Origin of the sequence: Salmonella sp. SJTUF15581 (assembly GCF_043356775.1) — a bacterium.
Lineage (GTDB): Bacteria > Pseudomonadota > Gammaproteobacteria > Enterobacterales > Enterobacteriaceae > Salmonella > Salmonella enterica.
This window is the reverse complement of record NZ_JBEUJY010000014.1, coordinates 1-111,183: the sequence shown is the minus strand read 5'-3', so window position 1 is coordinate 111,183 and position 111,183 is coordinate 1. Positions and strand designations below refer to the sequence as shown.

The 111,183-nt window shown below is 53.0% G+C and carries 102 protein-coding genes, 1 tRNA gene and 3 pseudogenes; 23 read left to right on the top strand and 83 right to left on the bottom strand.

All coding sequences use genetic code 11. From position 1 onward, the window contains the following. The 16 genes from ABVN36_RS20225 to lrhA form a co-directional block, all read right to left on the bottom strand. A partial coding sequence (locus ABVN36_RS20225; protein ID WP_393921186.1) for an autotransporter-associated beta strand repeat-containing protein occupies positions 1–6,218 on the bottom strand: 6,218 nt, incomplete at its 3' end. 608 nt (positions 6,219–6,826) lie between these two features. Next, positions 6,827–8,284, bottom strand: coding sequence for an NADH-quinone oxidoreductase subunit NuoN (gene nuoN, locus ABVN36_RS20220; RefSeq protein ID WP_000156667.1), 1,458 nt, complete (start codon positions 8,282–8,284; stop codon positions 6,827–6,829). 6 nt (positions 8,285–8,290) lie between these two features. Continuing rightward, on the bottom strand, positions 8,291–9,820 hold the full coding sequence (nuoM, locus tag ABVN36_RS20215; protein ID WP_023138690.1) for an NADH-quinone oxidoreductase subunit M: 1,530 nt from the start codon (positions 9,818–9,820) through the stop codon (positions 8,291–8,293). A 76-nt stretch (positions 9,821–9,896) separates the two neighbouring features. Beyond that, positions 9,897–11,738 (bottom strand): NADH-quinone oxidoreductase subunit L, encoded by a 1,842-nt coding sequence (gene nuoL / locus ABVN36_RS20210; RefSeq protein ID WP_001056581.1) that lies wholly within the window; start codon positions 11,736–11,738, stop codon positions 9,897–9,899. Continuing rightward, entirely contained in the window at positions 11,735–12,037 is a 303-nt protein-coding gene (gene nuoK / locus ABVN36_RS20205) for an NADH-quinone oxidoreductase subunit NuoK (RefSeq protein ID WP_000612687.1), read from the bottom strand. The genes nuoL and nuoK overlap by 4 nt, the downstream gene beginning before the upstream one ends. Then, entirely contained in the window at positions 12,034–12,588 is a 555-nt protein-coding gene (nuoJ, locus tag ABVN36_RS20200) for an NADH-quinone oxidoreductase subunit J (RefSeq protein WP_000393522.1), read from the bottom strand. The genes nuoK and nuoJ overlap by 4 nt, the downstream gene beginning before the upstream one ends. A 10-nt stretch (positions 12,589–12,598) precedes the next feature. Further along, the gene (gene nuoI / locus ABVN36_RS20195; protein WP_000172747.1) at positions 12,599–13,141 is read right to left on the bottom strand and encodes an NADH-quinone oxidoreductase subunit NuoI; all 543 of its coding nucleotides are present in this window, start codon (positions 13,139–13,141) and stop codon (positions 12,599–12,601) included. Between the two features lie 14 nt (positions 13,142–13,155). Then, positions 13,156–14,133 (bottom strand): NADH-quinone oxidoreductase subunit NuoH, encoded by a 978-nt coding sequence (nuoH, locus tag ABVN36_RS20190; RefSeq protein WP_000118515.1) that lies wholly within the window; start codon positions 14,131–14,133, stop codon positions 13,156–13,158. Then, positions 14,130–16,856, bottom strand: a complete 2,727-nt coding sequence (gene nuoG / locus ABVN36_RS20185) for an NADH-quinone oxidoreductase subunit NuoG (RefSeq protein WP_001518099.1) — start codon at positions 16,854–16,856, stop codon at positions 14,130–14,132. Before nuoG ends, nuoH begins: the two co-directional genes overlap by 4 nt. Positions 16,857–16,886: 30 nt before the next feature. Next, on the bottom strand, positions 16,887–18,224 hold the full coding sequence (nuoF, locus tag ABVN36_RS20180) for an NADH-quinone oxidoreductase subunit NuoF (protein ID WP_000800048.1): 1,338 nt from the start codon (positions 18,222–18,224) through the stop codon (positions 16,887–16,889). Beyond that, positions 18,221–18,721 carry an NADH-quinone oxidoreductase subunit NuoE gene (gene nuoE, locus ABVN36_RS20175; RefSeq protein WP_000545038.1) on the bottom strand — a complete coding sequence of 167 codons (501 nt, stop codon included), beginning with the start codon at positions 18,719–18,721 and terminating at the stop codon, positions 18,221–18,223. Before nuoE ends, nuoF begins: the two co-directional genes overlap by 4 nt. 2 nt (positions 18,722–18,723) lie before the next feature. Next, complete coding sequence (gene nuoC / locus ABVN36_RS20170) at positions 18,724–20,526, bottom strand: NADH-quinone oxidoreductase subunit C/D (protein WP_000247855.1); 1,803 nt, start codon at positions 20,524–20,526, stop codon at positions 18,724–18,726. A gap of 86 nt (positions 20,527–20,612) precedes the next feature. Next, positions 20,613–21,275 (bottom strand): NADH-quinone oxidoreductase subunit NuoB, encoded by a 663-nt coding sequence (gene nuoB, locus ABVN36_RS20165; protein ID WP_000386728.1) that lies wholly within the window; start codon positions 21,273–21,275, stop codon positions 20,613–20,615. Between the two features lie 15 nt (positions 21,276–21,290). Then, positions 21,291–21,734: an NADH-quinone oxidoreductase subunit NuoA gene (gene nuoA / locus ABVN36_RS20160; protein ID WP_000062993.1), complete on the bottom strand. Its 444-nt coding sequence runs from the start codon at positions 21,732–21,734 to the stop codon at positions 21,291–21,293. A 394-nt stretch (positions 21,735–22,128) separates the two neighbouring features. Then, positions 22,129–22,281, bottom strand: coding sequence for a hypothetical protein (locus ABVN36_RS20155; protein WP_001121022.1), 153 nt, complete (start codon positions 22,279–22,281; stop codon positions 22,129–22,131). A gap of 79 nt (positions 22,282–22,360) precedes the next feature. Further along, positions 22,361–23,299, bottom strand: coding sequence for a transcriptional regulator LrhA (gene lrhA / locus ABVN36_RS20150; protein WP_000606288.1), 939 nt, complete (start codon positions 23,297–23,299; stop codon positions 22,361–22,363). Between the two features lie 931 nt (positions 23,300–24,230). Here lrhA and alaA point away from each other — a divergent pair. Both alaA and yfbR read left to right on the top strand, forming a co-directional pair. Then, positions 24,231–25,445, top strand: coding sequence for an alanine transaminase AlaA (alaA, locus tag ABVN36_RS20145; protein WP_000074540.1), 1,215 nt, complete (start codon positions 24,231–24,233; stop codon positions 25,443–25,445). 93 nt (positions 25,446–25,538) lie between these two features. Beyond that, on the top strand, positions 25,539–26,138 hold the full coding sequence (gene yfbR / locus ABVN36_RS20140; RefSeq protein WP_000813882.1) for a 5'-deoxynucleotidase: 600 nt from the start codon (positions 25,539–25,541) through the stop codon (positions 26,136–26,138). A gap of 90 nt (positions 26,139–26,228) precedes the next feature. On the opposite strand, the gene ABVN36_RS20135 is transcribed toward yfbR, so the two are convergent. From ABVN36_RS20135 to yfbV, 4 genes are all read right to left on the bottom strand, one after another. Then, positions 26,229–28,055, bottom strand: a complete 1,827-nt coding sequence (locus ABVN36_RS20135) for an SLC13 family permease (protein ID WP_001012857.1) — start codon at positions 28,053–28,055, stop codon at positions 26,229–26,231. 76 nt (positions 28,056–28,131) lie between these two features. Then, positions 28,132–28,809: a sugar phosphatase gene (locus ABVN36_RS20130; RefSeq protein WP_001555201.1), complete on the bottom strand. Its 678-nt coding sequence runs from the start codon at positions 28,807–28,809 to the stop codon at positions 28,132–28,134. Beyond that, entirely contained in the window at positions 28,802–29,296 is a 495-nt protein-coding gene (locus ABVN36_RS20125; protein ID WP_000426135.1) for a YfbU family protein, read from the bottom strand. Before ABVN36_RS20125 ends, ABVN36_RS20130 begins: the two co-directional genes overlap by 8 nt. Positions 29,297–29,378: 82 nt before the next feature. Further along, a complete protein-coding gene (yfbV, locus tag ABVN36_RS20120) occupies positions 29,379–29,834 on the bottom strand; it encodes a terminus macrodomain insulation protein YfbV (RefSeq protein WP_000106617.1) in 456 nt (151 codons plus the stop codon). 339 nt (positions 29,835–30,173) lie between these two features. Here yfbV and ackA point away from each other — a divergent pair, with 339 nt between their 5' ends. From ackA to yfcC, 3 genes are all read left to right on the top strand, one after another. Next, positions 30,174–31,376, top strand: a complete 1,203-nt coding sequence (gene ackA, locus ABVN36_RS20115) for an acetate kinase (protein ID WP_000095689.1) — start codon at positions 30,174–30,176, stop codon at positions 31,374–31,376. Between the two features lie 76 nt (positions 31,377–31,452). Further along, a complete protein-coding gene (pta, locus tag ABVN36_RS20110) occupies positions 31,453–33,597 on the top strand; it encodes a phosphate acetyltransferase (RefSeq protein WP_000086692.1) in 2,145 nt (714 codons plus the stop codon). A gap of 206 nt (positions 33,598–33,803) precedes the next feature. Next, a complete protein-coding gene (yfcC, locus tag ABVN36_RS20105; RefSeq protein ID WP_000117929.1) occupies positions 33,804–35,324 on the top strand; it encodes a putative basic amino acid antiporter YfcC in 1,521 nt (506 codons plus the stop codon). Between the two features lie 48 nt (positions 35,325–35,372). Here yfcC and ABVN36_RS20100 read toward each other — a convergent pair whose 3' ends face one another. From ABVN36_RS20100 to ABVN36_RS20080, 5 genes are all read right to left on the bottom strand, one after another. Further along, positions 35,373–36,326, bottom strand: a complete 954-nt coding sequence (locus tag ABVN36_RS20100) for a transketolase family protein (protein WP_023138693.1) — start codon at positions 36,324–36,326, stop codon at positions 35,373–35,375. Then, entirely contained in the window at positions 36,319–37,149 is an 831-nt protein-coding gene (locus ABVN36_RS20095; protein ID WP_001103265.1) for a transketolase, read from the bottom strand. The genes ABVN36_RS20100 and ABVN36_RS20095 overlap by 8 nt, the downstream gene beginning before the upstream one ends. Beyond that, positions 37,146–38,537: a PTS ascorbate transporter subunit IIC gene (locus ABVN36_RS20090; RefSeq protein ID WP_001518515.1), complete on the bottom strand. Its 1,392-nt coding sequence runs from the start codon at positions 38,535–38,537 to the stop codon at positions 37,146–37,148. The genes ABVN36_RS20095 and ABVN36_RS20090 overlap by 4 nt, the downstream gene beginning before the upstream one ends. Positions 38,538–38,557: 20 nt before the next feature. Next, on the bottom strand, positions 38,558–38,830 hold the full coding sequence (locus ABVN36_RS20085; protein ID WP_000699818.1) for a PTS sugar transporter subunit IIB: 273 nt from the start codon (positions 38,828–38,830) through the stop codon (positions 38,558–38,560). 80 nt (positions 38,831–38,910) lie between these two features. Beyond that, entirely contained in the window at positions 38,911–39,354 is a 444-nt protein-coding gene (locus ABVN36_RS20080; protein WP_000901810.1) for a PTS sugar transporter subunit IIA, read from the bottom strand. A 252-nt stretch (positions 39,355–39,606) separates the two neighbouring features. Between ABVN36_RS20080 and ABVN36_RS20075 the strand changes: the two genes are divergently transcribed. Then, complete coding sequence (locus ABVN36_RS20075; protein WP_000026949.1) at positions 39,607–40,626, top strand: LacI family DNA-binding transcriptional regulator; 1,020 nt, start codon at positions 39,607–39,609, stop codon at positions 40,624–40,626. 5 nt (positions 40,627–40,631) lie between these two features. On the opposite strand, the gene yfcD is transcribed toward ABVN36_RS20075, so the two are convergent. From yfcD to yfcF, 3 genes are read right to left on the bottom strand one after another with little or no spacing between them, the layout of a single operon-like run. Continuing rightward, positions 40,632–41,186 carry an NUDIX hydrolase YfcD gene (yfcD, locus tag ABVN36_RS20070; RefSeq protein WP_000230215.1) on the bottom strand — a complete coding sequence of 185 codons (555 nt, stop codon included), beginning with the start codon at positions 41,184–41,186 and terminating at the stop codon, positions 40,632–40,634. Positions 41,187–41,242: 56 nt separating this feature from the next. Further along, a complete protein-coding gene (gene yfcE, locus ABVN36_RS20065) occupies positions 41,243–41,794 on the bottom strand; it encodes a phosphodiesterase (RefSeq protein ID WP_023138694.1) in 552 nt (183 codons plus the stop codon). A 55-nt stretch (positions 41,795–41,849) separates the two neighbouring features. Next, on the bottom strand, positions 41,850–42,494 hold the full coding sequence (gene yfcF / locus ABVN36_RS20060) for a glutathione transferase (RefSeq protein ID WP_000043010.1): 645 nt from the start codon (positions 42,492–42,494) through the stop codon (positions 41,850–41,852). A 142-nt stretch (positions 42,495–42,636) separates the two neighbouring features. Between yfcF and yfcG the strand changes: the two genes are divergently transcribed. Together yfcG and ABVN36_RS20050 are read left to right on the top strand one after the other, a co-directional pair. Next, on the top strand, positions 42,637–43,284 hold the full coding sequence (gene yfcG / locus ABVN36_RS20055) for a GSH-dependent disulfide bond oxidoreductase (protein ID WP_000566563.1): 648 nt from the start codon (positions 42,637–42,639) through the stop codon (positions 43,282–43,284). Positions 43,285–43,409: 125 nt separating this feature from the next. Beyond that, entirely contained in the window at positions 43,410–44,303 is an 894-nt protein-coding gene (locus ABVN36_RS20050) for a TIGR01777 family oxidoreductase (RefSeq protein ID WP_001166274.1), read from the top strand. A 51-nt stretch (positions 44,304–44,354) separates the two neighbouring features. Here ABVN36_RS20050 and hisP read toward each other — a convergent pair whose 3' ends face one another. The 10 genes from hisP to ABVN36_RS20000 form a co-directional block, all read right to left on the bottom strand. Continuing rightward, positions 44,355–45,128 (bottom strand): histidine ABC transporter ATP-binding protein HisP, encoded by a 774-nt coding sequence (gene hisP, locus ABVN36_RS20045; protein ID WP_001293591.1) that lies wholly within the window; start codon positions 45,126–45,128, stop codon positions 44,355–44,357. Between the two features lie 13 nt (positions 45,129–45,141). Then, a complete protein-coding gene (gene hisM / locus ABVN36_RS20040; protein ID WP_000569771.1) occupies positions 45,142–45,849 on the bottom strand; it encodes a histidine ABC transporter permease HisM in 708 nt (235 codons plus the stop codon). Further along, positions 45,846–46,532, bottom strand: coding sequence for a histidine ABC transporter permease HisQ (locus tag ABVN36_RS20035; RefSeq protein WP_000965495.1), 687 nt, complete (start codon positions 46,530–46,532; stop codon positions 45,846–45,848). Before ABVN36_RS20035 ends, hisM begins: the two co-directional genes overlap by 4 nt. 182 nt (positions 46,533–46,714) lie before the next feature. After that, a complete protein-coding gene (gene hisJ, locus ABVN36_RS20030) occupies positions 46,715–47,497 on the bottom strand; it encodes a histidine ABC transporter substrate-binding protein HisJ (protein ID WP_000731868.1) in 783 nt (260 codons plus the stop codon). Positions 47,498–47,734: 237 nt separating this feature from the next. Beyond that, positions 47,735–48,517, bottom strand: a complete 783-nt coding sequence (gene argT, locus ABVN36_RS20025) for a lysine/arginine/ornithine ABC transporter substrate-binding protein ArgT (protein ID WP_000754422.1) — start codon at positions 48,515–48,517, stop codon at positions 47,735–47,737. Between the two features lie 288 nt (positions 48,518–48,805). Then, positions 48,806–49,375, bottom strand: coding sequence for a UbiX family flavin prenyltransferase (locus ABVN36_RS20020; protein WP_000825682.1), 570 nt, complete (start codon positions 49,373–49,375; stop codon positions 48,806–48,808). A 26-nt stretch (positions 49,376–49,401) separates the two neighbouring features. Continuing rightward, a complete protein-coding gene (locus ABVN36_RS20015; protein ID WP_000380353.1) occupies positions 49,402–50,808 on the bottom strand; it encodes an amino acid permease in 1,407 nt (468 codons plus the stop codon). Between the two features lie 63 nt (positions 50,809–50,871). Beyond that, positions 50,872–51,975 carry an alanine/ornithine racemase family PLP-dependent enzyme gene (locus ABVN36_RS20010; protein ID WP_000281907.1) on the bottom strand — a complete coding sequence of 368 codons (1,104 nt, stop codon included), beginning with the start codon at positions 51,973–51,975 and terminating at the stop codon, positions 50,872–50,874. A gap of 1 nt (position 51,976) precedes the next feature. Further along, complete coding sequence (locus ABVN36_RS20005) at positions 51,977–53,398, bottom strand: APC family permease (RefSeq protein WP_000072512.1); 1,422 nt, start codon at positions 53,396–53,398, stop codon at positions 51,977–51,979. A 90-nt stretch (positions 53,399–53,488) separates the two neighbouring features. Next, a complete protein-coding gene (locus ABVN36_RS20000; RefSeq protein ID WP_000132306.1) occupies positions 53,489–54,886 on the bottom strand; it encodes an alanine racemase in 1,398 nt (465 codons plus the stop codon). Positions 54,887–55,096: 210 nt separating this feature from the next. Between ABVN36_RS20000 and ABVN36_RS19995 the strand changes: the two genes are divergently transcribed. Next, the gene (locus ABVN36_RS19995) at positions 55,097–56,524 is read left to right on the top strand and encodes a sigma-54-dependent Fis family transcriptional regulator (protein WP_000168925.1); all 1,428 of its coding nucleotides are present in this window, start codon (positions 55,097–55,099) and stop codon (positions 56,522–56,524) included. Positions 56,525–56,559: 35 nt separating this feature from the next. Here the strand turns inward: ABVN36_RS19995 and purF are convergent, their stop codons facing one another. The 9 genes from purF to pdxB all read right to left on the bottom strand — a co-directional run bounded on the left by purF (position 56,560) and on the right by pdxB (position 65,715). Continuing rightward, positions 56,560–58,077, bottom strand: a complete 1,518-nt coding sequence (purF, locus tag ABVN36_RS19990; RefSeq protein ID WP_000334205.1) for an amidophosphoribosyltransferase — start codon at positions 58,075–58,077, stop codon at positions 56,560–56,562. A 37-nt stretch (positions 58,078–58,114) separates the two neighbouring features. Then, complete coding sequence (gene cvpA, locus ABVN36_RS19985) at positions 58,115–58,603, bottom strand: colicin V production protein (protein WP_000262102.1); 489 nt, start codon at positions 58,601–58,603, stop codon at positions 58,115–58,117. A 310-nt stretch (positions 58,604–58,913) separates the two neighbouring features. Next, on the bottom strand, positions 58,914–59,588 hold the full coding sequence (gene dedD / locus ABVN36_RS19980; RefSeq protein WP_000157037.1) for a cell division protein DedD: 675 nt from the start codon (positions 59,586–59,588) through the stop codon (positions 58,914–58,916). Further along, positions 59,578–60,846 carry a bifunctional tetrahydrofolate synthase/dihydrofolate synthase gene (gene folC, locus ABVN36_RS19975; protein WP_000792275.1) on the bottom strand — a complete coding sequence of 423 codons (1,269 nt, stop codon included), beginning with the start codon at positions 60,844–60,846 and terminating at the stop codon, positions 59,578–59,580. Before folC ends, dedD begins: the two co-directional genes overlap by 11 nt. A gap of 67 nt (positions 60,847–60,913) precedes the next feature. Further along, positions 60,914–61,828 carry an acetyl-CoA carboxylase, carboxyltransferase subunit beta gene (gene accD / locus ABVN36_RS19970; RefSeq protein ID WP_000118383.1) on the bottom strand — a complete coding sequence of 305 codons (915 nt, stop codon included), beginning with the start codon at positions 61,826–61,828 and terminating at the stop codon, positions 60,914–60,916. Between the two features lie 149 nt (positions 61,829–61,977). Continuing rightward, entirely contained in the window at positions 61,978–62,637 is a 660-nt protein-coding gene (locus ABVN36_RS19965) for a DedA family protein (RefSeq protein ID WP_000364318.1), read from the bottom strand. 48 nt (positions 62,638–62,685) lie between these two features. Next, positions 62,686–63,498, bottom strand: a complete 813-nt coding sequence (gene truA / locus ABVN36_RS19960; protein ID WP_000016631.1) for a tRNA pseudouridine(38-40) synthase TruA — start codon at positions 63,496–63,498, stop codon at positions 62,686–62,688. Then, complete coding sequence (locus ABVN36_RS19955) at positions 63,498–64,511, bottom strand: aspartate-semialdehyde dehydrogenase (RefSeq protein WP_001289141.1); 1,014 nt, start codon at positions 64,509–64,511, stop codon at positions 63,498–63,500. The genes truA and ABVN36_RS19955 overlap by 1 nt, the downstream gene beginning before the upstream one ends. 67 nt (positions 64,512–64,578) lie before the next feature. After that, complete coding sequence (gene pdxB / locus ABVN36_RS19950; RefSeq protein WP_000699176.1) at positions 64,579–65,715, bottom strand: 4-phosphoerythronate dehydrogenase PdxB; 1,137 nt, start codon at positions 65,713–65,715, stop codon at positions 64,579–64,581. 103 nt (positions 65,716–65,818) lie between these two features. Here pdxB and flk point away from each other — a divergent pair, with 103 nt between their 5' ends. Then, positions 65,819–66,820, top strand: a complete 1,002-nt coding sequence (flk, locus tag ABVN36_RS19945; RefSeq protein ID WP_000553395.1) for a flagella biosynthesis regulator Flk — start codon at positions 65,819–65,821, stop codon at positions 66,818–66,820. Here flk and ABVN36_RS19940 read toward each other — a convergent pair. Both ABVN36_RS19940 and ABVN36_RS19935 read right to left on the bottom strand, forming a co-directional pair. Then, the gene (locus ABVN36_RS19940) at positions 66,817–67,995 is read right to left on the bottom strand and encodes an MFS transporter (protein WP_023138695.1); all 1,179 of its coding nucleotides are present in this window, start codon (positions 67,993–67,995) and stop codon (positions 66,817–66,819) included. The two genes, flk and ABVN36_RS19940, sit on opposite strands and share 4 nt — an antisense overlap. Before the next feature lie 179 nt (positions 67,996–68,174). Further along, positions 68,175–68,549: a hypothetical protein gene (locus ABVN36_RS19935; RefSeq protein WP_023138696.1), complete on the bottom strand. Its 375-nt coding sequence runs from the start codon at positions 68,547–68,549 to the stop codon at positions 68,175–68,177. Positions 68,550–68,721: 172 nt separating this feature from the next. On the opposite strand from ABVN36_RS19935, the pseudogene ABVN36_RS19930 reads away from it, so the two are divergent. From ABVN36_RS19930 to ABVN36_RS19920, 3 genes and pseudogenes are all read left to right on the top strand, one after another. Further along, positions 68,722–68,853: pseudogene (locus ABVN36_RS19930) on the top strand (helix-turn-helix domain-containing protein); the annotation flags it as partial. Next, a pseudogene (locus ABVN36_RS19925) lies at positions 68,799–69,116 on the top strand (hypothetical protein); the annotation flags it as partial. The pseudogenes ABVN36_RS19930 and ABVN36_RS19925, both read left to right, overlap by 55 nt. Next, positions 69,116–69,634 carry a YbjP/YqhG family protein gene (locus ABVN36_RS19920; RefSeq protein WP_023138697.1) on the top strand — a complete coding sequence of 173 codons (519 nt, stop codon included), beginning with the start codon at positions 69,116–69,118 and terminating at the stop codon, positions 69,632–69,634. The pseudogene ABVN36_RS19925 and the gene ABVN36_RS19920, both read left to right, overlap by 1 nt. Positions 69,635–69,700: 66 nt before the next feature. Here ABVN36_RS19920 and ABVN36_RS19915 read toward each other — a convergent pair whose 3' ends face one another. After that, complete coding sequence (locus tag ABVN36_RS19915; protein WP_033903641.1) at positions 69,701–70,357, bottom strand: CPBP family intramembrane glutamic endopeptidase; 657 nt, start codon at positions 70,355–70,357, stop codon at positions 69,701–69,703. Positions 70,358–70,454: 97 nt separating this feature from the next. Next, positions 70,455–71,669: a beta-ketoacyl-ACP synthase I gene (gene fabB / locus ABVN36_RS19910; protein WP_000817161.1), complete on the bottom strand. Its 1,215-nt coding sequence runs from the start codon at positions 71,667–71,669 to the stop codon at positions 70,455–70,457. Between the two features lie 159 nt (positions 71,670–71,828). Here fabB and mnmC point away from each other — a divergent pair, with 159 nt between their 5' ends. Continuing rightward, positions 71,829–73,829, top strand: a complete 2,001-nt coding sequence (mnmC, locus tag ABVN36_RS19905; protein WP_023138699.1) for a bifunctional tRNA (5-methylaminomethyl-2-thiouridine)(34)-methyltransferase MnmD/FAD-dependent 5-carboxymethylaminomethyl-2-thiouridine(34) oxidoreductase MnmC — start codon at positions 71,829–71,831, stop codon at positions 73,827–73,829. A 51-nt stretch (positions 73,830–73,880) separates the two neighbouring features. Here the strand turns inward: mnmC and ABVN36_RS19900 are convergent, their stop codons facing one another. The 6 genes from ABVN36_RS19900 to prmB are packed head-to-tail and all read right to left on the bottom strand — an operon-like array spanning position 73,881 to position 78,427. Continuing rightward, a complete protein-coding gene (locus ABVN36_RS19900; RefSeq protein WP_000559749.1) occupies positions 73,881–74,156 on the bottom strand; it encodes a YfcL family protein in 276 nt (91 codons plus the stop codon). A 32-nt stretch (positions 74,157–74,188) separates the two neighbouring features. After that, entirely contained in the window at positions 74,189–74,737 is a 549-nt protein-coding gene (locus ABVN36_RS19895) for an elongation factor P hydroxylase (protein WP_001066345.1), read from the bottom strand. Further along, positions 74,737–75,546: a sulfite exporter TauE/SafE family protein gene (locus ABVN36_RS19890; RefSeq protein ID WP_000368599.1), complete on the bottom strand. Its 810-nt coding sequence runs from the start codon at positions 75,544–75,546 to the stop codon at positions 74,737–74,739. The genes ABVN36_RS19895 and ABVN36_RS19890 overlap by 1 nt, the downstream gene beginning before the upstream one ends. Next, positions 75,546–76,370, bottom strand: a complete 825-nt coding sequence (gene mepA / locus ABVN36_RS19885; protein WP_023138700.1) for a penicillin-insensitive murein endopeptidase — start codon at positions 76,368–76,370, stop codon at positions 75,546–75,548. The genes ABVN36_RS19890 and mepA overlap by 1 nt, the downstream gene beginning before the upstream one ends. A 3-nt stretch (positions 76,371–76,373) precedes the next feature. Then, entirely contained in the window at positions 76,374–77,459 is a 1,086-nt protein-coding gene (gene aroC, locus ABVN36_RS19880; protein WP_000918457.1) for a chorismate synthase, read from the bottom strand. A 35-nt stretch (positions 77,460–77,494) separates the two neighbouring features. Further along, the gene (gene prmB / locus ABVN36_RS19875) at positions 77,495–78,427 is read right to left on the bottom strand and encodes a 50S ribosomal protein L3 N(5)-glutamine methyltransferase (protein WP_001537978.1); all 933 of its coding nucleotides are present in this window, start codon (positions 78,425–78,427) and stop codon (positions 77,495–77,497) included. Positions 78,428–78,592: 165 nt separating this feature from the next. Between prmB and smrB the strand changes: the two genes are divergently transcribed. Continuing rightward, complete coding sequence (gene smrB / locus ABVN36_RS19870) at positions 78,593–79,144, top strand: endonuclease SmrB (protein ID WP_000730794.1); 552 nt, start codon at positions 78,593–78,595, stop codon at positions 79,142–79,144. 99 nt (positions 79,145–79,243) lie between these two features. On the opposite strand, the gene sixA is transcribed toward smrB, so the two are convergent. The 4 genes from sixA to ABVN36_RS19850 form a co-directional block, all read right to left on the bottom strand. Then, positions 79,244–79,729, bottom strand: a complete 486-nt coding sequence (gene sixA / locus ABVN36_RS19865; RefSeq protein ID WP_001195801.1) for a phosphohistidine phosphatase SixA — start codon at positions 79,727–79,729, stop codon at positions 79,244–79,246. Positions 79,730–79,937: 208 nt separating this feature from the next. Continuing rightward, positions 79,938–82,085: a fatty acid oxidation complex subunit alpha FadJ gene (gene fadJ / locus ABVN36_RS19860; RefSeq protein WP_000214145.1), complete on the bottom strand. Its 2,148-nt coding sequence runs from the start codon at positions 82,083–82,085 to the stop codon at positions 79,938–79,940. Then, on the bottom strand, positions 82,085–83,395 hold the full coding sequence (fadI, locus tag ABVN36_RS19855) for an acetyl-CoA C-acyltransferase FadI (RefSeq protein ID WP_023138701.1): 1,311 nt from the start codon (positions 83,393–83,395) through the stop codon (positions 82,085–82,087). Before fadI ends, fadJ begins: the two co-directional genes overlap by 1 nt. A gap of 177 nt (positions 83,396–83,572) precedes the next feature. Continuing rightward, positions 83,573–83,857, bottom strand: a complete 285-nt coding sequence (locus ABVN36_RS19850) for a YfcZ/YiiS family protein (RefSeq protein ID WP_000030904.1) — start codon at positions 83,855–83,857, stop codon at positions 83,573–83,575. Between the two features lie 370 nt (positions 83,858–84,227). Between ABVN36_RS19850 and fadL the strand changes: the two genes are divergently transcribed. Then, positions 84,228–85,535, top strand: coding sequence for a long-chain fatty acid transporter FadL (fadL, locus tag ABVN36_RS19845; RefSeq protein ID WP_001518618.1), 1,308 nt, complete (start codon positions 84,228–84,230; stop codon positions 85,533–85,535). Positions 85,536–85,595: 60 nt separating this feature from the next. Here the strand turns inward: fadL and mlaA are convergent, their stop codons facing one another. Next, positions 85,596–86,351 carry a phospholipid-binding lipoprotein MlaA gene (mlaA, locus tag ABVN36_RS19840; protein ID WP_000776787.1) on the bottom strand — a complete coding sequence of 252 codons (756 nt, stop codon included), beginning with the start codon at positions 86,349–86,351 and terminating at the stop codon, positions 85,596–85,598. A gap of 288 nt (positions 86,352–86,639) precedes the next feature. Between mlaA and ABVN36_RS19835 the strand changes: the two genes are divergently transcribed. From ABVN36_RS19835 to ABVN36_RS19810, 6 genes are all read left to right on the top strand, one after another. Next, complete coding sequence (locus ABVN36_RS19835; protein ID WP_000377779.1) at positions 86,640–87,581, top strand: formate/nitrite transporter family protein; 942 nt, start codon at positions 86,640–86,642, stop codon at positions 87,579–87,581. 75 nt (positions 87,582–87,656) lie between these two features. Continuing rightward, positions 87,657–87,731: transfer RNA gene (locus ABVN36_RS19830), tRNA-Arg, on the top strand. Positions 87,732–87,894: 163 nt separating this feature from the next. Beyond that, a complete protein-coding gene (locus ABVN36_RS19825) occupies positions 87,895–89,064 on the top strand; it encodes a tyrosine-type recombinase/integrase (RefSeq protein WP_017441447.1) in 1,170 nt (389 codons plus the stop codon). A 134-nt stretch (positions 89,065–89,198) separates the two neighbouring features. Further along, the gene (locus ABVN36_RS19820; RefSeq protein WP_023138702.1) at positions 89,199–89,561 is read left to right on the top strand and encodes a GtrA family protein; all 363 of its coding nucleotides are present in this window, start codon (positions 89,199–89,201) and stop codon (positions 89,559–89,561) included. Beyond that, the gene (locus tag ABVN36_RS19815) at positions 89,558–90,484 is read left to right on the top strand and encodes a glycosyltransferase family 2 protein (protein WP_023138703.1); all 927 of its coding nucleotides are present in this window, start codon (positions 89,558–89,560) and stop codon (positions 90,482–90,484) included. Before ABVN36_RS19820 ends, ABVN36_RS19815 begins: the two co-directional genes overlap by 4 nt. After that, positions 90,474–91,928, top strand: coding sequence for a hypothetical protein (locus tag ABVN36_RS19810; protein ID WP_024137322.1), 1,455 nt, complete (start codon positions 90,474–90,476; stop codon positions 91,926–91,928). Before ABVN36_RS19815 ends, ABVN36_RS19810 begins: the two co-directional genes overlap by 11 nt. A 31-nt stretch (positions 91,929–91,959) precedes the next feature. On the opposite strand, the gene ABVN36_RS19805 is transcribed toward ABVN36_RS19810, so the two are convergent. Further along, the gene (locus ABVN36_RS19805; RefSeq protein ID WP_112324616.1) at positions 91,960–93,747 is read right to left on the bottom strand and encodes a phage tailspike protein; all 1,788 of its coding nucleotides are present in this window, start codon (positions 93,745–93,747) and stop codon (positions 91,960–91,962) included. Between the two features lie 19 nt (positions 93,748–93,766). On the opposite strand from ABVN36_RS19805, the gene ABVN36_RS19800 reads away from it, so the two are divergent. Next, positions 93,767–94,114 (top strand): hypothetical protein, encoded by a 348-nt coding sequence (locus ABVN36_RS19800; RefSeq protein WP_226907133.1) that lies wholly within the window; start codon positions 93,767–93,769, stop codon positions 94,112–94,114. Between the two features lie 217 nt (positions 94,115–94,331). Here the strand turns inward: ABVN36_RS19800 and ABVN36_RS19795 are convergent, their stop codons facing one another. The 20 genes and pseudogenes from ABVN36_RS19795 to ABVN36_RS19700 form a co-directional block, all read right to left on the bottom strand. Next, complete coding sequence (locus ABVN36_RS19795; protein WP_023138706.1) at positions 94,332–96,149, bottom strand: hypothetical protein; 1,818 nt, start codon at positions 96,147–96,149, stop codon at positions 94,332–94,334. Then, positions 96,149–97,498: a phage DNA ejection protein gene (locus ABVN36_RS19790; protein ID WP_023138707.1), complete on the bottom strand. Its 1,350-nt coding sequence runs from the start codon at positions 97,496–97,498 to the stop codon at positions 96,149–96,151. The genes ABVN36_RS19795 and ABVN36_RS19790 overlap by 1 nt, the downstream gene beginning before the upstream one ends. Positions 97,499–97,507: 9 nt before the next feature. Then, a complete protein-coding gene (locus ABVN36_RS19785) occupies positions 97,508–98,197 on the bottom strand; it encodes a hypothetical protein (protein ID WP_023259240.1) in 690 nt (229 codons plus the stop codon). A 2-nt stretch (positions 98,198–98,199) separates the two neighbouring features. Then, positions 98,200–98,655, bottom strand: coding sequence for a DUF2824 family protein (locus tag ABVN36_RS19780; protein ID WP_023138251.1), 456 nt, complete (start codon positions 98,653–98,655; stop codon positions 98,200–98,202). Further along, positions 98,655–99,293: a hypothetical protein gene (locus ABVN36_RS19775; RefSeq protein ID WP_023138250.1), complete on the bottom strand. Its 639-nt coding sequence runs from the start codon at positions 99,291–99,293 to the stop codon at positions 98,655–98,657. Before ABVN36_RS19775 ends, ABVN36_RS19780 begins: the two co-directional genes overlap by 1 nt. A 3-nt stretch (positions 99,294–99,296) precedes the next feature. Further along, the gene (locus ABVN36_RS19770; RefSeq protein ID WP_023138249.1) at positions 99,297–100,715 is read right to left on the bottom strand and encodes a packaged DNA stabilization protein gp10; all 1,419 of its coding nucleotides are present in this window, start codon (positions 100,713–100,715) and stop codon (positions 99,297–99,299) included. Beyond that, positions 100,675–101,175, bottom strand: a complete 501-nt coding sequence (locus ABVN36_RS19765) for a packaged DNA stabilization gp4 family protein (protein WP_001166101.1) — start codon at positions 101,173–101,175, stop codon at positions 100,675–100,677. The genes ABVN36_RS19770 and ABVN36_RS19765 overlap by 41 nt, the downstream gene beginning before the upstream one ends. Then, positions 101,159–101,719, bottom strand: a complete 561-nt coding sequence (locus ABVN36_RS19760) for a hypothetical protein (RefSeq protein ID WP_000538675.1) — start codon at positions 101,717–101,719, stop codon at positions 101,159–101,161. The genes ABVN36_RS19765 and ABVN36_RS19760 overlap by 17 nt, the downstream gene beginning before the upstream one ends. 40 nt (positions 101,720–101,759) lie before the next feature. After that, positions 101,760–103,052 carry a P22 phage major capsid protein family protein gene (locus tag ABVN36_RS19755; protein ID WP_112324615.1) on the bottom strand — a complete coding sequence of 431 codons (1,293 nt, stop codon included), beginning with the start codon at positions 103,050–103,052 and terminating at the stop codon, positions 101,760–101,762. Further along, a complete protein-coding gene (locus ABVN36_RS19750) occupies positions 103,052–103,963 on the bottom strand; it encodes a scaffolding protein (protein WP_112324614.1) in 912 nt (303 codons plus the stop codon). The genes ABVN36_RS19755 and ABVN36_RS19750 overlap by 1 nt, the downstream gene beginning before the upstream one ends. 13 nt (positions 103,964–103,976) lie before the next feature. After that, positions 103,977–106,154, bottom strand: coding sequence for a portal protein (locus tag ABVN36_RS19745; RefSeq protein ID WP_023138248.1), 2,178 nt, complete (start codon positions 106,152–106,154; stop codon positions 103,977–103,979). Further along, positions 106,154–107,653 carry a terminase large subunit gene (locus ABVN36_RS19740; protein WP_017441431.1) on the bottom strand — a complete coding sequence of 500 codons (1,500 nt, stop codon included), beginning with the start codon at positions 107,651–107,653 and terminating at the stop codon, positions 106,154–106,156. The genes ABVN36_RS19745 and ABVN36_RS19740 overlap by 1 nt, the downstream gene beginning before the upstream one ends. Next, complete coding sequence (locus tag ABVN36_RS19735; protein WP_000729924.1) at positions 107,631–108,119, bottom strand: DNA-packaging protein; 489 nt, start codon at positions 108,117–108,119, stop codon at positions 107,631–107,633. Before ABVN36_RS19735 ends, ABVN36_RS19740 begins: the two co-directional genes overlap by 23 nt. Positions 108,120–108,122: 3 nt before the next feature. Continuing rightward, complete coding sequence (locus ABVN36_RS19730) at positions 108,123–108,527, bottom strand: hypothetical protein (RefSeq protein WP_000013070.1); 405 nt, start codon at positions 108,525–108,527, stop codon at positions 108,123–108,125. After that, complete coding sequence (locus ABVN36_RS19725) at positions 108,527–108,916, bottom strand: hypothetical protein (RefSeq protein WP_001140559.1); 390 nt, start codon at positions 108,914–108,916, stop codon at positions 108,527–108,529. Before ABVN36_RS19725 ends, ABVN36_RS19730 begins: the two co-directional genes overlap by 1 nt. A 3-nt stretch (positions 108,917–108,919) precedes the next feature. After that, positions 108,920–109,162 (bottom strand): DUF2560 family protein, encoded by a 243-nt coding sequence (locus tag ABVN36_RS19720; protein ID WP_000807788.1) that lies wholly within the window; start codon positions 109,160–109,162, stop codon positions 108,920–108,922. A gap of 295 nt (positions 109,163–109,457) precedes the next feature. Next, positions 109,458–109,715, bottom strand: coding sequence for a hypothetical protein (locus tag ABVN36_RS19715; protein ID WP_001283924.1), 258 nt, complete (start codon positions 109,713–109,715; stop codon positions 109,458–109,460). Beyond that, positions 109,712–110,209 carry a KilA-N domain-containing protein gene (locus tag ABVN36_RS19710; RefSeq protein WP_001530409.1) on the bottom strand — a complete coding sequence of 166 codons (498 nt, stop codon included), beginning with the start codon at positions 110,207–110,209 and terminating at the stop codon, positions 109,712–109,714. Before ABVN36_RS19710 ends, ABVN36_RS19715 begins: the two co-directional genes overlap by 4 nt. Before the next feature lie 209 nt (positions 110,210–110,418). Continuing rightward, positions 110,419–110,886, bottom strand: a complete 468-nt coding sequence (locus ABVN36_RS19705) for a lysis protein (RefSeq protein ID WP_023253534.1) — start codon at positions 110,884–110,886, stop codon at positions 110,419–110,421. An 88-nt stretch (positions 110,887–110,974) separates the two neighbouring features. Continuing rightward, positions 110,975–111,055: pseudogene (locus ABVN36_RS19700) on the bottom strand (lysozyme); the annotation flags it as partial. Between the last annotated feature and the right edge of the window lie 128 nt (positions 111,056–111,183).

The following is a 111,183-nucleotide window of genomic DNA, read 5'->3' as shown; positions in this document are numbered from 1 at the left end:
AGCGCGTCAACGTTAGTGGCGACCAGCGTGCCGCCGCTGATAAGGGTGCCACCGGTATAAGAATTGGATCCGGAGAGGGTGAGCGTGTCGTCGCCGGATTTTTCCACACGGCCCGTACCGCCGATGTTATTGATGAAGTCACCGCCGGTGTTCAGTTCCAGCACGGCGTTGTCGGTGACGTCGCCGGTACCCAGCGCCTCAACGTTAGTGGCGACCAGCGTGCCGCCGCTGATGAGCGTGCCGCCGGTGTAAGTATTGCTGCCGGAAAGCGTGAGCGTCTCGTCGCCGGATTTTTCCACACGGCCCGTACCGCCGATGTTATTGATGAAGTCACCGCCGGTGTTCAGTTCCAGCGTGGCGTTGTTGGTAACATCGCCGGTGCCCAGCGCCTCAAGGTTAGTGGCAACCAGCGTGCCGCCGCTGATAAGGGTGCCATCGGTGTAAGAATTGGTGCCGGAAAGCGTGAGCGTCTCGTCGCCGGATTTCACCACCTGCCCGCTGCCGCTGATGGCGTTGTCAAAATCGCCGCCGGTGTTCAGTTCCAGCACGGCGTTGTCGGTGACGTCGCCACTTCCCAGCGCATCAACGCTAGTGGCAATCAGCGTGCCGTCGTTGATGGTGGTGCCGCCGGTATAAGTATTGCTGCCGGAAAGCGTGAGCGTCTCGTCGCCGGATTTCACCACCTGCCCGCTGCCGCTGATGGCGTTGTCGAACGTGCCGCCGGTGTTCAGTTCCAGCACGGCGTTGTTGGTAACGTCGCCGCTGCCTAGCGCGTCAACGTTAGTGGCGACCAGCGTGCCGCCGCTGATAAGGGTGCCACCGGTATAAGAATTGGATCCGGAGAGGGTGAGCGTGTCGTCGCCGGATTTTTCCACACGGCCCGTACCGCCGATGTTATTGATGAAGTCACCGCCGGTGTTCAGTTCCAGCACGGCGTTGTCGGTGACGTCGCCGGTACCCAGCGCCTCAACGTTAGTGGCGACCAGCGTGCCGCCGCTGATGAGCGTGCCGCCGGTGTAAGTATTGCTGCCGGAAAGCGTGAGCGTCTCGTCGCCGGATTTTTCCACACGGCCCGTACCGCCGATGTTATTGATGAAGTCACCGCCGGTGTTCAGTTCCAGCACGGCGTTGTTGGTAACGTCGCCACTTCCCAGCGCATCAACGCTAGTGGCAATCAGCGTGCCGTCGTTGATGGTGGTGCCGCCGGTATAAGTATTGCTGCCGGAAAGCGTGAGCGCGTCGTCGCCGGATTTTTCCACACGGCCCGTACCGCCGATGTTATTGATGAAGTCACCGCCGGTATTCATTTCCAGCGTGGCGTTATCGGTGACGTCGCCGGTACCCAGCGCCTCAACGTTGCTGGCAACCAGCGTGCCGCCGCTGATAAGGGTGCCGCCGGAATAAGTATTGGTGCCGGAAAGCGTGAGCGTCTCGTCGCCGGATTTCACCACCTGCCCGCTGCCGCTGATGGCGTTGTCGAACGTGCCGCCGGTGTTCAGCTCCAGCGTGGCGTCGTCGGTGACGTCGCCGCTGCCCAGCGCGTCAACGTTAGTGGCGACCAGCGTGCCGCCGCTGATGGTGGTGCCGCCGGTATAGGTGTTTTCCGCATTCAGGATCAGCGTGCCTGCGCCCTGTTTGATCAGCGATGTGCCGTCCCAGCCGGTGGCGCTGGCGGGATCGAGCGTGGCGTCAACGTTTTCCAGCACCGTGTTGACCGCAAAACTGCCGTCGGCATTGGTCAGGTTAAACGTGCCGTGGGCGTCGGTGACGGCGTCGTCGCGGTCGGCATACCATGTCAGGGCAGTGGTCAGTTCGTACTGCTTGCCCGTGTCATCAATGCGGCCATCGACGGTGATAAAGTCGGCCAGATCGGCGTCCATTCCGGCGACGGTAAGCTTTTCGAAATCGCCCGCAATGGTTTTGTCTGACGCGATCAGGGTGAAGGTATCCAGATCGTCCGTGCTGGCAGGATCGCTGTCCAGCACATCGCCGACGCCGGTGATGTCCAGCGTACCGGCCAGCGAGACCTGAGAGGCGGCGTGGATAACAGGATCGGCGGTGTTGCTGTCCAGGTTGATGGTCAGCGTGCTATCGCTTTTTTGCGTCAGCGTGGTCGCCTGTAGCGTACTGCCTGCGCCGATTTCGGTGTTGCCGCCGCTTTCGGTGGTGAGATCCGTTACCGTAAACTGGCCGCTGGCGTCCAGCAACAGGCTGGCGCGGTTGTCGATAGCGCCCGTACCCAGCGCGTTGACGTTAGCGGCAATCAGCGTGCCGCCGCTAATGGTGGTAGCGCCGCTGTAGCTGTTGGCGCCTGAGAGCGCGAGCGTGTCGTCGCCGGATTTCACCACCTGCCCGCTGCCGCTGATGGCGTTGTCAAAATCGCCGCCGGTGTTCAGCTCCAGCGTGGCGTTATCGATGACGTCGCCGGTACCCAGCGCGTCAACGTTAGTGGCGACCAGCGTGCCGCCACTGATGATGGTGCCGCCAGTGTAAGAATTGGCTCCGGAGAGCGTGAGCGTCTTATCGCCGGATTTCACCACGCTGCCCGTACCGCCAATGTTGTTGGCGAAGTCACCGCTGGTGTTCAGCTCCAGCGTGGCGTTGTCGGTGACGTCGCCGCTGCCCAGCGCCTCAACGTTGCTGGCGACCAGCGTGCCGCCGCTGATGGTGGTGCCGCCGGTGTAAGAATTGGCGCCAGAAAGCGTGAGCGTCTTATCGCCGGATTTCACCACCTGCCCGCTGCCGCTGATGACGTTGTCAAAATCGCCGCCGGTATTCAGCTCCAGCGTGGCGTTGTCGGTAATGTCGCCAGTGCCCAGCGCCTCAACGTTGCTGGCGACCAGCGTGCCGCCGCTGATGGTGGTGCCGCCGGTGTAAGAATTGGCGCCGGAGAGCGTGAGCGTCTCGTCGCCGGATTTCACCACCTGGCCGCTGCCGCTGATGGCGTTGTCAAAATCGCCGCCGGTGTTCATCTCCAGCGTGGCGTTGTCGGTGACGTTGCCGGTACCCAGCGCCTCAACGTTGGTGGCAATCAGCGTACCCTCGCTGATGGTGGTGCTGCCGGTATAGGTGTTTTCCGCATTCAGGATCAGCGTGCCTGCGCCGGTTTTGGTAAGCGACTGGCCGTTCCAGCCGCTGTTGGCGTCAACATTTTCCAGCACCGTGTTGACCGTAAAGCTGTCGTCGGCATCCGCCAGGTTGAAGGTGCCGTGGGCGTCGATGGCGGCGTTGTCGCGATCGGCATACCACGTCAACGTCTCGACCAGATCATAGTGTGTGTCATTGACGTTTTTCTGCCCCACGACGGTAATGAACGCGTCCGGGTTCATGGCGTTGCCGTTGATAGTGATGTCGCCAAAATCGCCGCTAATGGCGTTGTCCGATTCGATAAGCGCCAGGGAGATCAGATCGTCGGTGCTGCGTATCGGCTCCTGACTGGCGGGCGAGGCGACATTGAGCGTACCGTCCAGATTCACGTTTTTTGCGCGGATGACGGGGCCGCTGGTCTCCGTCAAATCGGCCGTTAGCGTGCTGCCGTCCTGCTGGGTCAGGGTATTGGCCTGTAGCGTGCTGCCCGCGCCGATTTCAACGGTGGCGCCGCTGTGGGTGGTGAGATCCGCGACGATAAAGGGATCGCTGGCGCTTGCCGCGTCCAGTTTGAGGTAAGCGCGGTTGTCGATATTGCCGCTGCCCAGCGCGCCGCCAGCGGTGGCGGTCAGCGTTCCCTCTGCAATGGTGGTGCCGCCGCTGTAGCTGTTGTTGTTACTGAGCGTCAGCTCGCCGCCGCCCTGTTTTACCACGTTGCCGCTGCCGCTTATGACGCTGCCGTAGGCGGCGGCATCGCTGCGGTTAAACGTCAGCGTGCCGTTGTCAACGATGTCGCCGTTAAACGCGCCCAGCGTGCCGCCGTTGCCAATCTGCAGCGTCGTGCCGCTATCGACGGTCGCGCCTTTGGCGGTCATCGCGCCGTTCACTATCAGCGTGCCGGATTTTACCCAAAGCGCGCTGTTGGTCGTTCCCGAGAGGTTCATCGTCGCGCCCGACAGCGTCCAGTCGCCGCTGCTGGTCACGCTGTTCAGGCCGCTGATGCTGCTGCCCAGCGTACCCTCTCCGTCCAGAATCAGATTATTGTTGGCGCTGGCGCTGTTGTTGTCGTCGGTAATGCTGCCGGATATCTCCGTACCGGTATTGAGGGTGATAGTGTTGTTCTTGCTGCCGCTATTGATGAGAACGGCGTTGGTTCCGCCGGTTATTTTGCCCTGACTGGTCAGGGTGTTGCCGGAGCCGCTAATGGTTACGCCATTGGTGTCGCCGGAGATTGCGCCCGCATTAGCGAGCGTATTGTTATTGCCGTTGAGCTGAACGGCGGTATTTGCCGTGATGGAGCCGCCGGCCAGGTTATTGAGCGTGTGGCCCGTGGTGACGTAGACGCCGAATACCGAGGAGTCCATCGTGCCGCTGTTGTTAATCGTGACAGCGCCGCCGTGGGCATAGACGCTCGCGTCCCCGGCGCCTTTACCCGTTGTGGTAATGGTGCCGGTGTTGGTGATAGTGCCGCTGGCGCCGCTATTGTACTGGATGCCGTAAGAGATACTGGAGCCGGTCGCCGTGATGCTGCCGCCATTGGTGACGTTGTTGGCGCCGCTGTTAATCAGGATGCCGTTGTCTTTGGCGACGATAGCGCTTCCGCTTTCGGTCGTGACCTGGTTATTGCCGCCAGCGATACTGATGCCGGTGCTGGTGGTGGTGATCTTACTTCCACTTTTGGCCGTTATCTGGTTGCCGCTGCCTTTACTGACGCGGATACCATTTTTGCCTGAAATTTCACCGCCTGAGGTGGTAACGATATTGTTATTGCCGCTGATAAGGAGGCCGTCGCTTACGCCGGTCATCTTCCCCTGGTTGGTGATGGTATTGCCGTTGCCATTAATCGCCACCGCCGTGTTGGCCGAAATTGCGCCCCCAGCCTGGTTATTGAGCGTATGGCCTTTGGAACGTGCCGAGTCGAGATAGACGCCATAGACGGTGGAACTCATGGTTCCGCTGTTGTTGACGACGGTGCCGTCGCCGTTGCCGTGGACATAAACGCTGGCGTCTCCCGAGCCGCCGCCCGTGGTGGTAATGGAGCCGGTATTGGTGATAACGCCGCCGGAGGTATTTTCGCCATAATGGATACCGTAAGTATTGGCGGTGCCATACGCGGAAATCGTGCCGTCATTGGTGACGAGGTTGTCGGCGCCCGCTTTAAGTTCCATGGCGGCGGACTGGATGCCGACGAGGCTGCTGTTTCCCGCCGTGATCACCCCGCCAGCGCGGTTGAACACTTCAAAATGCGCGCCGTGGTACAGCGCAACGGCAATAAAATCAGACTGCAAAAGGCCGCTATTATCAACAGAAACAGAATCGCCCGCCGCGATATCATCAAAGGTATGGGCATAAATCGCCGCATCCTCGATCTTGTTTGAACCATCGCTGGCCGTGGTGATAATGGTGCCGGTATTGACAATCGTACCGTAAGCGCCGCCCCGAAGCTCGACGCCATAAGAGCGCCAGGAGCCGTCGGAGTTAATCGTCCCGCCGTTGGTGATGTGGACCTCGCCGCTCTGGACGATCACCCCGGAAACGCCTTTCAACACACCGTTTTCGCTGCTGACATAACTGCCGCCGTTGAGCATATAAATGGCGGCATCTATTTCGGGGGCGCCGTAGTCGAGATTATGAACGTAGATTGCGCTGTTCTCGATCCGGCCATCGTTGATCACGCTGCCGCCGTTTTGAAGCAATATCGTTCCATCCGCGCTGGAGCCGGTGATTGTCCCCTGGTTATGTACGCTGGTGGCGCCCGTTAACGAATCCAGGTTCATCGCCTGGCTGTCGGTCAGGCTGCTCCCCACGACAGCGCCGCTTTCAATCAGCAGATCCCAGTCGTTGCTGTTATCGCCGACGATGGCGGCGCTGGTCGCTGTGTCGGTGGCGACGGTATTGCCCGTTTCCACGACGAACGGCGTAGCGCCTGACAGGGTGTAGGTGGTGGTCTGGGAGGGAATGGAAACTCGCGTTTCCTCTGCGACGGCGGGGGCAGCATCCATCGCCAGCAGAGTTACCGCGCACGAGGCGCTGACGCTGACGATAGCGCGGCTACCACTGCGCGCCAGTTCGGAGGTGACAATATACATGCCGCGGGCGGCGTTCCATATAATATTGTAGGTTTTGTTCACTTACTATGTCCTTATTTTCTTTTTGTCCTTTTTGTTTACCTCCGTGGAGCAGCACAAAACCCGGCTATATCGGAGTAACGTTTACGACATAATAAATCGGAATTTGTCATTTTATTAAATTTTATAAATGAACATTAGCATGACATGGTGTGTAAATAAATTTATTTAACGATTATATGCACTTAGAGGTTGCGGTAATAATTAGTAATTCTACCGTTTGGATTCATGTAAATTAAATAAATCAAAATAACATTACTGCGAATTATATTAACAAAGCTGACTGGTTTTGAATTTTATCGCTTCGATCTATTATTCAGGGGGAATATAGAGGAGGTGTGAATATAATAGCGCCTGGCGGCGCTGTCGGATGGCTGACAAAGGAGAATACAACGTTGATGCCGGATGGCGGCTACGCCTTATCCGGCATCTGGTTCTGTGTTCGTTGGAAAAGTGTTGGGTTTCGGCTACGCCTCACCCAACGAGTCTATGGTCTCTATGCGTCACAGGTTTTCATAAGTTGGATGCAATCCAACATTTAGAGGCTCCGGTGTTGGTCATCAGCCTCAACCGCCGATAAATCGGCGGTTATTGACATCATCAACGCGGCATTACATCAGCGGCATCGCCAGTTGCACAAGGCTAATCAGCGGCTGCGGCCAGACGCCCAGTACCAACACCAGCAACGCGGAGATCAGCACCACGATACCGCCTGCGCTGTACTGCCAGTTTGTCGGCGCGTCGCGTCCCGGTTGCTGCGGCGCGTGCAGGTAGAGACTCACCGCAACGCGCAGGTAGTAGTACAAACCAATCGCGGAACCCACTACCACGGCGGCGACCAGCCACCACAAGCTGGCCTGAACGCCGACCGCCAGCACGTAGAATTTGCCGATAAAGCCCAGCGTCATCGGGATACCTGCCAGCGACAGCATCATCACCGTCATCACCGCGGCAAGAACCGGACGGTGCCAGAACAGACCACGGTAAGAGTACAGGGAATCGGCATCCGGGCCGCGGAACGGGCTGGACATCAGGCTGACCACGCCAAACGCGCCGAGGCTGCTGAACAGATAACCGGCCAGGTAAACGCCAACCGCTTCCATCGACATCTCGCCGCTCTGCAGGGCAATCAGCGCCACCAGCAGATAGCCGAGGTGAGAGATAGAAGAGTAACCGAGCAGACGTTTGATGTTGGTCTGGCTCAGCGCCATCAGGTTACCAAAGATGATAGAGGCAAAGGCGATAATGCCCAGCACCACGCGTACCGCTTCGCTGTCGCCTACCGGCGCATAGAGGAACAGACGCATCACCACGCCGAAGATAGCGATTTTGCTCGCCGTCGCCAGGAAGGTGGAAACCGGCGCAGGCGCGCCCTGGTAAACGTCTGGCGTCCACAGGTGGAACGGCACCAGAGAAAGTTTAAAGCCCAGACCGACAATCATCAGGCCAAAGCCCGCCAGCAGCAACGGCTCGTGCAGCATACCATCGCCGAGGCTCTTACCGAGCGCTTCGAAAGACAGGTTGCCGGACTGCGCATAGACCAGCGCCATCCCGAACAGCAGGAAAGACGAGGCGGCAGCGGAGAGGATGGTGTATTTGATACTGGCTTCCAGCGAGCGTTTCTGGCGGAAAGCATAACCAATCAGGCCGAACAGCGGCAGTGAGATCAGTTCAATACCGAGGAACAGCGCCGCCAGATGGTTGGCGTTCGCCAGCAGAATTCCGCCCAGGCTGGCGATTAACACCAGCAGGTAGAACTCTTCCTGGTTATCGTTATAGCCTTCCAGCCACGGGTAGGCAAAGGTACAGGTGGCGAGGCTCGCCAGCAGCACCAGCCCGGTGTAGAGCATCGCAAAGCCGTCAACGCGCATCAGCGGCGTGACGTCCATTGCCCCGGCCTGGCCGACAAACCAAAGCGAAACCAGAGCAGCGTTAAGCCCAATGACCGACAGCGTGGCATTGAGGAAGTGATTGCGTCGCCACGCAATGGAGAGCATCACAACCACCACCGTCAAGCCGACGATCAGCAGCGGTAGCAGCGCAATCAGGTGTTGTGGAGTTATTGTCATGGCGATTTACGGCCTTGTAGTAGTAACGGAATTAACAAACCACTGCTGGATGTTGCTCATCGCAGAATGCGAGGTATCCAGAATCGGCTGCGGATAGAAGCCAAGCAGTACCAGAAGCACCACCAGCAACAGAATGATAAACAGCTCGCGCAGCGACATCCCTGGCAGTTCCTGGCTGGCAATCTGGCTCTTCGCTTTACCGAAGTAAGCGCGATGCAGCATCGCCAGCGAGTATACAGAGGCGAATACCAGCCCAAAGGTGGAGATCACGGTAATCATCGGCACCACCTGGTAGCTGCCGAACAGAATCATAAATTCGCCGACAAAGTTACCGGTGCCCGGCATCCCGAGCGTCGCCACCGCAAAGAACATGGACAGCGCAGGCAACCATTTCATTTTGCCCCACAGGCCGCCCATCATACGCATGTCACGCGTATGCAGACGTTCGTATAACTGGCCACACAGAATGAACAGACCGGCTGCGGAGAGACCGTGCGCGATCATCTGGATCACCGCCCCCTGGTAAGCCAGTTGGCTGCCGGTGTAGATAGCGATCAGCACGAAGCCCATGTGGGAAACGGAGGTATAAGCAATCAGACGCTTGATGTCGTATTGGGTAAAGGCCATCCACGCGCCGTAGAAAATGCCGATAACGCCAAGCCACATAGCGATAGGCGCAAACTCCGCCGACGCGTTCGGGAACAATGGCAGGGAGAAACGCAGCAGACCGTAAGCGGCGGTTTTCAGCAAGATACCGGCCAGGTCGACGGAACCGGCGGTCGGCGCCTGGGAGTGCGCATCCGGCAGCCAGCCATGCAGCGGCACCACCGGCATTTTCACCGCGAAGGCGATGAAGAAGCCCAGCATCAGCAGATATTCCACACCGTGGGACATCGGCGTGTTCAGCAGCTCTTCATAGTTGAAGGTCCAGACGCCGGTCGCTTTATAGTGCACAAAGACCAGCGCCAGGATGGCAATCAGCATCACCAGACCACTCGCCTGGGTGTAGATGAAGAACTTGGTCGCCGCCGTGATACGCGTTTTCCCGTCAGAAGCTTTGTGGCCCCACAGCGCGATCAGGAAGTACATCGGCACCAGCATCATTTCCCAGAAGAAGAAGAACAGGAACATGTCGATGGCCAGGAACACGCCGATAACGCCGCCCAAGATCCACATCAGGTTCAGGTGGAAGAAGCCCTGATATTTTTCGATTTCTCGCCAGGAGCAAAGCACCGCCAGAACGCCGAGCAGGCCGGTCAGCACCACCATTAGCAGCGACAGTCCGTCGAGCGCCAGATGGATAGAGATGCCAAAACGCGGGATCCACGGCAGGACAAATTCAGATTGCCACTGTGGAATACCGGCGGATTGCGTCAGTGAGTAGCCGCCCTGCAACCACAATTGCAGACCGAGCGCCAGCGTCAGCCCCATGGTAATCAGCGCTATCCAGCGCGGCACCTTCACGCCAAAGCGTTCGGTCTGCCAGCACAGAAAGCCGCCGATAAAGGGAATCAATATTAGCCAGGGTAGTAACATGGCGATTTTTATTCCTTTTTAAGGCCTCTGACAGAGGCCTGATTTTCAACGAATTTGGATAAAATTCACTTTACGATCAACGCAGTGCCATCAGCAGCGCCAGCACCACAACCGCGCCGATGCTCATGGATGCCACATACCAGCGCAAATAACCGTTCTCGCTCAGTACCAGGCCTTTGCCTGCAAAACGGGAAAGGATAGCCGGAATGTTCATCAACGCATTAAGCGGGTCGCGCTTCAGCAGCCAGGCGATACCGAGGAATGGCTTGACGAATACTTTGTCGTACAGCCAGTCAAAGCCCCAGGCGTTATACCACCAGGTCCCCAGCAGACGGCCCGGCGCGCTGTTGGCGATCGACGTCACCAGCGTGCGTTTACCCAGCCACAGCCATGCGGCAATCAGGATGCCGGCAATCGCTACTACGCCAGAGGTAATTTCCAGCGTCATGACGCGACCATGCGCCAGTTCAGTTGTCTGCGGCAGCACTCCCTGCAGCGGCGGCACAATCAGCGCGCCAACAAAGGTAGACAGAATCATCAGGACAATCAGCGGCAGATGGTGGGTAATCCCCTTCCCTGCATGAGCGTGAATTTGTTCTTTACCGTGGAAGACGATGAAAATCATCCGGAAGGTGTACAGGGAGGTCATGAACGCGCCGACCAGACCCGCCACCATCAGATTGATATGACCGTTCGCCATCGCGCCAGCCAGGATCTCATCCTTACTGAAGAAGCCCGCAGTGACCAGCGGCAGCGCCGACAGCGCCGCGCCCCCCACCAGGAAGCAGGCATACACCAGTGGAATCGACTTACGCAGACCGCCCATCTTAAAGATGTTCTGTTCGTGATGGCAGGCCAGAATGACCGAGCCGGACGCCAGGAACAACAGCGCTTTAAAGAAGGCGTGCGTCATCAGGTGGAAAATTGCCGCATCCCACGCCTGTACGCCGAGCGCCAGGAACATGTAGCCAATCTGGCTCATGGTGGAATAGGCCAGCACGCGTTTGATGTCGGTCTGCACCAGCGCGGCGAAACCCGCCATGACCAGCGTAATCGCCCCGATAATGCCCACCAGATGCAGAATTTCCGGGGTCATCAGGAACAGACCATGGGTACGAGCGATCAGGTAGACACCGGCGGTAACCATCGTCGCGGCGTGGATCAGCGCGGAGACCGGCGTCGGGCCGGCCATCGCGTCGGCAAGCCAGGTCTGCAACGGTAGCTGCGCAGATTTACCGACCGCGCCGCCCAGCAGCATCAGCGTCGCCCACATCAGCATGTTGTTGCCGTCAGCAAAGTGCGCTGGCGCCAGCTCGACCATTTCGCGGAAGTTCAGCGTGCCCAGTTCGTTGTAGAGGATGAACAGCGCGAAGGCGAGGAACACGTCACCGACACGGGTCACCACGAAGGCTTTCATTGCCGCCGCGCCATTCTTCGGATCGCTGTAATAGAAGCCGATCAACAGATAAGAGCACAGGCCCACGCCTTCCCAGCCGAGGTACATCAACAGCAGGTTATCGGACAGCACCAGAACAACCATGCTGGCGATAAACAGGTTGGTATAAGCGAAGAAGCGGGAGTAACCCTCTTCTCCACGCATGTACCAAGACGCGAACATGTGGATCAAGAAGCCGACGCCGGTGACCACAGAGAGCATGGTCAGCGACAGGCCGTCCAGCACCAGGTTAAAACCGATGTTGAAGTTACCGACCGACATCCACGTCCACAGCGGCTGGCTGAACGCCTGTTTGCCGTTGGCGAAGAAATCCATCCCGACAAACGCTGTCACCAACGCCGCCAGACCAACGGAGCCCACGCCAATGGTCGCGGAGAGATTTTCCGACCAGCGTCCGCGAGAGAACGCCAGCAGTACAAAGCCAATCAATGGCAGAATAATGGTTAAGGCAAGCATGTTCATCCACGCATCTCACTTACTGAATCGATGTTCAGGTTCTGGCGACGGCGATGGAGTTGCAGCAACAGCGCAAGTCCAATACTCGCTTCCGCAGCCGCAAGGCTGATGGCGAGAATGTACATCACCTGACCATCGGTCTGGCCCCAGTAGCTCCCGGCGACCACAAAGGCCAGCGCGGAGGCATTAATCATGATTTCCAGCCCGATCAGCATAAACAGCAGATTGCGGCGGATAACCAGACCGGTTAAACCCAGGACGAATAAAATCGCAGCGAGGATCAGTCCGTGTGTTAAGGGGATCATGCGCGCTCCTCCGTTTTTCTTTTCGCGCGGTCATCGGCGCGGTTGCTTAGCACTTCGCCCGCACGCTCTTCACGACCGACATGGAACGCCACCACCAGGCCTGCCAGCAGCAGCATCGACGCCAGTTCGACCGCCAGAACATAAGGCCCGAACAGCGTAATGCCCACCGCTTTCGCGCTAATCGGCGTGCCGTCGATGCCCTGGTCGTTAACGCCCAGAATGGCGTACACAATGACCGCCAGCATAATGGCCGACAAAACCGCCGGACCAATCCACACCTGCGGCTTCAGCCACTGGCGTTCCTGTTCGATTTCGCTGCCGCCGAGGTTGAGCATCATCACCACGAACACAAACAGCACCATGATGGCGCCTGCGTAGACGATAATTTCCAACGCACCGGCAAAATAAGCGCCCAGCGAAAAGAACACCCCGGAAATCGCCAGTAGCGATATCACCAGATACAACAGCGCGTGTACCGGATTGGTATGGGTGATCACTCGCAGGGTCGCGAGGATGGCTATCAGGCCACAGATATAAAAAGCGAATTCCATTGCCCTCTCCTTACGGTAACAGGCTCTTGACGTCGATAGGCTTGGCTTCGTTCTCTGCTTCGCCTTTATCTTTGCCGTCGATTGCCATACCCGCCATCCGGTAGAAGTTATATTCCGGGTATTTGCCCGGACCGGAAATCAGCAGATCCTCTTTTTCGTACACCAGATCCTGACGTTTGTATTCGCCCAGTTCGAAGTCCGGGGTCAACTGAATCGCCGTGGTCGGGCACGCTTCTTCGCACAGGCCGCAGAAGATGCAGCGTGAGAAGTTAATGCGGAAAAATTCCGGATACCAGCGGCCATCTTTGGTCTCCGCTTTTTGCAGAGAGATACAGCCTACCGGACAGGCTACCGCGCACAGGTTACAGGCAACGCAGCGCTCTTCGCCGTCCGGGTCGCGCGTGAGCACGATACGGCCACGGTAACGGGGCGGTAAATAGACCGGCTCTTCCGGATACATCCGCGTTTCGCGTTTCGCGAACGCATGCAGGCCGATCATCCAGATACTGCGTACCTGAGTGCCGAAACCTACTAATAATTCTTTTAAGGTCATGGTCTTTGTGTCCCTTATTGCGCCTGCCACAGAATGACAGCCGCCGTTACCAGCAAGTTGATGAGCGTCAGCGGCAGGCAAACTTTCCAGCCGAAGGACATTACCTGGTCATAACGCGGACGCGGTAACGACGCACGAATCAAAATGAACATCATCATGAAGAACGCGGTTTTCAGCGCGAACCAGACGAATGGCGGTAAGAACGGGCCATGCCAGCCACCGAAGAACAGCGTTACCATCAGCGCGGAAACGGTGACGATACCGATGTACTCCCCCACGAAGAACAGACCGAATTTCATACCGGAATATTCGATGTGGTAACCGTCCGCCAGTTCCTGCTCGGCTTCCGGCTGGTCAAACGGGTGACGGTGACAGACCGCTACGCCCGCGATGGCGAAAGTAACAAACCCAAAGAATTGCGGAATCACGTTCCACAGATGCGCCTGGTTATTGACGATATCGGTCATATTAAATGAACCGGCCTGCGCCACCACGCCCATCAGGGAAAGACCAAGAAACACTTCGTAGCTCACCGTTTGGGCAGACGCGCGCATCGCGCCGAGCAGCGAGTATTTGTTGTTACTCGACCACCCGGCAAACAGCACCGCGTAAACCGCCAGACCGGCCATCATCAGGAAGAACAGAATCCCGATGTTTAAATCGGCCACCACCCAATTAGGGCTAACCGGCACAATGGCGAAGGAGAGTAACAGCGAAGTAAACGCGATCATCGGCGCCAGGGTAAAGATGACGCGATCCGAGAATTTCGGGATCCAGTCTTCTTTAAAGAACATCTTGATCATATCCGCGACCAGCTGGAGCGAGCCGCCCCAGCCAACGCGGTTTGGTCCATAACGGTTCTGGAACAGACCCAGCAGACGACGTTCGCCAAAGCTCATGAAGGCCCCGCAGGTGACGACCACCAGCAGAATCACCACCGCTTTGAGAATGCTCAGCAGGATCTCAATCAGATCCGGTGTAATCCAACTCATTGTTGCGCCTCCCGCAGATCTTCAAGACGCGCGCCAGCCAGAACCGGCGCGATGCCAGGCATACCCATCGGCAGCCCTACCTGCCCTGCCGCTAACCCTTCAGAGATTTCAACCGGCAGCGTCACCGTATTGCCATCGTAGCTAAAGGAGACGCGCGTCCCGGCATTGACGCCCAACTTCGCGGCATCCGCCGGGTTAAGTTTGATATACGGCTGCGGCATACGGCTCTGGAAGACCGGAGAACGCTGAGACAATTCGTCGCTGCCAAACAGGTGGTAATACGGCGCAATACGCCACTGACCGTCCTGCGCCTGGAAGCTTGCCGGCACGGTAGTGAAATAATCCAGACCGCCCTCAGTCGCTTCAATCAAACGCACGCCCGGATCGCCGTGACGCAGTTTGCCGCCCACTTCATCCTGGAATTTGTTCCACGCCTGCGGGGAGTTCCAGCCCGGTGCCCAGGCGAACGGAATTTCAGATCGCGGGGCAGTCGGTTGGTTATTCCCTTCCATTGAGAAGGCGAACATGGTGTCTTTATCCTGCGGCTGACGTGGTTCATGCACGCTGATATTGGCGCGCATCGCCGTACGACCGCTGTAACGATGCGGTTCGCGCGCCAGCTTCTGCCCACGAATGCGGAAGGTCGCATCCGGCGCGGCGTCTTTAATGCCGGCAAATTGCGGCATGGCGGCAATGACCGCGTCGATCACGTGGTCAAGCTGAGTCCAGTCCACTTCGCGGTTTTCGACGGTGCTGTGCAGCGAATGCAGCCAGCGCCAGCTTTCCAGCATAATCGTCTTGTTATCGTAGTAGGCCGGATCATAAACCTGGAAGAAGCGCTGCGCGCGGCCTTCGTTGTTGATGACCGTACCATCGCTTTCGGCGAAGCTTGCCGCGGAAAGCACCAGATGCGCGTTTTCCATAATCGCCGTGCGCTGATGGTCAACCACCATCACCAGCGGCGCTTTGGCGAGCGCAGCGTTCACGCGCGTAGCGCTTGCATGACGGTGGAGATCGTTTTCCAGCACCACCACCGCGTCCGCACTGCCGGTTTCCAGCTCGCCCAGCGCATCATCAAGCGAACCGCCGCCCATCATACCCAGCCCCATGCTGTTCACGGAGCGGGCAATCATAGTAATACCGACGTCGGCGCCACGGCCTTTCAGCGCTTTCGCCACGTTAGCGGCCGCCTGAATCACCTCACTGCTACCGGCGTTAGTGCCGGAGATAATCAGCGGTTTTTTCGCGCCGGCCAACGCCTGCACAATGACATCAATTTTGTTTTGCAAGTCGCTGTCGATACCGTCAACCGCAGGCGCTGTATTGTCCAGCGCATGGGCAATCGCAAAGCCCAGGCGCGCCTGATCTTCCACCGGCGCGCGATAAGTCCAGGCGGCGATATCATCCAGACGGGTGTCGTCCACGTTAGTCACGAACAGCGGATGTTTGGCACGCTGGCCGATGTTAAGGATGGCCGCAATCTGCCAGTCGGCCACTTTCTGCGCCGCCGCCATTTCACGCGCTTTACCTTTCACCGCCTGGCGTACCGCCAGCGCAACGCGCGCGCCGGTCTGAGTGACATCCTCACCCAAGACCAGTACCGCGTCATAAGATTCGATCTCCCGCAGCGCCGGGGTGTAAATTCCGCCTTCACGCAGCACTTTCAGCGCCAGTTGCAGACGTTCCTGCTCGCCGCGCGCGATACCGGTGTAGAAGTTTTCCGCACCAACCAGCTCACGCAGCGCAAAGTTGCTCTCAATGCTGGCGCGTGGCGAACCGATACCGATCACTTTCTTCGACTGGCGCAGAATATCCGCCGCGCCCTGCATCGCCTGCTCGGCGTTGAGAGTAATAAAGTCATCGCCACGACGCTGAACCGGCTGACGCGGGCGGTCTTTCAGGTTCACATAGCCATAGCCGAAACGACCGCGGTCACAGAGGAAGTAATGGTTAACGGTACCGTTGTAACGGTTTTCGATACGGCGCAGTTCGCCATAGCGCTCGCCCGGGCTGATGTTACAGCCGATGGAACACTGCTGGCAGATGCTCGGCGCAAACTGCATGTCCCATTTACGGTTGTAACGCTCGGAGTGCGTTTTATCGGTGAAGACGCCGGTCGGGCAAATCTCGACCAGGTTACCGGAGAATTCGCTTTCCAGCGTACCGTCTTCCGGACGCCCGAAGTAGACGTTGTCGTGCGCGCCATAGACGCCCAGATCGGTGCCGTCAGCATAATCTTTGTAGTAACGCACACAACGGTAGCAGGCGATGCAGCGGTTCATTTCGTGAGAGATGAACGGCCCCAGATCCTGATTGCGGTGGGTACGTTTGGTGAAACGGTAGCGACGGAAACTGTGCCCCGTCATCACGGTCATATCCTGAAGATGGCAGTTACCGCCCTCTTCACAAACCGGACAGTCGTGCGGGTGGTTAGTCATCAGCCACTCCACCACGCTTTCACGGAACTGTTTCGCTTCTTCGTCGTCAATAGAGATAAAGGTACCGTCGGTGGCTGGCGTCATACAGGACATCACCAGGCGACCACGCGTATCTTCCGCGTTTTGGTATTGCTTCACCGCACACTGGCGGCAAGCACCGACGCTTCCCAGCGCCGGGTGCCAGCAAAAATACGGAATATCAAGGCCGAGGGACAGACATGCCTGTAGCAGGTTGTCCGCGCCGTTGACCTCGTATTCTTTGCCGTCTACATGAATCGTAGCCATTAGCATGCTTCCAAATTAAAAATCGTTAACTCACCAGCGCTCTTTGAGCAGGTTCGGCTGAATACCATTGATTAAATGGGTATTGCTGAACGGCTGCTTGATGCCAGCTTCGAATTCTTCGCGGAAATACTTAATTGCGCTTTGCAGTGGCTCAACCGCGCCCGGCGCATGCGCGCAGAAGGTTTTACCCGGTCCGAGGAAACGACACAGTTGCTCAAGTGTCTCGATATCCCCCGGCTGGCCTTCGCCACGCTCCAGCGCGCGCAGAATTTTCACGCTCCACGGCAACCCGTCGCGGCATGGCGTACACCAGCCGCAGGATTCGCGGGCAAAGAACTCTTCCAGGTTACGCACCAGCGACACCATGCCGATTTCGTGGTCTACCGCCATCGCCAGCGCGGTGCCCAGACGGCTGCCTGCTTTACCGATGCTTTCAAACTCCATCGGCAGGTCAAGATGCGCCTCGGTCAGGAAGTCGGTTCCCGCCCCGCCCGGCTGCCAGGCTTTGAATTTCAGGCCATCGCGCATACCGCCCGCGTAGTCTTCGAGGATCTCGCGCGCGGTGGTGCCGAACGGTAATTCCCACAGACCCGGATTCTTCACGCGGCCCGAGAAGCCCATCAGCTTAGTACCCGCATCTTTGCTCTTCGAGATGTTCTGGTACCACTCCACGCCGTTGGCGAGGATTGCCGGGACGTTGCACAACGTTTCGACGTTATTCACACAGGTCGGCTTGCCCCATACGCCGGAGGTCGCCGGGAAGGGCGGCTTGGAACGCGGGTTCGCACGGCGGCCTTCGAGGGAGTTAATCAGCGCCGTTTCTTCACCACAGATGTAACGCCCTGCTCCGGTGTGGACAAACAGTTCAAAGTCGAACCCGGTGCCCATGATATTTTTGCCAAGCAGCCCGGCCTCGGTGGCTTCAGCAATCGCACGGCGCAGATGTACAGCCGCTTCGATATATTCGCCGCGCAGGAAGATGTAACCACGATACGCTTTCAGCGCGAACGCGGAGATCAGCATGCCTTCCACCAGCAGGTGCGGCAGCTGTTCCATCAGCAGACGGTCTTTATAGGTGCCCGGTTCCATTTCATCGGCGTTACACAGCAGGTAACGGATGTTCATGGATTCATCTTTCGGCATCAGGCTCCACTTCAGACCGGTGGAAAAGCCCGCGCCGCCGCGCCCTTTCAGACCGGCGTCTTTTACCTGGCTGACGATTTCATCCGGAGACAGGCCGGTCAGCGCCTTACGCGCGCCTTCGTAGCCGTTTTTGCTACGATATTCATCCAGCCAGACCGGCTGTTTGTCATCGCGCAGACGCCAGGTCAGCGGATGGGTTTCGGGAGTACGGATAACGTTTTTCATTTATACCGCTCCAGTAGTTCAGGAATGGCTTCCGGGGTCAGATGGCTGTGAGTATCCTCATCAATCATCATGTTCGGCCCTTTATCGCAATTCCCCAGGCAGCAGGTCGGCAGCAGCGTAAAGCGACCATCAAAGGTCGTCTGCCCCGGTTTGATGTTGAGATTTTTTTCCAGCGCGGCCTGAATCCCCTGATAGCCGGTGATATGGCACACCACGCTGTCGCAGTAGCGAATCACGTGGCGACCGACCGGCTGACGGAAAATCTGGCTGTAGAATGTGGCGACGCCTTCGACGTCGCTCGCCGGAATACCCAGCACATCGGCAATAGCGTAGATCGCGCCGTCCGGCACCCAGCCACGCTGCTTTTGAACGATTTTCAGCGCTTCAATGGACGCCGCACGCGGGTCTTCGTAGTGGTGCTTCTCGTGCTCTATCGCTTCACGCTCTGCCGCACTCAGCTCAAAAGCCTCGGTTTGTGGTTGTTGATTCTCGTGCATAATTAGCGGTCCACATCTGACATAACAAAATCGATACTACCCAGATAGACAATCAGGTCGGAGACCAGGCTACCGCGGATCGCCGAGGGAATCTGCTGCAGGTGCGCAAAGCTCGGCGTGCGCACGCGGGTACGGTAGCTCATAGTGCTGCCGTCGCTGGTCAGGTAGTAACTGTTAATCCCCTTCGTCGCTTCCACCATCTGGAAGGACTCCTGCGCCGGCATCACCGGGCCCCAGGAGACCTGCAGGAAGTGGGTGATCAGGGTTTCGATATGTTGCAGCGTGCGCTCTTTCGGCGGCGGCGTGGTCAGCGGGTGATCCGCTTTGAACGGGCCTTCCGGCATGTTATCGAGGCACTGCTGAAGAATGCGCAGACTCTGGCGCAGCTCTTCCACTTTCAGCATCACGCGGGTATAGCAGTCGGAAACGCCGCCGCCCACCGGCACTTCAAAGTCAAAGTTTTCGTAGCCAGAGTATGGACGCCATTTACGTACGTCGAAGTCGATCCCGGTCGCGCGCAGCCCTGCGCCGGTGGTGCCCCACTCCAGCGCCTCTTTCGCGCCGTAAGCGGCAACGCCCTGCGAACGCCCTTTCAGAATGGTGTTACGCAGCGCGGCTTTCTCGTAAGAATCCAGACGCTTCGGCATCCACTCAAGGAACTCTCGCAGCAGGCGATCCCAACCGCGCGGCAAGTCGTGCGCGACGCCGCCGATACGGAACCAGGCCGGGTGCATACGGAAACCGGTAATGGCTTCCACCAGGTCATAAATTTTCTGCCGGTCGGTAAAGGCAAAGAAGACCGGCGTCATCGCGCCGACGTCCTGAATAAAGGTCGAGATGTACAGCAGATGACTGTTAATGCGGAACAGTTCGGAGAGCATCACGCGGATGACGTTCACCCGATCCGGGACGGTGATCCCTGCCAACTTTTCTACCGCCAGCACGTACGGCATTTCATTGACGCAACCACCGAGGTATTCGATACGGTCGGTATAGGGAATGTAGCTATGCCAGGACTGTCGCTCGCCCATTTTTTCGGCGCCGCGGTGGTGATAGCCAATATCCGGCACGCAGTCGACGATTTCTTCACCGTCAAGTTGCAGGATAATACGAAACGCACCGTGCGCAGACGGGTGGTTCGGGCCGAGGTTGAGGAACATAAAGTCCTCGTTGTCAGTCCCGCGCTTCATCCCCCAGTCTTCCGGCTTAAAGGTCAGCGCTTCCATCTCCAGATCCTGCTTGGCTTTGGTCAGCTCAAACGGGTCGAATTCGGTCGCGCGCGCCGGATAATCTTTACGCAGCGGATGGCCTTCCCAGGTTTGCGGCATCATGATGCGCGTCAGGTGCGGGTGGCCTTCGATATCAATACCAAACATCTCCCAGGTCTCACGCTCGTACCAGTTGGCGTTAGGGAAAAGTTTAGTGAAGGTCGGCACGCGCAGGTCGTTTTCAGACAACGCCACCTTGAGCATGATATCGCGATTACGCTCAATGGAAATCAGGTGGTAGAAAACGGAAAAATCCGCGGCGGGTAACCCGTCACGGTGCGTACGCAGGCGTTCATCCATGCCGTGTAAGTCAAACAGCATGACGTAAGGTTTCGGCAGTTTCTTTAAGAAATCGCCAACCTCCAGTAGTTGTTCACGCTTGACCCAAACAACGGGGATACCGGTGCGGGTCGCCTGAACGGTAAAGGCATCCGGCCCAAAACGGTTGCGCAGTTCGCCGATAACCGGATCATCAAGATGATCGCGGGTACTCCATGCAGCGTCTTGCGCGGTTAAGTCGGTCATATTGTTCACCATTGCAAATGGTCCGTGGTGGTCGGCAGTGCTTCGCGCTATTAAAATAGTGGTTAGCGAAGTGAAGTGCTGCTGCCGACAGGCGCAAATTAAATCTCGTCCGGGGTACGCAGGTTCGTGACGGCAATACGCTCGCCGCGTTTACGTTCGCGTTCTGGCTGCATATTGGCGCGATACACGCCCTGATCGCCCACCACCCATGAGAGCGGACGGCGCTCTTTGCCAATCGATTCTTGCAGCAGCATCAACGCCTGCATATACGCTTCCGGACGCGGCGGACAGCCAGGGATATACACATCCACCGGGATGAACTTATCAACGCCCTGCACTACCGAATAAATATCGTACATGCCGCCGGAGTTGGCGCAGGCGCCCATAGAAATGACCCATTTTGGCTCCAGCATTTGGTCATACAGACGCTGAATAACCGGGGCCATTTTGGTAAAGCAGGTACCGGCCACCACCATCAGGTCAGCCTGACGTGGCGACGCACGCAGCACTTCCGCGCCGAAACGGGCAACGTCATGCACTGCGGTAAAAGAGGTCACCATCTCTACATAGCAGCAAGAAAGGCCGAAGTTGTAGGGCCAAATTGAGTTTTTACGGCCCCAGTTAACCATGTCATGCAGTTTGCCCATGAACACGTTTTTGTTAACTTCCTGCTCCAGGGGGTCGGTTACGATCTCCTGTTTTTGCAGGGGGTAACGGTCATTCTCACCGTTAGGATCTATGCGGGTGAGCGTATAATCCATCTTAATGCCTCGCGGTTAGCGTTGACGATTAGCGATACTGTTCGTTTCCGGGTTCATACGCTCGCGGCGTGAACGCGCGGGCGTCCAGTCCAACGCGCCAATACGCGCCAGATAAACCAGACCAGCCAGTAACACAAAAATAAAAATTGCAGCTTCCACAAAGCCAACCCAGCCGCTTTCGCGGATAGAAGTCGACCATGCGAACAGATACAGCGCTTCAACGTCGAAGATAACGAAGAACATGGCTACCAGGTAAAACTTGGCAGATAGGCGTAAGCGGGCGGTGCCGACCGAGTCGATACCTGATTCAAACGGAACGTTCTTGTGCCTCGCGCGTGCGCGACCGCCCAAAAACCAACCGCCTACCAGCATCAGGCAGCACAGGCCAATGGCAACGATAAGAAAGATAGCGAATGCCCAGTGATGAGCGATGACTTCAGTGGATGTTGACATACTCATTGCTTACTCATCAAAAGTAGCGCCAGTTCCTCTGCTCTTTACGGCAGATGGACGCCACATCGATTCATGGGGAGGAATAAAAAAAACCCTACAATTACTGTAGAAAATGATAAAAACAGCTAATTGATGTGGTTTTTTACTCCTTTCTATAACCTTTTGTCAACTTTAACAAAAGTTCCTTCACATTAATTTACATCAATTCATCATCATTAACATTAAGTGCCATCCTGGAGAAAATGACTCTTCGACCAGGGGGGATTTTATGTTGTTGAATCGTGTCCGTTGTGAAGCAAAAGAAATAACACACACCTATTTTGACAGGAATTTGTGAAGATGCCTCCCCCTAAATGGGAGTATTTTCTTGATCTGTGACACGCTTTTGTTAATTCACCCCCTAAAACAGCAACAATTTCTCTAGTTTTTTAACATGCAAATTCATAAAATGGATGTTCTGGTTATTTTTTACCCACATTGAACTGCGAATCGCTACTGGCTGATTTACCGCAACTTTTACAATTTGTGCGGTTAAGCGCGTACAGATGGGCACAAAAAAAGAGCCACTGAGCGTTTTTTCATCGCCAGCGGCTCTTTTTTACATTTACGACTTAGCGCCTTTTGCCTGCGAGCTACTCAAAACCCCCTTCCACCATCAGCGGATCATCTCCGCCCTCTGCAGAAAACTGGTTGTAATGCCATGGGTTTTGATAGCTTTCCATCGCATGGAAAATCACCATCGCCAGCTCGTTCTGGCTATTGGGATCGCGGCACAACAGATATTCCGTATCCGGCAAAGGCGGTAATCCGTCTGCGGCGCCCAGCACGCGAAGGTCGGGACTCATCATTTCGACAGGTCGAGCCGTTACGCCAAGACCGGCTTTAACGGCCGCGCGTACCGCCGGTAATGTAGACGCCACATAGGCCAGCCGCCAGGGAATACCCGCTGCATTTAGCGTCTCCAGCACCATATCGCGGAATGGGCTGGGATCGTCCAGCAGGACTAATGGTACGGGCTCTCCCCTTTGCAAAACATACTCAGCCGCACAATACCAATGGGTGGGCGAAGTCCGCAAATTCAGACAGTCCAGCGAATGAGGTTGGTTAGTCGTCACCACCAAATCTACTTCCTGCGATTTAACCATGTCCACCATATAGGCGTTGCGTTTTACCCGTACATCAAGCGCGAGTTTCGGATAAACCGAGCTGATTCGGCTAAGCAAAAAAGGCAGGATAGTATCAGCTGATTCATCAGAAGCGCCGATTGTTAACACTCCCTGAAGATTACTGAACATTAATGATGAACACGCCTCATCATTAAAACGCAGGATTTTTCTGGCGTACCCCAGAAGCTGGATACCGTGTTCGGTCAAAAGTTTGTTACGACCATGGCGGGCGAACAATTCCTTTCCCACGAGTTGCTCAAGACGCTGCATTTGCTGACTGACCGCAGACTGAGTACGACATACCGCCGCCGCCGCCGCGGCGAAGGTGTTCAGATCGGCAACGGCCACGAACGTTCTCAGCAGATCGAGATCGAGGTTAATTATCGGACGATTTGCATTTATCATAATTTTTCACTTACTGGCGGGTCATATCGGGCTGACCTGGTTAATGCTGTGCATTCAGAAACAAGCAATTCCATTTGTAATGTGCATCCTTCGCAGTACCGCCTGGTTACCCAGGTAAATGTTAGAATGTAATTGAAAATACGACCAAAACACTTCTCTTACTTACTGATATAATACCAAATGCAACTGATCGGGATATATCAAAGAGAATGTGTCATACCTTTAGGCGTCTACAGATTTCTGCTAATGATGGACGTGTAAATCTTGTAACAGCGTCAAATAGTTTACCGAGACGCACAGATACAAAAACGATATATTGAACAATAGGTTATGTATAAAATCGCGTCATGAAAATTAGCAGACAACGCAGACTACGCCCCCGTTTCGGATCATTATCTTAACCTAAAACCGCTATATTTATAAGTATTATTACGAATAATCTTAACCTGAGATATGTTATACTAATCGGACCAGAAAGATATTATTACGACTTTAGTAAATGCTTTTTAAATATTAAATAATAATTAATTAAGATTTCTACCATTCATTAATTATACTTAACAATAGTTTCACACCCCCCGCCGCCGGAAAGGTCTAACCTTCTCATTTTACCTTTAATACTCAGTATTTCCGAAATAGCCAGCGCGACACTAATGATGAATGCTTATCTCTCATAAAACAGATAATTTCTGACAACATAAAAAACCACATTACGCGCAATCACATAGAACAAAACACTATACATAGAGACAAAAATAGAAAATGCATCTAACTAAGTGATTTTATGAAGTTTTAAACAGTACGAAAGCGCGTTAAAAATAAACAAAATCTTCTTCTGTTCACTCTTCAAAACTCACCGTCGTGGGAGTACATTGTTTCGTGCTGACTTCCACGGCAGGGAGTGGCAATAACAGCTAAAAGGTCAAGATTCATGTCCCCCATTGAAAAATCCAGCAAACTCGAAAATGTCTGTTATGACATTCGTGGCCCCGTTCTGAAAGAAGCGAAACGCCTTGAGGAAGAAGGTAATAAAGTTCTTAAACTGAATATCGGCAACCCCGCCCCCTTCGGATTCGAAGCGCCGGACGAAATTCTGGTCGATGTCATTCGTAATTTGCCGACGGCGCAAGGATATTGCGACTCGAAAGGGCTTTATTCCGCCCGTAAAGCGATTATGCAGCATTATCAGGCCCGTGGAATGCGCGATGTAACCGTGGAAGATATCTATATCGGTAACGGCGTTTCCGAGCTGATCGTTCAGGCGATGCAGGCGTTGCTTAACAGTGGCGATGAAATGCTGGTTCCCGCGCCCGATTATCCGTTATGGACAGCGGCGGTATCGCTCTCCAGCGGCAAGGCGGTACATTATCTTTGCGATGAATCTTCCGACTGGTTCCCGGACCTTGACGATATCCGCGCCAAAATCACCCCACGTACGCGTGGTATTGTCATTATTAATCCAAACAACCCTACTGGCGCCGTCTATTCTAAAGAATTGTTGATGGAAATTGTCAACATTGCGCGCGAGCATAATCTCATCATCTTCGCCGATGAAATTTATGACAAGATTCTCTATGACGATGCCGAGCATCACTCTATCGCCGCACTGGCGCCTGATCTGCTGACCATCACCTTTAATGGTTTGTCTAAAACCTATCGCGTCGCCGGCTTCCGCCAGGGCTGGATGGTGCTGAACGGGCCGAAAAAACATGCGAAAGGCTATATTGAAGGGCTGGAGATGTTAGCCTCAATGCGCCTGTGCGCCAACGTCCCGGCGCAACATGCTATTCAGACCGCGCTCGGCGGCTATCAAAGCATTAGCGAATTTATTCTGCCGGGCGGTCGACTGTATGAACAGCGTAACCGCGCCTGGGAGTTGATTAACGATATTCCCGGCGTTTCCTGCGTAAAACCGCGCGGCGCGTTGTACATGTTCCCCAGGATCGACGCTAAACGTTTTAATATTCACGACGATCAGAAGATGGTGCTGGACTTCCTGCTACAGGAAAAGGTGCTGCTGGTGCAAGGTACCGCCTTTAACTGGCCGTGGCCGGATCACTTCCGCATTGTGACGCTACCGCGTGAAGATGACCTGGAGATGGCCATCAACCGTTTTGGGCGTTTCCTCTCAGGTTACCATCAATAATCTTAAATTCAGGCTACTTCGGTAGCCTGAATTGCATCTTCATCCCCCTCCCCGCACAATGAAGTCTGCCGCAGTGAAAACAAAAGGTAATCTATGAAGCAGAGCCATTTTTTCGCCCATCTCTCCCGCATGAAGTTGATTAACCGCTGGCCGCTGATGCGTAACGTGCGTACGGAAAACGTCTCCGAACATAGTCTGCAGGTGGCGATGGTCGCCCATGCGTTGGCGGCGATAAAAAACCGTAAATTTGGCGGTCAGCTCAATGCTGAACGCATCGCGCTTCTGGCGATGTATCATGATGCCTCGGAAGTACTGACCGGCGATCTGCCGACGCCGGTAAAATATTTTAATTCCCAGATAGCTCAGGAATATAAAGCGATCGAAAAAATCGCCCAGCAAAAGCTGGTTGATATGGCGCCGGATGAATTACGCGATATTTTCGCACCGCTTATTGATGAGAATGCCTGGAGCGAAGAAGAACAGGCAATCGTAAAACAGGCCGATGCGCTTTGCGCCTACCTGAAATGCCTGGAGGAGCTCTCAGCGGGAAACAATGAGTTTGGACTGGCAAAAACGCGGCTGGAAAAAACGCTGGAATTACGTCGCAGCCAGGAGATGGACTATTTTATGGCGGTGTTCGTACCAAGTTTCCATCTCTCTCTTGACGAGATAAGCCAGGATTCACCGCTTTAGTTGCCGGATGGCGGCTAACGCCTTATCCGGCCTACCGTTCTTCCCGTAGGCCTGATAAGCGCAGCGCCATCAGGCCTTTTCCAGCCTGGGTTAAAACGGAAACAACATCGGAATCATCACAATACAAACCGCCATCACAATAAGCGTGAACGGCACGCCAAGCTTCACAAAATCGCTAAAGCTATAGTTTCCCGGCCCCAGAACCAGAGTATTGACCGGCGATGAAACCGGCGTCATAAAGGCGGCGGATGCCGCCATCGCCACCGCCATCGCAAACGGATAGGGCGACACCCCCATCGATTTCGCCGCCGCCAGCGCAATCGGCGCCATCAGCACCGCCGTTGCCGTGTTAGAAATGAACAGTCCTATGACGGCACACAGCACGAACAGGCATCCCAGCATCATATATGGCCCATAGCCGCCGCCGATATTCATTAACCCTTGCACGACCAGAGAGACGCCGCCGGTTTTTTGCAACGCCTGCGCAAACGGCATCATACCCACAATCAAGATAATACTCGGCCAGTGGATCGCTTTATATGCGCTTTCAGCATCAATACAGCGAAATTTTCCCATCAGCAGGCAGGCGATAATCGCCGCGATCGGGTTGGGAATTTCATCGGTCAACATCAGCGCCACCATCAGTACCAGGCAGAAAATGGCGTGCGGCGCCTGGCTGTGCGCAGGAGAGGCTTCGCTGACCTCGACCGGCATATTCAGCACCACAAAGTCGCGGCCTTTTTGCCCCAGCAGGCTGATTAACTTCCAGTTCCCCACAACCAGAATGATATCGCCCATCAATAACGGTTCATCGGCCAGCGATCCTTCCAGCGCGACGCCGTCGCGTTTCAGGCCGACCACATTCAGCCCGTAACGTGTACGGAAGGCGATTTCACGCACCGACTTGCCTATCAGTTCAGACTCCGGAATAAGCGAAATTTCCGCCATGCCAACATCCAAAGCCTGATCGGAAAAATATTCTCCACGCAATACCATCGGTTCCAGCAGTTGCTCGGCGCAGAACTCTCTGAGGTCAACCTCCGCCGCCGACATATCAATCAGCAGAACGTCGCGAGCGCGAAACTCCGATACGCCGTTCACATTGACGATAACCCGCCGAAAGCGCCGCCAGCGTTCAACGCCGATGACATTGGCGCCGTAACGTTCGCGCAGTTTAAGGTCGTCCAGCCGCTGTCCCACCATTGGCGAACCGGGGCGAATCGCCAGACGGCGAGCGCGCCCTGTCAGACGGTACTCGCGGATAAGATCGCGGAAAGTGCGCCGCTTACCGGCCTGTTGTCCGGGCGCATCGCCTTTTAGCATGAAGCGCATCACCAGCATATAAACAATGCCGAGCGCCAACACCACTATCCCCAGCGGCGTCACGCTAAAAAAGTTGAACCCGTGCAGGCCTTCACGCAGCAGTTCACTGTTAACCACCAGGTTCGGCGGCGTCGCCACCAGCGTCATCATTCCGCTGATAAGCCCGGCAAAACTCAGCGGCATCATCAGGCGCGAAGGCGAGGTCTGCATATGCATAGAAACGCTAAGAACAACGGGGATAAAGATCGCCACCACGCCGGTTGAACTCATGAAAGCGCCAAGTCCGGCGACGGTGATCATCAGTAAAACCAGCATTTTGATTTCACTGCTGCCCGCCATTTTAACCAGCCAGGTACCGACCACCGTCGCAACGCCGGTGCGCACGAGGCCGTCGCCAATAATAAATAAGGCGGCGATAAGAATGACATTCGGATCGCTAAAGCCGGAGAAGGCTTCCGGAAGGGTCAAGGTACCGCTAAGGACAAAAGCAACAATGACGAATAAAGCCACCGCATCCATACGTACTTTGCCCGTCGCAAACAACACGACGGCAATCGCCAGTAAAGAGAGAACCCAAATCAATTCACCGTTCACAACATATCCTTGTCAGATGAGAAGATAACGCGATTCTGCCATAAATATGCCCCGCCAAAGCGGGGCGATATCATGATCAGGTCTTTCTTAACACCACCACATCGCCGTTTGGTTGTTTAGCGACCGATAATTGCGTCAGACTATCCAACGCAAAATCAACATCCGCCAGACGCGGCGTGTCGGCCGGCGCATTGACCGCAATGACGTGGCAGCCCGCAGCCAGTCCGGACAGCACGCCAGCCGGGGCATCTTCTACTACGACGCACTCCTGAGGGGCCAGGCCAAGCAGTTGTGCGCCCAGCAAATACGCATCCGGCTCCGGTTTGCCGCGTTTGACTCGTTCGGCGGTGACAAACACCTCTGGCGCTGGAAGGCCCGCGACCTGATGGCGCGCACGCGCGACCGGCATTGAACCGGAGGTGACGATAGCCCACGGAATGCCCGCTTTATTCAGGTGATTGAGTAAATCGACTGCCCCCGGCAACGCGGTGATCCCTGCGGTTTCAGTGGCTTCTATTTGCTCCAGGCGCGTAAACTCAGCGGCAATTTCCGCCTCCGATTTACCCGCCATAAAATGCCGCAACGAGGTGATCGCCTGTTTGCCATGAATAAAGCCCAGCACCTCATCATGAGCAAGGTTAAAACGATCGGCCCAGCTACACCACGCGCGTTCGACGGCAGGTAATGAGTCAACCAACGTTCCATCCAGATCAAACAGAAAACCTTTACACTGCACGCGAGCCTCCTCAGGCATTAATGATTTGATTGATTTCATTCGCGCTCAGGTGGTACTGACGCGGGCAGGCATGCCAGACATTCAACATCCGCTGGTATTTTTCCCACATCGGCGTCTGGGCATTAAAGCCGTGTGTCCCGGCGTCAAAGTGAGTGTAGCGTCCTTCTATATTCACCATAAAACGGACATAGCCGAGGTAGCGCGCTTCTGTCGCGGCGTCAAACCCCAGGAAGGTGACGCGACGTTCGTCGATGGCTTGCGTATCTTTGAGGTTGGTCCAGGAGACGTGCAGCGCATGGTACATCTCCATAATATCGATGATGGTACGACAGGTCTCTTCCGTCAGCTCGCCAAACTCGCGATCCAGCTCGCGCATCTGCAGGCCGTAGCCGCGTTCAATAATTGTTTGTAAGCGACGGTAACGCTCGGCGTTGGTGGGATCGAGCATCGTCATCATTTTGTACTGGTTAGACAAAATCAGACGTTGCGCGTTGGTCATTTCCATTTTGAACTCCTGTATCACGCTATAGCGATGAAAAAAAGAAGGCATTGGTATGCCTTCTTTTATATGCGTAATCCGGGGTCAATTACAAATCATCCAGGAAAGTTTTATCCAGTTGTTTGAAGGCGCGCTTAAGCGTGTCAGCTAATGCCTGGTAATCCGGCTTTCCTTCTACCGGCGCCAGCGCTTGTCCAGCCTCCTGCAATTTACCGCGAACTTCGTAAAACCAGTTAAGGATTGAAGGCGGCAATGGCGTCACAGAACGTTTCCCTAACCACCATAATCCCTGCATAGGCAAGCTCAGGGCGAACAGGGCGGTCGCCACGGCCGGACCTAACTGACCGCCCAGCGCTATCTGCCAGCATAATGTAAAGACGGCGACAGGCGGCATAAATCGTATGGCATAGCGCGTCATACGAATGACGCGGTTTTCGACGAAAACGGGCGCCAGCCGCTTTTCCATCGGCCACGTCTTCGCGTAGTGCTGCCCCCGGCGAAATAAGCTAAAAAAATTTACGGAGCGATTATCCGGTGTCGACATGGCCTACCTCAACTTCACATATAAAATTTAAAAAATTTGTGCAAAACAACAACTGCGAGGGACAACGTTCAAAACATTTTGTCTTCGATACCCACTATCAGGTATCCTGTGTCGGCCTGTCAAAGGCCGGTAGTTTAAAATCATTGAGTCGTCAATATTACACATAGTATGCCATTGGCTGAAAAATACGCAAAATGGCATAGACTCAAAGGTATTTCTTCCATCATGCCCAAAAAAACTCCTGCGCATGATGTTAATCATAAATGTCAGGGCTATCATGCGCTACGCTCTATGGCTCACTGACGTTTTTTTAGCCACGTATCATAAATAGGTACTTCCATGTCGAGTAAGTTAGTACTGGTTCTGAACTGCGGTAGTTCTTCACTGAAATTTGCAATTATTGATGCAGTTAATGGTGATGAATACCTTTCTGGTTTAGCCGAATGTTTCCATCTGCCAGAAGCACGCATCAAATGGAAAATGGACGGCAGTAAACAAGAAGCGGCTTTAGGTGCAGGCGCCGCTCACAGTGAAGCGCTGAACTTTATCGTTAACACTATTCTGGCACAAAAACCAGAACTGTCTGCGCAGTTAACTGCAATTGGTCACCGTATCGTACACGGCGGCGAGAAGTATACCAGCTCCGTAGTCATTGATGAGTCCGTCATTCAGGGCATCAAAGATTCCGCCTCTTTCGCACCGCTGCATAACCCGGCTCACCTGATTGGTATCGCCGAAGCGCTGAAATCTTTCCCGCAGCTGAAAGATAAAAACGTTGCAGTATTCGACACCGCCTTCCATCAGACCATGCCGGAAGAATCTTACCTGTATGCCCTGCCGTACAGCCTGTATAAAGAACACGGCGTTCGTCGCTATGGCGCACACGGCACCAGCCACTTCTATGTAACTCAGGAAGCGGCAAAAATGCTGAACAAGCCGGTAGAAGAACTGAACATTATCACCTGCCACCTGGGCAACGGCGGTTCTGTTTCCGCTATCCGTAACGGTAAATGCGTGGATACCTCTATGGGTCTGACCCCGCTGGAAGGCCTGGTCATGGGTACCCGTTCCGGCGATATCGACCCTGCGATTATCTTCCACCTGCACGACACTCTGGGCATGAGCGTGGATCAGATCAACAAAATGCTGACCAAAGAGTCCGGTCTGCTGGGTCTGACTGAAGTGACCAGCGACTGCCGTTATGTTGAAGACAACTACGCCACCAAAGAAGACGCAAAACGTGCGATGGACGTTTACTGCCACCGCCTGGCGAAGTACATCGGTTCTTACACCGCTCTGATGGACGGTCGTCTGGATGCAGTCGTGTTCACCGGCGGTATCGGTGAAAACGCCGCGATGGTTCGCGAACTGTCTCTGGGTAAACTGGGCGTGCTGGGCTTTGAAGTCGACCACGAACGTAACCTGGCGGCCCGCTTCGGCAAATCTGGTTTCATCAACAAAGAAGGTACCCGTCCGGCGGTGGTGATCCCAACCAACGAAGAACTGGTTATCGCGCAGGACGCGAGCCGTCTGACTGCCTGATTTCACACCGCCAGCCTCGCTGGCGGTGCTGTTTTGTAACCCGTCCCCAAAAGACGGTAACGAAAGAGGATAAACCGTGTCCCGTATTATTATGCTGATCCCTACCGGAACCAGCGTCGGCCTGACCAGCGTCAGCCTCGGCGTCATCCGTGCTATGGAACGCAAAGGCGTTCGTCTGAGCGTCTTTAAGCCTATCGCCCAGCCTCGCGCTGGCGGCGATGCGCCTGACCAGACCACCACTATCGTTCGCGCGAACTCTACCCTGCCGGCGGCTGAACCGCTGAAGATGAGCCACGTTGAATCTCTGCTCTCCAGCAACCAGAAAGACGTGCTGATGGAAGAGATCATCGCGAACTACCATGCGAATACCAAAGACGCGGAAGTGGTGCTGGTTGAAGGTCTGGTTCCGACCCGTAAACATCAGTTCGCTCAGTCTCTGAACTATGAAATCGCGAAAACGCTGAATGCGGAAATCGTTTTTGTCATGTCTCAGGGTACCGACACGCCAGAACAGTTAAACGAGCGTATCGAACTGACGCGCAGCAGCTTCGGCGGCGCGAAAAACACCAACATCACCGGCGTTATCATCAACAAACTGAATGCGCCGGTTGATGAACAAGGCCGTACTCGCCCGGATCTGTCGGAGATTTTTGACGACTCTTCCAAAGCGCAGGTGATCAAAATCGATCCTGCTAAACTGCAGGAATCCAGCCCGCTGCCGGTTCTGGGCGCAGTGCCGTGGAGCTTCGATCTGATTGCGACCCGCGCTATCGATATGGCGCGTCACCTGAACGCCACCATCATTAACGAAGGCGATATCAAAACCCGCCGCGTTAAATCCGTTACGTTCTGCGCGCGCAGTATTCCGCATATGCTGGAACATTTCCGCGCAGGATCGTTGTTAGTGACCTCCGCTGACCGTCCGGACGTACTGGTCGCAGCTTGCCTGGCCGCGATGAACGGCGTAGAAATCGGCGCCCTGTTGCTGACCGGCGGCTATGAAATGGACGCACGCATTTCTAAACTGTGCGAACGCGCATTCGCCACCGGTCTGCCGGTCTTTATGGTGAACACCAACACCTGGCAGACTTCGCTGAGCCTGCAAAGCTTCAATCTGGAAGTCCCGGTTGATGACCATGAGCGCATCGAGAAAGTTCAGGAATACGTCGCGAACTACGTTAACGCTGAGTGGATCGAGTCGCTGACCGCCACTTCCGAGCGTAGCCGTCGTCTCTCTCCGCCGGCGTTCCGCTACCAACTGACCGAGCTGGCGCGTAAAGCCGGTAAACGCGTAGTGCTGCCGGAAGGCGACGAACCGCGTACCGTCAAAGCGGCGGCAATCTGCGCTGAACGCGGCATCGCCACTTGCGTACTGCTGGGCAACCCGGATGAAATCAACCGCGTCGCGGCATCTCAGGGCGTTGAGCTGGGCGCAGGTATTGAAATCGTCGATCCGGAAGTGGTGCGTGAAAGCTATGTCGCTCGCCTGGTTGAGCTGCGTAAGAGCAAAGGCATGACCGAACCGGTTGCCCGCGAACAGCTGGAAGACAACGTGGTGCTCGGCACGCTGATGCTGGAGCAAGACGAAGTCGACGGCCTGGTTTCCGGCGCGGTTCATACCACCGCCAACACCATCCGTCCGCCACTGCAGCTTATTAAAACGGCGCCGGGTAGCTCCCTGGTCTCTTCTGTGTTCTTTATGCTACTGCCGGAACAGGTTTACGTTTACGGCGACTGCGCAATCAACCCAGACCCGACCGCAGAGCAGCTGGCAGAAATCGCGATTCAGTCTGCGGATTCCGCCATTGCCTTCGGCATCGAACCGCGTGTGGCAATGCTCTCCTACTCCACCGGCACCTCTGGCGCGGGCAGCGACGTAGAGAAAGTACGTGAAGCGACGCGTCTGGCGCAGGAAAAACGTCCTGACCTGATGATCGACGGTCCGTTGCAGTACGACGCCGCGGTCATGGCTGACGTAGCGAAATCCAAAGCGCCGAACTCGCCGGTTGCGGGTCGCGCTACCGTGTTCATTTTCCCGGATCTGAACACCGGTAACACCACCTACAAAGCGGTACAGCGTTCTGCCGACCTGATCTCCATCGGGCCGATGCTGCAGGGTATGCGCAAGCCGGTGAACGACCTGTCCCGTGGCGCGCTGGTTGACGATATCGTCTATACCATCGCCCTGACGGCAATCCAGGCTTCCCAACAGCAGCAGTAACAGTAAAAGTTAATGCCGGATGGCGGCGTCCGGCCTACAGGTGAAATACCGTTGTAGGCCGGATAAGACGCGTTAGCATCGCCATCCGACATTCTGCTATTTACCCTGCAAAGCGGAATTTTTTGCTTAACTGCGCTGCATCAATGAATAACTATTCCCTTCTTCTCATACTTAGCCTCTTTGCTTTGCAACAGGGATAGTCTGTCATGTCTGTCGTTACAGAATCAAAAACAGCCAGAAAATGGGCAATGCCCGATACGCTGGTCATCATCTTTTTTGTCGCCATTTTAACCAGTATCGCCACCTGGGTCGTACCCGTTGGGATGTTTGATAGCCAGGAAGTGCAGTATCAGGTCGATGGTCAGACAAAAACCCGCAAAGTCGTCGACCCGCACTCTTTTCGCATTGTGACCAATGAGGCCGGGGAAGCGCAGTATCATCGCGTACAATTTTTCACTACCGGCGATGAAAGACCAGGGCTGATGAATTTTCCGTTTGAAGGGTTAACATCCGGATCGAAATTCGGCACTGCCGTCGGCATCATTATGTTTATGTTGGTGATTGGCGGCGCATTCGACATCGTGATGCGTACCGGCACCGTGGATAACGGCATTCTGGCGCTTATTCGCCACACGCGGGGCAACGAAGTCCTGTTTATTCCGGTGCTATTTGTCCTCTTTTCGTTAGGGGGCGCCGTATTTGGCATGGGCGAAGAGGCGGTCGCCTTTGCAATTATCATAGCCCCGCTGATGGTCAGGCTGGGCTATGACAGCATTACCACCGTCCTGGTGACCTATATCGCCACCCAAATTGGCTTTGCCAGTTCGTGGATGAACCCTTTCTGCGTAGTCGTCGCCCAGGGGATTGCCGGCGTGCCGGTACTTTCCGGCTCCGGGCTGCGTATTGTGGTCTGGATTGTCGCCACGCTGATTGGGCTGGTTTTTACGCTGGTCTACGCCTCACGCGTGAAAAAGAATCCGCTGCTGTCCCGCGTCCACGAATCCGATCGCTATTTCCGCGAACAGCAGGATGAAGTCGTCCAGCGCCCTTTCACCTTCGGCGACTGGCTGGTACTGCTGGTCCTGACCGGCGTAATGATTTGGGTCGTCTGGGGCGTGATTGTCCACGCCTGGTTTATTCCGGAGATCGCCAGCCAGTTTTTCACCATGGGCGTGGTGATCGGCCTCATCGGCGTTATCTTCCGCCTCAACGGTATGACGGTCAACGTGATGGCGTCCTCATTCACCGAAGGGGCGAGAATGATGATCGCGCCCGCCTTGCTGGTGGGTTTTGCCAAAGGCATTCTGCTGCTGGTCGGCAACGGCGAAGCCGGGGAACCCAGCGTGCTCAATACGTTGCTTAACAGTATCGCGCATGGCATCAGCGGGCTTAATAATGCTATCGCCGCCTGGTTTATGCTGCTCTTCCAGGCGGTATTTAATTTCTTTGTCACGTCCGGTTCGGGCCAGGCGGCGTTAACCATGCCATTACTGGCGCCGCTCGGCGATCTGGTCGGCGTTAACCGTCAGGTGACTGTTCTGGCCTTCCAGTTTGGCGATGGCTTCAGCCATATTATCTATCCGACATCGGCCTCGCTGATGGCCACGCTGGGCGTGTGCCGGGTCGATTTTCGCAACTGGCTGAAAGTGGGGGCGTCGCTGCTGGGACTACTGTTTATTATGTCCAGCGTGGTCGTCATTGGCGCGCAGATGATGGGATATCATTGATCCAAAATGCCGGATGAGCACCAGCGCCATCCGGCAATATCTCCATGATTAAAGCAGTGATTTCGCGGCTTCTACAATCGCTGCGGCGGTGAGTCCGTACTCTTGTTGTAAGAAATCCTGCGTTCCTACCTGCCCATAACGCTCTTTGACGCCAACACGGCGCATCGGCACCGGGCAGTTTTCCACCAGCACTTCCGCCACCGCTGACCCCAGTCCATTATGGATGCTGTGGTTTTCACACGTGACGATACGCCGCGTTTTTTCCGCGTAGTTTTTCACCAACATGCGATCGATAGGCTTTAAGGTGAACATATCAATGACCGCGGCGCTCACACCTTCCTGCTCCAGTTGGCGCGCCGCCTCCAGCGCCTCCGCCACCATAATGCCGTTGGCGATAAGCGTAATATCATCGCCCTCGCGCAGTACGTTGCCCTTGCCAATGGTAAAGGTAGAGCCTGGCGCATAGATACTCCGCGCCTGCTTACGGATGGTACGCAGCCAGTAAAAACCGTCCAGGTCCATTAGCTGGCGTAAAATATCCGCGAACATCACCGCATCCGTCACCTCCAGTACTACGGAGTGCGCCAGCCCGCGAACAATCCCCATATCTTCAAAAGACATATGGGTGCCGCCGTTATGGCACGCTGTCACTCCGGCATCGGAGGCGATCACTTTGACGTTGTTACGCTGATAATCCAGCGCCATGAAGAGCTGATCAAAACAGCGACGGCTGGCAAAAGCGGTAAAGGTATGCACAAACGGTTTACGACCGGTCAGCGCCAGCCCCGCCGCCGTGCCAATCACATTCGCCTCCATAATACCGCAGTTAATGACATGCTGCGGGTAGTCACGCGCCACGCTGTCCATCGCCATTGAGCTCATTAAATCAGCCTCAAGCGCAATAATTGGGCTTCCGGCCTCAATCTGCCCGGCGATAAAACCGGCGTAAACTTTGCGCATTTCGATATCGTCTTTAAGCCCTGCGGGCGCAAGCTTAATCATGCATGACCTCCAGTTGATGAATGGCCTCATTGAGCGTCTGCTTCATGCCATCCGTCAGGCGTAAGTGGTGAGAATTCGTTAACTGCTCCAGGCATGGCACCCCCTGCCCTTTAATGCTGTCAAGGATCACAACCCGTGGCTGGGCATCGGCGGGCGGCACAGGCTGAACCACCGCCAGTAGTCCGGCGATATCATCGCCTTTGACGGTGACGACATCGAAACCAAACGCACGGAATTTCCCTTCCAGATCGAATGGATTGATAATCTCCTCCAGCTCGCCGTCAAGCTGCTGTTTATTCCAGTCAATGAAAACGGTCAGATTATTCAGGCGGTGGTGGGCAATAAACTGAAACGCCTCCCAGCACTGCCCTTCATTCAGCTCCCCATCGCCGACAATGCAAAATACCCGGTTGGGTCGCCGCGCCAGTTTATGCGACAGCGCCATTCCGCCCGCAATAGAGATGCCCTGTCCCAGTGAGCCGGTCGTGGCGTCCACACCGCGCGTTTTTAGCCGATCCGGATGGCTGGGAAGACGGGTGCCGTTCTGGTTAAGCGTATTCAGCTCTTCGCGCGGGAAATAGCCTTTAATCGCCAGGGTACTGTACAACGCGGGGCCCGCATGGCCTTTCGACAGCACGAAGTAATCGCGCTCCGGCCAGTCCGGGTCGGCAGGGTCGATTTTCATCACCGCGCCGTACAGAACCGCCAGAGTTTCCACTACCGACATGCTGCCGCCATAGTGACCAAAGCCAAGATGGTTTAAGGATTTGAGCGTGGCGACGCGAATGTCGCGCGCCAGTTGGGTGATTTCGGTTACATTCATTCTTTCGCTCCGCTATTTTCCTGCACTTCGGCATTCGCTTTTTTGTTTTTGGCCAACACGTTGTACGCCACCAGTAGCGCGAATAGCGCCACCACCAGCCCCGTGATAGCCATCGGCGACAGATAACGCGCCAGGTTGCCCAGCAAAATACCGATTACGCCAAAGTCAGCATCCGAGAACGTGGTATTGGCGAAGCCGATCGCGCCGAGAACCGGCAGTAACAGCACTGGCAGGAAAGTGATTAATAGACCATTAGCAAATGCGCCGATCATCGCCCCGCGGCGACCGCCGGTGGCATTGCCAAAGACGCCTGCGGTCGCGCCGGTAAAGAAGTGCGGCACAACGCCTGGCAGGATTAACACAAGCTTCATCTGTCCCAGCAGGAACAGCCCCACCAGCCCGCCGAGAAAACTGAACAGGAAGCCAATCAGTACCGCGTTAGGGGCATAGGGATACACCACCGGGCAGTCCAGCGCCGGACGCGCGTTTGGCACCAGTTTTTCTGAAAAGCCGGTAAAGGCCGGAACAATTTCCGCCAGAATCAGACGGACGCCTTGCAGAATAATGAACACGCCGGCGGCGAAGGTGATTGCCATGATGATGGCGTACACCAGATAGTTTTGCCCGCCGCTAAACGTCGCTTCGACATACTCACGCCCTGCGCTGACTGCCATGATCAGATAGATAATCATCATGGTCAGCGAAATCGAGATAGAACTGTCGCGTAAAAAACTGAGGTTTTTCGGCAGGTTCATCTCTTCCGTGGAGCGGGAGCCTTTACCACACAGACTGCCAATCCAGCCGGAAAGCACATATCCCAAGGTACCGAAGTGACCAAACGCAATGTCATCGGTACCGGTAATCCGCCTCATATAACGTTGGGCCAACGCCGGGAAGAAAGCCATCACCAGCCCCAGGATCAGCGATCCGGTGAAGACCAGCCCTACGCCCTCAAACCCCGCCACGGTCAGGATTACGCCAATCATACAGGCCATGTAAAAGGTGTGATGCCCGGTCAAAAAGATATATTTAAGACGCGTAAAGCGCGCCACGACAATATTGGCCACCATACCAAATGCCATAATTAACGCCGTGGACGCGCCATATTTTTCCAGCGCGATTGAGACTATCGCTTCATTATTAGGAATAATACCCTGAATATTAAAAGCGTGTTCAAACATACCCCCTAGCGGATTTAATGAACCCACCAGTACGGTTGCGCCGCCGCCAAGCACAATAAAACCTAAAATGGTTTTAATCGTGCCTTTCACCACATCGGAAAACGCTTTTTTCTGCGCCACCAGACCAATCAGCGCAATTAACCCTACAAGCACCGAGGGCACTTTTAAAATATCAACAACAAAATTCAGCGTTTCAAGGATAAACATATCCACCTCGCCAGCAATAATTATTGTTTAGCGAACCATGCGCGCAGCTGCGTTTCCAGTTCGTTGATGTCGATGATGTTATTGATCACCACCAGTTGGCTTTCCGGTACGCTGGCGCTGGCCGCGATATCTTTGGCCATTACAAAAAGATCGGCAGCCCCGGGCGTGGCCGATGAGAGATCGGAGTGTTCCACTTCAGCGTCAATATTGAGTTTCTTTAATACTTTTTTAATGTTCATTTCTACCATAAAACTACTACCCAGGCCGGAACCGCAAATTGCCATGATTTTCATTATTGTCACCTTTTAAAAGTAGAGTTGGTCTGCATCACGCACGGGCGTAATGTTATTTACCGCAAGAAAATGGAATAAAATCAGAAACGGTCAATAATCGTTTTAATGTCCTCCAGGTTTTTTGCCTGATGTAATTTTTCCATATCTACATCACTGGAAAATAATTCCGCCAGCGCCGATATCATTTCGATATGACTGTGCTTATCAGGCGCCGCCAGCATAATAATGATGTCAACCGGATCAAATTCGTCTGCGCCAAATGAAACGCCGCGCTGTAGTTTCAGTAACGATAAACCTAACCCTTTCGCCCCCTCTTCCGGCCTCGCATGCGGCATCGCTAACCCTGGCGCTAATACATAATATGGCCCAAGCTTTTGGTGCTGCTGAACAATCGCCGTAATGTATTCCGGTGCGATAACACCTGCGTCCAGCAGGGGTTTGCCGCAAATTTCCAGCGCCTGCGGCCACGTTTCCACGCTCTCCTGTAGCGTGATGGTTGCGTCAGATAACCAGGTTCCCAGCATGTTATTCGCCCCCACGGTGTATGAAATTATGAACAAACTTTATTCAAGCCATTCGATATTAGCTGCGATCGTTATCACAAAGATAGCGCTACCAGCGACTATTACTCAGAATTGTGATAGCGCTATCAAATTAAAATCATGGTGTGAAATCACAGCAAAAAAGCGGATTTAAGGCGTATACTGCCAGTCATGCGAAGCAAAGAACGACAATAAAAAAGCATCTCAACATGTTGTAATGACGCAGGAATTTGTATGTCGATACCCCGTAAACGGCGCAGTACCGGTAAAGTGACTATCGCCGATGTAGCCCAACTTGCCGGTGTAGGCACGATGACCGTATCACGAGCCTTACGCACGCCGGAACAGGTCTCTGATAAACTCCGGGAAAAAATCGAAGCGGCAGTGCATGAGCTGGGCTATATGCCTAATCTCGCCGCCAGCGCGCTGGCGTCTGCCTCCTCGCACACCATCGCGATGGTCGTACCGAACCTTGCGGAAGCGGGGTGTTCTGAAATGTTCGCCGGGCTGCAACAAATTTTACAGCCCGCTGGCTACCAGATTATGCTGGCGGAATCGCAGCATCGCGTGGAACAAGAGGAGAAGCTGCTCGAAACGCTGCTGGCCTCCAACATTGCCGCGGCGATTCTGCTTAGCGTCGAACATAGCACTACCGTGCGCCAGTGGCTGAAAAATGCCTCTATCCCGGTGATGGAGATGGGCGCGATTCGCAGCGATCCTATTGATATGAATATCGGTATTGATAACGTTGCGGCAATGTATGAGCTGACGGAAATGCTGATTCAGCGCGGTTATCAGAATATCGGGCTACTATGCGCCAATCAGGAGCAGTGGATTTTTCAGCAACATCTGCACGGCTGGTACAAAGCGATGCTTCGCCACCATATGTCGCCAAACCGGGTGATTAATGCCGCCTTGCCACCCAATTTTTCTACCGGCGCGTCGCAACTGCCGGAGTTTTTACTGGCGTGGCCGGAGCTGGACGCGCTGGTATGCGTATCGGATGAGCTGGCCTGCGGCGCGTTATACGAGTGCCAACGACGGCGGATCAAAGTTCCGGACGATTTAGCGGTGGTCGGGTTTGGCGATAGCGATGTCAGCCGGGTCTGCCAGCCGCCGTTAACCACCATGGCCGTACCGCACCGTAAGATTGGCAGTGAAGCCGGACGGGCGCTGTTGGAAAGGTTAAATCAGGGAAACTGGAGCGATCGAAAATCCATCGCCTCCAGTTTATGTATGCGGGAAAGCTGCTAAAACGCTTATTCCGTCTCTTCCGGTTTCTCCTGGAGCGCGGCTTCGTTTTTGGCGTTGCGGGTCATCCACAGCGCCAGCGCTTTGAGCGAATCTGGCGTAAACTCATCACAGCGCGCGGTGATCTCCTCCGGAGTCAGCCAACACACTTCGCTGACTTCATCTTCCTGAAGCGCGAAAGGCCCGTGGGAAACGCAGCTAAACAGCGCGCCCCAAACCCGGCAATGTTGGTCTTCAAAGTAAAACAGACCGTGTTCGGCAAACGGCACGCCTGCAATACCCAACTCTTCTTCCGCTTCGCGGCGGGCAGATTCCAGTAGCTGCTCATCAGCCTGGACCACGCCACCTGCGGTAGCATCTAACATACCGGGCAAAAAATCTTTTGTTTCGGTACGACGCTGCACCAGAATTTTACCCATACCATCATGAACGACGATATACGTCGCACGATGCCGTAAGCGTTGCGCACGCATCTGTTCCCGGCTGGACTGTGCAATGACTTCATTGTCTTCATTCACAATATCCACCCATTCCGTACTTGCCAAACGACGCTGTTCCACCATCAGGAAACCTTCTTATTTCTGGCGCTCTTACGGCGCATTTACGTTTGTGAGGTAAATTACGAGTTAATTGCAACCTGCGCAATGATACTTTGATCATTGAGTGCGATTACGCTCAACACATTATCATCCAGAATACCGTAGCTTGCCGCATACCCGCCTTTCGGGATGCTCACTGACCCAGGATTAAAGTGATACAGTCCTTCCTGCTGTTGCGCCACCGGCAGATGCGTATGACCATAGACCAACACATCGCCAGTATGCAGAGCGGGCAGATTCGTCGGCCCGAAGAGGTGCCCATGCGTTAAAAATAGCCGCCTCTCTTGCGTCAATATTTGCTGCCACGGCGCAGTTATCGGGAAATGCAGCAGCATCTGATCCACTTCGCTATCGCAGTTGCCGCGCACGGCAATGATTTGCGTCGCCACCGCGTTCAGGCGTTCGGCAACCTGGGCGGGCGCATAGCCTTCAGGCAGCGCATTTCGCGGCCCGTGGTTAAGGACATCGCCTAATATCACCAGCCAACGCGCGCCGCTTTGCGCGAACAGCTCAAGCACGCGTTCCGTGGCGGGTAAAGAACCATGAATGTCCGATGCGAACATCAGTTTCATCGCTCACTCCTCGTTGTGAAAAACGGCGTTATGATACTGGAATATGAATAGATTTTCAGCCTGAACGCTTCGAGGAAAGCGCAATAAAACGCTGTACGGAAGCACGCTGCCACTGGAATGTCGCATATGCCGCCAGCGATGCCGGCACGTCATCGCCATGCAGCGCCAGACGATTGATCATCAATGCCAGATCGGTATCGGCAATGCACCATTCACCAAATAAATTTTGCGTCCCTTGCCCCAATAGCGCTTCAGCCGTCGCAAACAGTTTTGCCGCGCTGGCTTTTCCAGCCTCGCTTAGCGGCGCTTTTTTCGCCCCGGCAAACACCACGTCGGTAGGCCGTTCTTCGCGAAGCGGCAGTAAATCGCTGCGTAGCCACGCCTGAATCTGTCGCGCGCGGGCGCGTTTTTGTAAATCGTGCGGGTAGATACGCTCCCACTGCGGCGGCGCGAAACGCTCCTCCAGGTATTCCGCAATAGCGGACGACTCGCTCAACTCAAAATTGTCGGCCTCAAGCACCGGTACGCGCTGCGTCAGTGCATATCCCCGCCAGCCAGGTTGCAGATGTTCTCCCTGGTCCAGATCGCGAGTTTTCAGAGTAAAGGAAAGCCCTTTTTCTTGTAATGCCACCCAGGCGGACAAGACGTAAGGAGAGAAAAAGTTCGCATCCGACCACAGCACAATAACAGGCTTACTCATAATGTCCTCTTGAGGGCGTATTAAGTTTCTTCCCAAAATATAGCGTCTTTCGCCTGCTGTCACCTGATGAAAACTCACACACATCAGGAGGCTTTCTATACTTAATTCAGCCCAGACTCTTTACGCACATGCAGGAGCCAAAATGATTGACCTTTACTACGCCCCCACGCCCAACGGGCATAAAATAACGCTGTTTCTGGAAGAGGCGGAGCTGGCGTATCGTTTGCTAAAAGTAGATATCAGCAAGGGCAATCAGTTTCGCCCTGATTTTTTGGCTATCTCTCCCAATAATAAAATTCCTGCCATCGTCGATCACGCCCCGGCAGACGGCGGTCAACCGCTTAGTCTTTTTGAATCCGGTGAAATTCTTCTCTACCTGGCGGAAAAAAGCGGCAAACTGCTTAGCGGGGAGCTGCGTGAACGCCATACCACACTGCAATGGCTGTTCTGGCAGGTCGGCGGGTTAGGGCCGATGCTGGGCCAGAATCATCACTTTAACCATTTTGCGCCGCAGGCCATCCCCTATGCGATTGAACGCTATCAGGTTGAAACGCAACGCTTATACAACGTCCTGAATAAACGCCTGGAAACCTCCCCGTGGCTGGGCGGCGACCACTACAGTATTGCGGATATCGCCAGTTGGCCGTGGGTTAACGCACATCAGCGTCAGCGAATCGATCTTGATACCTACCCGGCGGTGTATAACTGGTTTGAACGCATTCGCACGCGTCCTGCGACAGCGCGCGCACTGTTACAAGCGCAACTGCACTGTAACAGTACGAAAGCGTAACGCGGTGGCATACATCATGTATGATGTAGAGGTGTATACACGGAAAAAACCTGCGTCCGGCACCCTTATTCGTATTAAAAACCTGACATTAGGGAAGAGGAAATCCTCCCTACTCTGGAGGTCATATGCAGATTCTGATTACCGGCGGTACGGGCCTGATAGGGCGTCATCTCATTCCCCGGCTGTTAACACTGGGGCATCAGGTGACGGTTGTTACGCGCAATCCCGATAACGCGCGTCAGATTCTCGATTCCAGAGTGACATTATGGAAAGGGCTGGCGGAACGTGAGCACCTCAATGAGATTGATGCCATCATCAATCTGGCGGGCGAACCGATTGCCGACAAGCGCTGGACGTCGCAACAAAAAGAACGGTTGTGCCAAAGCCGCTGGGCTATCACGCAAAAGTTGGTGGATTTAATTCATGCCAGCGCTACGCCGCCCTCGGTGTTGATATCCGGCTCCGCCACGGGCTATTACGGCGATCTGGGCGACGTTGTCGTCACTGAAGACGAACCGCCGCACAACGAATTTACGCATAAACTTTGCGCCCGCTGGGAACAGATTGCCTGTCGTGCGCAGAGCGACCAGACCCGCGTCTGCCTGCTGCGTACCGGCGTTGTCCTGGCGCCGCAAGGCGGGATTTTGGGGAAAATGGTTCCGCCGTTTCGCCTCGGACTCGGCGGTCCGGTGGGCAATGGTCGGCAATATCTGGCCTGGATTCACATCGACGATATGGTCAACGGCATCCTGTGGCTGCTGGATAACGATCTTCGCGGTCCCTTCAATATGGTCTCGCCGTATCCCGTCCATAATGAGCATTTTGCTCATGCGCTGGGTCGCGCGCTGCGCCGCCCGGCGATTATTCGCATTCCGGCGACGGCAATTCGCTTATTGATGGGAGAGTCGTCAGTGCTGGTGCTGGGCGGACAGCGGGCGCTGCCAAAACGGCTTGAAGCCGCCGGATTCGCATTTCGCTGGTATGATTTAGAAGAGGCGCTGGCGGATGTGATTCGCTAGTTCCTAAAGCGCCGTATCCTGCCCGGTAAGCGATGCGCCGCCGGGCTTCTTTTATTTCAGCGAGCCTTTCAGGAATTGCTGTAAACGCGGGCTTTGCGGATTGCCGAACACCTGCTCCGGATCGCCCTCTTCTTCAATTTTCCCCTGATGCAGAAAAATAACGTGCGAAGAGACATGGCGAGCGAAGCCCATTTCATGCGTGACCACCACCATCGTTTTGCCTTCTTCCGCCAGTTGTTGCATGATGCGCAACACTTCGCCGACCAGTTCAGGATCGAGCGCCGAAGTGGGTTCATCGAACAGTAAAACGTCAGGTTCCATCGCCAGCGCGCGCGCAATAGAAACGCGCTGCTGTTGGCCGCCGGAGAGATGAACGGGATATTTGCCCTGAGCGCGCTCATCAATCCCCACCTTCGCCAGATATTTCAACGCCCGCTCGCGCGCGTCGTGCTTGCTTAATCCCAGTACCTGAATCGGCGCTTCCATCACATTTTCCAGCACCGTCATGTGGCTCCAGAGGTTAAAGTGCTGAAACACCATCGTCAGGCGGGTACGCAACAAGCGTAGCTGATTTTTATCCGCCACTTTGAGCTGCCCGTCTTTGTCGCGCACCAGATTAATGTTCTGACCGTTCACGATAATCGCGCCTTCGCTCGGTTTTTCGAGGAAGTTAATACAGCGCAAAAAAGTGCTTTTACCGGAGCCGGACGAGCCGATGATGCTAATCACATCTCCGGCGCGGGCCTGCAGCGATACCCCTTTCAGCACTTCATGACCGCCGTAGCGTTTGTGCAAATCGATAACGTGTAATTTATTTTCTGACATCATGTTACTCGAATTATTTAGAGGACACGTGCTGCAACCAGCGTCTTTCCGCCCGACGGAACAGGCTTATCAGGACATACGAAATGAGTAAATACAACACGGCGGCAATGCCAAACGCGGTAAACGGCTGGTAAGTCGCTGAGTTAATATCGCGGGCGATTTTCAACAAATCCGGCACCGTCGCGGTAAACGCCAGCGCCGTAGAGTGCAGCATTAAAATCACTTCGTTGCTGTAGGCAGGCAAGGCGATGCGTAATGCCGACGGCAAAATAATGCAGCGATACATTTTAAATGACGAGAAGCCATAGGCCCGTGCCGCTTCAATTTCACCGTGCGGCACCGAGCGAATCGCCCCGGCGAAAATTTCCGTGGTGTACGCGCAGGTATTCAGCGTCAGCGCCAGTACGGTACAGTTCAGTCCGCTGCGGAAAAACGCGTTAAGAAGATCGGTGCCTTTGACTATCTCCAGCGTATACATCCCCGAATAGAACACCAGTAGCTGTACGTACAGCGGCGTGCCGCGAAAAATATACGTAAACAGCCAGATGGGAAAACGGATGAATTTATTACTGGAAACGCGACCTACCGCCAGAATCACCGCCAGAAGACCGCCCATCACCACCGATGAAATTAACAGCCACAGCGTAATCGCCACGCCGGTAAAACGATAGCCATCCGTCCACAGCAGGGATTTCCAGTACTCCTGAATGATCTCAATCACAAATCGGCCCTCTTCACGCCCACGGAATAGCGACGCTCAAGTAAGAGCAGCACACCATTGGAAACGGTGGTAAATACCAGGTAGATAAGTCCACAGACCACGGCAAAATAGAAAGGCTCCCAGGTGCTTTTACCGGCAAGCTGCGTGGCTTTGACGACATCTTCCAGGCCCAGCAGCGACACCAGCGCCGTCGCTTTGAGTATCACCTGCCAGTTATTGCCGATCCCCGGCAGGGCGTAACGCATCATCGCCGGGAACATAATCCGCCGGAAGGTTTGCCCGTGGGTAAAACCAAAAGCCGTCGCCGCCTCGATATGGCCTTTCGGCACCGCCATAAACGCGCCGCGAAAGGTTTCGGTAAAATAGGCGCCGTAGATGAAACCAAGGGTGATAATACCGGCCACCATCGGATCAATATCTATCTGGTCGATACCCAGCGAATCGGTCACCACGTTAAGCGCGATTTGCAATCCGTAAAATATCAGCAGCATTAAGACCAGATCCGGCACCCCGCGAATCAGGGTGGTGTATCCTTCAAAAATAAGCCCCGTTATCCGGTTTTGCGAAAGCTTCGCCCCCGCGCCGACAAGACCAATAAGCACGGCCAGCACCACGGAACTGAGCGCCAGTTCCAGCGTGACGATCGCGCCCTGTAAAATTACGCCTGAAAACCCGTACAACATGCAGCCTGTCCTGTTGTGTGTGGTGAAGTAAGAAGCCTCTTTTGCATTTTTGCCTCACATCACGCCGGATGGCGGCTGTGCCTTGCCCGACCTACGATGCTCCCCTTAGGCCTGACAAGCGCAGCGCCATCAGGCAATGCAGACAGTCAACATTCTTTGGGCTTTATCTGCACCGACGGTGATTAACCGCCATAAACATCAAAATCAAAGTACTTTTTCGCCAGCTTTTCGTAAGTACCGTCAGCACGCATTTCAGCAAAGGCTTTGTTCAGCGCTTCGCGCAGCTCGTTATCCTCTTTGCGCAGCCCCATACCGGTTCCTACGCCGAATAACTTCTCATCTTTCACCGCCGGGCCGCCGAATTTATAGTCTTTTCCGACGGGCTGTTTAAGGAAACCTTCGCTGGCCGCGACCTCGTCCTGGAACGCTGCATCAATACGGCCAGCCGTCAGATCGGAATAAATGTTGTCCTGCCCCTGGTAAGAGACGATCTCAATCCCTTTCGGCGCCCAGTGCTCATTGCCGAAGGTCTCCTGCGTCGTCCCCTGTAGCACGCCGACGCGCTTGCCTTTCAGCGACGCGACGGTTGGCTGAATATCAGAGTTCTTCGCCACCACCAGACGGGAATCAGCGGCGTAAAGCTTGTCGGTAAACGCGATTTCCTGCTGGCGCTTTTCAGTGATGGACAGCGAGGACATGATGGCATCAATTTTCTTCGCTTTTAAAGATGGAATCAGCGCATCCAGCGGGTTTTCCACGAACGTACACTGTGTGTTGATACGTTTGCACAGCTCTTTGGCCAGATCGATATCAAAGCCGACCAATTCACCTTGTGCATTTTTGGATTCAAACGGTGCGTATGTAGGATCGGTACCGATACGAATCTTTTGTGGAATAGCGGCAAATGCTGCGGTAGCGCTGGAAAATGCCAGCACCAGAGAAAGGGATAACGCCAGTTTTTTCATAACTATCCTCAACAGACTGTCTTTCCAGGAGATCTTTACAGATCCGATGCGACTATCGTGCCATTAATCAGGCCGACAAGGCAAAGCATTCTACCTTGTCAGCCGGTTTATTTTGCATAAAAATCGATTAAGTATGCATTTATGCGCCTGTTCCGCAACGGCTTATGCACCAAAAAGGTGCAAAACATCTATTTTGCACCGTGATAGTTCCCCAGCGCGGCGCGTTATCCCCTTCCCTCAATCGCCGTAGACATTAAAATCGAAGTACTTTTTGGCCATTTTGTCGTAAGTTCCGTCCTGGCGCAGTTCGATCAGCGCTTTATCAAACGCGGCTTTTAGCTCGGTATCGTCTTTGCGCAGCCCAACCCCCGTCCCGTCGCCAAAATATTTTTTATCCTTCACGGAAGGACCGGCAAACGCATACTCCTTGCCCGCTGGCTGCTTCAGGAAACCTTCGCTGGCGGCGACTTCATCCTGTAATGCGGCATCCAGACGACCGGCGGTTAAATCGGAATAGATAAGATCCTGGTTGGCATAAGCCACCACATCCACACCTTTAGTGCGCCAGTTATCATTGGCGTAAGCCTCTTGCGTGGACCCTTGCAGCACGCCGACATGCTTGCCTTTCAGCGATTCCAGCGTCGGCTGAATGGGAGACCCTTTTGCCGCAATCAGACGTGAATCCGCCGCGTAAAGTTTGTCGGAAAACGCAATTTCTTGCTGGCGTTTATCGGTGATAGAGAGCGATGAAATAATGGCATCAATTTTTTTCGCTTTTAGTGAGGGAATAAGCGCATCAAAGTCGCTGGCGACCCAGGTACATTTCACCTGCATACGCTTACACATTTCATTACCGAGATCGATATCAAAGCCAATAAACTCGCCTTTGGCATCTTTTGATGAGAAAGGCGCGTAGGTGGTATCTGTTCCAATACGAACCGTTTGCGGGAGCGCGGCGTAACTGGCCGCCGTCGCGCCCAGACCTATCAGCAAAGACAAAGCGAGAACGGTCTTCTTCATACATACCCCTCAAGTGGCGTCATTTTCTTATGTTTTACGTGGTGTTGTGTGTTTGCAGACTTTTTCATGCAGGTCTTATGCCATTTTCACGTCAGCAAAACGATTCGACGTTAAATTTGTTAATAAAACGTTGCAATATTGTCCTGATGTTGAAGATAGCAGGTATGACGGTTGAACCGCAGCGTTTCGGCGGCTTTTAACGAATTAAATGTTGAGGATATGATCGCGGTTACAAAATTGCCCTGAAACAGGGCAACAGGGACAATAATGCACGCTAAACAGACAACGCTATGCGCCCTGCCAGCGAACAAAAAGATCGTGCGGAAGGGGGATATCAAACTGATCCAAAACTCGGTTAACCGTTTGATTTATAACATCATCTAACGTCTGAGGAAGATGATAAAAAGCCGGAACCGGCGGCATAATCACCGCGCCTATCTCAGCGGCCTGGGTCATTAAACGCAAATGCCCGATATGCAGCGGCGTTTCGCGCACACACAGCACCAGAGGTCGCCGCTCTTTTAATATCACATCCGCCGCGCGGGTAAGCAGTCCGTCAGTATAACTGTGGACAATCCCCGACAGCGTTTTAATCGAACAGGGCAAGATAACCATTCCCGCCGTCGGGTAAGAGCCCGAGGAAATGCTGGCGGCAATGTCGCGCGCATCGTGCGTCACATCGGCCAGCGCCTGCACCTCGCGCAGCGAAAAATGGGTCTCCAGCGCCAGCGTTTGCCGGGCCGCCTGGCTCATCACCAGATGTGTTTCCACGCTATCGACATCGCGCAAAATTTGTAATAAGCGCACGCCATAAATCGCTCCGCTGGCGCCGCTAATTCCTACAATGAGTCGTTTCATGTTCTCTTACCGTTTACGAGCGCCGTTCATCCCACTGTGTTACGTAATCGGCTCAAAGTGGGTCTGAAGAGATACCATGACAAAAGAATCCCTATCATAAAAGCCAGCTCAACCAACATTATCACTACCCCTTGCTCACTAAACCAGGTGCCGACCATAATGGCAAAATTGGTGATAATGACAAATCGGGCCGTCCAGGGGAAAAGCGGCGATCGATAGCGTAGCAAATCGCTGGCGTACGTTCCATTACGCACCGATTGTCGGAAACGATACTGGCACCATCCGATGGTTATCCATGCCAGGCAACCCACCTGCCCGGTACTGGCGATCAGATATAAATAAAATTGCTGTGCGGGAATATAGCGGGTCAGCAACGACACCAACGCCAGCAAGGCCGTGATTAAAATAGCATACACCGGCACGCCGCCGCCGTTCGTTTTACCAAAGCAGGCTGGCGCAAAGCGATCGCCCGCCATAGACCACAGCATACGCGAACTGGCGTAAATGGCCGAGTTAGCGGCAGAAACCGCGGCGGAAAAGATCACCAGCGTCATCAGCGTATCCGCCCCCGGAATGCCCGCGTGGGAGAATACCCATACAAAGGGACTTTGTCCATTTGGCGTCAGTTCATGCGGATAGACCAGCGCCAGCACCGCAATCGCCAGGCCGTAAAACAAAATGATTCTGAGACCGATCCCCAGGATCACTTTCGGTAAAATAATGTGCGGCGATTCGGTCTCCCCTGCCGCATTTCCTACCAATTCCACCCCCTGGAAGGAGTAAATCACGATCGTCATACAGACCACAATTTGCTCCCAACCGTGGGGAAACCACATTCCGTCTATTTTTAACGTCGGGTGCCAGTCACTATGGCCCATTAGCGAGTAGATCATGACCCCGCCCGCGCAGATAAACAGCACGATCGCGAAGACCTTAATGGCCGAAAGCCAGTATTCGCATTCGCCAAAACTTTTTGCGGAGGTAAGATTGATGGCCGTCAGGATGAGCAGAATCGCCAGGCAGAACATATATACCGGAACCGCGGGGAAAAACTGGTGAGCAATAAACCCTGCGGCAGTGAGGTCGGCCGCCAGGGAAAAGACCCAGCTAAACCAGTAAAGCCAGCCAATGGTATAGCTCCAGCAAGGTGACGGCATAAACATCAGCGCGTAATGTTGAAATGAACCGGAGTGAGGAAAGGCGCATGATAATTCGCCAAGACACATCATCGTCGCCAGCATAATGGTTCCGGCAAACAGATAGGCCAGTAAGGTTCCCGCCGGCCCGACGCTGCTTAACGGTTCGGCAATGCCGATAAATAAGCCGGTGCCAATCGTGCCGCCCAGCGACATCATCAGCAGATGCCGTTTCTTCAGGTTACGCCGCAGACCGCCTTCAGGCTCTGCTGGCGGTGATTGTTGCAGGGTATCCATCGTTACTCCCTGTCTTTCGTGAGGTCAAAGATGCCGCCGCGACATAGCCGCGGCGGTTATGCGTTAACGCGTAAACCTCCAGGCGACGCCTTTGGTCTGGCAGGCCATTAACAGGCCCGTATAATCCAGCTCAAAGCGAACCACATCGCCTACTTTTAGCGACTGACGACAATCTTCAATATCCACCAGCGTATGATCGCTGGTTTGCCCTAAGATAGTGATAGCGTCGTCGCATGGCACACAGTTATCCGACGGCACATCCTGGCGACCAAACGCCAGCAATGCGCGTCGGCGTATGCCACGATCGACAAAGGTTTTACTTTGCAAAAAGGCATCGACGCCCAGCTCCCCAACCGGGACGGTCGGTTTACTGTTCAGTTCGATGATTTCCGCTTCCAGGATATACATATCGGAACAGGCTTTATCGACCGGTTTTGCGGAGTGGTGAAATTCATTCAGGTATTTCATGTCCACATATTCAATGCCGAATTCATGCAGTCCGCCGATGCGCAGATGATTCAGCCCCTGCGGCCAGATACCTTTATCCAGCAGGTGATAGCTGGTGCAGTTTCCCGCAGAAAGCCGCCGGACAGGAATACCGCTGTCGGCTTCCAGCCGGGCGGCCAGCGCCAGAAAATCCTCGCCATTTTTTACCGTTGGCAACACGGTGCCGTAACAATTAAAGTTGGTGCCCAGTCCATATAATTCCAGACCGGGCAGACCAGTAATCAGAGTCACGGTCTCAAGAATGCGTTGATATTCACCAAACCAGATACCCTCGCGTAAATCGCCCATATCCACCATCAGTAATACCTGATGCGTTTTCCCCTGGCGTTGGGCTTCTTGCGATAATGCCCGTAATACCACCGGCTCGCTATTTAAACTAATATCCGCGTAGCGCACCACATCTTCGATTTCACTCAGACACGGGCTGCGTAACAGGCAGGTCGTACATCCTGTCTCGCGTATTTTTTTCAAATTATAGGTTCGTGATTCAGCAATAACGGTAATTCCGCCGTTGAACACCGCCTGCGCGGTTTCCACGCAGCCGTCAAAAACTTTATTGACAGCCATCACGTCAATACCGCTACTTGCCAGCAGAGCTTTTTCCGTGCGGGCGTTTTCTTCCAGCTTGCGTAGATTTATTTCCAGAACTGGCATATACATTTTATTTTCCTCCCGCCATGCTTAAACGGGCATTACGTTTCTGCGCCCGATGGTAAATGTACTCCGCGACGACAACCGCCAGCACGGCTCCGCCAATAATTTTCCCGGCGTACTGGAAATATCCGCCCATATCAATTTGAGAAGGCGGAATAAATAACAGCGCAACGGCAAAGGCGATAGAAAGAAAGCCCAGCGCGGGTAAAATAGCCGGTAAAACCTTGCCCGGAATTTTAAAACTTCTTGGCGTATCCGGCTGAGTCTTACGTAAACGCCAGAACGCCGGGAACATCACCAGATAAGGAATAAAATAGGTGATGGTCGTTAGCGCCGTTAACATCCAGTAAGCCGCCGCAACGCTTGGCGAAATAAAAGTCGAAAAACACAGGACCGTGACAATAATCGCCTGTACAGTCAAGGCAAAGGCGGGCGTTTTCCACACCGGATGTAATTTGCCGATTCGGTCCCCCAGCAGATTATCTTCACGCGAGGCTTCCTGGAGCATATAAATCGGCCCCACCAGCCAGGAGTTAATTTGCCCGAGAGCGCCAAAAAACATACAGATGGCCATAACAGGAATTAACCACGGCATATGCAGCGTGTCCGCAGCAGCATGCATAGCCTGCATGACGCCTGCCACAATGTCGGTTTTCCCGGCGGGTAAAAGCGTGTTTAGCGCCCAGGTACCGACCATATAGATCCCAACGATAACGGCAGCGGAGACGGCCATCGCTCGCGGAAAATCACGCTGTGGATTACGGGTACGCCCGGCAATCATCGGGGCGACCTCCAGTCCGGCAAACGCAAACATCATGCTGGATAAGAAAACGATCGTATCCCAGTGTCCGAGATCCGGAATCCAGTTTTTCGCTGTAGTGTAGTCCGTCTGCATCTGGTGTCCGGTACATAGCCATACCACCGCCAGTAAAATGAGGATGGCGGAGGGAATAAATACGCCGCACCAGGCGCTGATGCTATTAATAATTTTTGTCCATTCCATCCCGCGGATATTCATCAGCGTTAATAGCCAGAAAATTACCGCGGAACCAATACCGATAAATGCTTTATTTTCCGCCAGGCCGCCGCCGATCATATAGCCCAACGCGGTAAAGCCGAATTGCAGCATTAATGGGAAAAACAGTACGCAGGAAAAGAGAAAACAAACCACGACAATCCATGCAATACGTTTACCAAATGCCTCTTTAATCCAGACAAATATCCCGCCATCTTTCGGCCAGCCGGTTGACAGCTCGCCGCATACCATCGCTAAAGGAAAAAACAAGCAGAATGCGGCGATCACCCATAACAACATGGCCGATGCCCCGTAAGGCGCCACGTTAGGGATTTGCCGCAAACTCAGAATAGCGATGACATTCATAAAGACAATGTCTTTGATGCCAAGTAAGCCAGAATTCGTGTTACTCATGGCCATCTCCTGTTATGCATTCAGGCATCACTGCCCTCTTCTTATCATCTGACGACGGGCTTCAGCATGAAACTGAAGCCCAAAACAGTATTAATAAATGTCGTACTTGACCATATCTTCGTAACTGTCTTCCCGACGAATCAGACGCGTCTCACCATTTTTATCGATCATCACCACGCCCGTGCGCGGACGGTTGTTATAAACGGTTTGACTTTCAATGGTGTATGCCCCGGCGTCAAGAAACGCGACAATATCGCCAACATGAGTCTCCTTCGGCAGTAAAAACTCTTCGCCTTTCACTCCCATGTGGAAATAATCCCCGCCATCACACAGCGGCCCGGCTAATTTTATCCAGGCGTCGTGCGCTGCCGTCATGCGAGAGGCGTTATAGACATAAAAGAACCAGTCAAAATGCTGGCTGTCAGAGAGTACGCTGTAACCGGCGTCGACAAATTTCCATTCAACGTGGCATTCCACATTGCCGTTAAGATCGTAATTTGTTTTACGTTTTTCGCAGGAGACTTCCGTCAGTAACACCGCCGCCGACCCGGTCACTTTACGTCCCGGTTCAATACATATTTCCACATCGGTACGCCATTTATGCACTTCGCGAATGACCGCATCGGCAAAATCCTGGGCGGTAATACCGGCATACATATTATCTTTTAACGGGTCGCCATTCTCATCGTCATATTTATAGGGAACCGGAATTCCGCCGCCCACGTTGATCAAATCAAATTTAATACCGAGCACCTCTTCCAGGCGACGGGATTCATCCACCAGCACTTTAGTCGCTTTTGCGAAAGGCTCTGACTCCGGCACCTGATCGCCCACATGCATATGCAAGCCGCGCAAATGCACATAAGGCATCGCCAGAATGCGGCGGCAGGTTTCTTCCGCCTGTTCCAGGTCGAGACCCGACTTCGCATGGAAAGCGGTAACCAGTTCAGCATGCGTCGCCGAGGGAACATTCGGCTCTACGCGGACGCAAACATTGGCGACTTTCTTCAGCTTGCGAGAGATAGCATCAATATGTTCCAGCTCATACAGGCTATCAACATTAATAAGATACAGATCGTTGGCGATGGCATACTCCAGATCGGCAGGCTTTTTCACCACGCCGTTGAAGACGATCTGATCGCCGCGAAAGCCTATCTCCAGACACTTGCGAACCTCATATTGTGAGTTTGCCTCCGCGCAAATTCCGGCGTCACGAATGGCTTTCAACACCCCCATGACCGAGCAGGTTTTTGACGCAAAGAAGGTTTTGGTATTTTTATGCGCCGCAAATGCCTGCTGGATTTCATGAATGTTACGAATAATCTCCGGCTCAGAAAACACATAGAACGGCGTGGGGTACTGGCGCGCCAGAGCGTCCAGATCGACCCCTTCAAAACACAAATGACCGTCTTTGTGCTGGAAACGGCGATCGCCGTTGATTACCTGCTCACGTAGCTGGTTGTAATTCTGCATAATCGAGTCAGTCATAACGCCCTCTGCTTAATGTTTATGGTAAAAATCCGCATTCTTTACAGGGATAAAGCAAAAGGCATGCCACTATTTTTTATAAAAATAATCAATTAGTTATAAAAATAAGCTATTTCTCATTTTCGTCATTGAGTTTGCTATTCATCACAACGACGAAAATTCGTCACTTTTATAATGGCAACATGAACAATAGATATGAGGAATGCGTGTATGGCATCCACCAATCAGGAACTGGCCTCGGCGCTCAGGATGTTTTCCCGCTTTTTCGATTTGATTCATCAGCCGTTGGCCGTCATTAATGAGCGTGGTGAATACGTTTACTACAATCAGGAAAGCGCGGATCTGGACGGCTATAGTATTGAACGGGCAATGGGAAAACATATGCTGGATGTCTATCCGGGCATGAAAGAGACCCAAAGTACGATGCTTTCATCGTTAAAAAAAGGCGTGGAATACATTGGCCATTATCAAATTTATTACAATGCGCGAGGCCAGGCCGTTGACTATCAGCACACCACCGCGCCGCTCTATGCAAGCGATGGCGGCATGGTCGGCGTTATCGAAATCGGCAGGAATATGTCCGGCGTCAGGCGGCTCCAGGAGCAGGTGGTAGAACTGAACCAACTGCTGTATGCCGATCACCATGAGAAGCACCATGCCATTATTACCGAAAACCCGGAAATGCTCAGTAATATCGCCAAAGCCAAACGGCTGGCCGCCAGTAATATTCCGGTGACGATTGTCGGGGAGACGGGAACGGGTAAGGAGTTATTTTCCCGCCTGATACATCAATGCAGCAAGCGGGCGAATAAACCCTTCATCGCCCTGAACTGCGGCGCCCTACCGCCTACGCTTATCGAAAGTACGCTTTTCGGCACCGTGCGCGGCGCCTATACCGGCGCGGAAAATAGCCAGGGCTATCTGGAACTGGCAAACGGGGGAACGCTCTTTCTTGATGAGCTGAACGCCATGCCGATAGAGATGCAAAGTAAGCTGCTGCGATTCTTGCAGGATAAAACCTTCTGGCGCCTCGGCGGACAGCAGCAACTCCACTCTGATGTCAGGATCGTTGCCGCCATGAACGAAGCGCCCGTCAAATTAATTCAACAAGAACGTCTGCGGGCAGATCTTTTTTATCGGTTGAGCGTCGGAATGTTAACGTTACCGCCGCTGCGCGCCCGCCCGGAAGATATTCCCTTACTGGCGAATTATTTTATTGATAAATACCGTAATGACGTGCCGCAGGACATTCACGGATTAAGCGAGACGGCGCGTGCTGATCTGCTCAATCACGCCTGGCCGGGTAATGTCAGGATGCTGGAAAACGCGATTGTACGCAGCATGATCATGCAGGAAAAAGATGGGCTGCTCAAACACATCATTTTTGAACAGGACGAGTTAAATTTAGGCGTACCGGAAACCGCGCCGGAAAATCCCCTTCCCTCGTCACCCGATCCGCAGTATGAAGGGTCGCTGGAGGTACGGGTTGCCAACTACGAAAGGCATTTAATAGAAACCGCGCTGGATACGCATCAGGGGAATATTGCCGCCGCGGCCCGCAGCCTTAACGTATCCCGCACCACGTTACAGTACAAAGTACAAAAATACGCTATTCGCTTCGGCGTGGTGCGTAATTGACATCGGCCAGCGGCATTGCGCCGCTGGCAAAGCCATTAGCCTTCGTTATGCATTTCCAGGTTTTCCATTTCGTTCTGGAACAGCACCGCTTTGGCGTCGTCATTACGTAATGAATCCAGGAAGTCGAGGTATTGCTGGTCTACGTCTTTGGTGACATATACCCCGTTAAATACCGAACACTCAAACTGCTGGATATCCGGATTTTCCGCGCGTACGGCTTCGATCAGATCGTTCAGATCCTGGAAGATAAGCCCGTCTGCGCCGATGATCTGACGAATCTCATCCACCTCGCGACCATGCGCGATCAGCTCATTGGCGGTCGGCATATCAATGCCATAGACGTTGGGGAAACGAATTTCCGGCGCGGCGGACGCCAGATAAACCTTCTTCGCGCCGGCTTCCCGGGCCATCTCGATGATCTGCTCTGATGTGGTGCCACGCACGATGGAATCATCCACCAGCAGGACGTTCTTATCGCGAAATTCCGCGCGATTAGCATTGAGCTTACGGCGCACGGATTTACGGCGTAGCTGTTGGCCCGGCATGATAAAGGTACGTCCCACGTAACGATTTTTGACAAATCCCTGGCGGTACGGCTTGCCGAGAATACGGGCAATTTCTAGTGCGATATCGCAGGAGGTTTCCGGGATAGGGATCACGACGTCGATGTCCAGATCTTCCCATTCACGAGCGATTTTTTCGCCAAGTTTGGTGCCCATATTCACACGAGCGCTGTAGACGGAGATCTTGTCGATAAAGGAGTCCGGGCGAGCAAAATAAACGTACTCAAACAGACAGGGGTTACTGACCGGGTTATCCGCGCACTGGCGCGTGAACAGTTGCCCCTTTTCGGTAATATAGATAGCTTCGCCCGGCGCGACATCGCGCAGGAATTCAAAGCCCAGCGTATCCAGCGCCACGCTTTCAGAAGCGACCATATACTCCGTACGACCATCGCCAACGTCACGCTTGCCCAGCACTAACGGGCGAATGCCGTGCGGATCGCGAAAAGCCACCATGCCGTGGCCGATAATCATCGCCACGCAGGCATAGGCGCCGCGGATTTGACGGTTAGTCGCGGCAATCGCGGCAAAAATATTGTCGGCTTCCAGCGGATAGTGACGGAAGTTGTCGAGCTCGCTGGCGAAAATATTGAGCAGGATTTCGGAATCGGAGGTGGTGTTGATATGACGGCGCTTTTCTTCAAACAGCTTTTTACGTAGCTCGTGCGCGTTAGTCAGGTTGCCATTATGGGCCAACGTGATGCCATACGGCGAGTTAACGTAAAAAGGTTGCGCTTCGGAAGCGCTGGAGCTGCCTGCGGTAGGGTAGCGCACATGGCCGATCCCCATGTTGCCCTGCAAACGCTGCATGTGGCGAGCTTCAAAAATATCGTTCACCAGCCCGTTTGCCTTACGCAAGCGGAAGCAGTTATTCGCATCAATGGTGATGATACCGGCAGCATCCTGACCACGATGCTGGAGCACTGTTAACGCGTCATAAATCGACTGGTTGACCGGCATAACACCGGCGATACCGACAATACCGCACATACGTCATTTTCCTCGTTAAGCCACATCTCAGAACCTGTTACGTCCTGGGCAAGAAACTCGACGAGCTTTGCAGATAGTCAAAGAACCATCTGATGATGAAGCTGAACTGCGGGATGAGCTGCGATTTGCTCCAGTCTTCGCTTTTCGACAAGCCGGTAAAGGTATCAAGGAAGAACAGAATGGCGGCGACAATCAGCGCGCCTCGCAGTGCGCCGAAACAGATCCCCAACACCCGGTCAGTTCCCGACAGGCCGGTCTTTTCTACTAGCTGACCTATCACAAAATTCACGATAGCGCCGACGATAAGCGTCGCGATAAACAGTACCGCGATAGCAATCCCATTACGAACCAGTTCGTCTTCAAAGCCCGTAAACCAGACAGACAGGTAAGTGTAGTAGTGACTGGCGACAAAGAAAGCACAACCCCACGTCACCAGCGATAACGCTTCACGAACAAAGCCGCGGATCAGGCTAACCAGACAGGAAAAAGCAATCACCGCGATAATGGCGTAATCAATCCAGACCATAGATGTCCCACGATTTTACGCCCTGTCGTCCTGTTCGGGGCGCATTCTAACAGAAAAAGAAAACGTTTGCGTAGGGATTTCCTTCCCACGCGTAAATAAAAATGGCGCTGAAAAAATATTCAACGCCATCACACTTTTTATCTCTTCGGGCACGACCAGAAGAGCTGCCATCGGCCTGATAAGCGCAGGATACCAGGTTTATTCCTTCTGCCGGATGACGGCGTAAACGCCTTATCCAGCCTACAGAACTTCGGCTATTACCAGATGAACACCGTAGGCCTTAACGCTGCGCGCTCAGGCAAAACGCGCCTTAGTTCGGGCTATATCCCATCACCACGCCGCTTAACCCGGAAATCTGTTTGAGCTCGCCAAGCGATCCTTTCATCTTATCTTTCGACGCATCCGGCCCGACGAGAATACGGGTTATTTTACCCTGTACCGGCGTTGAGGGGGAAGTATAAACCCGGAACCCGGCGGAACGAAGCTTGCCGACTATCTCGTTGACTTTATCCGCGTTTTTCAGCGCGCCCAACTGTACGACATAGGCTTTGCCGGTCGGCGCAGGTTTATCGTCGGCGACTGGTTGCGGAGCGGGCGTCGGCGTGGAAGCGGCGACAACCGGCTGTTGCGGTTTAGGCTGCGGCTTCGGCTTTTCAACCGGCTTCGGTTTAGGCGTCTCCACCGGTATCGGATCAAGCTCGACATTGTTAGACGCCATGCGCGACGGGTCCAGAGACGGCGCTGCCGCATCTCCCGCCCGCACCTCTTCAGCCGCCCCTTCCGGCGGCTGTGTCGGCAGCGCCTGCGTTGCGGCAGGCATCATATCCGGCTCATCGCGGTCGCCAGGCTTCGGTACCAGTGGAATCGCAGCAAATTCATCCTGATAATGCTTTTTCTGTCCGTCCAGCAGACCGGGAAGCACAATAACCCCCAGCGCGACTAACACAATCGTGCCGACTAAACGATTCTGAAACTTACTCGCCACCGATTCTCCCCGCGTCTATCACTTCCATAACATGTGCGACGGTGTGGAACGATCCGCACACCAGCACGGTATCTTCTGGCTGCGCCGCGTCGATAGCGGCCTGCCATGCCTGCGCGACGCTATCATAGACATTCCCTTTCCCCAGATGTTCCAGAAGTTGTTCCGCCGTCGCGCCGCGCGGCCCCTCTAACGGAGCACAATACCAGTCGTCAACCACGCTTTTCAACCAGGCTAACGTGCCGGCGATATCTTTATCATGCAGCATACCAATCACCGCAAGCACGCGCCCGCGTTTCGGCAACATTTTCAGACGACCCGTCAGGTATTCCGCCGCGTGGGGATTATGGGCGACATCAAAGATAACGCGCGGCGACTCACTCACGATTTGAAAACGTCCCGGCAAGGTAGCCTGCGCAATACCGTCGCGAATCGCCTGCTCGTCAATGTTCAACCTGCTGGCGCGCAGCGCGGCCAGGGCGGTGGCGGCATTCGGCTGGGGAACCTGCGGCAACGGCAGTCCGGCAAGCGTGCCGTCACCATCGGTAAACGCCCAGTGGGTCGCTGTCACCTCATAACGCCAGTCAACGCCGCGACGCCGCAACAGCGCGCCGGTCTCCTGCGCGACATCCGCGATGGTTGCCGGCATTTCCGGTTCGCCGACGATAGCGGGTTTTTCCGCACGAAAAATCCCGGCCTTCTCGCGGCCGATACTTTCGCGATCCGGCCCCAGCCAGTCAGTATGGTCAAGCGCGATGCTGGTAATTACCGCTACATCGGCATCCACAATGTTCGTGGCGTCCAGGCGCCCGCCCAACCCGACCTCCAGAATCACCACGTCAAGGTTAGCCTGTTTAAACAGCCACAATGCCGACAACGTACCATATTCAAAATAGGTCAATGAAATATCGCCGCGCGCCGCTTCTATTTCCGCAAAGGACGCGGTATGCGCGGATTCCGCTAATTCTTTCCCCTGCACGCGCACGCGCTCGGTGTAACGTACCAGATGAGGCGAACTATAGACGCCCACACGGTATCCCGCCGCGATTAACACCGACTCCAGCGTGCGACAGGTCGTACCTTTGCCGTTGGTTCCCGCAACGGTAAAAACGAACGGCGCAGGCTTGAGGATGTCCAGACGCGCTGCCACCTGGCTTACGCGCTCAAGGCCTAAATCGATACTCTTGCTGTGCAGGTTTTCCAGATAAGAAAGCCACGAGGCCAGGGGCGACGCAGCTTGAGGTATAGATTTGTTTTTCATTGATTCCGCTGCTTCTTTACGGTGAAAAGCAAAAGGGCAGAGCCTGCGGCCCTGCCCTTTTCAGTTATCAGGCCTCAGACTCCTGATCCGGCGCCGGAGGCACCACCACGCCTTCACGCGGGGCGTCCGGGTTCGGCGCGGGCAGATTCATCAGCTTCGCCAGAATGCTCGCCAGCTTCAGGCGCATTTCCGGGCGGCGGACTATCATATCAATAGCGCCTTTTTCGATCAGGAACTCACTGCGCTGGAATCCTGGCGGCAGTTTTTCGCGAACGGTCTGTTCGATAACGCGCGGGCCGGCGAAGCCAATCAGAGCTTTTGGCTCGGCGATGTTGAGATCGCCCAGCATCGCAAAACTGGCGGAAACGCCGCCCATTGTCGGATCGGTCAATACCGAAATGTAGGGCAGACCACGTTCCTGCATTTTAGCCAGCGCCGCCGAGGTTTTCGCCATCTGCATCAGCGACATCAGCGCTTCTTGCATACGCGCGCCGCCGGAAGCAGAGAAACACACTAACGGACAGTTGTCTTCCAGCGCCTGTTCAACGGCGCGAACGAAGCGTGCGCCAACGACAGACCCCATTGAGCCGCCCATGAACGCGAATTCAAACGCGGCGGCGACAACCGGCATACCGTGAAGCGTCCCTTTCATGACCACCAGCGCGTCTTTCTCGCCGGTTTCTTTCTGCGCGGACGCCAGTCTGTCTTTATATTTTTTGGAGTCGCGGAACTTGAGCACGTCTTTTGGCTCCAGCTCGCTACCCAACTCCACAAGGGAACCTTCATCTAACAGGCTATGCAGGCGATTGCGCGCCGACATGCGCATATGATGGTCACACTTAGGACAGACCTCAAGATTACGTTCCAGCTCAGCGCGGTATAAAACCTGACCGCAGCTATCACACTTGGTCCACACCCCTTCAGGAATGCTAGCCTTGCGGGTGGGAGTAATGTTGCTTTTAATTCGTTCAATCCAGCTCATTGGTGACCTTTCTGCCTGAACCTTAGTCAGCTTTATTATAAGGGGCGCATAATGCCATTTTTGCCCCCAACAGACCATGAATGTTGCACATTAAAACATAACAGCCCGAAACTTTGGATAAAAAAGTGGTCGAACCGCTGAGTTACTTTCTATTTTGCGGCACGCGACGCAGCGCGCTTATGCCGGACAATCTCAATGACGCCGGGTAATATCGAAACCACGATAATCCCCACAATCAGCAGCTTAAGGTTATCCTGAATCAACGGTATCGTACCGAAGAAATAACCGGCGTAGGTAAAGAGCAGCACCCACAGCAGCGCGCCGATGACGTTATAAGCGGCAAAATGCCGATAGGACATGTGCCCCATCCCTGCCACAAACGGCGCAAAGGTTCTGACGATCGGCACGAAGCGAGCGAGAATGATAGTTTTACCGCCGTGTTTTTCATAAAACTGGTGGGTTTTATCCAGATAACTGCGGCGGAAAATTTTCGAATTCGGATTACTGAACAGTTTTTCGCCGAACAGTCGACCAATCGTGTAATTTACCGCATCGCCGACAATTGCGGCGATCAGCATTAACGCCACCATGACATGCACATTGAGATCGTTGGTTTCCAGCGAAGCCAGCGCCCCGGCGACAAACAGCAGCGAGTCGCCCGGCAGGAACGGCGTGACGACCAGGCCGGTTTCACAAAACAGAATCAAAAACAAAATAGCGTACACCCAGACGCCGTACTCCGCGACCAGCTCCGCCAGATGCACATCGATGTGCAGAATAAAATCAATAATAAAGTAGATCAGGTCCATATTTGTCTTTGCCTTTCTACCCGACACGTTTCGGGTGTGCGATTCGGATTAGTCCGCCAGAAATAGCGGGCCCATTGGCGGTTTTGGAAGGTCAAACCGGTCAGGGTAATCCACCGCAACCAAATATAGCCCTTCCGCCTTCGCCGTTGCCGCCGCCAGCGTTCTGTCCCTGGCCGCTAACAGCTCTGCGATCCAGCTCTCCGGCTGGTTGTGAGCGCCTACTTCCAGCAGGCTGCCGACAATATTCCTGACCATATGATGAACAAAGGCATTCGCTTTGATATCGACCACCACATAAGGGCCGTGGCGGGTAACGTTGATGTGCATCACATTACGCCACGGCGTGCGCGACTGGCACTGCACCGCGCGAAACGAGGTAAAATCATTTTCGCCAAGCAGACACTGCGCCGCGCGATGCATCCGCTCTGCATCCAGCGGCTCATAGTAATGCGTCACGCCTTTTGCTAACACCGCAGGACGCAGTCGATGATTGTAGATGATATAGCGATAACGGCGAGCCGTAGCGCTAAATCGCGCGTGAAAATCATCCGGTACAGTTTTCACCCAGCGCACGGCAATGTCACCAGGCAAATTCGCATTTACCCCCAGCGTCCATGCCGCATCTTTGCGCAATGCGGTCGTTTCGAAATGGACAACCTGCCCGGTGCCGTGAACGCCGGCATCGGTACGCCCGGCGCAGAACACGTTAATAGGTTCATTTGCCACCTGCGAGAGCGCTTTTTCCAGCTTTTCCTGCACGCTGCGCACTTCATTCTGACGCTGCCAGCCATAATACTTGCTGCCGTCGTACTCAATACCCAGCGCAATTTTATAGACCGGCGATGATTGCTGTCCGGACATCAGTACAGATACTCCTGCACCAGCTTCTCCGCAATTTTAACGGCCATCAGCGCGCCGCCGAAACGCACGTTGTCCGCCACTGACCAGAACTGAATTTGTTCCGGCATACCGTAATCATTATGCACACAGCCAATAGAAAGCTGTGGATTGCCGGAAGCGTCGCCCACCTGCGTCGGGTAATCCGTCTCTTCTGATAGTACGATATCTTCACCGCGGGAAAACGCCTCGCGCGCCTCTTCCGCCGCCAGCGGACGGAGCGCTTCAAAGCTCACCATCTGCGCATGGCCATAGAACACCGGCGACTGCACGACACTGGCGGAGATCATCACGCCATCGTCCTGCAAAATTTTACGCACTTCATCGACGATACGACGTTCCTGGCGCACGCTGCCTTCACGATCCGGCAGCAGCGGCAGCATATTGAACGCTAACTGGCGGCCAAAGAAATCATCTTCATCAATCGGTATGCCGTTAAGCAGCTTCGCACTCTGTCCAGCCAGCGCATCGACCGCTTTTTTCCCCTGTGCGGACGCTGATAACATACTGGTGACGGCGATGCGCGACAGTCCCCCCTGATCGATTAACGGCTTGAGCGCCGCCAGCAGTTGACTGGTCAGACTATCGGCGACCGCAATCACGTTACGGTTGCGGTAATCCGCCAGTACATACGGGTTAACTTCCGGCACGACCAGCGGCACATCAGGCTCCAGCGCGAACAGACCGCTGGAATCTATCACCAGGCAGCCTGCATTGGTCGCGTCGTCTATCCAGGCAGCCGATGCCTCTGCGCCGGCAACGAAAAACGCCAACTGCGCCTGCGTCCAGTCAAAGTCCGCCGCATCCTGGACAATGACCGACTTGCCACCAAAACGAAGGTGCTCGCCCGCGCTTTCATGACGCGCCAACGCATAAATTTCACCGACCGGGAACTGGCGTTCAGCCAGTGTTTCAAGCAGGGCTTCGCCTACGGCGCCCGTTGCGCCCAGAATGGCAATGTTCCAGCCTTCAGACATGGTGATTTACTCCAGAAATACATAAGCGTCCCTGTCGCATTATTCGACAGGGAGCATTAAGAAGACATTAATGTGCCGGGTGATGAACAGCGTTAAAACCTAGCTTACACAGCAAGGCGGCTGCCGTTTCGTCGTCACACATCACGTATAAAGACGACCATTCACGGCGCTCAAGATAATTTTTACGCAATTTATCAAATTCACCCGGAATTCCAGCGACTTTACGCAGCGGCGCATCGTCGCGGCGCACATCATACACCAAATGCGCCAGTCTTTTCAGCGTCGGTTGATCCAGCGGGCCATGAAGCGTAATACGACCAAACTCAGGTGCAGGCAGTAATGTCTCCAGCGCGACATGCTGCTCGCGGCCAATAAACGCGCTATACGCCTCAAAGACCTGGGTGGTGCCGCGCGCTTTGCCTTCCAGCGTATAGCCGGCAATATGCGACGTGCCGATATCCACGGCTTCCAGTAGCGCGACGTTAAGATCCGGTTCGCCCTCCCACACATCAAGCACCACGCTCAGCGGCTGCCCGGCATTAAGTCGCGCCAGCAACGCGGCGTTATCCACCACCGGGCCGCGGCAGGCGTTAATGAGAATGGCGCCGGGTTTCAGTCGACGGATCAGCGTCTCATCGGCCAGATGCAGCGTTTTGTACGGTCCGTCTTTATAGAGCGGCGTATGGAAAGTCAGGACATCCGCTTCCTGCACCAGCTCATCCAGCGTACGAAAATCACCCTCGTCCCCGCGTGCGGCGCGTGGCGGATCGCACAGCAACGTGCGGATACCCAACGCTTCAAGCCTGGTCTGTAGCCGGCTTCCGACGTTACCCACGCCGACAATCCCTATAGTGCGATCGCGTAACGAAAAGCCGTCACGTTCGGCCAGCATCAACAGCGCGGAAAACACATACTCCACCACGGCGATAGCATTACAGCCGGGCGCGGCTGAAAAACCGATGCCCGCCTGCTTCAGCCATGCCTCATCCACATGATCGGTGCCTGCCGTAGCAGTACCAACGAAGTTAATCGGCGTGCCGCTCAGCAGCGATTCATTCACTTTCGTGACCGAACGCACCATTAACGCATCGGCATGGTTCAATTCTTCAACGGGGATCGGGCGACCCGGCACTGCCTTTACCTCACCCAGGCGGCTAAATAATTCGCGGGCGTAAGGCATATTTTCATCAACGAGAATTTTCACGACTGTCGTACCTGTTTGAGAACGAGAGTTAACCGGACAAGTGTGCCATAATCTGGCCGCCAGGCATATATTGCTCAGATTTATGGTTAAAGGATAATTAATTATGCATCCCATCTCCGGCGCCCCTGCACAGCCTCCAGGCGAAGGGCGTAATCCTCTTTCCGCTGCGAGCGAGCAGCCGCTTTCCATGCAACAGCGTACGGTACTGGAAAGGCTGATCACGCGCCTGATTTCACTGACCCAGCAGCAAAGCGCGGAAGTATGGGCCGGAATGAAACACGATCTGGGGATAAAAAATGACGCGCCGCTACTGTCGCGCCACTTCCCCGCCGCTGAACAGAATCTTACCCAGCGTCTGGGCGTAGCGCAGCAAAATCACGCCAATCGTCAGGTACTTTCACAGCTAACAGAGCTGCTTGGCGTCGGGAATAATCGTCAGGCCGTCAGCGATTTTATCCGTCAGCAATACGGTCAAACCGCGCTTAGCCAGCTTACGCCCGATCAACTCAAAAACGTGCTGACGCTCCTGCAACAGGGGCAGCTTTCCATTCCGCAGCCGCAGCAACGTCCGGCAACGGATCGGCCATTATTGCCTGCTGAACATAATACGTTGAATCAGTTGGTGACGAAGCTGGCGGCCGCGACCGGCGAGTCAAACAAACTTATCTGGCAATCAATGCTGGAACTCTCCGGCGTGAAAAGCGGCGAGCTCATTCCGGCAAAACAGTTTACTCATCTGGCGACATGGCTACAGGCGCGGCAGACGCTGTCACTACAACACGCGCCTACGCTACATACGCTGCAAGCTGCGTTAAAACAACCGCTGGAACCGGACGAACTCACAGCGATCAAAGAGTATGCCCAACACACCTATCAAATTCAGCCGCAAACGGTGCTGACCACCGCCCAGGTACAGGATTTACTTAACCATATTTTCCTGCGTCGCGTAGAGCGGGAGGCGGATGAGCTGGAACCGCTCTCTATTCAACCCATCTACCGCCCGTTCGCGCCGATGATTGAAACCGTGAAAAATCTGTCTGCGCGGCCAGGCCTGTTGTTTATCGCGCTAATAATTGTACTGGCGCTTTTCTGGCTGGTTTCTTAACCACGCCGGAACGATAATATCGTCACCAGGATGCCAACCACCGCGGAGATCGCTCCCGCGAGGAATACGGAAGGATAGCCGCATGACGTGGCCAGCACGCCCGCCAGCGGGCCGGTAACGCCGTAGGAGATATCCTGAAACGCGGCGTAACCGCCGAGCGCCGTACCGCGTACCTGTGCAGGTACGCGTTTCACAACCTCCACGCCCAGCGCCGGGAAAATCAGTGAACACCCAGCCCCGGTGAGCGCCGCGCCTACCAGCGCTATCCAGGCCGTCGGCGCCAGCCACAAGAGCAGCAACCCTGCCGTCTCAACCAGCAATGAGACAACGGCGACCTTCACGCCGCCAAAGCGGTCCGGCATCCAACCGAACAATATGCGCATCAGTACAAACGCACCGCCAAACGCGGTCAGGGTGAATCCCGCCATCGTCCAGCCATTGCTGACAAAATAAAGTGAAATAAACGTACCGATGACGGCAAAGCCCACGCCCTGCAATGCCAGGCCCAGGCCCGGTTTCCAGATAAGCCCGACCACGCTCCACAGTGAAGGTCGCTCCCCCGTATACGCAGGCACTTTACGCACGGTGCCGTTGAATGCCCAGGCCAGCAGCGGTAAAACCATCGTCGTCCCCGCCAGCGCCGCGAAGCCAAAGTGGCTATGGATCAGCAAGCCCAACGGCGCACCGGCCGCCAGCGCGCCGTAAATCGCCATTCCGTTCCACGACATCACCTTACCGGAACGCGTTGGGCCAACCAGCCCCAGTCCCCAGGTCAGGGTTCCGGTCAGCAGCTGACTTTCGCCAAATCCGAGGATCAAACGCCCGACAATAAGCAGCGCGAATTTTACCGGCGCGGAAACCGGCAACAGCGCGGCCAGGAGCCAGGCGGCGCCCGCCAGCCCGCAGGCAAACATCCCCTGTAACGCCGATCGTTTAGCGCCATATTGATCCGCCAGCCGTCCGGCATAGCCGCGCGTCAGTACCGTCGCAAAAAACTGAATGCCCACGGCGATCCCAACCATCGTATTGCTATAGCCCAGTTCGTGATGGACAAAAAGCGGGATGACGGGTAACGGCAGGCCGACCGTCATATAGGTCAGGAAAACCGCAAAGGCGATGCGGAACAGCGAAAAATTCGCAGACGGGGTCGTTGTTTTTTGGCTAACTGCTGTCATGCATTACTCCAGAATGCAGAGTAAGGCGGGGAAAGGCCACGCCCCCCTCTACCTGAACGTCAGGATTAAGGTGCGTTGGATAACGTTAAACGCTTACGCATTATCGGAAGGATAATGTAGAAAGTGAAGTCTGCCTGTGAGACGCGAAACTTGTCAACCTTGAAATTGCAGCCAGGCTATCAACGTGGCGGCGTGTCATCAAACAGAAAGGGAAAGACCGCTTTCATCCCTCTCACCTTAAACCGTCCGGTCACCTGCTTGCGCTGTTCTGGCGTCAGTAACCTGAACATCATCTCCTGGATATCTTCAGGCTCCGCTTCCTGTAAGGAAATGGGTTCTGGCGTCGGTTCCTCTCCGCTGTCGTCAAGATAACGATGAACATAAAGAGGGAAAACAGATATATGAAACTCCTCGGCCTTTGATTTAACACGCTTACGCCTGACACCCTCTTTCCCTTCGCTGTACTTATACAAACGTTCGCGAACCGCAGGCTCGCTTCCCGGAAACCCCGGTAAGCCAAGACATTCCTTAACCGTGAACCATTCCTTTGCCATCGGTTTCTTTCCTTTCTCCTGATGAAATAAAAATATTTCTTCTTTTTCGCGAAATTTTGCTTTCTTTCTGGCACTATTCTCAGAGTGAAAAAGAAAGTAACTTTCTTTTTCTCGCGCTAATTTTTACCTTAAAAATATCGGTGCCGATAACACATCTTCTTAGGATTACAGAATGGAACCAAAAAGCCAGGACTAGCATCGTGCAGATATTAAAAGTGCACTTGAAAAAAGAGGTATTACGCTCAGAGATCTTTCTCGTCAGGCCGGTGTGCGGAATTTACCCGAAAGGCAATTCAGGCGGGCGGTATCACGCTGGGGCATACATATCATGCGAAAGATTATGGCCCAATGTTAAGAAGCGCCGGATTCACCGCTATTGGTACCTATGAAATGCCGCGCGAGGGTGACGTCATCATTATTCAACCTTACGCTGGCGGAAACCCGAGCGGTCACATGGCGATATACGATGGCACAGAGTGGTATTCAGATTTTAAACAACGCGATATGTGGGCCGGCCCGGGCTACCGGGCAGCCAGGCCCTCATATACCATCTACAGGAAGAATTAATGAAAACGTTCTCCCTTGTCGCGCTTATCCTGTTGCTTTGTAGTTGCTCTGCGCCTCATCACGACAGTACGCAGGCCGTGAAGCAGTTCTATACCTCATGGATGACGACGTTCACGAACGATGTGAATACCCCTGACGACACCACCGCCTTAATGCAACGTTACGTTGCTAAAGAGGTTATTCATCGCCTGGCGCTAATACAGTCCCTTTATGAACAGGAGATTGTGGGGGCAGATTATTTTATGTATGCGCAGGACTATGCGCCAGAGTGGATTCCACAGTTACGGGTTGGGAAGGCACACCCTTTCCTCGGCGGAGAAAAAGTGGATGTTCTGTTGGCTACAGAGTCAACACCCATCCACCTGGAAGTTTATACCCGTTGGGAAGAGGGACGCTGGAAAATTTACCGCGTTCGGGATGCTGATAAGGGTTATGAACAGCCGATTTATGACGCAGGCGCCATCACCCAGACTGAGGCCTGGTCAACGAAAGTCGCGCCGGAATATAAGAAGCATTAAAAAAGGAAACCGCCATCGGTCTCTTGTTCGTACCGAAGAGGTTAAAGCGCCTCTTGCATCAGGCTCTTATTCCGTCGCTGAAAACAGTAAGCCGAAAATGACCCAGGCATTATTTAAAATATGAAGTATTATCGGTATCATTAACCCTCGACTTCTCATTCGAACAACGCATAATATCGATGAAAAAACAAACAGATAAACAAAAGTCACCGCAAAGAGATATTGTGTATGCATAAATGCAAAAGCGAGTGAGGTAATAATAATACCGGAAACTCTTGAGTACCGACCCCAACCGATACTGCTGTTTAATAAAAACCCTCTGAATATAATTTCCTCCGCCACAGGAGCCAGAAAGCACATCGCCAGCGTGTTAAGAAATTTATGAAGAAAAAATTGCCTTGATAACTCGGCCATCCAGGGTTCCGGGCCACTAAAAGCATTGTAGAGAACGGTAAGGCACACCAGGGCCAGCGCCGGAAAAAAACATTCCACAAATGATAAGCGGCCCAATGATAAAAACGGGTAATACTTTGAATAAATACTCCAGGCGGCAATCGCATAGACAAAAACAATACTATATATAAAAGGCGCAGCCAGACCTCCCAAATAAAGCCAGACATAGGAAGGCGAAAATGAGGCAAAAACAAAAATGCCAAGCAAACCAAATAAAACAGCCACACAACTCAAACTATGCCTAATTTTATCTAATGTATTAGTTGGCATTTATAGAATATCCATATAATTTGTTGTTCCCTGAATGAAAAAACAGGTCGCATTAGCGACCTGTTTCATTATTGATACTACAACGTAATAGTCAGGCTTACAACTTACGCATCACCAGCGTGGCGTTGGTGCCGCCAAAACCGAAGCTGTTAGACATTACGGTAGTCAGTTCACGCTCGGTGGTTTCGGTCACGATGTTCAGACCCGCAGCCTGCTCATCCAGCTCTTCGATGTTGATACTCGGCGCGATAAAACCGTGCTCCAGCATCAGCAGAGAGTAGATAGCTTCCTGCACGCCTGCGGCACCCAGCGAGTGGCCGGTCATCGCTTTGGTTGCAGAAATTGCCGGGCTGTTATCGCCAAACACTTCACGGATTGCACCGAGTTCTTTCACGTCGCCTACCGGAGTAGAGGTACCGTGAGAGTTCAGGTAGTCGATCGGCGTGTCTACGCCGTGCATCGCCATCTGCATGCAACGTACTGCGCCTTCGCCAGACGGAGCAACCATGTCTGCGCCATCGGATGTTGCGCCGTAACCGACGATTTCCGCATAGATATGCGCGCCGCGCGCCAGAGCGTGTTCCAGCTCTTCGACAACAACCATACCGCCACCGCCCGCGATGACAAACCCATCACGGTGCGCATCATAGGTACGGGACGCTTTTTCAGGCGTATCGTTATATTTGGTGGACAGTGCGCCCATCGCATCGAACTCACAGGCCATTTCCCAGCACAGCTCTTCGCCGCCGCCAGCAAAAACGATGTCCTGTTTGCCCAGTTGGATCTGTTCAACCGCATTGCCGATACAGTGTGCGGAGGTCGCGCAAGCGGAGCTAATGGAGTAGTTCACGCCATAAATTTTAAACGGCGTAGCGAGGCAGGCGGAAACGCCGGATGCCATTGCTTTCGTCACCACATACGGGCCCACGGCTTTCAGACCACGCGGGCTACGCATGGCGTCTGCGCCAAAGACCTGGAATTTCGGGGAGCCGCCGCCGGAACCTGCAATCAGGCCGACACGCGGGTTATTCTGATAGACTTCCGGCGCCAGACCGGCGTCGGCCACTGCCTGCTCCATAGACAGATAAGCATAGATGGAGGCGTCGCTCATAAAGCGCACGACTTTGCGGTCAATGAGGCCAGTGGTATCCAGTTTTACGTTGCCCCATACCTGGCTACGCATGCCGGCGTCCTTCAGCTCCTGAGAGAAAGTGATCCCTGAACGTCCTTCACGCAGAGATGCCAGGACTTCCTGCTGGTTATTACCGATGCTGGAAACGATGCCCAGGCCAGTAATCACTGCACGTTTCATTCAATACCTCTGTAATTCGCACTATTTTTAAGTTTCGATTGGCACAATAGCGTACACTTGTACGCCGAACAAGTCCGATCAGCCATTTAGTACGGAAATTTGCGCCGTCAGGCACACATCGTTAAGATCGCGATACCGCCCGTCAGACGAGTAACTTACGTGAAACAATACGCCATACAACCCGCCACACTCGAATTTAACGCTGAGGGTACACCTGTTTCCCGAGATTTTGATGATGTCTATTTTTCTAATGACAATGGACTCGAAGAGACACGCTACGTTTTTCTTGGCGGCAATCGTCTTGCGGAGCGATTTCCCGTACATTCACATCCATTATTTATAGTCGCGGAAAGCGGTTTTGGCACCGGACTTAACTTCCTGACGCTGTGGCAGGCGTTTGACAGCTTTCGTTCTGCGCACCCACAGGCGACGCTGCAAAGGTTACATTTCATCAGTTTTGAGAAATTCCCGTTAACGCGCGACGATCTGGCGCTGGCGCACCAACACTGGCCGGAGCTCGCGCCCTGGGCAGAGCAGCTGCAGGCGCAATGGCCGCTGCCGCTCCCGGGGTGCCACCGCCTATTGCTGGATCGGGGCCGGGTGACGCTGGATTTGTGGTTTGGCGATATTAATGAATTGACCGACCAACTGGACGCCACGCTGAATCAAACAGTCGACGCCTGGTTCCTCGACGGTTTTGCCCCGGCGAAAAATCCGGATATGTGGACGCCAAACCTGTTTAACGCGATGGCGCGGCTGGCGCGGCCCGGCGCAACGCTGGCGACGTTTACCTCGGCAGGTTTCGTCCGTCGGGGATTACAGGAAGCCGGTTTTACCATGCAAAAACGCAAAGGCTTCGGACGTAAACGCGAGATGCTTTGCGGAGTGATGGAACAACACCTCATGCCGACCCTTTCCGCGCCCTGGTTTTACCGCAGCGGAAGCGAAAAACGTGAAACGGCGATCATTGGCGGCGGCATCGCCAGCGCGCTGTTATCACTGGCGTTACTGCGTCGCGGCTGGCAGGTGACGCTCTATTGCGCAGATGATCAGCCCGCCCAGGGCGCTTCCGGTAATCGACAGGGCGCGCTTTATCCGCTCCTTAGCAAACATGACGCCGCCATTAATCGCTTTTTCCCGACCGCATTCACCTTTGCCCGTCGCCTGTATGATGCCCTGCCCGTCTCTTTTGATCATGACTGGTGCGGCGTGACGCAGCTCGGATGGGATGAGAAAAGCCAGCAGAAAATTGCCCAGATGCTGTCCCTGGCGCTGCCCGCCGGACTGGCCTCGGCGCTCAATGCCGAAGAGGCGGAACAGGCGGTTGGCGTGACGACACGCTGCGGAGGAATTACCTATCCGGCAGGCGGCTGGCTGTGCCCGGAACAATTAACTCGCGCAGTCATCGCACTGGCGACCGAACAGGGTTTACAAACGCGCTTTCGCCATACGCTCACGTCGCTCGTTGCGCAGGAGTCGCGCTGGCAACTGCGCTTTACGTCAGGTGAAACCGCCAGCCATGAGACCGTCGTCCTGGCGAACGGCCATCAGATTAACCGTTTTGATCAGACCCGGCCGCTGCCGGTGTATGCCGTCGGGGGGCAGGTCAGTCATATTCCCACCACCCCCGCCCTCTCGGCGTTGCGTCAGGTGTTATGCTACGACGGCTATCTGACGCCGCAAAATCCGCATAATCAGCAGCACTGTATTGGCGCCAGCTATCACCGGGGTGACGAAAGCACCGTCTGGCGCGAAGAAGATCAGCGTCAGAACCGACAACGTCTGCTTGACTGTTTTCCGGATGCGAACTGGGCCACAGAGGTTGATGTTAGCGGCAATAGCGCCCGTTGCGGCGTGCGTTGCGCCACCCGCGACCATCTGCCGATGGTGGGCAATGTCCCGGATTACCACGCCACGCTGACGCATTACGCCGATTTAGCCGATAATAAAACGTCGGCGGCGCCTGCGCCTGTCTATCCGGGTTTATTTATGCTCGGCGCGCTGGGATCGCGCGGTTTGTGCTCAGCGCCATTATGCGCAGAAATTCTGGCGGCGCAGATGAGTAACGAGCCGATTCCACTGGATGCCGGTACGCTGGCGGCGTTAAATCCGAATCGGTTATGGGTGAGAAAGTTATTGAAGGGAAAAGCGGTGAAGTAATGGGTCAGTCAATAGCGGAAGGCGGCAAGCGTCGCCTTCCGGCCCACGGCGTTATTGTTTTGCCTTGTCGAACAAATTGTCCCACATCGCTTTGACTAACGCCTGATCGCGCGGCGACAGTTCGCCGGCGCCGATCGCTTTTTCCAGACTTTGGCTAACGTTGGCATAGACCGCCTCGACGGAGTGGTCATCACCGCTCTCCAGCTCGGCAATGGCTAACGTCAAGTGGCCACGCAGGTATCCACTGGCAAAAAGCTCATCGTCGCTGGCGTGCTCTACCATATCGTCAATTAATGCCAGAATGCGTGATTCAAACTCCGCGATCATCTTCTTTCCTCATTGTAAACGTGGCGCTGGCTTTAATTAAGCGCTTCCGGCCACGGGAACTGTTCCGCCTTAAGTTCGGGCGTGTGATAGTAATTCTGTAGCGCTTTGATGAAGCGGGCCGGACGTTCAGGAATGCCCTGCTCCAGATACGCCATTACCTGCGCATGAACCCGGCGCTGAAACGCCACGCGATCCGGCTCAATATCGCCTTCCAGATTGTCGCAACTGACGTTAAAGGGATACCCCGCCGCCACGCAAAACAACCAGTCGAAAGCCTGTGGCTTCACCTCAACGTCTTCAAATTGACTTTGGGTCTGCGCGTCGCGTCCATCCGGGCAGTACCAGTAACCAAAGTCAACCAGTTCGCGGCGCGCCTTACCGGCGATACACCAGTGAGAAATCTCATGCAGCGCGCTGGCGTAAAACCCATGCGCAAAGACGATGCGGTGGTACGGTACCTGCGCGTCAGCAGGAAGATAGATCGGTTCGTCGTCGCCTTTAATCAGACGGGTATTAAATTCTTCGGCAAAGCAGCCGTTAAAAATCTCAATTAACTGTTCGTAATGGTGCGTATTGTTCATTAGTTCATCCCCAACCAGTGGAGGATCTCCTGTCCGTGGCTATCATAAAGTAACCTGGCGCTCATCACCGCCGAGACAATAACGATCATCGGTCTGATAAGCTTTTGGCCTTTGCTCAACACCAGACGCGACCCCATTCGCGCCCCTAAAAACTGACCAACCAGCATCACGAAGCCCGTCGCCCAGATCACTTTGCCGCCGATGATAAATAACAGCAGGCCGCCAACGTTGGAGGTAGCGTTAAGCACTTTGGCATGTGCCGTGGATTTCGCCAGGTTATAGCCACATAAGGTGACAAACGCCAGAGCGTAAAACGACCCGGCGGCAGGCCCGAAAAAGCCGTCGTAAAACCCGACGCATCCCCCGGCTATCAGCGCGAACGGTAATCCATACAGGCGGCGCTGGCGATCTTCCTCGCCCAGCTTCGGCATCAATAAAAAATAGAGGCCGATGAAAATCACCAGGATGGGCAAGATCTGGCGCAAAATATCCGCCTGCACGTGCTGCACCAGCAGCGCGCCGCTCATCGAGCCAATGAACGTCATCAGAATATTGAGCTTTTGCTCGGCCAGGTTTACCACTTTACGGCGAATAAAATAGAGCGAAGACGAGAGGGAGCCGCCGCACGCCTGTAATTTATTGGTCGCCAGCGCGTTTGCCGGCGACATCCCGGCGGCCATCAGCGCAGGGATAGTGAGCAGCCCTCCGCCCCCGGCGATAGAATCGATAAATCCTGCCAGTACGGCGACAAAAAACAGCACCACCAGCAGCAGCGGGGAGACCATAAACAGATCATAAAAATTGTCCATCAGAGTACATGCTCATCCAGTAGCGCCTGGCAGGAAGGCGGCAACGGCGGCGGTATCTTCTTCTCAGGCTTTGTGGTGCCAGGTTTTGGCGGTTCGAACCAGCTTTGCAGTTCAGCGCCGCATCCATCGCCCGGCGGAGGTAAAGGTTGATCTTCGCACTCCAGGCTGTCGGCAGGGCAGCGTAAACGCACGTGCATATGCGCGCGATGCTGGAACCAGGGGCGTACTTTACGTAGCCAGTCACGATCGCTTCCGGCATCGAGGCAAAGCTGTTGTTTAATAGCCGGGTTGACGAAAATACGGGTGACGTCATTGTCTTGTGCCGCCAGTTTGATCAGACTGGCGATATCCGACGACCAGCGCGACGGCACGACATGTTTACCGTCGCGGGACACCAGATCTAACGCCTGCGGGCGCAATAGCTGCGCCTGGCTCCAGCGCGTTTTCGGCAACTGCAAGAAAATATCCACATCAAGCCCGGTCTGATGACTGGCGTGTCCGCCATTAAAGCGGCCTCCGGCAGGCATCCCCATGTCGCCTATCAGGACGGTTCCGAGCCCCCGTTGCTGCGCCTGATGACTCAACCGCTGGATAAACATGACCAGATCCGGGTGGCCGAAATAACGGCGCTGATCGGTGCGCATCACCTGATAATTATCGGACTGTACCGGCAACGTGTCGGCGCCAATGATGCATCCGTTGGCAAAGCTACCGATAGACTGTGCGGCGCCGGGGACAGGATGAGTTATTTTCTGCCACGGCGTCGCCGCCAGGCTGGCGCTACTGACAAACCATGCCAGCAGCGCAATCGCGGTTTTTTTCATTTCTTACCAACGTGGAATCTCTGTCTTTACATCCGCATTCTGTGCCCGATGGCGCAGCAGGTGATCCATCAGCACGATCGCCAGCATGGCTTCTGCGATCGGCACTGCGCGAATCCCCACACACGGATCGTGGCGCCCTTTGGTGATCATCTCGACTTCTTCACCCATCCGGTTGATCGTACGTCCCGGCACGGTAATGCTGGAGGTAGGTTTCAGCGCCATATGCGCCACAATGTGTTGCCCGCTACTGATGCCACCGAGGATGCCGCCAGCGTGGTTGCTCTGAAAACCCTGCGCCGTGATTTCATCTCGATTCTGGCTGCCGCGCAGCGCCACCACGTTAAATCCTTCGCCGATCTCCACGCCTTTCACCGCATTAATGCTCATCAGCGCATGGGCGATGTCCGCATCCAGTCGGTCAAATACCGGTTCGCCAAGCCCTGCCGGCACGCCGCTCGCCATCACCGTCACTTTCGCGCCGATGGAGTCACCCTCTTTTTTCAGCGCGCGCATCAGTTCGTCCAGCGCGTCAAGTTTGTCCGCATCGGGACAAAAGAACGGATTAAGCTCAACCTGACGCCAGTCTTTAATCTCCAGCGGAATGTCGCCCATCTGGGTCAGGCAGCCGCGGATTTCGATGCCGAACTTTTCCGCCAGGTATTTCTTGGCAATCGCCCCTGCCGCTACGCGCATCGCGGTTTCACGCGCGGAAGAACGTCCACCGCCACGGTAATCGCGCAGGCCGTATTTCTGCTCATAGGTGTAATCCGCGTGTCCCGGACGAAAAACATCTTTAATCGCGCTGTAGTCCTGCGAGCGCTGATCGGTGTTTTCAATCAGCAGGCCAATGCTGGTGCCGGTCGTCACGCCATCAAACACGCCGGAGAGAATTTTTACCTGGTCCGGTTCGCGGCGCTGGGTAGTATAGCGCGAGGTGCCGGGGCGGCGTCTGTCGAGATCGTGCTGCAGATCGGCCTCCGTTAACGGGATGCCGGGCGGCACGCCATCGACGATACACCCAAGCGCCAGCCCGTGTGATTCGCCGAAAGTGGTTACGCGAAAGAGTTGTCCAATTGTGTTTCCTGCCATCACGGCTCCGTTATCGTTGTTGTCGTTTGCGTGTTTTAATCTTTATAAATGTTGAAATGTTCACGGGCCGCGAGCAACTGCGCTTTGGTCAACATAAAGACGCCATCGCCGCCGTTGTCAAACTCCAGCCAGGTGAACGGCACATTCGGATACTGCTCCATCAGATGTACCATGCTGTTTCCGACTTCACAAATCAGAACGCCGTCATCGGACAGATAATCCGGCGCATTTCCCAGGATACGACGGGTCAATTTGAGGCCGTCAGTGCCGGACGCCAGCCCCAGCTCAGGTTCGTGGCGATATTCGTTCGGCAGATCGGACATATCCTCCGCATCGACATAGGGCGGGTTAGTGACTATCAGATCGTACTGAACTTTCGGCAGATCGCGGAACAGATCGGAACGGATTGGCGTCACGTGATGGATAAGACCGTGTTCTTCAATGTTATGCTCGGCGACAGCCAGCGCATCCGGCGAAATATCGACCGCATCAACCTCTGCGTCCGGGAAAGCATAAGCACAGGCGATGGCGATGCAGCCGCTACCGGTACACATATCCAGAATATATTTCGGCTGTTGGCTAATAAGGCCGGCGAAGCGGTTATTAATCAGCTCGCCAATCGGCGAACGCGGCACCAGCACGCGCTCATCGACATAAAATTCGTGGCCGCAGAACCAGGCTTTATTGGTCAGGTAGGCGACCGGGATACGCTCGTTAATGCGACGAATCACTCGCTCGACAATGCGGTGTTTTTCGCTGGACGTCAGCCGCGCGGTCCGCATATCCTCCGGAATATCCAGCGGCAGATAAAGAGACGGCAACACCAGTTGTACCGCTTCATCCCACGGGTTATCGGTACCGTGTCCATACCAGATATTCGCCGCGCTAAAGCGGCTTACCGCCCAGCGCAACATGTCCTGAATGGTATGCAGTTCACTTACTGCTTCATCGACGAAAATTTTATCCACGTATTCCTCCAGGGCATGCTCGCATTAAATTCGGCGGCTAGTTTGCCACGAAGACAGGGATAAATCAGCATTGACGCGGCGGGAGAATACGAAAAATCCGTTTTGACCGTTCGGATATCCTCCGGGTCGGGTAAACTAAGGCAAAAGATCAGACGAGACCCACGAATGAAAAAGAAAACATCGCTCAGCGAGGAGGACCAGGCGCTGTTCCGTCAGCTGATGGTCGGCACCCGAAAGATTAAACAGGATACTATCGTCCATCGGCCACTGCGCAAGAAAATCACGGAAGTCCCTACCCGAAGGTTAATTCAGGAACAGGCGGACGCCAGCCACTATTTTTCCGATGAGTTCCAGCCGCTGCTCAATACGGAAGGGCCGGTAAAGTATGTCCGTGAAGATGTCAGCCATTTCGAGCTAAAAAAAATGCGCCGCGGCGACTATTCGCCAGAACTGTTTCTGGATTTACACGGCTTAACGCAGCTTCAGGCCAAGCAGGAACTGGGGGCGCTGATTGCCGCCTGCCGCCGGGAACATATTTTTTGCGCCTGCGTCATGCATGGACACGGTAAACATATTCTGAAACAGCAAACGCCGTTATGGCTGGCGCAGCATCCGCATGTGATGGCCTTTCATCAGGCGCCGAAAGAGTACGGCGGCGACGCCGCGCTGCTGGTGTTGATTGAAGTGGAAGAGTGGCAACCGCCCGAATTACCCTGATGCGGAATTGCCGGATGGCGGCGCAAGCGCCTTATCCAGCCTACGAACAGCCAGCGCTGTCGTAGGCCTGATAAGCGAAGCGCCATCAGGCAGCAAAGATTAAATCGCTTTCGCCATTTTCAGATTGCAGGGACTCATTTGCCAGTTGAATGTCCCCTTGCCGCTTACATCAAGCGTAACGTTGGCAATTGCGGACGTCGTGAACATCGGCGGCGTTTCGCCCGGACAAAGCTCAGATACCAGGTATCCGACCAGAGGTAAGTGAGAGATCACCAGCACCGATCCGATCTCTTCATTGGCCAGCGCCTGGAGGTAGGCGCTGACCAGACCGACATCGCCACAGGGCGTTAGCTCCGGCAGGACATCCACCTGAGCCGGCAGATTCATACAATCGCCGACCACATCTAACGTCTGTTCGGCCCGAAGAAACGGACTCACCAGAACACGTTCGATATCCACTTTTTGACCTTTCAGCCAGTTCGCCATCAGGCGAGACTCGTCACACCCACAAGGGGTCAAGGGACGAACCGAATCACTGGCGGCATCGAGGGCTGCGTCGCCGTGACGCATGATAAAAACTTGCATATTGCACCGCTTTTGTTAACCAGTTTCACCAACACGCTTACCACATGCCCCTATTGGCTGCGGCAAAAATGCGGTGGCCGGCATTGTGCCTTATCCATTCACTGAATGAAACGCTGTTTTTTACCTCAATGGCGTAAGTATAGTCAATCCTTGATTATTATTTCGCCACTAAGGAGGCATTCAGTGCGGATTCATATTCTCTTTGACCTCAATTTCCCTGGTCAGTTTCCCCATTCGTCCAGAAATGCTCCCTGCGCTCCGCCATGCGCACTAATTGTTCACAAGGCGCGTAACGAGGACCGTAAAGTGCGGCCAGGCGCTGTAATGTCGCCACCATTTCACCCGGCCCGAGAGCATCCATATAGCGGAACGGGCCACCGAGAAACGGCGGAAAACCGATACCAAACACGGCGCCGATATCGCCATCGCGCGCGCTGCGAATCACTTTTTCGTCGAAACAGCGCGCCGCTTCGTTAAGCATTAACATGACACAGCGCTCTGCCACCTGCTGCGCAGACAGTCGACTCTGCCCTTGCACGCCAATAAGCTTATAAATAGCAGGGTCAACCTGTTTTTTGCTTTTACGCCCTTTTTCGCCATAAAGATAGAAACCGCGACCATTTTTTCTACCTTTGCGATCGTCATTCAAAATTGAAGCAACAACATTTGCAGGCGCGCTAAAACGTTCTCCATACGCCGCCTCAAGCACAGGAATAATTTTAGTGCCCGTGTCGATTCCTACCTCATCCAAAAGTTGGATTGGCCCCACCGGAAAACCAAATTTTACCAGGGCGGCGTCAATATGTTCGACGCGTTCGCCTTCAGTCAGCATCCGAATCGCCTCATTGATATATGGCGCAAGAATTCGGTTAACATAAAACCCGGCTTTATCGCTGACGACTATCGGGGTTTTACCCTGTTTTTTCGCCAGCTTAACGGTCGTGGCGATGGTCTGCGCGGAAGTAGACGCGTGAGGAATGACCTCAACCAGCGGCATTTTTTCGACCGGGCTAAAAAAGTGCAATCCAATCACCTGTTCCGGTCTGGCCGCATTCGCCGCAATATCGCCAATCGGCAGGGAAGAAGTATTGGAGGCAAAAATGGTGTGAGCAGCGCAATTTTGCTCCACTTCCGCCACCATCTGTTGTTTTAACGGCAGATCTTCAAACACCGCTTCAATGACCAGATCACGATGACTGAAACCACGGTAATCGGTAGAACCTGATATCAACGCCAACTGTTTATCGCGTTCGCTGGCTTTGATATGGCGGCGGCGTACTTTTGTTTCAAGCAGATCCCAGCTGTATTTCAGAGCATGATTGATCCCCTGAGTATTTATATCCTTAATTCGTACTGGCAAGCCGCCTTTACAGGCCGTAACCCAGGCGATACCGCCGCCCATTAACCCGCCGCCTAAGATGCCCACGCTGTTCAGCGGGCCGGGCGGCGCATCGCTACCGGGATCTTTTTTCACCTCGGTACTGGCAAAGAAAACAGCGCGCAGCGCCTGCGATTGCGGCGTCATCGCCAGCTCGCCGAAAGCGCGCGCTTCCGCGTCATAGCCGCTACTGCTGCCCTGCGCCAGTCCGGTTTCAATCACATCAATGATCCGCTCCGTCGCCGGATAATTACCCTGCGTTTTTTGCGCCGTCTTTTTACGCACCAGGCGAAATAACAGCGCGCGCCCCAGCGGCCCCGCCAGGATACGTTCACGGACCGGTAATGTCCGCTGCGCCAGGCGTTCTTTTTTAGCCAGCTCGACAGCTGCTTCCAGTAAAATGGTTTGCGGCACCACATCATCAACCAGCCCGGCTTTAAGCGCCTGTCTGGCGCGAAGCTGTTTACCTGTCAGGATCATATCCAGCGCGGTACTGACCCCCACCAGCCGTGGAAGACGCTGCGTTCCGCCCGATCCCGGTAAAAGCCCTAACTGTACCTCCGGCAGTCCGAGAACGGTTTTAACGTCATCGGTACAGATGCGCCGATGGCAGGCCAGCGCCATTTCAAGGCCGCCCCCCAGACAGGCGCCGTGAATGGCGGCGATGACCGGAACAGGCAACGCCTGGATCTCCGCCATCAGTTGCTGTCCCTGACGCGCCAGCGTTTCCGCTTCCTGCGCGTTTTGGCAGTGGCCTATCATGTTGATATCAGCGCCAGCAATAAAGTTATCTGCTTTGGCTGAGATAAAAACAACGCCCTGCAACGCTTTATTTTCCCTGATCTGCTTCAGGATGGCGCGTACCTGCGCGGCAAACTCCGCTTTCAGGGTGTTCACCTTTTCTCCAGGGACATCAATAGCGACAACCGCGACATTATCCAGACGCACGTTAAGCATAAAAGCTGATGTGGTAGTCATTATTCCGCCTCCAGAACCATCGCCGCGCCAAGACCGCCAGCCGCGCAGGCCGTGACCAGGCCAAAACCTCCGCCCCGACGCCGTAATTCATGCAACGTTTGGGTTATCATCCGCGCGCCCGTTGCGGCAAAAGGATGCCCGTAGGCGATTGAGCCGCCGAGCACGTTGAATTTAGCGTCATCTACCTCCCCTGTCGCCTGCGCACGACCAAGCACCTCACGGGAAAATCGTTCGCTGCCCAGCAGTTGTAAGTTCGCCAGAGTCTGAGCGGCAAACGCTTCATGCATGTCAAAAAGCGTCAGATCGGCCATCGTCAACCCGGCCCGCTCCAGCGCCAGCGGCGTTGACCAGGCCGGCCCCAATAGCATGTCCTGCCAGACATCAATAGCGGTAAAGGCGTAGCTGCGCAGATAACCAAGCGGGCGCAGCCCCAGCTCTTTAGCGCGGGATTCGGTCATCAGAATAACGGCGGCAGCGCCGTCGGTCAGCGGTGTACTATTGGCGGCGGTCACAGAGCCATGTTTTCTGTCAAAAGCGGGACGCAGTTTAGCGTAGTCCGCCAGCGTGGAGGCGCCGCGAATGTTGTTGTCTTCTGCAAAGGGGTTTTTATACGGCGGCACATAGGTCGTCATCACTTCTTCCGCCAGTTTACCCTCCGCCCATGCCTGCGCGGCGCGCTGATGTGAACGATGCGCCAGCGCGTCCTGCTGTTCACGTGTAATACCATACGTTTTCGCCATCTGTTCGGCGGTATCGCCCATGCGCAGACCGGTGGAATACTCAGCAACGGCGGGAGGAACGGGCAGCAGGTCGCGTAAGCGCAGACGAGAAAAAATCGTCAGCCGTTGGCGGGTCGTCCGGGCTTTATTGACATCAACCAGCACCCGCGCCAGGGCTTTACTCACGCCTATTGGCAGTACCGACGACGAATCTGCGCCGCCAGCGATACCGGCGCGTATCGTGCCGGCCATCAGGCTTTCCGCCACATTCGCTACCGCCTGAAAACTGGTGGCGCAGGCGCGGCTTACGCTATAGGCATCGGTATGAACATTCATCCCCGTACCCAGCACAATTTCGCGCGCAATGTTGGGCGCTTCCGGCATTTGTACTACCTGACCAAAAACCAGTTGCTCAATGGCATCGGCTGGAATTTCACTGCGCGCCAGCAGCTCGCCTACCACCATCTTGCCGAGATCAACAGCGGGAATACCATGAAATGCAGTGGCCTGACGAGCGAAGGGGGTTCGTAACCCACTGACAATAGCAATGCGATCGCCCTGGCGGGTGACCAACGGTAAAGCCTGACGCATAGTACTCCCCTGTAAAAAAATAAATTAGTGGTCTGACCTGATCACAGTCTTAACCAATTTTTTACATTTAGCCAAGCAGAGAGAAAAGAAAGTGGGAGCTAAGGCACAGTGAAGGGAAGCGACAAAAAAAGAAAACGCCTCCGCCAGATGATGACGGAGGCGTCGTGAATGAACGGATTAACGCAGGCCGAGCTGGAAGATCAGCGTTTCTGCTTCGCAGGCGAAAACAAAATCAATATCCAGACGAACGCCTTCGGATTCCTCGGTAAAGGTTGGCGTAATTTGGCAAGGTTCAGACTCCACGCTACGCGCTTTTTCGGTTAACGCCGCCAGCGTCTCTTCAGCCTCTGCGCGGGTAGCGAATACGCGGCTGTATGACGCGGTGCAATCGGAGTTGTCCATGATGGTTCCAACGTCCATACAGCAGCAAACCGGGGTTTCATCAGCACTGCATTTACTCATTGTAGATTTCCTCTGTATTTGCACCCAGGGTGCCAGATAAACGATGGGGATATTTTACGCTCCCGGCATTCGCCTCTCCAGTCGTTAATGGTGGGAAACGCGTTAAGTGACCGAAATCACACTTAAAAATGATCTAAAACAAAAATCGCGCGATCGGGTGACCGTTAAGCCCGCCGATTTTGCCAGCCAGATCTCGTTTCTAAGATCACAATTGAAAAAACTTATAAACATACTTGCAACATTCTAGCTGGTCAGACCTATACTCTCGCCACTGGTCTGATTTCTAAGTCGTACCGCAGACCCTACACTTCGCGCTCCTGTTACAGCATGTAACATAGTTTGTATAAAAATAATCAATGAGGTTATGGTCATGAGCCAGAAAACCCTGTTTACAAAGTCTGCTCTCGCAGTCGCAGTGGCAATCATCTCCACCCAGGCCTGGTCTGCAGGCTTTCAGTTAAACGAATTTTCTTCCTCTGGCCTTGGCCGGGCCTATTCGGGTGAAGGCGCAATCGCAGATGATGCGGGTAACGTTAGCCGCAACCCGGCGTTAATTACCATGTTTGACCGCCCGACGTTTTCAGCGGGCGCGGTTTATATTGATCCTGATGTTAATATTAGCGGGACATCGCCATCTCGTCGGACGTTAGATGCGGATAACATCGCGCCGACGGCCTGGGTGCCGAACGTCCATTTTGTCGCGCCGATTAACGATCAGTTTGGCTGGGGGGCTTCTATTACCTCTAACTATGGTCTGGCGACAGAGTTTAACGACACATACGCCGGCGGCTCGGTAGGCGGTACGACCGATCTTGAAACCATGAACCTGAATTTAAGCGGCGCTTATCGCTTAAATGAGGCCTGGAGCTTCGGCCTCGGCTTTGATGCGGTATACGCGCGTGCGAAAATCGAACGTTTTGCGGGCGATTTAGGCCAGTTGGTCGCGGCACAGAATCCGGCGCTGGCGCCGGTCGCGGGTCAGATTCCCAGCGACACCAAGATTGCCCACCTGAACGGTAATCAGTGGGGCTTTGGCTGGAATGCCGGTATCCTTTATGAACTGGATAAAAATAACCGCTACGCGCTGACCTACCGCTCGGAAGTCAAAATTGACTTTAAAGGCAACTACAGTAGCGATCTTCCCATCGCTATAAACCGATTTAACCTGCCTATCCCAACGGCAACCGGCGGCGCGACGCAGTCAGGCTACCTGACGCTGAATCTGCCGGAAATGTGGGAAGTGTCCGGTTATAACCGTGTGGCGCCACAGTGGGCCATCCACTATAGCCTGGCCTATACCAGCTGGAGCCAGTTCCAGGAATTGAAGGCAAAATCGACCGCCGGCGATACGCTCTTTGAGAAGCATGAAGGCTTTAAAGACGCTTATCGCATTGCGTTGGGTACCACCTATTACTACGATGACAACTGGACGTTCCGTACCGGTATCGCCTTCGATGACAGCCCGGTACCAGCGCAAAACCGTTCTATCTCTATTCCGGACCAGGACCGTTTCTGGCTGAGCGCCGGTACGACTTACGCCTTTAACAAAGATGCGTCTGTCGACGTTGGCGTCTCTTATATGCATGGTCAGAGCGTGAAAATTAATGAAGGCCCTTATCAGTTTGAATCTGAAGGGAAAGCCTGGCTGTTCGGTACTAACTTTAACTACGCGTTCTAATCTCTTTCTGAGACGGATCAAAAAGGTGAGCATTGCGCTCACCTTTTTATTTACTGCCGTTTATTCCGAGTCGATCTCTTTGAGTTCATCCTGAATCGCCTGCGCGTTCGGGTTTTCCTGCGGCTTGAGTTTTCCGCCATTGGCGATAAAGTCATGACGCTGGAAGTACGCCTCGCGCACCATAATATAAGGATCGGAAGACTGGCGCAGCAAACCATCGGAGTCCAGCAACTGCGCGCGGGTTTCTATCCCTTCGATAGTCCATTTTCCTATGGACATTGGCCAGGTCAACCACGAGAGCACCGGATACAAGGTATCCGCCATATCCCCGCCATCTTCACGCAGCGTGAAGCTGCCGTAGAACGGAAGTTGCATATAAGGCCCATACCCCACGCCATAATGGCCCAGCGTACTGCCAAAGCGATGCGGTTCAACGCGCTGCAGCTTAGGATTCGCCATTCCCGCGACGTCAATAAAGCCGCCCATCCCTAATAAGGTGTTCAGGAAGAAACGGGTGAAATGCACCATACCCTGATAAGGATCGCCCTGCAGGAAATAGTTCACCATGATCGCCGGTTCTTCGAGGTTGCCGGTGAAATTACTTAAACCGTTACGCGCAGGCTGTGGAACATAATCACGCCAGGCGACCGCGACCGGCCGAACAACATACGGGTCCAGCACATTAAAGTTGAAGTTGTACATGGTGCGGTTAAACCCTTCAAATGGGTCTGAACGCCCCTGCTGTTCTGTACCGGAACTCGCACACCCGACCAGCAGTGTGGTTCCCAGCGCCAGCGCCGACAGGCGAAGCTTCATAGATGTCTCCCTGTGAATTATGGCTATCGCTGATTGCCATCCATGACGGAACGCTACCGTATCCGCCTGTTTAGGTGTGAGCGATTTTAACAGCACGTCAAACGATGTCTATATGCGCGATCTCATTGCTCTGAGCATAGCCTGGTAACGCAACAACGTGACGGCCCTATTCTAACGAAACAGATAAAAACGAGCGTGATCATTTTTATTTTTTCGGAGAATGCCCCGGCCTGGGTAAATGAAAAACCGCTACGCTTTATTAATATGTGTTAATCAGCAGAGATCATCATGGATAGCCTTAACGACGATAAAATTAACCGGCAAAGCAGTGACCTGGAAGTTGAAAGCGAAGAAAAACAAAGCGGTAAAGAGATTGAAGTGGATGAAGATCGTCTTCCTTCCCGCGCCATGGCGATTCATGAACATATTCGCCAGGATGGTGAAAAAGAGATGGAACGCGATGCGATGGCTTTGCTCTGGTCAGCCATTGCCGCAGGACTTTCTATGGGGGCATCACTCCTGGCGAAAGGGATTTTCCACGTGCAGCTTGAAGGCGTTCCCGGCGGCTTTTTACTGGAAAATCTCGGCTATACCTTTGGTTTTATCATTGTCATCATGGCCCGCCAGCAATTATTTACTGAAAATACCGTTACCGCCGTATTGCCGGTAATGCAAAATCCCACTCTGAGTAACGTTGGCCTGCTGATGCGCTTATGGGGCGTAGTCTTATTGGGCAACCTTATTGGCACCGGGGTTGCTGCGTGGGCATTTGAATATATGCCTATATTTGATGAAGAGACCCGCGACGCCTTTGTCAAAATTGGTATGGAGGTCATGAAAAATAGCCCAACGGAGATGTTTGCCAACGCGATTATCTCTGGCTGGATCATCGCCACAATGGTATGGATGTTTCCTGCAGCAGGCGGGGCGAAGATTGTGGTCATTATTTTGATGACCTGGCTTATCGCGCTGGGCGATACCACCCATATTGTCGTCGGTTCCGTTGAAATTTTGTATTTGGTTTTCAACGGCACGCTGCCCTGGAGCGACTTTCTCTGGCCCTTCGCCCTTCCTACACTTGCCGGGAATATCTGCGGCGGCACCTTTATTTTCGCATTGATGAGCCACGCGCAGATCCGCAACGATATGAGCAATAAGCGTAAGGAAGAAGCGAGGCTACGCGGCGAGCGCCTGGAACGGGAGCGGAAAAAAGCGGAAAAACAGCGCTGAGTGGCGACGGTTTAACCAGTCAGGCGGCGCTACACTTACTCCGGCGAATAAAAAACGCTATACTGGCGCCGCGTTGTCCCCTTAGTTAAATGGATATAACGAGCCCCTCCTAAGGGCTAGTTGCAGGTTCGATTCCTGCAGGGGACACCACTTTTCAGTTCTTCCTCGTTCGTTACAGTTCTAGAATCCCCTTAATAATCACTACTTATACCAAAAATAAGTTCTTAGACGTTCGTAGCAGATCGTTGACTACCGCACAATAATGCGGGCATATTGTGGGCACATGTTAAAATGACCACGGATTTATGCCCACATGCTCACGGTTAAGCAAATTGACGCAGCAAAACCTGCAGAAAAATCATATCGCCTTGCTGATTCTGGAGGCCTGTTCCTGTTCGTACCTCCATCAGGCAAAAAGGTGTGGCGAATGCGCTACCGGTTCGAAGGAAAGGAAAAGACGCTGGTCATCGGTCCCTATCCGCAAATCTCCCTTACCGAAGCCAGGGCAAAACAGTCTGACGCGAAAATGAAGCTGCTTGCTGGCGTGGACCCATCAGAACAGAAACAGGCTATAAAGAAGAAGGAAAAGGAAGAAGTAGCTGATTCGTTCGGTGATATCTTCAGGGAGTGGCATGCTCATAAATCGAAGGTATGGTCGAAAGGATATGCTGACGAAATGATGAACATGTTCACTGACGATATATTGCCGCTCATCGGACATCTGAGAATGGAAGAGGTGGAGCCGATGATGCTACTGAAGGTGATCAGGCTATTTGAGGACAGAGGGGCAATGGAACGGGCTGATAAGGCTCGTCGCAGGTGTGGCGAGGTTTTCAGCTACGCAATAGTAACCGGAAGAGCTAAATATAATCCGGCTCCAGACCTTGTTGGGGCAATGAAGGGTTACAGAAAAAACAACTACCCTTTCCTACCTATGCATCGCATTCACGAATTCCAGAGGGCGCTGAATGGGTATGGAGGCTGGGTTATAGGTAAGATTGCTGCTCAAGTTCTTCACTATACAGCAATGCGAACAGTGGAGTTACGTTCGTTGGCATGGTCAGGAATTGACTTTGAAAACAGGCTGATCACCGTTGACCCTGAAGTCATGAAAGGAAGAAAACTGCATGTCGTTCCAATGTCAGAGCAAGTTACAGCGCTTTTCAAATTCCTGCAACAAATCACCGGACAGTACGAACTTTGCTTCCCGGGAAGGAATGACAGGAAGAAGCCAATCAGCGAAAATGCCGTCCTTGGTGTAATCCGCGGCATAGGATATGAAGGGCAGACATGCGGACACGGTTTCAGACATCAATTCAGCACAGTACTCAACGAGAAGCACTGGAACAGCGACGCAATAGAGATGCAGCTGGCACACGTAAGCGGCGGTACGCGCTCAGTTTACAACCATGCTGCATATCTGGCTACCCGCAGAGAAATGATGCAATTTTGGGCGGACTGGCTTGATGAGAAGGTACCATAAAAATGTAACAAAACCATACGAATCAGTTAAAAGCCTGTGTTCCCCTATTTTTTCTCACCCTCCTGCGTCACAGGTCGATCGTTCACTGCTCAAATGCTAAACTTCCGGCCTCCAAGAACTCAATGTTTTTTATAATGCTAAAGTTATTCACTAAGTACACATCGATAGGCATCCTGAACACGCTCATACATTGGGTTGTTTTTGCAGTATGCCTCTATGGTTTGCATACAAATCAGGCGCTGGCGAACTTTGCCGGGTTCGTAATTGCTGTTTCGTTCAGCTTCTTTGCAAACGCCAGATTCACATTCAACGCATCAACCACAACTATGCGTTATATGCTATATATTGGTTTCATGGGAACATTGAGTGCTACCGTTGGATGGGTTGCAGATAAATCCGCATTTCCACCAATCATTACTCTTATCACTTTCTCTTTCATCAGCCTGATATGTGGATTCATTTATTCAAAGTTCATTGTCTTTAGGGATGCGAAATGAAAATCTCGTTAGTCGTTCCGGTCTTCAATGAAGAGGCCACGATACCTATTTTCTATAAAACGGTTCGCGAGTTTGAAGAGCTAAAACCGTATGAAGTTGAGATTGTTTTCATCAATGACGGAAGCAAAGATGCTACGGAGTCGCTTATTAATGCTCTGGCAGTATCCGATCCACTTGTCGTTCCGCTGTCATTCACCCGTAATTTCGGCAAAGAACCAGCCCTGTTTGCCGGACTTGACCATGCAACTGGTGACGCAGTAATTCCGATTGATGTCGATCTGCAAGACCCGATTGAGGTTATCCCTCATCTCATTGAGAAGTGGCAGGCTGGCGCGGATATGGTGCTGGCTAAGCGCTCAGACCGCTCAACTGACGGGCGCATGAAGCGTAAGACAGCCGAATGGTTTTATAAGCTGCATAATAAAATCAGCAATCCGAAAATTGAAGAGAACGTCGGTGATTTCCGGTTAATGAGCCGTGAGGTTGTCGAAAATATTAAATTAATGCCCGAACGCAACTTGTTCATGAAGGGGGTGCTCAGTTGGGTTGGCGGAAAAACGGATGTTGTTAAATATGCCCGCGCTGAACGCGTAGCCGGTGATTCGAAATTCAACGGCTGGAAGCTGTGGAATCTGGCACTTGAAGGTATCACCTCCTTCTCAACCTTCCCCCTGCGTATCTGGACTTACATCGGGTTAGCTGTCGCCGGTGTGGCATTTCTGTATGGTGCCTGGATGATATTCAACACTCTGGCGTTCGGTAACGCCGTGCGGGGGTATCCGTCTCTGTTAGTTTCAATCCTGTTCCTCGGCGGCATCCAACTGATTGGTATCGGTGTACTCGGTGAGTATATCGGAAGGATCTACATTGAAACCAAAGCAAGACCTAAATATATTTTGAAGAGGAAGAACAGTGTTAAATAGAAACACAGTAACTTTATATTCTATATTTTCGATATGTGTTTTCGCACTATGCCTTTATATATCCTTCAATAACCCAGTTACATCTGACGGAGCCTCTTTATTTTTAGAAGCAAAGGATATGGCGGATGGAAACATTCTGCTACGCGGATGGACGCTTTCAACCGTATCTTTTTATTTTACTGAAGCGATTTGGTATGCGATAGCAATCAGGGTTTTTGGCGACAGCATATACCTGATGTATGTGTTACCAGCCACATTTTATACGATTGCTATTGTGCTGGCCTTTGCACTGTCACGTACAGACGGGAAAAGAAAATGGTCAATCGCAGCGCTAATTCCATGCGTAATCATTTCCTCTCCGCTGGCATCAACCATGACACTGGAGACATGTGTACACGTTGGGACCATTATATTTGCTCTGGTTTGTTTAAATGTGCTTAAGTGTGATAGGCACACAACCACTAAACTGGCATGCGTAGGGACTCTCACTGCTGCATCTGTATTCAGTGACTCGATATTCAACTACTATATCACTATACCGATAGTCTTTGCTTTTGCTGCGCATGTATTGTTAAACAGGGACTTCAGCAAGTGGCGATATGTACTTGCAGTTATTATTGGTGTTGTCATAGCAAAGTCACTTGCTTTAATAGCAAATCATTTTGATTTACTAAACGTGCCAGGCACTCAGCCGCCAGCATTTGTTAGCTATGAGAATATTCCGTCCAACCTGAATCTTTTCATTGTTGGTATCATCCAGTATTTCGACGCCTTCATTTTTGGAAAGCAACTTTCTGCAAGCAATACACTGATATTCGGCAGATTTGCAGTGATGATGATTTGGTTGGCTCTTTTAGTTGTAGCTATCAGAAACAGGTTCAAAGAGACTTTTGTTGATACTGTATTGGCTATTTCCTCAGTATTGCTGCCAGTCGCATATGTAGCAAGTAATATGCCTGTAGACCTTGGAACTACAAGGTATCTGGTTTTCTCTTTTATTACTGGATCTGCTTTGATTGCTCGTTATCTCAATTCACAAGCCGATCAAAAACTCTATGCTTTTGCTTCAACTATCATACTGATTTTTATTTTCTTCCCAAGCGGGGATTACAAGCTACCCAATTCCAGAGTACAAGATATTAGTAACTTTGTGCGTGATAATAATCTCGGTGATGGTTACGGTACATACTGGGTTGCGTCTGCCGTTTCTCTATTTAAAAACGGCGACGTAAGGCCAGTCACGTTTACTGAAGAAAACAAAGCGGCTAGGTTAAACTGGCTGTCAAATAAAGCATGGTATGGATTTAAATCAAGGTATATCGTCACAGAGTTCAAGCATGATATTGATAAGATATTAGCGCAGTATGGCCGCGAAGGTCGTATAAAAGAGATTGATAATGCATATATAATTTACTATGATGACGCAAGAATATTCATAGAATAAAAAAAGGCGCAGAAGCGCCTTTCCATTCATCTTAAGAATTTATTACCGAATTATATCCAACCTGTGGATCCACCGTAACATTGTTAATTATCGCATTATCTGTGTTTTTCCAGAGACTATTTCCTGTAAACACTATATGCTCTCCATTGAGGTTGGCTCCAGTTTTTTGCCGAAACCTAGTCCAATCAAGATTTCCAAGTGTGTTTCCAGTAGCCGCAATACTATTGCAACTATCAAGAAAAAGGCCACTATTTTTATTTCCACTCAATACGTTTCCGGTAATGCTACCTCTGTTGCATCGATACAGTGAAAGGCCGTTATCAGTCCCTTCTACTATCTCATTACCAGTAATTTTAAAATCCATACAATCTTCAAGCAAAACTGAACTATCTAATCCGTCACTATCTCGTGGGCCACCAATCCAATTGTGATTAAGGTCCAATAACCACACAGCCAGACAGTGTATAGAGCCACTTAGGTTACTATCAAAATCACAGTTACTTGCATTTACGACCGTAAAGTTGAGCATGTTAATGTTATTTGAGTTACAATAAAGACCAACAGTTGCGTTATAAAAAAAGGTACATTGTTCAAAGAATACTGATGGTGTATGCACGACAACACAACCAGGACCTGCTGAAGTATCACGGAACACACATTGCGAGAAAAATATAAATGTACCAATTGGCATCAAAAGATTAACAGGGTCATTGTAGCGCGTCTCAATTCTGCAACCGTTATTTTTCGCGCCATAAAAGGTGCATCCTCTTAAATTCCAGTTGCCAACTCCTTCTAAAAACATTCCGTTATAGCCACCAGATGTTGTGACATTTACTATATCAAAGTATTGTGTAAAACTGCTATGTATGGCCGTTGTTCCGCTTAATGGATAGACCGCTAAGTCTTTAATTACACCATTCTTTATCCTACTATCCCAGTTCTGCGCTGAAATTTCGATGTAATTACCACCGGTAACATCATCACTCATTTGTCGCAATACAGCTATCCCACCATTTCCTGAGATACAACCATTAACCAATATAATCTTTGTTGAATAATATTCTGCGGCTGGCAAAATGCACTTTTTTACACTTTCTGCCGACTCAATATACTGCTTATTATCAAACGCACTCCCGGCGTTCGGAACAACTCCAAACTCAGTTGCATCTCCCGGACCCGTGATACGTTTCCACGCATACGTAGAGCCAACCGCAATAGTGCCACCGTCGTCCGTTAAACCAGTTTTATCAACGCACTGAAATACTCCAGCACCATGACCTTGATACTCTTCATGCCAGCCTGTCAGGAGAGCGTAGTCTCCGATCTCATTTGAATCATCATCACGCATAGCCTGAAATGATTTGAATTTTAACTCAAGCTTCGCTAATTCATTATCATGCCTGTTCAATGTGTCATATACGTTACTGTCTTTATACCCTACTTTTTTAGATCCATCCGGCTCAGCCAGTTCTTGTCGGAACTGATCTGGGTCATACTTCAATACGTTAGCAATATAATCAACCTGAAAACCATAGGCATCATAGATAGCCATGCTATGACCCTGAACGGTGACAATTTTCACCAGTTGACCGTTGTATACGATTTTACCGGCTGAGTTGATAATTAGCGGCTGAGCAATCTGGACGTGAGATCCATCCTCATTTTCAATGTATACGGGTATCTGATTAGCAGGATTAACCGGATCGGTATCTATCTTACCAATGTAAATTTTCCCATTAGCAACAGCTTTAAACGAACGGGATTCAGTGAAGATTGGACGAGGGTTAGAAACAACTACGTTGGCAGTGATATCTGTCATTTAATGTGCTCCAGATGCAATGAATCGCCGCAGCGTGGCCACGGTGAATTTTGGGCATAAAAACCCAGCCAGTGCTGGGTCGTTGCGTTGGTTATCTGTCAGTAGCGATGTAATGAAGGAGGTAATTCTTTATTCTTCAACATTATCCATGCGGAAATACCGTTCTATCACCTACAACTTGCTTTGCTCCCCCTTGCGCTTACCTCATGGTATCCTGCACAAAACTAAGGAGGTTGGCGTGTTAGAAATAATAGTATTAGTTCTTGGTATAGCCTGTTGCGCACTCTATGCAGAGTTAGTTGCCCTCAAGAAAAAGGTTCAGGCATTAGATCACCCATATGAAATTGATGCAAAATTGAACGATTAACGGAAGAGAATACACACTTAAAAAATTCCATAAGGACACTAACTGATGACAACTACAAACTGTCCAATGCACTGGCTAAGTGGGAAATAGTAAGTTATGAAAGAATGACGGACATGATTTTTTCGTCTTATATGGCTACAAAATCTCCTGAAACATCAGGAAAAGGAATAATTGCAGCTATTGAAAAGAGAATTAAATAGCCATCCATGGCGTTTAATCACTGCTGTGTTGCCTGGTTAGCCAGTAGCGGCCTTACAGCCGTAGCAGCCTGACTCAACGCTCTTTCATAGGCTGGCGTTCCTGCCTTAGTATTCGCCAGACGTAAGAGCGCATTCCTTGCCATAGGGCTTTCATAAACCCTAGACATAAGGCCAATTCCTGTTTCACCGGCCAAGAGAGCGCCACCAGTTTTTAGATTACCAATAACCCTTACTAAAGGCGCAAGTGTCATACCAGTTTTTGTCACAACATTGGCCTCAGATGCTCTTTTGGTAGCTTCGAGAATAGATAGCATCCCCTCTATCTCTTTTCCGTGCTTCCCGCCAAATACAGTTTTAAACACTTGACCATTTGCTTGTTTTTGCAGCTTGCCAAGCTCGGTCATCATTTTCTGAGGGCTGTCACCTACCTTGTCAGCTATTTTGCTGATATATGCAGCCCTTAGCATGTCTTTGCCTTTTTGATCGAGTTTCCCGTACAATCGAGCTATATCTGACCCATATTGCCCATAAACAATGGTATTTACAGTCTCTGGTGTTAAATCGCCTTTGTTTAGAACGTTTTTAAGTCGCGTCTGAGTTGCATGCGTTGCCATTTTTGCATAATCAGCTTTTCCTGCTCTCCATGCTGAAGCATCTTTTGGGCTAATTCCTTTCGCTATAGATTTACTAAGGCTATTGGTTAGCGAGTTATAGACCCTGTCTACCATTGTTTGCGACATTGATGGCAGAACTGTGCGATCGCCTTTTACGTCAATGCGGAACTGAGTTCTTAGCTTATCAAGTAACTCAAAGGCATCATCGCCACTGGATATCTCCTGAATGGCATTCTTGTAATCATTAAGAGCAGAAATGGTCTGGGTATCAGAAACACCTTTAAGTTTTCCAAGTTCGTTTACTGCGCCGTCGATAGCTCTTATGGCACCACTTGTATCAACTGTCTTACCAACCATTCTACCTGACAGGTCGTTTAGCTTTGACTTGGCTAACGATTTTTCCCTTGCAACACCTGACTTTAGGCTATCAACTACTACCGATGGATCATAGTCGCCGTATTTTTCGGTGAAACGATTAACAAGCTTGGATCTGGCATCCTGCTGAGCAGCTCTCATTGGTCCAGTTCCAGCGATGACCCCCTCTGAGTAATCCTGCAGTTGATTGCCGAGCTTTGTTTTTGGAGGGACTACATCCGATGTCATAACTGGTACATCTGCCGCAGCGGCACGCTTGAGCAATTGCTGATCTGCAGGAGATATATCACCTCGCAGCGCTGTCACTCCTCTTCCTATCCCTTTTGCAACAGCCGATAAAGCCCCTTGTGCCCCAAGGTTGATGGCGGCATTCTTTGCAACATTGCCAGCAAAATCACCTTGCTGATTAGCGGCCTCAGCGATTGACCCGATAGCCATATTACCCGCCACTCCAACCCCAGGGACAAGATACCCACCAATAGCCTCCCCTGCCTGAGCATATGGATCGGTCGGTCGGTCAACGGGGCGATACACGTCATCCAGCACTTTCGGGCCGCCTAACCCCTGACTAATTGCGTTAATGAGGCTCGCCCCACCCTGCAATACATCAAAAGGTATGTTTACCAGCCCGCGTCCAGCCTGCTCGGCGATTTGTCCTGCGCCCTGCCCGCCAGTCAGGAAATCACCGGCACGCTGCATTAATGATGGTTCTGTCTGCTGTTCTGCTGGTTGTGTTTCTACTGCCGATGCCTGCCCAGAAAAATACTCATCAATGGCGGCACCAATATCCTCAGTGCTTGTACCATCAGGAAAGGTGAATGTCTTACCGTTTGCAGTTACTTTCATCATTCCACCGTGAATTGAATGCCGGATTTAGACGTGTAGCTTCCTCCGACTGATTGCTGAGTCGCTGGCTGCTGCCTTGATGATTTCTGCCCACCATTACCAACATCAACGTTGTACTGCTGGTTATAATTGTTGGTGTATTCCTGTATCTCACGAATAGACTGCTGCATAGCCTCCGGGCTTGAGTAGTCAACTTGCGGCATCCCCTGAAAATACATCTTCGCTTCTGCAATGGTGTTGATACCGCTAGCGCCCATATCTCTTGCTGCTGCCACGCCCTGATTCTGCATTCTTCCCTGAATACGTTGTGCGGAGTTATATAACTGGCGTTGCTCTTTGCCTGTGAGTCGGCTGCGAACATCTGCACCAATTGCCGGATTTCCTGCTCCGCCAGTCATGCCAGTCATGAAATCGAGAGCAGAAGCATCTGCATTTGCGATTGCGTCAATGTCTTTCTTCATCGCGTAGTTCTGTGCGCTTGCCGCAGACGTTGGAGGTGCTGCAATAGCACTTGCCGGTACGCGAACCATATTGCCGTTATCGTCAATGCCTTCGTAAAATGCATTCGCCCCTGCGCCGTGAAGTTTTCCGTCAATGTTGACTGTTCTACCATCTGCAAGCTGAACGACCCTATTCCCCTCAACTCCTGATATCGTTCTGGCGTTTGCCCTTTGCATTGCCAAATCCTGACCGCGGCGGGCTGTAGAGGCTGACATGTCTTGTCCGCGCATAGTAATATTTTGCCCGCGAGCCTGAAGTCCTTCCCCTGCTTTATTGCTGCGGATTGTTTCAGCAAGTCGACCTCGGTCAATCTCGCGACCTGTCAACTTGTCCTGAATATCAAAATACTTTTCTGGTCCTACCGCGTGCATCCCAATAAGGTCTGTTAACTGCGTGAAGCCTTCAGGGCTTTGTTGATATGTCTGCCACGCCTGTTCAGGAGATACGCCAATTTGCTGCAGTGTATTCTGGTGAGTGGCAAGCTCTCGCATCACCGCTTCAGGCCCCTGAACGGCGGCAATATTCAATCGTGCAGACATATCGCCCATTGCCTGATTTCTGTCAGCATCAACAAACCCCATGCCCTGACGAATTGTTTCAATCTGGTCTGGATTGGTGGCCGCAAGTTGACGCAAGGCATCGCGGTCACCTGCCGCATAAGCCTGACCGAAAGCTTTTTGAAAGTCAGAAAGCCTCATTGCCTGACCAACTGCACCAAGACCCTGAGCAAGTTGAACTCCAACGTTTGGTCGCTGGCTAAAGTCGTAGTTTGATAGTGATGGCTGCCCGGGAGCGTTCTGGTTCGCCACCTGCATTGATGGCAAACCAGCAAGTTGAAATGTAGCCACGATAACTCCTTAGAAGAGTGAGCCAAGCAATCCGATACCTGCGCCAATACCAGCACCCCATGGCGTCGATGCACCAAGCATCCCGGCAAGACCAGCTCCTGCAAGAGCACCACTTGTACCACCGCTAATGGCACTTCCAAGCGTTGATTGACCAGAACCCTGAGAGCGGATCGCCGCCATCTGTTGCGCAAGATTACCTGCGTTATTTGCATAGTTCTGTCCTGCCGATGCCTGGCCTGCTGCCGCAGACTGACCAACGTTTAACAGGTTGCCATAGTTTTGCATCTGCCCTGACAACCAGTTCTGCCCGAGCGTTGGTGCAATGGATGCAATTTGGTTTGATGTTGCTGTAGAGCCAAGACCTCCGGTGGCTTCCGCTGCATTCAGGCTTTGATAGCGAGCTTGATCAGCCAACTGTTTATACTGGTCTGAGTTGTAATACTGATTGAGAGCGCTGTTCTGACCTTCCAGCGTTGATAGCTGCTGAATCTGCTGGAGAGCCGGCAAACCTGCGGCGGCGTAAGGTGCCAACTGTTCCATCACGCGATTGAATTGTTGGTTTTGCAGGTCTGCGGCGTACTGTGTTGCTCTTGCGGCCTCTTTTGCTCCGCTGCTTGATGAGCCGCCTTTACCGCCTTTTTCATGGCAAAGAGGTTCCTCACCGCGCAGTTTCCTGCCCAGCGTAAATGCATATAACATGTTTATCTCCCGTTATTCAGGAAGTCGGTTAACTCTTCTCGGGTGGCGGCGTAAAACGTCACGTCATCCACGCCTTTGAAGTATTTCTTGATGGTTCCTACACGCTTAAGGCCAATCATTGCGCAGTACATCTGACCGTGGCGAAATTTGCGTGCAGCAAATGATGTAACGCACTGAACGGTGGTGTTGGCGAGAATGTATCGCCAGAACGTCATCCCGATTTCCTTACTGAATCCGCGAATCTCAGGCAGGTACATGGCGTGGCAGTCAAAGGTCAGTGGCTGAATCTCGTTGTAATACACAATGCCACCGAACTGACCATGTACGTTCACTTCGAAATAGCGGCACTCAGGCTTGTAGTCGTATCCGTCACCGTTGTTACTCCCGGCGATGATGTCGGGATGGTTGCCGACCGTTTCTATCAGGTCGATGTTTCGGGTGGGAGTGAATGTAATCATTAATCAATCAACCCATGTGCACGCAAGGCGTCTTCCAAAGCCTTAGTGCGCCGACGCTCAGCAATTAGAGCATTGGCTATAGCCTGGATTTCAGATTGCGTGTAAGTATCGCTAACGGTGAATGTCAGGTCAGCATTGAATACGCCTTTATTCGCCGTACCTGTTGCCGCGGTCCATCCAGTCTGGCGAGCGCCAACAACTTTTGTACCGTTAACAGAATAACTTCCTGATACGCTAAGGGATGAGGTAAGAGTTTGAGTTCCTGCTCTGCTGAGTGAAACATAATCAACGATTATCTCTGATACCTTACCGTCGATATCCTGAACTTTTATTTTCAGACCATTAACATCATTCTCTATTTCAAGAAGCTTTACTTTTATTCCTGAAATATCCTCTTCTGTTTTTGCAATTCTTTTTTCGTGCTCACCAAGAATTACATCCTGCTCATCATTTCTGACCTGCGCATCATAAGCACCGCCTCCTGCCTGATTTGCCTTTTCTGCAATGGAGCCAACATCAGTACCCTGATTTATGACATACAGAAGGTAAGACTGACTGAATATGTTGCGAGGGAGAATAGATGCATCAATGCGTGTAGCCTGAACCACGACAGGCTTATTAAGTGACGGGTCTGCCATATGTTACTCCAGACGAATTTGACACCCGGATAGTGTTACAGGTGATTTGGTGATTACCCGCAGTTTGAATCCGATTAATCGACGAATACGACCTACACGCTTCCATAAAACTCTCTTGTCGTACACAAACGGCTCATTCTGCTCAATCATCTGTTCGCGACCGTAATTGATTCCGTCTGTGGTTGCAGACAGGAACAGGCGGTCAGCGTATTGAGCAACACCAGTGGATGATTCAACTTCGAGGTCGAAGCATCTGGCGTTATCTGCCTTGAAGAGGGGCGTAAACAACAGGTGTTCTTGCTGCTTGTCGTACTGACTACTGATGTCGAATTGCAACTGCCCCGTCACCGCTTCTGACTTGTCGCCACACGTAATCTGGTTGCCTTCGTACATGAAATCGATGGCGCGATAAACATCGTCGTATAAACCGGTTTTCAGTACGCACCATTGCGGCCCGTTCTGGCTTGATGAGGCATCGTAAACCAGCACATGACGCGGGAGATGGATAATCAGCAGTTCATGCGAATCGAACCTCAACGCTTCCATCACCCCAGTTGCCAGTTCATCAGCCGTGTATGAGCGGATAATTTTCTCAATACTGGCCGTCGCAATTGGTGAAGCCTGCCCTGACCCGATGATGTAGACGGAAGGTGCGCCAGTAGCCGGGTGACTGATGAATGCATATGAATCAGCGAATGGCGTTTTACAGTATGTTCCGGCAATACCCTTCTGTACCATCAACGATGGCTGTGCGACATACAACGCAGCGCCAGCGGTGGTTGCACCAGTCAGGGAAAAATATTCAATCGTCGATGAACCAAAGCAGACAATGAAGTCTCGCCATGTGCCGATGCCGATGATTCCGTCAGGCTGAGACTCGGCACGATATTGTGCGCTGTATCGGTCAGGATGCGATTCGTCTTCAAGGTCAGTGATGAACCATGAATCGGTTCCGTCTTTTGACCACGCATAACGCCCGCGCAAGCGAGTAATGTCACGAACAGAACCTAACTCATACTGAGTGAATCCGCTGTCCGTAGGCCAGTTTGATACGGTTTTAACTGTGCCATCATAGCGATACTCGACCAGTTGACCATTAACGCCTACCGCCTGTGATGTCCGACCATGTGCCATTGATACGCGACCGCTTCCAGCTACATCACCTACTACGGTTTCCCCTTTGTAGAGCTTACTGCCTAAAACGCGATATACAGCGTTCTGAGCGGTGTTGTATTCAACACCACGCGATACACCATTTACATCGTTGCGCTTCGCTATGCCGGGGAATGAGCGTAAATAACCCGATGAGTTGAGGACTTCTTTCGGTGTGGCCAACATATTGATTGGTAGGTAATCAATGTAGTCGGCATTCTTGAAGTCTTTACCCATTCCCTTCATCATGGGGAGTTGTTGAATCGGCATTCTGCTCTCCGGGGAAATAATGCCATTCGTTCAGATTGGCGAAACTATTACCGCTGCCTGTTGGCATGCGTGACGGGTAAGGAGCTCTTTTTGCTCTGGCGATGGCGGTCTGCTTATAGAGAAGCTCCTTCCCATATTTAGCGGTTGCGATAATTTTGGCGGTAGCCTCAAGCGCATAATCCGGAGCAATTCTGCAAGCCAGATTGTGGAATACTGCGCTGATTGCGCTTGAGCGAAGACCGTGGTCGTCACCTTCGGCTGGCGGGTTATCATCATCTGAGAATACATACCCGGTAACAATGCCTTTCCCGTCCTGATACCACTCAGCCATCATCGCTTCAAGGTCATCTACGGCATCCTGCATAGACTGTGGCTCAACATCAGTGAGAGTTGCATCTGATGCTACACCAAGCTTACGCAGCGCCGCCCTGACCAGATCGCCTTTAGTCTTTATCTGCATCGCTTTCCGCCTTAGGCTTTGGTCCTGGCTTTTTGCGTTCTTTGGTTGCCGGTTCTTTCGGTCGCAGGCTTAGCAGACGATTCAACACATCATCTGCCGTGTGGCCGTCCCATTCCTTGCCAAACTCAATTTCCGTGCCTTTAGGCAGATGTTCAATTTCACTCTCTGGGAGGTGGTATGTTACCGCGCCTTCTGGGGTGTCGATGCCAGCTAACACCCATCCATCCCATTGCTCGCCGTCATGATGCTGGAAGCTCCACCATGCGCTTTCGCGGAAGGCATTCATTAGCGTTGAAAACAGGCGCACTCGATGTGCATATAGTTCGTTAAAGGTGTGGTATCCATCAGACACTTCACCCATGTCTTTCTTGACCACGCCTGACTCGCCGATTGGTTCGTCATTGGTCTCCGGCACTAGATTTGGATGCTTAACCCAACCATCGGCAAGGTGATCTTCTACGTCGCCGTCATCGACAACTTTAACCTGAACTTCCTTGCCCCATACCTTCGTTCCACGACCCTGCTTATATAGCATTACACCCATGTGTCACCTCAAATAAAAAAGGGGCCGAAGCCCCTGTTAGTTACGCAGTCTGACCAGGCAGGCCAACACCGATTGCTTCCGGTCGTGTCGCGTTTACGCCGTACCACAGCGCAATACGGCACAGGCCGGACAGGGTGGAAATATCCCCCTGCGTAGCGAAGATACCGTTCAGGCCGACATCCGGGATGCTGAATGAGGTAGTTTTCATACCTGCAAAAAGCTCATGGTTGGCCGGAATCGGCTGAGACACAATACGGATGGCGTCATCAGCCCAGAACACGTTGGTACGGGCATCCTTAACGTTCAGGATGTTCACCGCCATTGCATCAGCCAGTGAGGTGTTAACGTTGGCGTAGGCGCGTTGCTCAGGAGAAAGAGAAACATCATCCAGTGCTACAGGCTTCGGCGTGATTTCAACGTGAGTACCATCAACAACGCGAACTACGGAGAAAGTCGCGTCCTGCGCCAGTACGTTCTTAGCCATCTGACCAAGGAACTTCACGCCAGTAAACGAAATTTTGTCGCCGCGTTTCAGGCCGGTAGTTGCAGACAGGGTGACGGTAGCAAAACGGTTATCAACGTTAACTTTGTTGCCATCGTTATCCAGTTGCCATGCGACAGGCTTGAAGGACTGCGCACCGGATACAGTGATGCCAGTTGCGGTGGATTTTGTCAGCACAGGAAGTTTCGGAGAGCGCAGGACATCATCGAGGCCAGCAACCTGACGCTGAATGGTGCCATCGCGGTACGCTTCTTCAGGGATGCGCCCGAAGATATCACGCTTGGTCAGGTCATAACCCGCCTTTTTGTAGTCCTGCGGGTTGAAGAAGTACGATGTGCCCATGTCGCGGTTAAGTTCGCGGGAGAACATGATTTCTTCTGCGTCGGCCACAAAGTTCCATGCGTCTGCGGTATTAGTGCCGATTGCATCCGGCGAAGTGATAACCAATGACCCCATCTCGGCGGCCATGTTTGCGACTTTCAGCTCAACGTTGTTAGCCAGTTTGCGTGCTGCGGACTGGATTCGGTGACGATACGCAGTCTCGTCTCGCAAGTCATCTGCGCGTAACTGGAAGAAGTCGTTATCCGGCTCTCCCATGTTTACCGCGACGTTAAGCTCCAGTAACCCTGTCGCTTTATCAGTTAAATCCCAACCTTCCTGAGTGGGGGACTCCTGCTCTACAGGCATCCAGATGGTATTGCTGGAGCGCTGCATAGAAGCCGCAGGCGGGGTATATTTCTTGGCTTTCTGCGCCATTGGAGTGATTGCGGAGATGGTGTCAATAATCTCATCCACCGCCAGTGTAACAATTTGACCTTCGTTCAAAGCCATTATCGGATTCCTTTAAGTTTTGCCTTTAGCTTGCGGTAAGTTTCCACATCGCTCTTGCTCGCAGCCGCATCCATCTGTTTACGAATGGCATCTTTATTTGCTGCGCTGACATCACCGGTAATCGGCTGGTCAGCAGGGGGAGCGGAAGAGATTTGTTTACCGCGAGGCTTGAGAGTTAAGCGTTCGGATAGTCGAGTTAGTTCAATCAGCGCGGACTGCCCATCCATCGCCAGTAACTGGCGGGCTTTCTCCGGGTTTGCACCAAGGTGATACATGAGCGCGGCAGACTTCTCCGGGAACAGGCGCATAATGTCGGCCCCAACCGCAGGCGGAACCAGTTGCATAAATGCGTCTTCTTTCTCCTGATAGTCAGGGATATTGAGCTTTTCCGCCGCGTCATAGTGTTTGCGGGCAGCTTCGACGTATTGCGCTGATTGCTGGGTAAACTCCTGAGTCTTGCGGCCCTGTTCTGCTACGGCATTGCTGCGGGCGTCCTGCGCTTTCATTAGCCATTCGGTATTAGCAGCATTGAAAGCGGCAAGCGCACGGCTGTTGTCGTAGTCATATTTAGCCAGGCCTTCTTCTGACAGATAGGCATTAATATCCGGCTGAGGTGGAAGGTCAGGGTTTACCCGTAAACTCTCCGGCAATTCTCCGCGTTTAACTGCCTCCATCTGCTGCTCAAGCTCGCGCTGTCGTTTGCGCTCGATGCGGCGGCGGGCGAATTCTGCGTTCTTTGCCGGGTCTTGTTTTGGTGCTGTCTCATCGTCCTTCAGGACAATCTCAAAGCCCTCTTCCTGACCTGCATTGTCGTTGGCATTATCGACAACTAAGCTATCAGCAGATGCCGCTGCATGATCGCCGGACAGGGTTAAGTCTTCAGTTGCCTGAATTTCGGTGGTTGGTTCCATGATTAACTCTCTCTTATTGAGGTGTCTCGGCTACACTGCCGGAAGGTTGATTTTGTCTCTGCGATTGCAGGATATTGGCAATGTCCATTCGCTGCTTGTGCGTCTGTTCATTGCCTTTAAGGAGTAACTCAGCATTTGCGCGAGCGTCTTCGCTGCGGTCCTGCTGGAATGAAGCAACGGTTTTGAGGAACTCTCTAAACTCGGACTGTTTATTGAGATCCATGTTGTTGAAGATTTCTGCGATTCTGGCAGCGTTAAGCTGGTTCTGCGCTTCGACTTTAGCTGCATCGATTTGCAGGGACAGCGTCTGGTTCTGAGCTTTAGCCAGTTCAGCCTGCCCCTGCAGGAGTACGCCCTGCGCCTGAACCATTGCCGGGTCTTGTTGACCTTGTTTGGCTTGTTGCGCCTCTACTAACCATTGCTGCTCTTCAGGCGTTTCTGGCTTCTTAACGCCCATCTGAATAAGCTGCTTGTTGGCATAGTCACGCATCATCTCAACACCTTTACCATCAAGCAGGGTGAAGTACTGAAGCAGCAGCAGTTGATATTCTGGCGTTCCCTGTGGCGTCTTGCCGAGCAACTCAAGAATTTCTGCGCGGTTTTGCTGCTTCATGGACTGGAATGATGGTCCAACATCCGTGTAGCATTCATAGCGCCCCCTGATATCGTTCAGTACCTGCCGTTCACCAGTGGCAAGGTCAACAACCTCAGCCATTAGCTGAACCTCTTTTTCACTGCCATCCTCAAGGGTGATTGTCACGTTGCGAGGAACATCGTAGATGTCATTAACTATCGACTGGTAAATCTCACCGTCACGGCGCATAGCGGTAGCCAGATTATCCTGAAACACGTATGTCTCAAGGTCAGCGCGCATGTTTAGCTGGTTAACAGTGTCGTAGGCTACCTGTCCACCGTTTACTGCTTCTGCATCAACGCCGAGCGTCGCTACCTCTTTCACTGCTGCGGTGGCTGCTTCCAGCATGTAGGCGTTGGCTTGCGGTACCTCAGGGTTTTCGTAATATGCCAGCGGCTGAGTTGGCATTTCTCCATTGTTCTCATCCGTGCGATTGAGCAGGTAATACGGGTAATCGTCGTTACCGTCATACATATGCTCAAAGCCTGCAATCTGTTCAGGCCAGAAGAACGGCTTCTTCTTCGGAGTACGGGCCACGATGTCGGCGTTGAACGACATAATCATGTTGCGCAGACGCTGACCGTCTTTTGTCAGGCGGACGACACCCTCATACACTTCTTTATCTTCAACGAAGCCCCACTCGCCGAATACCGGAACAATGGGGATATGTTCGCCAGCAATGAGCTGCTTGTCTTTGAGTACAGCGGTGCAGGTGATAATCGATTTGTATACCCGGCGACGCTTAATCTGGCGCTCTGCAATTTTGATAAATCCACTATCAGCCAGGTCGTCGATGACGTCTTTAATATCGCGCTTAAAGTAGCTTACCGGCTCACCCGTAACCGGGTCTTGGTAGATAAACGCCGTCTCTTTCTTCTCGACCACTTCGTAAAACTCAGCGATCTGAATTGTGTCCTGCGTCAGCCATGGAAATACCCAATCGTTGGGGTTCTGGAATGATGGAATATCATCAGCATCAAGGTCGTATTTTTCTGCGAAATCCTCCCAACCATTCTGGCTCATTGAGTGGATAACTGTGCAGTGACGGGCGTCAGACTTGTCCATCAGTTTGCTGTTGCTGTCCCAGATAACATGGGAGCAGGCACTATGGATAGGCTCTCGACGGATAACCTGATTGTTGCTCGTCGGACTTTGATCTTCGTAGTCAGTGACCAGACGCCACGCACCTACGCCAGATTCAATCTGCTCACGAACAGCGACGTTGACCGCGATTTTTGCCGTATTGTGTCGCATGTCTGTGCGATACATTCCCATTAGCACATCAGCAGCGTCAGGACTTGCTCCATCCTTTGGGCGATACAGAACATCAACAGGGTTCTGACGCATCTCAGAAACGAGTTTGCGCACCACTGGTCGTACCACATCGAACTGCCCGCGATATTGCAGGGTTGTGTATTGTGATAGCCAGTCATCCCATTGGCTGATCCGACTAAAGAACAGATCGTTCTTAGCCTCTCGTCTGGCTTCATCACTGGCTGTCCAGTCCGCATCAAAGCGCGACAGGATGCTCTCCAGCCTGTTTTCATTGTCGGCCATTATCGTCCTCTGCGTACTGGTCTAATCGGTGCGGGGATTTTCTTTTCTTTCGGCTTTCTGATATCGCGCATCATCCTGGCGAAGCGGCGCATCATGTAGCCGTAGCGAGTAGCATCGAGCACATCATCGTTGGTCTTGACAATCTTGCCGTTCTCATCGCGATGATATAGGCGGAACTCTTCAAAAAATGGTTCGCATGTGTTGAATACTTTGAATCTTCCTTCAAGCATCAGGTCACGAAGTTCACTAATGCCTGACTCTACTGAGTTACCGCCATCCGGGAACGTTGCGTGTTCGGGAAGCATAGAGAACCCGGCGTCCGCATATTGGGTTTTAAGTTGCTCACCACCGCCCTTTTCGTGTTGGTGACCGTCATGAGGCCACGCGACAGGTATTTTGTTAGCCCACGACTTAACAGCACCCCATGCCTGAACTGCGGTGTTCTCTGATTTCTTCCACACACGCGCCAGATAGAAAACATCTGCGTCTTTGTCCCACCAAAGCTGAATGTGAGCTTGCGGGTGGTTCCAGCCGAAGTCCTGAGCGTCGATAACATAGAAGTGATCGGGACACTCAAACGGCTGGCACTTAATCGTCTCTTCCGGTATCTGGAATATTCGACCGCTACCCATCGTAGGAATACCGCGAGCACGCGCCTCTCTCTCATGCTCAGGATAGGATGCGATGATTTGCTCTTTCTGCTCGTCGGTGTAGTGCTCAGCGTCATAGATGGTCATGTTGACCACTTTCTGCGACTTGCTGGGATTCTTCAGGAACTTGGTAACAACGTCAGACATCCCCATCAGCGGGGTAAACGTCAGAATTGAGAATTGCCCGTATTTGTTTGTACGGGTAAGACCTTCGCCATAAATGCTGTATGGTGGCTCTTCGTCAAACCACACGCCGTGGATTGTGTCACCCTGCCAGCGTGCACGGCCTTGCGAGTATGGCTTGAAGTAGCAGATTGAAATGCCATCTTCAACACCATCAGCCGTGTGATGCTTAACCAGAAGATGATCAACAAGGTTCGGAAAGAAAGGAGACTTCTTCCAGCTAATGATGTCTTCTTTCGGTATGGAACCGTAGCCAGGCTCGTCATTCTCTTCGATACGACCGCACAGGATGCGTTGAGTCGTTTTGGTTACAGTCTCGTTTGTCTCGCCGCCAATCCAGAAGACGACAGGCTCATAGAAACGCTTACCCTTCCACTCTCCGCCATATTTACCATCATCCGGGTAGCCTTTTGTTCCCGGATAACGCCCGGTAAGGTGAAACGCGACTTCAGCAGCACCAGTAAATGACTTACCAAGCTGGTTACCAGCCATAAAACAGCGCTCTGGATAGTCATGCCCGGCGTCGATGAATTCACGCTGTTTGCTGTATGGCGTAAATTCATATAGCAGGTGTGTGTTCCGGTATTTCTCTTCTTCTTCGAGTAGCTCGAGCAATTCGATTTGCTCTTCGTCGCTCAGGTTATCAAGAATCGCGTCCAGTTCCACGGTTGAATAGCTCCTTGATACGAGAGCGGCGCTTATCGCGATCTCCCTTATCAGGTGTCACGTCTTCAACTTGCGACTGCTCTTTGAGGCCCAAATCGCGGGCGATGATGTTAGCGTTGAGAAGATCAGCGGCTGCGCCGGAGAATTTTTGGTCGTAGATGATTTGCTCTGCTCGCGTAACGACCTCAGATAAGTCTTCTCTCACCCTGTATTGTCGCCATGTCTCAAGCGTCACATCGAGGAATAGCGTTAGCCCAGTGATGGTCATCGCCCTCATCTTGGCGATAGGCTCTTGTGTAACTTCTCCTTGATATGAGAAAGCCTTCATCTCCCATAGTGGGTTAGCCTCCACCCACTCGAAGTATTCACAACAAGCAGCCCACAGCGCCTCAGGCGACTCGAATTTCGGGTTACGCCCATGACTACTGCGGGCCTCCCAGAATCGGTTGCCCTTTGGTGCTGCCATAAGTTAACTTCCTGATGTTGTTGCGATAGTCACGTTAGCCGAACCATCAAAGGACGTTGAACCTGTGACAGCGCCGGTTAGTGTGATAGTGCGAGCAGTAGATAACTTATCCGCCGTCTCTGCATTCGTTACTGAACCGCTTGCAGAAGTGTACTTAGCTTCAAATGCTGTCTTGCTCATATAGAGCAGCTCGCCGTACTGGCTTCGAAACAGATATCCACCGACTTCCTGCTTGAATACGGCTACTGTTTGCGCTGACATGTACTGGTCAGCATACGGACCGTCAAATTCTGCGTTTGCACTTCCGTCATTAGCGTATTTGATAGCTTTAATCGGAAGGGCAGACACATATGCACCATCAGCATCTTTGTAGAGAGGCCATGATGGCGTGAAGTTTGGGTTTGCCATTACTTGGCTCCTTCTTTTTCTGGTTCATGAAAGAACGGCAGGAAGTGACTGAACATTCTGTCAAGCATGTAGCAGTAGGTTTCGTTTGCGTCGCCAGGATGAGTGGTTACACCAACATCTCGGCAGACATAGAATGCGACGTGAGCACATTCATGAACCAGTGTGGCAGCATTTCCATTGAATACCCCAAGCAGGTAAAGGTTCTCGCCTGTTTCGGTATTGCAATATGACTGTGTTGCCCCCGCCAGCATCTCATTCCCGCCGCTATCAACTCCAAGATGAATACAAGCCTGATCCCACTCTTCCTTTGAACGACACAGGTAGACATTGGCGCTATGGAACAATGGCACGAAGAACCGGGGAAGTTTAGGCCACTTCGTCTTTGCCATTCGTTATGCTCCGGTAGTGAACAGGTCTAATGCTTCCTTCGATTTACGAACCGCTTCGATAGTGCGAGTCGTGATATCTGAATTAGCGCCGCCTGACTGGAAGTGAATTTTGAATAGTTCAAGCTTCAGTTCGTCAGTGCCGATGAATTGAAATGCTTCCTCTGCTGCTGCGTTCTGGTTCATGACCAGCTTGTAAATCTCTAACTGGAATTTCTGTTCTTCAGTCATGGGAATAATCTCTGCCATTGTTGGCTCCGTTTATCCGTTAAAAGGGATATCAGTTAAGTTATCCCGTGTAGGGCATAAGCCATTGTCGAGACCACTCATTGAATGGCCTCTGCAATAACCGATGTCTTTCCATCAGTCCGCCACCGCAAAGAATCTTTTTTGCCATAAGGCAGGAGGTTCATCTTTCAGTGGCTTCCAGTGTTATTTCCCCACTTACTGGCTTGGGTTGTTTCGCGGTACTGCTGCTAATTGGTGACCTGGAATAAATTCCGGTTTCATTATCAAGCCCACCCGTAGATGGGCTTTGTAATGGCTACTTCGCTTTTGATTCCGCTCGCTTACGCCGGCGCTCTTCTTTCCTCTCGGCTTTTGCCATGTCCATGAATGCCTGCATGATCGAGTTCCGCATCATGTAGCTAACAAAGTGATGATTGACACAGCCGTTGAGGCGCAGCTGCTCGCCAAACTCATCCACCGAGGCCAATGCTTCCATCATGCCCTTCTCACCTTTCATGAACTCTGAGAAGTCGCGCCCCGCTCTGGAGGCGCATTCAATGACACGATCACTCATCCCGGAAGCCCTGGGATCGTAATCTGCAGCTGGTTAGCCAGGGAGTTAATCTCGGCGACCAACACTGGCTTCGTATAGCGCCATGCCGCCAGCCCTTGTCCACAGAAGCTCGCCATATCTTTTTTCTGATCAAACTCATGACACTTCATATTGAGCTGCGCACTTAAGCTGTTCCGATGATGAAGCTCTCCGGTGAAGTAGTCATCGAGGACTTTATAGGCTGCATATTTAAATCCAGGGTTTAGCCATGCTGCGTAATCATAAGCAACGAACTTTCCGCCATAAGTTCCACCGTGCACACCGCGTTCCGTAAAAACCACAGATTCGTGGTTTTTCTCCAGCTCGGCTAAGAACTCTTTGGTCTGCTTGTTTCTCAGGTAGTGGTACGGCGATTCAGATTCACTTTTACCACTAGCTTTCCACATGTCAGTGAGGCAGATCATTCCTGATTCATCAACACGGATCGGTGTATTAAAAAGCGTGATTGCTTTCATAGCGTCTTTACCTTTTAGAAAGTGAGCCTGTCTCACAGAAAAGCCGCCCGAGAGAGGTCGCCACCTATAACGGCAATTCTCAGGCTCGCTTACTGAAAGGCTCTCGTTGATATGCGCGTGAGATGCGCGGTGAAATACCGATACAAAAACGCCCCGCATCGCGAGGCATTTTCCTGAAAGTCACTTGTCAAATTTCTATGCGAGGGAAATTATTTAAGGCATTGCGCCCTGATGTACTCCTGAAGCGTTCTCAGTGCTGTTTGGTCACTGATGATTCCGTCCCGGATACCGAGAACGTTTCGTCCAGCAACTGGAGAGAGTTCGACGGTGGCATCATTGCCCATGCCGGAGGCGCTGGAGGTTTCGGCTGAGGATGACACAGGGCATTTTCCTTTGACGAGCACCCGACCACCATTATCAAGCTTGCGCCGAAGAGCATCATTTTCAGCTTTCGCATCAGCGAGTTCCTTTGTATATCTTGCATCGAGGGCAGCAACGTCACGCTGGCGCCCCTGCATGTCGTCAATCGTCTCGTTCGCCAGTTTCAATTTATGGGTGGCGGTATCGCGCTGGCCTTTGTAGGTGATGGCGTTATCACGGTAATGATTAACAGCCCACCCCATTGAAACCAGCAGGCAAATAACCACAGCGCAGATGATTGCGGTTAACCGACTCATGACATCAACACCCCAACGGCCAGAAACCACGGCCACGCATCGTTGCCATTGAATGCGAGCAACGCTGCCATGAAAAAGCAAATCATGCTCATTGCTGCCCCCACAAACAGACTTCACGCTCAATCTCACGGCGAGTCATCAGCCCTTTCCATTGCTTACCGCCAGCGTATTGTCAACGACGGATGAAAAGTGATCCACTTATATCTCCACCAACGGCCCAATATTGATCCACCGTTTTACTCAGGATTAGCTTCAGCTATAACCCCGGCCTTTCGTTTCTGTCTGAGTCGATAGCTT

Bases quoted from the DNA above. Each gene is read 5' to 3' on its own strand.
- nuoN (WP_000156667.1), bottom strand. From the start codon at position 8,284: ATGACAATAACTCCACAACACCTGATTGCGCTGCTACCGCTGCTGATC.
- nuoM (WP_023138690.1), bottom strand. From the start codon at position 9,820: ATGTTACTACCCTGGCTAATATTGATTCCCTTTATCGGCGGCTTTCTG.
- nuoL (WP_001056581.1), bottom strand. From the start codon at position 11,738: ATGAACATGCTTGCCTTAACCATTATTCTGCCATTGATTGGCTTTGTA.
- nuoK (WP_000612687.1), bottom strand. From the start codon at position 12,037: ATGATCCCCTTAACACACGGACTGATCCTCGCTGCGATTTTATTCGTC.
- nuoJ (WP_000393522.1), bottom strand. From the start codon at position 12,588: ATGGAATTCGCTTTTTATATCTGTGGCCTGATAGCCATCCTCGCGACC.
- nuoI (WP_000172747.1), bottom strand. From the start codon at position 13,141: ATGACCTTAAAAGAATTATTAGTAGGTTTCGGCACTCAGGTACGCAGT.
- nuoH (WP_000118515.1), bottom strand. From the start codon at position 14,133: ATGAGTTGGATTACACCGGATCTGATTGAGATCCTGCTGAGCATTCTC.
- nuoG (WP_001518099.1), bottom strand. From the start codon at position 16,856: ATGGCTACGATTCATGTAGACGGCAAAGAATACGAGGTCAACGGCGCG.
- nuoF (WP_000800048.1), bottom strand. From the start codon at position 18,224: ATGAAAAACGTTATCCGTACTCCCGAAACCCATCCGCTGACCTGGCGT.
- nuoE (WP_000545038.1), bottom strand. From the start codon at position 18,721: ATGCACGAGAATCAACAACCACAAACCGAGGCTTTTGAGCTGAGTGCG.
- nuoC (WP_000247855.1), bottom strand. From the start codon at position 20,526: ATGGTGAACAATATGACCGACTTAACCGCGCAAGACGCTGCATGGAGT.
- nuoB (WP_000386728.1), bottom strand. From the start codon at position 21,275: ATGGATTATACGCTCACCCGCATAGATCCTAACGGTGAGAATGACCGT.
- nuoA (WP_000062993.1), bottom strand. From the start codon at position 21,734: ATGAGTATGTCAACATCCACTGAAGTCATCGCTCATCACTGGGCATTC.
- lrhA (WP_000606288.1), bottom strand. From the start codon at position 23,299: ATGATAAATGCAAATCGTCCGATAATTAACCTCGATCTCGATCTGCTG.
- alaA (WP_000074540.1), top strand. From the start codon at position 24,231: ATGTCCCCCATTGAAAAATCCAGCAAACTCGAAAATGTCTGTTATGAC.
- yfbR (WP_000813882.1), top strand. From the start codon at position 25,539: ATGAAGCAGAGCCATTTTTTCGCCCATCTCTCCCGCATGAAGTTGATT.
- ABVN36_RS20130 (WP_001555201.1), bottom strand. From the start codon at position 28,809: ATGCCTGAGGAGGCTCGCGTGCAGTGTAAAGGTTTTCTGTTTGATCTG.
- ABVN36_RS20125 (WP_000426135.1), bottom strand. From the start codon at position 29,296: ATGGAAATGACCAACGCGCAACGTCTGATTTTGTCTAACCAGTACAAA.
- yfbV (WP_000106617.1), bottom strand. From the start codon at position 29,834: ATGTCGACACCGGATAATCGCTCCGTAAATTTTTTTAGCTTATTTCGC.
- ackA (WP_000095689.1), top strand. From the start codon at position 30,174: ATGTCGAGTAAGTTAGTACTGGTTCTGAACTGCGGTAGTTCTTCACTG.
- yfcC (WP_000117929.1), top strand. From the start codon at position 33,804: ATGTCTGTCGTTACAGAATCAAAAACAGCCAGAAAATGGGCAATGCCC.
- ABVN36_RS20100 (WP_023138693.1), bottom strand. From the start codon at position 36,326: ATGATTAAGCTTGCGCCCGCAGGGCTTAAAGACGATATCGAAATGCGC.
- ABVN36_RS20095 (WP_001103265.1), bottom strand. From the start codon at position 37,149: ATGAATGTAACCGAAATCACCCAACTGGCGCGCGACATTCGCGTCGCC.
- ABVN36_RS20090 (WP_001518515.1), bottom strand. From the start codon at position 38,537: ATGTTTATCCTTGAAACGCTGAATTTTGTTGTTGATATTTTAAAAGTG.
- ABVN36_RS20085 (WP_000699818.1), bottom strand. From the start codon at position 38,830: ATGAAAATCATGGCAATTTGCGGTTCCGGCCTGGGTAGTAGTTTTATG.
- ABVN36_RS20080 (WP_000901810.1), bottom strand. From the start codon at position 39,354: ATGCTGGGAACCTGGTTATCTGACGCAACCATCACGCTACAGGAGAGC.
- ABVN36_RS20075 (WP_000026949.1), top strand. From the start codon at position 39,607: ATGTCGATACCCCGTAAACGGCGCAGTACCGGTAAAGTGACTATCGCC.
- yfcD (WP_000230215.1), bottom strand. From the start codon at position 41,186: ATGGTGGAACAGCGTCGTTTGGCAAGTACGGAATGGGTGGATATTGTG.
- yfcE (WP_023138694.1), bottom strand. From the start codon at position 41,794: ATGAAACTGATGTTCGCATCGGACATTCATGGTTCTTTACCCGCCACG.
- yfcF (WP_000043010.1), bottom strand. From the start codon at position 42,494: ATGAGTAAGCCTGTTATTGTGCTGTGGTCGGATGCGAACTTTTTCTCT.
- yfcG (WP_000566563.1), top strand. From the start codon at position 42,637: ATGATTGACCTTTACTACGCCCCCACGCCCAACGGGCATAAAATAACG.
- ABVN36_RS20050 (WP_001166274.1), top strand. From the start codon at position 43,410: ATGCAGATTCTGATTACCGGCGGTACGGGCCTGATAGGGCGTCATCTC.
- hisP (WP_001293591.1), bottom strand. From the start codon at position 45,128: ATGTCAGAAAATAAATTACACGTTATCGATTTGCACAAACGCTACGGC.
- ABVN36_RS20035 (WP_000965495.1), bottom strand. From the start codon at position 46,532: ATGTTGTACGGGTTTTCAGGCGTAATTTTACAGGGCGCGATCGTCACG.
- hisJ (WP_000731868.1), bottom strand. From the start codon at position 47,497: ATGAAAAAACTGGCGTTATCCCTTTCTCTGGTGCTGGCATTTTCCAGC.
- argT (WP_000754422.1), bottom strand. From the start codon at position 48,517: ATGAAGAAGACCGTTCTCGCTTTGTCTTTGCTGATAGGTCTGGGCGCG.
- ABVN36_RS20020 (WP_000825682.1), bottom strand. From the start codon at position 49,375: ATGAAACGACTCATTGTAGGAATTAGCGGCGCCAGCGGAGCGATTTAT.
- ABVN36_RS20015 (WP_000380353.1), bottom strand. From the start codon at position 50,808: ATGGATACCCTGCAACAATCACCGCCAGCAGAGCCTGAAGGCGGTCTG.
- ABVN36_RS20010 (WP_000281907.1), bottom strand. From the start codon at position 51,975: ATGTATATGCCAGTTCTGGAAATAAATCTACGCAAGCTGGAAGAAAAC.
- ABVN36_RS20005 (WP_000072512.1), bottom strand. From the start codon at position 53,398: ATGAGTAACACGAATTCTGGCTTACTTGGCATCAAAGACATTGTCTTT.
- ABVN36_RS20000 (WP_000132306.1), bottom strand. From the start codon at position 54,886: ATGACTGACTCGATTATGCAGAATTACAACCAGCTACGTGAGCAGGTA.
- ABVN36_RS19995 (WP_000168925.1), top strand. From the start codon at position 55,097: ATGGCATCCACCAATCAGGAACTGGCCTCGGCGCTCAGGATGTTTTCC.
- purF (WP_000334205.1), bottom strand. From the start codon at position 58,077: ATGTGCGGTATTGTCGGTATCGCCGGTGTTATGCCGGTCAACCAGTCG.
- cvpA (WP_000262102.1), bottom strand. From the start codon at position 58,603: ATGGTCTGGATTGATTACGCCATTATCGCGGTGATTGCTTTTTCCTGT.
- folC (WP_000792275.1), bottom strand. From the start codon at position 60,846: ATGAAAAACAAATCTATACCTCAAGCTGCGTCGCCCCTGGCCTCGTGG.
- accD (WP_000118383.1), bottom strand. From the start codon at position 61,828: ATGAGCTGGATTGAACGAATTAAAAGCAACATTACTCCCACCCGCAAG.
- ABVN36_RS19965 (WP_000364318.1), bottom strand. From the start codon at position 62,637: ATGGACCTGATCTACTTTATTATTGATTTTATTCTGCACATCGATGTG.
- truA (WP_000016631.1), bottom strand. From the start codon at position 63,498: ATGTCCGGACAGCAATCATCGCCGGTCTATAAAATTGCGCTGGGTATT.
- ABVN36_RS19955 (WP_001289141.1), bottom strand. From the start codon at position 64,511: ATGTCTGAAGGCTGGAACATTGCCATTCTGGGCGCAACGGGCGCCGTA.
- flk (WP_000553395.1), top strand. From the start codon at position 65,819: ATGCATCCCATCTCCGGCGCCCCTGCACAGCCTCCAGGCGAAGGGCGT.
- ABVN36_RS19940 (WP_023138695.1), bottom strand. From the start codon at position 67,995: ATGACAGCAGTTAGCCAAAAAACAACGACCCCGTCTGCGAATTTTTCG.
- ABVN36_RS19935 (WP_023138696.1), bottom strand. From the start codon at position 68,549: ATGGCAAAGGAATGGTTCACGGTTAAGGAATGTCTTGGCTTACCGGGG.
- ABVN36_RS19920 (WP_023138697.1), top strand. From the start codon at position 69,116: ATGAAAACGTTCTCCCTTGTCGCGCTTATCCTGTTGCTTTGTAGTTGC.
- ABVN36_RS19915 (WP_033903641.1), bottom strand. From the start codon at position 70,357: ATGCCAACTAATACATTAGATAAAATTAGGCATAGTTTGAGTTGTGTG.
- fabB (WP_000817161.1), bottom strand. From the start codon at position 71,669: ATGAAACGTGCAGTGATTACTGGCCTGGGCATCGTTTCCAGCATCGGT.
- ABVN36_RS19900 (WP_000559749.1), bottom strand. From the start codon at position 74,156: ATGATCGCGGAGTTTGAATCACGCATTCTGGCATTAATTGACGATATG.
- ABVN36_RS19895 (WP_001066345.1), bottom strand. From the start codon at position 74,737: ATGAACAATACGCACCATTACGAACAGTTAATTGAGATTTTTAACGGC.
- ABVN36_RS19890 (WP_000368599.1), bottom strand. From the start codon at position 75,546: ATGGACAATTTTTATGATCTGTTTATGGTCTCCCCGCTGCTGCTGGTG.
- mepA (WP_023138700.1), bottom strand. From the start codon at position 76,370: ATGAAAAAAACCGCGATTGCGCTGCTGGCATGGTTTGTCAGTAGCGCC.
- aroC (WP_000918457.1), bottom strand. From the start codon at position 77,459: ATGGCAGGAAACACAATTGGACAACTCTTTCGCGTAACCACTTTCGGC.
- smrB (WP_000730794.1), top strand. From the start codon at position 78,593: ATGAAAAAGAAAACATCGCTCAGCGAGGAGGACCAGGCGCTGTTCCGT.
- sixA (WP_001195801.1), bottom strand. From the start codon at position 79,729: ATGCAAGTTTTTATCATGCGTCACGGCGACGCAGCCCTCGATGCCGCC.
- fadJ (WP_000214145.1), bottom strand. From the start codon at position 82,085: ATGACTACCACATCAGCTTTTATGCTTAACGTGCGTCTGGATAATGTC.
- fadI (WP_023138701.1), bottom strand. From the start codon at position 83,395: ATGCGTCAGGCTTTACCGTTGGTCACCCGCCAGGGCGATCGCATTGCT.
- ABVN36_RS19850 (WP_000030904.1), bottom strand. From the start codon at position 83,857: ATGAGTAAATGCAGTGCTGATGAAACCCCGGTTTGCTGCTGTATGGAC.
- fadL (WP_001518618.1), top strand. From the start codon at position 84,228: ATGAGCCAGAAAACCCTGTTTACAAAGTCTGCTCTCGCAGTCGCAGTG.
- mlaA (WP_000776787.1), bottom strand. From the start codon at position 86,351: ATGAAGCTTCGCCTGTCGGCGCTGGCGCTGGGAACCACACTGCTGGTC.
- ABVN36_RS19835 (WP_000377779.1), top strand. From the start codon at position 86,640: ATGGATAGCCTTAACGACGATAAAATTAACCGGCAAAGCAGTGACCTG.
- ABVN36_RS19825 (WP_017441447.1), top strand. From the start codon at position 87,895: ATGCTCACGGTTAAGCAAATTGACGCAGCAAAACCTGCAGAAAAATCA.
- ABVN36_RS19820 (WP_023138702.1), top strand. From the start codon at position 89,199: ATGCTAAAGTTATTCACTAAGTACACATCGATAGGCATCCTGAACACG.
- ABVN36_RS19815 (WP_023138703.1), top strand. From the start codon at position 89,558: ATGAAAATCTCGTTAGTCGTTCCGGTCTTCAATGAAGAGGCCACGATA.
- ABVN36_RS19805 (WP_112324616.1), bottom strand. From the start codon at position 93,747: ATGACAGATATCACTGCCAACGTAGTTGTTTCTAACCCTCGTCCAATC.
- ABVN36_RS19800 (WP_226907133.1), top strand. From the start codon at position 93,767: ATGAATCGCCGCAGCGTGGCCACGGTGAATTTTGGGCATAAAAACCCA.
- ABVN36_RS19795 (WP_023138706.1), bottom strand. From the start codon at position 96,149: ATGAAAGTAACTGCAAACGGTAAGACATTCACCTTTCCTGATGGTACA.
- ABVN36_RS19785 (WP_023259240.1), bottom strand. From the start codon at position 98,197: ATGTTATATGCATTTACGCTGGGCAGGAAACTGCGCGGTGAGGAACCT.
- ABVN36_RS19780 (WP_023138251.1), bottom strand. From the start codon at position 98,655: ATGATTACATTCACTCCCACCCGAAACATCGACCTGATAGAAACGGTC.
- ABVN36_RS19775 (WP_023138250.1), bottom strand. From the start codon at position 99,293: ATGGCAGACCCGTCACTTAATAAGCCTGTCGTGGTTCAGGCTACACGC.
- ABVN36_RS19770 (WP_023138249.1), bottom strand. From the start codon at position 100,715: ATGCCGATTCAACAACTCCCCATGATGAAGGGAATGGGTAAAGACTTC.
- ABVN36_RS19765 (WP_001166101.1), bottom strand. From the start codon at position 101,175: ATGCAGATAAAGACTAAAGGCGATCTGGTCAGGGCGGCGCTGCGTAAG.
- ABVN36_RS19760 (WP_000538675.1), bottom strand. From the start codon at position 101,719: ATGGGTGTAATGCTATATAAGCAGGGTCGTGGAACGAAGGTATGGGGC.
- ABVN36_RS19755 (WP_112324615.1), bottom strand. From the start codon at position 103,052: ATGGCTTTGAACGAAGGTCAAATTGTTACACTGGCGGTGGATGAGATT.
- ABVN36_RS19750 (WP_112324614.1), bottom strand. From the start codon at position 103,963: ATGGAACCAACCACCGAAATTCAGGCAACTGAAGACTTAACCCTGTCC.
- ABVN36_RS19745 (WP_023138248.1), bottom strand. From the start codon at position 106,154: ATGGCCGACAATGAAAACAGGCTGGAGAGCATCCTGTCGCGCTTTGAT.
- ABVN36_RS19735 (WP_000729924.1), bottom strand. From the start codon at position 108,119: ATGGCAGCACCAAAGGGCAACCGATTCTGGGAGGCCCGCAGTAGTCAT.
- ABVN36_RS19730 (WP_000013070.1), bottom strand. From the start codon at position 108,527: ATGGCAAACCCAAACTTCACGCCATCATGGCCTCTCTACAAAGATGCT.
- ABVN36_RS19725 (WP_001140559.1), bottom strand. From the start codon at position 108,916: ATGGCAAAGACGAAGTGGCCTAAACTTCCCCGGTTCTTCGTGCCATTG.
- ABVN36_RS19720 (WP_000807788.1), bottom strand. From the start codon at position 109,162: ATGGCAGAGATTATTCCCATGACTGAAGAACAGAAATTCCAGTTAGAG.
- ABVN36_RS19715 (WP_001283924.1), bottom strand. From the start codon at position 109,715: ATGAGTGATCGTGTCATTGAATGCGCCTCCAGAGCGGGGCGCGACTTC.
- ABVN36_RS19710 (WP_001530409.1), bottom strand. From the start codon at position 110,209: ATGAAAGCAATCACGCTTTTTAATACACCGATCCGTGTTGATGAATCA.
- ABVN36_RS19705 (WP_023253534.1), bottom strand. From the start codon at position 110,886: ATGAGTCGGTTAACCGCAATCATCTGCGCTGTGGTTATTTGCCTGCTG.